Annotated in this window: 106 protein-coding genes and 1 tRNA gene; 57 read left to right on the top strand and 50 right to left on the bottom strand. The window is 70.6% G+C overall.

What is annotated here, in order from left to right:
- Positions 1-1,180: outer membrane protein assembly factor BamB family protein (locus tag GA0115234_RS20445; protein ID WP_161275621.1), on the top strand; the 1,180-nt coding region annotated here is incomplete at its 5' end.
- Between the two features lie 4 nt (positions 1,181-1,184).
- On the opposite strand, the gene GA0115234_RS20440 is transcribed toward GA0115234_RS20445, so the two are convergent.
- Complete coding sequence (locus GA0115234_RS20440; RefSeq protein ID WP_176729220.1) at positions 1,185-1,910, bottom strand: hypothetical protein; 726 nt, start codon at positions 1,908-1,910, stop codon at positions 1,185-1,187.
- 158 nt (positions 1,911-2,068) lie between these two features.
- Between GA0115234_RS20440 and GA0115234_RS20435 the strand changes: the two genes are divergently transcribed.
- Positions 2,069-2,617, top strand: coding sequence for a hypothetical protein (locus GA0115234_RS20435; protein ID WP_093543701.1), 549 nt, complete (start codon positions 2,069-2,071; stop codon positions 2,615-2,617).
- 40 nt (positions 2,618-2,657) lie between these two features.
- Here the strand turns inward: GA0115234_RS20435 and GA0115234_RS20430 are convergent, their stop codons facing one another.
- The 3 genes from GA0115234_RS20430 to GA0115234_RS20420 are packed head-to-tail and all read right to left on the bottom strand — an operon-like array spanning position 2,658 to position 5,039.
- The gene (locus GA0115234_RS20430) at positions 2,658-3,431 is read right to left on the bottom strand and encodes an enoyl-CoA hydratase/isomerase family protein (protein WP_093543699.1); all 774 of its coding nucleotides are present in this window, start codon (positions 3,429-3,431) and stop codon (positions 2,658-2,660) included.
- 5 nt (positions 3,432-3,436) lie between these two features.
- Complete coding sequence (locus GA0115234_RS20425; RefSeq protein WP_093543698.1) at positions 3,437-3,877, bottom strand: Zn-ribbon domain-containing OB-fold protein; 441 nt, start codon at positions 3,875-3,877, stop codon at positions 3,437-3,439.
- Between the two features lie 13 nt (positions 3,878-3,890).
- A complete protein-coding gene (locus GA0115234_RS20420) occupies positions 3,891-5,039 on the bottom strand; it encodes a lipid-transfer protein (protein WP_093543719.1) in 1,149 nt (382 codons plus the stop codon).
- A 91-nt stretch (positions 5,040-5,130) separates the two neighbouring features.
- Here GA0115234_RS20420 and GA0115234_RS20415 point away from each other — a divergent pair, with 91 nt between their 5' ends.
- Complete coding sequence (locus GA0115234_RS20415) at positions 5,131-6,690, top strand: FadD3 family acyl-CoA ligase (RefSeq protein ID WP_093543696.1); 1,560 nt, start codon at positions 5,131-5,133, stop codon at positions 6,688-6,690.
- A gap of 219 nt (positions 6,691-6,909) precedes the next feature.
- Here GA0115234_RS20415 and GA0115234_RS20410 read toward each other — a convergent pair whose 3' ends face one another.
- Both GA0115234_RS20410 and GA0115234_RS20405 read right to left on the bottom strand, forming a co-directional pair.
- Positions 6,910-7,122: a hypothetical protein gene (locus GA0115234_RS20410; protein WP_093543695.1), complete on the bottom strand. Its 213-nt coding sequence runs from the start codon at positions 7,120-7,122 to the stop codon at positions 6,910-6,912.
- Between the two features lie 195 nt (positions 7,123-7,317).
- Positions 7,318-10,284, bottom strand: a complete 2,967-nt coding sequence (locus tag GA0115234_RS20405; RefSeq protein ID WP_093543693.1) for an AfsR/SARP family transcriptional regulator — start codon at positions 10,282-10,284, stop codon at positions 7,318-7,320.
- A 293-nt stretch (positions 10,285-10,577) separates the two neighbouring features.
- On the opposite strand from GA0115234_RS20405, the gene GA0115234_RS20400 reads away from it, so the two are divergent.
- A complete protein-coding gene (locus tag GA0115234_RS20400; RefSeq protein ID WP_093543692.1) occupies positions 10,578-11,807 on the top strand; it encodes an amidohydrolase family protein in 1,230 nt (409 codons plus the stop codon).
- Between the two features lie 73 nt (positions 11,808-11,880).
- Here GA0115234_RS20400 and GA0115234_RS20395 read toward each other — a convergent pair whose 3' ends face one another.
- Together GA0115234_RS20395 and GA0115234_RS20390 are read right to left on the bottom strand one after the other, a co-directional pair.
- The gene (locus tag GA0115234_RS20395; RefSeq protein ID WP_093543690.1) at positions 11,881-12,708 is read right to left on the bottom strand and encodes a MerR family transcriptional regulator; all 828 of its coding nucleotides are present in this window, start codon (positions 12,706-12,708) and stop codon (positions 11,881-11,883) included.
- 237 nt (positions 12,709-12,945) lie between these two features.
- On the bottom strand, positions 12,946-13,149 hold the full coding sequence (locus GA0115234_RS20390; protein ID WP_003967102.1) for a cold-shock protein: 204 nt from the start codon (positions 13,147-13,149) through the stop codon (positions 12,946-12,948).
- 414 nt (positions 13,150-13,563) lie between these two features.
- Between GA0115234_RS20390 and GA0115234_RS20385 the strand changes: the two genes are divergently transcribed.
- From GA0115234_RS20385 to GA0115234_RS20370, 4 genes are all read left to right on the top strand, one after another.
- The gene (locus GA0115234_RS20385) at positions 13,564-14,442 is read left to right on the top strand and encodes a menaquinone biosynthetic enzyme MqnA/MqnD family protein (protein WP_093543689.1); all 879 of its coding nucleotides are present in this window, start codon (positions 13,564-13,566) and stop codon (positions 14,440-14,442) included.
- Between the two features lie 493 nt (positions 14,443-14,935).
- Entirely contained in the window at positions 14,936-16,732 is a 1,797-nt protein-coding gene (locus GA0115234_RS20380) for a serine/threonine-protein kinase (protein WP_093543687.1), read from the top strand.
- Positions 16,733-16,804: 72 nt separating this feature from the next.
- Positions 16,805-18,004, top strand: coding sequence for a cyclic dehypoxanthinyl futalosine synthase (mqnC, locus tag GA0115234_RS20375; protein WP_093543684.1), 1,200 nt, complete (start codon positions 16,805-16,807; stop codon positions 18,002-18,004).
- A gap of 7 nt (positions 18,005-18,011) precedes the next feature.
- Positions 18,012-18,638 (top strand): hypothetical protein, encoded by a 627-nt coding sequence (locus GA0115234_RS20370; protein WP_093543683.1) that lies wholly within the window; start codon positions 18,012-18,014, stop codon positions 18,636-18,638.
- Between the two features lie 36 nt (positions 18,639-18,674).
- On the opposite strand, the gene GA0115234_RS20365 is transcribed toward GA0115234_RS20370, so the two are convergent.
- Entirely contained in the window at positions 18,675-19,412 is a 738-nt protein-coding gene (locus GA0115234_RS20365) for a DUF3152 domain-containing protein (RefSeq protein ID WP_093543682.1), read from the bottom strand.
- Between the two features lie 138 nt (positions 19,413-19,550).
- Here GA0115234_RS20365 and GA0115234_RS20360 point away from each other — a divergent pair, with 138 nt between their 5' ends.
- Positions 19,551-20,243, top strand: a complete 693-nt coding sequence (locus tag GA0115234_RS20360; protein WP_093543680.1) for a demethylmenaquinone methyltransferase — start codon at positions 19,551-19,553, stop codon at positions 20,241-20,243.
- Positions 20,244-20,337: 94 nt separating this feature from the next.
- On the opposite strand, the gene GA0115234_RS20355 is transcribed toward GA0115234_RS20360, so the two are convergent.
- The gene (locus GA0115234_RS20355; RefSeq protein ID WP_093543679.1) at positions 20,338-20,862 is read right to left on the bottom strand and encodes a GNAT family N-acetyltransferase; all 525 of its coding nucleotides are present in this window, start codon (positions 20,860-20,862) and stop codon (positions 20,338-20,340) included.
- A gap of 97 nt (positions 20,863-20,959) precedes the next feature.
- On the opposite strand from GA0115234_RS20355, the gene GA0115234_RS20350 reads away from it, so the two are divergent.
- The 4 genes from GA0115234_RS20350 (at position 20,960) to GA0115234_RS20335 (ending at position 25,363) form a co-directional block, all read left to right on the top strand.
- A complete protein-coding gene (locus tag GA0115234_RS20350) occupies positions 20,960-22,246 on the top strand; it encodes a geranylgeranyl reductase family protein (protein WP_093543677.1) in 1,287 nt (428 codons plus the stop codon).
- A gap of 163 nt (positions 22,247-22,409) precedes the next feature.
- A complete protein-coding gene (locus tag GA0115234_RS20345; RefSeq protein WP_093543676.1) occupies positions 22,410-22,850 on the top strand; it encodes a hypothetical protein in 441 nt (146 codons plus the stop codon).
- Between the two features lie 3 nt (positions 22,851-22,853).
- The gene (locus GA0115234_RS20340) at positions 22,854-24,797 is read left to right on the top strand and encodes an alpha/beta hydrolase (RefSeq protein ID WP_093543674.1); all 1,944 of its coding nucleotides are present in this window, start codon (positions 22,854-22,856) and stop codon (positions 24,795-24,797) included.
- An 89-nt stretch (positions 24,798-24,886) separates the two neighbouring features.
- Positions 24,887-25,363 carry a hypothetical protein gene (locus GA0115234_RS20335; protein ID WP_093543673.1) on the top strand — a complete coding sequence of 159 codons (477 nt, stop codon included), beginning with the start codon at positions 24,887-24,889 and terminating at the stop codon, positions 25,361-25,363.
- A 24-nt stretch (positions 25,364-25,387) separates the two neighbouring features.
- On the opposite strand, the gene GA0115234_RS20330 is transcribed toward GA0115234_RS20335, so the two are convergent.
- The 5 genes from GA0115234_RS20330 to GA0115234_RS20310 form a co-directional block, all read right to left on the bottom strand.
- The gene (locus GA0115234_RS20330; protein ID WP_093543671.1) at positions 25,388-26,560 is read right to left on the bottom strand and encodes an abortive phage infection protein; all 1,173 of its coding nucleotides are present in this window, start codon (positions 26,558-26,560) and stop codon (positions 25,388-25,390) included.
- Between the two features lie 167 nt (positions 26,561-26,727).
- On the bottom strand, positions 26,728-27,957 hold the full coding sequence (locus GA0115234_RS20325; protein ID WP_093543670.1) for an MraY family glycosyltransferase: 1,230 nt from the start codon (positions 27,955-27,957) through the stop codon (positions 26,728-26,730).
- A 66-nt stretch (positions 27,958-28,023) separates the two neighbouring features.
- The gene (locus GA0115234_RS20320; protein ID WP_093543668.1) at positions 28,024-28,425 is read right to left on the bottom strand and encodes a hypothetical protein; all 402 of its coding nucleotides are present in this window, start codon (positions 28,423-28,425) and stop codon (positions 28,024-28,026) included.
- A gap of 224 nt (positions 28,426-28,649) precedes the next feature.
- The gene (locus GA0115234_RS20315) at positions 28,650-28,847 is read right to left on the bottom strand and encodes a DUF397 domain-containing protein (protein WP_093543667.1); all 198 of its coding nucleotides are present in this window, start codon (positions 28,845-28,847) and stop codon (positions 28,650-28,652) included.
- An 11-nt stretch (positions 28,848-28,858) separates the two neighbouring features.
- A complete protein-coding gene (locus GA0115234_RS20310) occupies positions 28,859-29,713 on the bottom strand; it encodes a helix-turn-helix domain-containing protein (RefSeq protein WP_093543665.1) in 855 nt (284 codons plus the stop codon).
- Between the two features lie 252 nt (positions 29,714-29,965).
- Between GA0115234_RS20310 and GA0115234_RS20305 the strand changes: the two genes are divergently transcribed.
- The 3 genes from GA0115234_RS20305 to GA0115234_RS20300 all read left to right on the top strand — a co-directional run bounded on the left by GA0115234_RS20305 (position 29,966) and on the right by GA0115234_RS20300 (position 31,482).
- Positions 29,966-30,433, top strand: coding sequence for an ATP-binding protein (locus tag GA0115234_RS20305; RefSeq protein WP_093543717.1), 468 nt, complete (start codon positions 29,966-29,968; stop codon positions 30,431-30,433).
- An 84-nt stretch (positions 30,434-30,517) separates the two neighbouring features.
- Positions 30,518-30,895, top strand: coding sequence for a hypothetical protein (locus GA0115234_RS42370; RefSeq protein ID WP_161275620.1), 378 nt, complete (start codon positions 30,518-30,520; stop codon positions 30,893-30,895).
- Positions 30,892-31,482 carry a TetR/AcrR family transcriptional regulator gene (locus tag GA0115234_RS20300; RefSeq protein WP_161275619.1) on the top strand — a complete coding sequence of 197 codons (591 nt, stop codon included), beginning with the start codon at positions 30,892-30,894 and terminating at the stop codon, positions 31,480-31,482. Before GA0115234_RS42370 ends, GA0115234_RS20300 begins: the two co-directional genes overlap by 4 nt.
- A 72-nt stretch (positions 31,483-31,554) precedes the next feature.
- Here GA0115234_RS20300 and GA0115234_RS20295 read toward each other — a convergent pair whose 3' ends face one another.
- The 4 genes from GA0115234_RS20295 to GA0115234_RS20280 form a co-directional block, all read right to left on the bottom strand.
- The gene (locus tag GA0115234_RS20295) at positions 31,555-32,925 is read right to left on the bottom strand and encodes an acyltransferase family protein (RefSeq protein ID WP_093543662.1); all 1,371 of its coding nucleotides are present in this window, start codon (positions 32,923-32,925) and stop codon (positions 31,555-31,557) included.
- A 269-nt stretch (positions 32,926-33,194) separates the two neighbouring features.
- Complete coding sequence (locus tag GA0115234_RS20290) at positions 33,195-33,395, bottom strand: DUF397 domain-containing protein (protein ID WP_093543661.1); 201 nt, start codon at positions 33,393-33,395, stop codon at positions 33,195-33,197.
- A 58-nt stretch (positions 33,396-33,453) separates the two neighbouring features.
- Positions 33,454-34,677 carry an MFS transporter gene (locus GA0115234_RS20285; protein ID WP_093543659.1) on the bottom strand — a complete coding sequence of 408 codons (1,224 nt, stop codon included), beginning with the start codon at positions 34,675-34,677 and terminating at the stop codon, positions 33,454-33,456.
- Between the two features lie 245 nt (positions 34,678-34,922).
- Positions 34,923-35,762, bottom strand: coding sequence for a C40 family peptidase (locus GA0115234_RS20280; protein ID WP_093543658.1), 840 nt, complete (start codon positions 35,760-35,762; stop codon positions 34,923-34,925).
- 838 nt (positions 35,763-36,600) lie between these two features.
- Between GA0115234_RS20280 and GA0115234_RS20275 the strand changes: the two genes are divergently transcribed.
- The 15 genes from GA0115234_RS20275 to recQ all read left to right on the top strand — a co-directional run bounded on the left by GA0115234_RS20275 (position 36,601) and on the right by recQ (position 54,794).
- On the top strand, positions 36,601-36,960 hold the full coding sequence (locus GA0115234_RS20275; protein WP_003992243.1) for an NADH-quinone oxidoreductase subunit A: 360 nt from the start codon (positions 36,601-36,603) through the stop codon (positions 36,958-36,960).
- Positions 36,961-36,978: 18 nt separating this feature from the next.
- Entirely contained in the window at positions 36,979-37,533 is a 555-nt protein-coding gene (locus GA0115234_RS20270) for a NuoB/complex I 20 kDa subunit family protein (protein ID WP_030926341.1), read from the top strand.
- Entirely contained in the window at positions 37,530-38,255 is a 726-nt protein-coding gene (locus tag GA0115234_RS20265) for an NADH-quinone oxidoreductase subunit C (protein WP_093543656.1), read from the top strand. The genes GA0115234_RS20270 and GA0115234_RS20265 overlap by 4 nt, the downstream gene beginning before the upstream one ends.
- Positions 38,255-39,577: an NADH-quinone oxidoreductase subunit D gene (locus tag GA0115234_RS20260; protein ID WP_093543655.1), complete on the top strand. Its 1,323-nt coding sequence runs from the start codon at positions 38,255-38,257 to the stop codon at positions 39,575-39,577. The genes GA0115234_RS20265 and GA0115234_RS20260 overlap by 1 nt, the downstream gene beginning before the upstream one ends.
- A 29-nt stretch (positions 39,578-39,606) precedes the next feature.
- Positions 39,607-40,428 (top strand): NADH-quinone oxidoreductase subunit NuoE, encoded by an 822-nt coding sequence (gene nuoE, locus GA0115234_RS20255; RefSeq protein ID WP_093543653.1) that lies wholly within the window; start codon positions 39,607-39,609, stop codon positions 40,426-40,428.
- Entirely contained in the window at positions 40,428-41,810 is a 1,383-nt protein-coding gene (gene nuoF / locus GA0115234_RS20250; protein WP_093543651.1) for an NADH-quinone oxidoreductase subunit NuoF, read from the top strand. The genes nuoE and nuoF overlap by 1 nt, the downstream gene beginning before the upstream one ends.
- Positions 41,807-44,338 carry an NADH-quinone oxidoreductase subunit G gene (locus tag GA0115234_RS20245; RefSeq protein WP_093543649.1) on the top strand — a complete coding sequence of 844 codons (2,532 nt, stop codon included), beginning with the start codon at positions 41,807-41,809 and terminating at the stop codon, positions 44,336-44,338. The genes nuoF and GA0115234_RS20245 overlap by 4 nt, the downstream gene beginning before the upstream one ends.
- The gene (gene nuoH / locus GA0115234_RS20240; RefSeq protein WP_093543647.1) at positions 44,335-45,738 is read left to right on the top strand and encodes an NADH-quinone oxidoreductase subunit NuoH; all 1,404 of its coding nucleotides are present in this window, start codon (positions 44,335-44,337) and stop codon (positions 45,736-45,738) included. Before GA0115234_RS20245 ends, nuoH begins: the two co-directional genes overlap by 4 nt.
- A complete protein-coding gene (nuoI, locus tag GA0115234_RS20235; protein ID WP_093543645.1) occupies positions 45,731-46,396 on the top strand; it encodes an NADH-quinone oxidoreductase subunit NuoI in 666 nt (221 codons plus the stop codon). The genes nuoH and nuoI overlap by 8 nt, the downstream gene beginning before the upstream one ends.
- Positions 46,393-47,220 carry an NADH-quinone oxidoreductase subunit J gene (locus GA0115234_RS20230; protein ID WP_093543643.1) on the top strand — a complete coding sequence of 276 codons (828 nt, stop codon included), beginning with the start codon at positions 46,393-46,395 and terminating at the stop codon, positions 47,218-47,220. Before nuoI ends, GA0115234_RS20230 begins: the two co-directional genes overlap by 4 nt.
- Positions 47,217-47,516, top strand: a complete 300-nt coding sequence (gene nuoK, locus GA0115234_RS20225; RefSeq protein WP_093543641.1) for an NADH-quinone oxidoreductase subunit NuoK — start codon at positions 47,217-47,219, stop codon at positions 47,514-47,516. Before GA0115234_RS20230 ends, nuoK (GA0115234_RS20225) begins: the two co-directional genes overlap by 4 nt.
- Before the next feature lie 14 nt (positions 47,517-47,530).
- The gene (gene nuoL, locus GA0115234_RS20220; RefSeq protein ID WP_093543639.1) at positions 47,531-49,426 is read left to right on the top strand and encodes an NADH-quinone oxidoreductase subunit L; all 1,896 of its coding nucleotides are present in this window, start codon (positions 47,531-47,533) and stop codon (positions 49,424-49,426) included.
- A 5-nt stretch (positions 49,427-49,431) separates the two neighbouring features.
- Positions 49,432-51,003 (top strand): NADH-quinone oxidoreductase subunit M, encoded by a 1,572-nt coding sequence (locus GA0115234_RS20215; RefSeq protein ID WP_093543637.1) that lies wholly within the window; start codon positions 49,432-49,434, stop codon positions 51,001-51,003.
- Positions 51,000-52,664 carry an NADH-quinone oxidoreductase subunit NuoN gene (nuoN, locus tag GA0115234_RS20210; protein ID WP_176729219.1) on the top strand — a complete coding sequence of 555 codons (1,665 nt, stop codon included), beginning with the start codon at positions 51,000-51,002 and terminating at the stop codon, positions 52,662-52,664. Before GA0115234_RS20215 ends, nuoN begins: the two co-directional genes overlap by 4 nt.
- Positions 52,665-52,802: 138 nt before the next feature.
- Complete coding sequence (gene recQ, locus GA0115234_RS20205) at positions 52,803-54,794, top strand: DNA helicase RecQ (protein ID WP_370804536.1); 1,992 nt, start codon at positions 52,803-52,805, stop codon at positions 54,792-54,794.
- Positions 54,795-54,822: 28 nt separating this feature from the next.
- On the opposite strand, the gene GA0115234_RS20200 is transcribed toward recQ, so the two are convergent.
- From GA0115234_RS20200 to GA0115234_RS20180, 5 genes are all read right to left on the bottom strand, one after another.
- On the bottom strand, positions 54,823-55,443 hold the full coding sequence (locus tag GA0115234_RS20200; protein ID WP_093543633.1) for a Uma2 family endonuclease: 621 nt from the start codon (positions 55,441-55,443) through the stop codon (positions 54,823-54,825).
- A gap of 120 nt (positions 55,444-55,563) precedes the next feature.
- Complete coding sequence (locus tag GA0115234_RS20195) at positions 55,564-56,250, bottom strand: GOLPH3/VPS74 family protein (RefSeq protein WP_093543631.1); 687 nt, start codon at positions 56,248-56,250, stop codon at positions 55,564-55,566.
- Positions 56,247-57,476 (bottom strand): fumarylacetoacetase, encoded by a 1,230-nt coding sequence (gene fahA, locus GA0115234_RS20190; protein ID WP_093543629.1) that lies wholly within the window; start codon positions 57,474-57,476, stop codon positions 56,247-56,249. Before fahA ends, GA0115234_RS20195 begins: the two co-directional genes overlap by 4 nt.
- 228 nt (positions 57,477-57,704) lie before the next feature.
- Positions 57,705-59,699, bottom strand: a complete 1,995-nt coding sequence (locus GA0115234_RS20185) for a CocE/NonD family hydrolase (RefSeq protein WP_093543627.1) — start codon at positions 59,697-59,699, stop codon at positions 57,705-57,707.
- Between the two features lie 9 nt (positions 59,700-59,708).
- Positions 59,709-61,208 carry a peptide MFS transporter gene (locus tag GA0115234_RS20180; RefSeq protein WP_093543625.1) on the bottom strand — a complete coding sequence of 500 codons (1,500 nt, stop codon included), beginning with the start codon at positions 61,206-61,208 and terminating at the stop codon, positions 59,709-59,711.
- Positions 61,209-61,364: 156 nt separating this feature from the next.
- On the opposite strand from GA0115234_RS20180, the gene GA0115234_RS20175 reads away from it, so the two are divergent.
- The 6 genes from GA0115234_RS20175 (at position 61,365) to GA0115234_RS20150 (ending at position 67,452) form a co-directional block, all read left to right on the top strand.
- Positions 61,365-62,375 carry a polyprenyl synthetase family protein gene (locus GA0115234_RS20175; RefSeq protein ID WP_093543622.1) on the top strand — a complete coding sequence of 337 codons (1,011 nt, stop codon included), beginning with the start codon at positions 61,365-61,367 and terminating at the stop codon, positions 62,373-62,375.
- Positions 62,376-62,649: 274 nt separating this feature from the next.
- Positions 62,650-63,927, top strand: a complete 1,278-nt coding sequence (locus tag GA0115234_RS20170) for a LolA family protein (protein ID WP_093543620.1) — start codon at positions 62,650-62,652, stop codon at positions 63,925-63,927.
- A 213-nt stretch (positions 63,928-64,140) separates the two neighbouring features.
- Positions 64,141-65,124: an ABC transporter ATP-binding protein gene (locus GA0115234_RS20165; RefSeq protein WP_093543618.1), complete on the top strand. Its 984-nt coding sequence runs from the start codon at positions 64,141-64,143 to the stop codon at positions 65,122-65,124.
- Positions 65,111-66,010, top strand: coding sequence for an ABC transporter permease (locus tag GA0115234_RS20160; RefSeq protein WP_093543616.1), 900 nt, complete (start codon positions 65,111-65,113; stop codon positions 66,008-66,010). Before GA0115234_RS20165 ends, GA0115234_RS20160 begins: the two co-directional genes overlap by 14 nt.
- A 251-nt stretch (positions 66,011-66,261) precedes the next feature.
- Positions 66,262-66,855: a TetR/AcrR family transcriptional regulator gene (locus tag GA0115234_RS20155; RefSeq protein ID WP_093543614.1), complete on the top strand. Its 594-nt coding sequence runs from the start codon at positions 66,262-66,264 to the stop codon at positions 66,853-66,855.
- A 150-nt stretch (positions 66,856-67,005) separates the two neighbouring features.
- Positions 67,006-67,452, top strand: coding sequence for a hypothetical protein (locus tag GA0115234_RS20150; RefSeq protein ID WP_093543613.1), 447 nt, complete (start codon positions 67,006-67,008; stop codon positions 67,450-67,452).
- Between the two features lie 25 nt (positions 67,453-67,477).
- On the opposite strand, the gene GA0115234_RS20145 is transcribed toward GA0115234_RS20150, so the two are convergent.
- Positions 67,478-68,284, bottom strand: a complete 807-nt coding sequence (locus GA0115234_RS20145) for an HAD family hydrolase (protein ID WP_093543611.1) — start codon at positions 68,282-68,284, stop codon at positions 67,478-67,480.
- A gap of 292 nt (positions 68,285-68,576) precedes the next feature.
- Here GA0115234_RS20145 and GA0115234_RS20140 point away from each other — a divergent pair, with 292 nt between their 5' ends.
- Both GA0115234_RS20140 and GA0115234_RS20135 read left to right on the top strand, forming a co-directional pair.
- On the top strand, positions 68,577-69,506 hold the full coding sequence (locus GA0115234_RS20140; protein WP_093543610.1) for a nitroreductase/quinone reductase family protein: 930 nt from the start codon (positions 68,577-68,579) through the stop codon (positions 69,504-69,506).
- A gap of 44 nt (positions 69,507-69,550) precedes the next feature.
- A complete protein-coding gene (locus tag GA0115234_RS20135; RefSeq protein ID WP_093543608.1) occupies positions 69,551-69,940 on the top strand; it encodes a VOC family protein in 390 nt (129 codons plus the stop codon).
- 57 nt (positions 69,941-69,997) lie between these two features.
- Here GA0115234_RS20135 and GA0115234_RS20130 read toward each other — a convergent pair whose 3' ends face one another.
- Complete coding sequence (locus GA0115234_RS20130; protein ID WP_093543607.1) at positions 69,998-70,552, bottom strand: hypothetical protein; 555 nt, start codon at positions 70,550-70,552, stop codon at positions 69,998-70,000.
- A gap of 142 nt (positions 70,553-70,694) precedes the next feature.
- Positions 70,695-71,684, bottom strand: a complete 990-nt coding sequence (locus tag GA0115234_RS20125; protein WP_093543713.1) for a transcriptional regulator — start codon at positions 71,682-71,684, stop codon at positions 70,695-70,697.
- Between GA0115234_RS20125 and GA0115234_RS44355 the strand changes: the two genes are divergently transcribed.
- The 3 genes from GA0115234_RS44355 to GA0115234_RS20115 are packed head-to-tail and all read left to right on the top strand — an operon-like array spanning position 71,632 to position 72,487.
- Positions 71,632-71,838, top strand: coding sequence for a hypothetical protein (locus GA0115234_RS44355; protein WP_237541568.1), 207 nt, complete (start codon positions 71,632-71,634; stop codon positions 71,836-71,838). The two genes, GA0115234_RS20125 and GA0115234_RS44355, sit on opposite strands and share 53 nt — an antisense overlap.
- Entirely contained in the window at positions 71,835-72,095 is a 261-nt protein-coding gene (locus tag GA0115234_RS20120; protein ID WP_093543605.1) for a DUF7848 domain-containing protein, read from the top strand. The genes GA0115234_RS44355 and GA0115234_RS20120 overlap by 4 nt, the downstream gene beginning before the upstream one ends.
- Positions 72,092-72,487, top strand: coding sequence for a hypothetical protein (locus tag GA0115234_RS20115; RefSeq protein WP_093543603.1), 396 nt, complete (start codon positions 72,092-72,094; stop codon positions 72,485-72,487). Before GA0115234_RS20120 ends, GA0115234_RS20115 begins: the two co-directional genes overlap by 4 nt.
- Positions 72,488-72,558: 71 nt before the next feature.
- On the opposite strand, the gene GA0115234_RS20110 is transcribed toward GA0115234_RS20115, so the two are convergent.
- The 3 genes from GA0115234_RS20110 to GA0115234_RS20100 form a co-directional block, all read right to left on the bottom strand.
- Positions 72,559-74,130: an FAD-dependent monooxygenase gene (locus tag GA0115234_RS20110; RefSeq protein WP_093543602.1), complete on the bottom strand. Its 1,572-nt coding sequence runs from the start codon at positions 74,128-74,130 to the stop codon at positions 72,559-72,561.
- Positions 74,131-74,199: 69 nt separating this feature from the next.
- Positions 74,200-75,177 carry an EamA family transporter RarD gene (rarD, locus tag GA0115234_RS20105; RefSeq protein WP_093543600.1) on the bottom strand — a complete coding sequence of 326 codons (978 nt, stop codon included), beginning with the start codon at positions 75,175-75,177 and terminating at the stop codon, positions 74,200-74,202.
- Positions 75,178-75,296: 119 nt separating this feature from the next.
- Positions 75,297-76,157, bottom strand: coding sequence for an SDR family oxidoreductase (locus GA0115234_RS20100; protein WP_093543599.1), 861 nt, complete (start codon positions 76,155-76,157; stop codon positions 75,297-75,299).
- Positions 76,158-76,283: 126 nt separating this feature from the next.
- On the opposite strand from GA0115234_RS20100, the gene GA0115234_RS20095 reads away from it, so the two are divergent.
- Complete coding sequence (locus GA0115234_RS20095; protein ID WP_093543597.1) at positions 76,284-76,673, top strand: winged helix-turn-helix transcriptional regulator; 390 nt, start codon at positions 76,284-76,286, stop codon at positions 76,671-76,673.
- 47 nt (positions 76,674-76,720) lie between these two features.
- On the opposite strand, the gene GA0115234_RS20090 is transcribed toward GA0115234_RS20095, so the two are convergent.
- From GA0115234_RS20090 to GA0115234_RS20065, 6 genes are all read right to left on the bottom strand, one after another.
- Positions 76,721-78,676 (bottom strand): APC family permease, encoded by a 1,956-nt coding sequence (locus GA0115234_RS20090; RefSeq protein ID WP_161275618.1) that lies wholly within the window; start codon positions 78,674-78,676, stop codon positions 76,721-76,723.
- Between the two features lie 145 nt (positions 78,677-78,821).
- Positions 78,822-79,880 (bottom strand): 2-oxoacid:ferredoxin oxidoreductase subunit beta, encoded by a 1,059-nt coding sequence (locus GA0115234_RS20085; protein ID WP_093543595.1) that lies wholly within the window; start codon positions 79,878-79,880, stop codon positions 78,822-78,824.
- On the bottom strand, positions 79,873-81,828 hold the full coding sequence (locus tag GA0115234_RS20080) for a 2-oxoacid:acceptor oxidoreductase subunit alpha (protein ID WP_093543594.1): 1,956 nt from the start codon (positions 81,826-81,828) through the stop codon (positions 79,873-79,875). Before GA0115234_RS20080 ends, GA0115234_RS20085 begins: the two co-directional genes overlap by 8 nt.
- 322 nt (positions 81,829-82,150) lie before the next feature.
- A complete protein-coding gene (locus GA0115234_RS20075; protein ID WP_202553944.1) occupies positions 82,151-82,825 on the bottom strand; it encodes a response regulator transcription factor in 675 nt (224 codons plus the stop codon).
- Positions 82,826-83,115: 290 nt separating this feature from the next.
- Positions 83,116-84,471 (bottom strand): sensor histidine kinase, encoded by a 1,356-nt coding sequence (locus tag GA0115234_RS20070; RefSeq protein WP_093543592.1) that lies wholly within the window; start codon positions 84,469-84,471, stop codon positions 83,116-83,118.
- Positions 84,472-84,662: 191 nt separating this feature from the next.
- Entirely contained in the window at positions 84,663-85,880 is a 1,218-nt protein-coding gene (locus GA0115234_RS20065; RefSeq protein WP_093543707.1) for a sensor histidine kinase, read from the bottom strand.
- Positions 85,881-86,049: 169 nt separating this feature from the next.
- Between GA0115234_RS20065 and GA0115234_RS20060 the strand changes: the two genes are divergently transcribed.
- The 12 genes from GA0115234_RS20060 to htpX all read left to right on the top strand — a co-directional run bounded on the left by GA0115234_RS20060 (position 86,050) and on the right by htpX (position 97,852).
- A complete protein-coding gene (locus GA0115234_RS20060) occupies positions 86,050-86,451 on the top strand; it encodes an NADH-quinone oxidoreductase subunit A (protein WP_093543591.1) in 402 nt (133 codons plus the stop codon).
- Positions 86,442-87,176 carry an NADH-quinone oxidoreductase subunit B gene (locus GA0115234_RS20055; protein ID WP_093543589.1) on the top strand — a complete coding sequence of 245 codons (735 nt, stop codon included), beginning with the start codon at positions 86,442-86,444 and terminating at the stop codon, positions 87,174-87,176. The genes GA0115234_RS20060 and GA0115234_RS20055 overlap by 10 nt, the downstream gene beginning before the upstream one ends.
- On the top strand, positions 87,173-88,453 hold the full coding sequence (locus tag GA0115234_RS20050; protein ID WP_093543588.1) for an NADH-quinone oxidoreductase subunit C: 1,281 nt from the start codon (positions 87,173-87,175) through the stop codon (positions 88,451-88,453). The genes GA0115234_RS20055 and GA0115234_RS20050 overlap by 4 nt, the downstream gene beginning before the upstream one ends.
- Positions 88,450-89,418, top strand: coding sequence for a complex I subunit 1/NuoH family protein (locus GA0115234_RS20045; protein ID WP_093543586.1), 969 nt, complete (start codon positions 88,450-88,452; stop codon positions 89,416-89,418). The genes GA0115234_RS20050 and GA0115234_RS20045 overlap by 4 nt, the downstream gene beginning before the upstream one ends.
- Positions 89,418-90,044, top strand: coding sequence for a NuoI/complex I 23 kDa subunit family protein (locus GA0115234_RS20040; protein WP_093543585.1), 627 nt, complete (start codon positions 89,418-89,420; stop codon positions 90,042-90,044). The genes GA0115234_RS20045 and GA0115234_RS20040 overlap by 1 nt, the downstream gene beginning before the upstream one ends.
- Complete coding sequence (locus tag GA0115234_RS20035) at positions 90,041-90,649, top strand: NADH-quinone oxidoreductase subunit J family protein (protein ID WP_370804535.1); 609 nt, start codon at positions 90,041-90,043, stop codon at positions 90,647-90,649. The genes GA0115234_RS20040 and GA0115234_RS20035 overlap by 4 nt, the downstream gene beginning before the upstream one ends.
- Positions 90,649-91,050 carry an NADH-quinone oxidoreductase subunit NuoK gene (gene nuoK / locus GA0115234_RS20030; protein ID WP_093543583.1) on the top strand — a complete coding sequence of 134 codons (402 nt, stop codon included), beginning with the start codon at positions 90,649-90,651 and terminating at the stop codon, positions 91,048-91,050. Before GA0115234_RS20035 ends, nuoK (GA0115234_RS20030) begins: the two co-directional genes overlap by 1 nt.
- Positions 91,047-93,047, top strand: a complete 2,001-nt coding sequence (locus GA0115234_RS20025; RefSeq protein ID WP_093543582.1) for an NADH-quinone oxidoreductase subunit 5 family protein — start codon at positions 91,047-91,049, stop codon at positions 93,045-93,047. Before nuoK (GA0115234_RS20030) ends, GA0115234_RS20025 begins: the two co-directional genes overlap by 4 nt.
- A 27-nt stretch (positions 93,048-93,074) precedes the next feature.
- Complete coding sequence (locus tag GA0115234_RS20020) at positions 93,075-94,622, top strand: complex I subunit 4 family protein (RefSeq protein WP_093543580.1); 1,548 nt, start codon at positions 93,075-93,077, stop codon at positions 94,620-94,622.
- Positions 94,619-96,220 (top strand): NADH-quinone oxidoreductase subunit N, encoded by a 1,602-nt coding sequence (locus tag GA0115234_RS20015; RefSeq protein WP_093543578.1) that lies wholly within the window; start codon positions 94,619-94,621, stop codon positions 96,218-96,220. Before GA0115234_RS20020 ends, GA0115234_RS20015 begins: the two co-directional genes overlap by 4 nt.
- A gap of 94 nt (positions 96,221-96,314) precedes the next feature.
- Entirely contained in the window at positions 96,315-96,770 is a 456-nt protein-coding gene (gene mscL, locus GA0115234_RS20010; RefSeq protein ID WP_093543577.1) for a large conductance mechanosensitive channel protein MscL, read from the top strand.
- A gap of 218 nt (positions 96,771-96,988) precedes the next feature.
- Complete coding sequence (gene htpX / locus GA0115234_RS20005; protein WP_093543575.1) at positions 96,989-97,852, top strand: zinc metalloprotease HtpX; 864 nt, start codon at positions 96,989-96,991, stop codon at positions 97,850-97,852.
- Positions 97,853-97,927: 75 nt separating this feature from the next.
- On the opposite strand, the gene GA0115234_RS20000 is transcribed toward htpX, so the two are convergent.
- Entirely contained in the window at positions 97,928-98,329 is a 402-nt protein-coding gene (locus GA0115234_RS20000) for a YccF domain-containing protein (protein ID WP_093543704.1), read from the bottom strand.
- Positions 98,330-98,588: 259 nt separating this feature from the next.
- Between GA0115234_RS20000 and GA0115234_RS19995 the strand changes: the two genes are divergently transcribed.
- Positions 98,589-98,861 carry a GlsB/YeaQ/YmgE family stress response membrane protein gene (locus GA0115234_RS19995; protein ID WP_093543573.1) on the top strand — a complete coding sequence of 91 codons (273 nt, stop codon included), beginning with the start codon at positions 98,589-98,591 and terminating at the stop codon, positions 98,859-98,861.
- On the opposite strand, the gene GA0115234_RS19990 is transcribed toward GA0115234_RS19995, so the two are convergent.
- The 3 genes from GA0115234_RS19990 to GA0115234_RS19980 form a co-directional block, all read right to left on the bottom strand.
- Positions 98,822-99,535 (bottom strand): alpha-ketoglutarate-dependent dioxygenase AlkB family protein, encoded by a 714-nt coding sequence (locus tag GA0115234_RS19990; RefSeq protein ID WP_093543571.1) that lies wholly within the window; start codon positions 99,533-99,535, stop codon positions 98,822-98,824. The two genes, GA0115234_RS19995 and GA0115234_RS19990, sit on opposite strands and share 40 nt — an antisense overlap.
- A gap of 1 nt (position 99,536) precedes the next feature.
- A complete protein-coding gene (locus GA0115234_RS19985; RefSeq protein WP_093543570.1) occupies positions 99,537-100,037 on the bottom strand; it encodes a methylated-DNA--[protein]-cysteine S-methyltransferase in 501 nt (166 codons plus the stop codon).
- 161 nt (positions 100,038-100,198) lie between these two features.
- Positions 100,199-100,687 (bottom strand): YajQ family cyclic di-GMP-binding protein, encoded by a 489-nt coding sequence (locus GA0115234_RS19980; protein ID WP_093543568.1) that lies wholly within the window; start codon positions 100,685-100,687, stop codon positions 100,199-100,201.
- A 220-nt stretch (positions 100,688-100,907) separates the two neighbouring features.
- Here GA0115234_RS19980 and GA0115234_RS19975 point away from each other — a divergent pair.
- Positions 100,908-100,989 (top strand) — tRNA-Tyr (locus GA0115234_RS19975).
- A gap of 170 nt (positions 100,990-101,159) precedes the next feature.
- Here GA0115234_RS19975 and GA0115234_RS19970 read toward each other — a convergent pair.
- The 10 genes from GA0115234_RS19970 to GA0115234_RS19925 form a co-directional block, all read right to left on the bottom strand.
- Complete coding sequence (locus GA0115234_RS19970) at positions 101,160-102,539, bottom strand: tyrosine-type recombinase/integrase (protein WP_093543566.1); 1,380 nt, start codon at positions 102,537-102,539, stop codon at positions 101,160-101,162.
- 66 nt (positions 102,540-102,605) lie between these two features.
- Positions 102,606-102,794 (bottom strand): helix-turn-helix transcriptional regulator, encoded by a 189-nt coding sequence (locus GA0115234_RS19965; protein WP_093543564.1) that lies wholly within the window; start codon positions 102,792-102,794, stop codon positions 102,606-102,608.
- 206 nt (positions 102,795-103,000) lie between these two features.
- A complete protein-coding gene (locus GA0115234_RS19960; protein WP_093543563.1) occupies positions 103,001-104,176 on the bottom strand; it encodes a DUF3631 domain-containing protein in 1,176 nt (391 codons plus the stop codon).
- 343 nt (positions 104,177-104,519) lie between these two features.
- Positions 104,520-105,422: a bifunctional DNA primase/polymerase gene (locus tag GA0115234_RS19950; protein WP_093543561.1), complete on the bottom strand. Its 903-nt coding sequence runs from the start codon at positions 105,420-105,422 to the stop codon at positions 104,520-104,522.
- A gap of 85 nt (positions 105,423-105,507) precedes the next feature.
- Positions 105,508-105,684 (bottom strand): hypothetical protein, encoded by a 177-nt coding sequence (locus GA0115234_RS42365; RefSeq protein ID WP_161275617.1) that lies wholly within the window; start codon positions 105,682-105,684, stop codon positions 105,508-105,510.
- Positions 105,685-105,699: 15 nt separating this feature from the next.
- Positions 105,700-106,158, bottom strand: coding sequence for a hypothetical protein (locus tag GA0115234_RS19945; protein WP_093543559.1), 459 nt, complete (start codon positions 106,156-106,158; stop codon positions 105,700-105,702).
- Positions 106,155-106,607: a hypothetical protein gene (locus tag GA0115234_RS19940; RefSeq protein WP_237541567.1), complete on the bottom strand. Its 453-nt coding sequence runs from the start codon at positions 106,605-106,607 to the stop codon at positions 106,155-106,157. The genes GA0115234_RS19945 and GA0115234_RS19940 overlap by 4 nt, the downstream gene beginning before the upstream one ends.
- A gap of 375 nt (positions 106,608-106,982) precedes the next feature.
- Positions 106,983-108,980 (bottom strand): plasmid transfer protein TraB, encoded by a 1,998-nt coding sequence (traB, locus tag GA0115234_RS19935; protein WP_093543556.1) that lies wholly within the window; start codon positions 108,978-108,980, stop codon positions 106,983-106,985.
- 14 nt (positions 108,981-108,994) lie between these two features.
- Positions 108,995-109,528 carry a plasmid transfer protein TraA gene (gene traA / locus GA0115234_RS19930; protein WP_093543554.1) on the bottom strand — a complete coding sequence of 178 codons (534 nt, stop codon included), beginning with the start codon at positions 109,526-109,528 and terminating at the stop codon, positions 108,995-108,997.
- A gap of 15 nt (positions 109,529-109,543) precedes the next feature.
- Positions 109,544-109,936, bottom strand: a complete 393-nt coding sequence (locus GA0115234_RS19925) for a DUF3307 domain-containing protein (protein WP_093543552.1) — start codon at positions 109,934-109,936, stop codon at positions 109,544-109,546.
- Positions 109,937-109,960 lie beyond the last annotated feature (24 nt).

Genomic DNA, 109,960 nt, shown 5'->3' with positions numbered 1-109,960 from the left:
GCCCGCCCCCGCGCACGCGCCGGAGCCGCCGCCCGGCCCGGACCGCTGGCGCCCCTGGCGGTTCCGGATGTCCAACGACGTCTGGGGGACCCCGGTCGTCGCCGGAGACCTGCTCTACGTCACGTCGTTCGAGGTGCACGCCCTGGACGTCGGCAACGGGCGGCGCCAGTTCAAGACCCGGGACGTGGCCTGGGTGATGGCCGTCGAGGGCGGTCGCATCCACGCCTCCGACGGGCCGTCGCTGTACGCCCTGGACGCGGCCACCGGCGCCGAGCGGTGGCGGCTCCAGACGGATGCCTGGGTGTACTCCCTCAAGGCCGAACGCGGCACCGTCGTCACCGGCACCCGGGGCGGCGGCGTCCAGGCGTGGGAGGCGTCCACGGGCGAGAAGCTGTGGGAGAGCGGAGGTGTACAGACCGACTTCGAGACGGCGGAGGCCGGACCCGCGATCCACGACGGCACGGTCTACCTCTGGCAGGACGCCCGGCTGCGCGCCGTCGACGCCCGTACCGGCATCGAGCGCTGGTCCTACCCCATCGGCGACGCCGCCTCCTGCGGCGGAGTGCCGGTCCGGGTGACCGCGGCGCCGGACGGCTTCGTCTACGTCTGCGCCGGGGCCCGGGTGCTGGCCGTGGACACCGTGTCCGGACATGTGCGCTGGCACTTCGAGTCGCCCGCGGTCTTCCTCTCCCCGCCCGCGTTCGCGCCCGGCCCCGCCGTCACCGGCGGCGGGGTCTACCTCGCCGACTACCTCGGCACTGTCTACGCGCTCGACGCCTCGACCGGCAAGGACCGCTGGCGCATCGCCACGGAGGCCCGCCAGTCCATCGAACCGGTCCTGGTCACGGCCGGGAACGTCCACGTCGGCAGCGGCAGCGCGCTGTACACGCTCGACGCGGTCACCGGCACCCCGAAGTGGCGGTTCGCGGCGGGCGGTGAGGTGGTGGGCGCCCCGGTGGTCGCCGACGGCCGGGTCCACTTCGGCTCCGCCGACCACGTCCTGTACACCCTGGACGCGGCGGGCGGCCAGCTCCGCTGGAAGCTGGCGACGGGCGGCGAGATCACGGGCTCCCCGGTGGCGCAGGGCGGTGTCGTGTACGCGTGCAGCAAGGACCGCTGCGTGTACGCGCTGGACGCGGTGAAGGGCACGGGCACGGGGAACAACCGGGCCAGGGCGTAGGGCCTCAGCGGCGCGGGGGCCGGTCCTCGTCCGGGCCCTCGCCGGGGCTTTCGCGCGGACTCTCGTCCGGGCCCTGGTCCCGGCCCTTGCCCGGCACGACGGGGTACGGCGCCGTGTCCCGGTCCTCCGGCGCAGCCGCGTGGCCCGGCCCCGGCGCCGGTCGGTGGGCCGCCGGGTCCGGCCCCGTGTACGGCTCCGGCTCGGGCTCCGGCAGGGTGCTCGTCTGCACGGACGGCCCCGGCTCCTGCGTCGGCGGCCAGGTGTCCGGGTTCTCCGAGCCGGGCGCCGCGTACGGCCGGTCATGCGCCCCGCGAGCGGACCGCCGCCCCGACATCACCGCCGCACCCACCAGCAACAACGCCCCGCCCGCCGCCGCCTCGGCCACGCCCCGGCCCAGCCCGGAACCGTCGCCCGCGACGGCCGGACTGCCCGTCGACTGGCCCTGGCGCACCATCCACAGCACGGTGGACCCGAGCACCACCACCCCCGCGAACACCACCAGCGGCCGCGACCGCAGCACCACACCGACCACCGTCAGCAGGGCGGCGAAGAGGAACGCGAGCAGGATCGAGCCCAGCGCACCGGGCCGGCCGGCGGTGATGCCGGTGAACAGCTCATCGATCCGGTAGTGACGCCCGAGGCGACCGTCGTACCAGTCACGGAAGGGGCTCAGCACGGCGGCCGCCGCTCCGATGAGAGCGAGGACCGAACCGAGGACGTTGCGGATCATCGTCGGCCTCCTGCGTGCACGGACCGGAGTCACAGCTCTGCACCGCTCTCGGCCTCGACGCTACGCCCGCCCCTCGGCCCTCGCCACCTTGCGCTAGCGTGACGCGCGGTCGTTCGACAACTGCAGAAATGGACAACAACACAAGGGGGGCTGCATCGATGATGCGGCAGCACATAAAGCTTTCCGCGGTACTGATCGTGGTGGTACTCGCCCTCACCGGCTTCACCGGTCACGGCAGCCGCAGCGGCAAGAGCAAGAGCAGGAGCCACGGATCGAGCAGCAGCGGCGGCGGCTGCTCCAACTCCGACAAGAGCAACGGCAGCTACCACCGCACCGACTACGACGACGATGACGACTACGACTCGTCGAGCAGCTCCTCCGGCGGCACCGACTACGCGACGGCGACCCCGAGCGCCACGTCGTCCGCCGCGCCCGAGGCGCACGTCGTCCGCTGCGCCCAGCCCCGCAAGGGCAAGCGCAAGGCCGTCACCACCTCCACCGTCCGGCTCACCGCGAACACCTCCGGCGCGCACACGTACACGGTCGACGTGACCTTCCTCGACGCGCGCGGCAGGACCGTCGACACCGGCTACGCCACCGTGGACGCCGAGGGCGGCCAGGAGGTGACCCTCTCCGTTCCGATGGACAGCCCGCGCAAGGTCTCCCAGGTGAAGAAGTGCCGGGTCGAGGCGGAAATGTCCTACTGACCCGGCGGCTGACCCGCCGACGGGCCCGATGCCCGGCCCGTCAGCGTGTCCGGAATTCGCCGCCGCCCCGCCCCCGGAACAGTTCGGCCTGCCGCTCCGGCGGCAGATTGCCGAGTGCGATGAGGTGCGGGGCGTGGGCCATCGCCTGGGTCCGGGCCGCCTCCCGCGCGGACCACACCGCCCGTACCGTCCCCTGCACCGCCCGAGTCGGGTACGAGGCGATCACCCCCGCCGCCCGCAGCGCCGCGTCCACCGCGCCACCGGCCGCCGTCACCTCGCTGACCAGCCCGGTCTCGTACGCGCGCCGGGCCGAGACCCGTTCGGCCGTCCCCATCAGCGACATCCGGGCCACCTCGCCGAACGGCATCCGCTGCGCCATGGCGATCGCCTCGTACGCGCTGACCATGCCGTACGTCGTGTGCGGGTCGAAGAACGTCGCCGTCTCGGACGCGATCACGAACTCCGCCTCGCCCAGCAGATAGAACGCCCCGCCGCAGGCCATCCCCTCCACGGCCGCGATCACCGGCTTCCACAGGTCGTTCGCCTTCGGCCCGATCGTGAGCAGCGGATCGTCGATCGTGTACGGGGACGGGGGCTGCGGCACGTCCACGCCACGGTCGATCCCGGTGCAGAAGGCCCGGCCGCCCGCCCCGGTGAGGACCACCGCCCGCACCCCGTCGTCGAAGCGGAACGACCGCCAGGCGGCGGCCAGTTCGGCGGCCGTGGCCAGGTCGATCGCGTTGTGCTTCTCCGGCCGGTCGAGGGTGACGAGCGCGACCCCCGTCTCCCGGTCCGTCTCCGTGCGCAGCGCCACCGCCCTCACCTCTCCAGCAGCCAGCGCACCAGCGTCACCCCGGGACCGGCCGGGCAGAACACCGCCCGCACCGGCGCACCGATCCGCAGCCGCGCCGGATCGACCGAGTCCAGCGGGGCGTCCGGCCCGCTCACCACATTCCCCACCAGCCGGATCCGCGGGGCGTCCGCCAGCTCGACCACGACCGCGTTGTACGGGGCCTGCGCCGCGTACGCGGGCAGCAGCGGCGGGTGCGGCAGCACATAGGACCAGATGCGGCCGCGTCCGCTCATCGGCCGCCACTCGCTCTCGAAGGACCGGCAGTGCGGGCAGCACGGCCGGGGCGGGAAGCGGAGCCGTCCGCACTCCGGGGCGGCGCACGCCTGGACGCGGAGTTCACCGCGGGCCGCGTACTCCCAGAAGGGGGCGCCGTCGTCGTCCACGACGGGCAGCAGCAGTCCATCCATCCCGGTCAACTCCTCAACTCCTCAGCAGCAGGGCGGACGTGGGCACGCCCTCCCCGGCGGTGACCAGACACGTCCCGGCGTCCGGGACCTGGGCGGTGGAGACGCCGCGCAACTGCTTGACGCCCTCGTTGATCAGGTTGAAGCCGTGCACATACCCCTCGCTGAGCCCGCCGCCCCCGGTGTTGATGGGCAGCCGCCCGCCGCTCTCCAGCGCCCCGCCCTCGGTGAACGCGGCGCCCTCACCGCGCCCGCAGAAGCCGTAGCCCTCCAGGGAGAGCGGGATGAGCGGGGTGAACGCGTCGTAGATCTGGGCCACATCGACATCGTCCGGGCCGAAGTCGGCCTGCTTCCACAGCTGCCGGGCGGCCGTCCAGGCGGGTCCGGTGAGCGGGTCGTCGTTCCAGTAGTTGACCATCCCGTGGTGCTGGGCGGGCAGCCCCTGGGCGACGGAGTGGAGGTAGACGGGCTTCTGCCGGCAGTCGCGGGCCCGCTCGGCGGAGACGATGACGCAGGCCAGCGCCCCGTCGGTCTCCAGACAGTTGTCGAAGAGGCAGAGCGGCTCGCTGATCCAGCGCGAGGTCATATACATGTCGCGGGTCAGCGGCCGTTCGTACATCACCGCGTCCGGGTTCTGGTTGGCGCGGTTGCGGCAGGCGAGGGCGACGTTGAAGAGGTGGTCGCGGGTCGCCCCGTACTCGTGCATGTACCGCCGCGCCAGCATCCCGATCTCGTCGGCCGGCCGCAGCAGCCCGTACGGACGGGTCCACTGGGCGGGGGTGGGCAGCTGCACGGCGGTGTTCTTCCAGGGCCGGGTCCCCGACCCCCGCTTCCGCGACCGCCAGGCGACCCCCACGCTCGCCTGCCCCGTCGCCACGGCGGCGGCGAGATGCGCGACCGTCGCGCAGGAGCCGCCGCCCCCGTACCCCACCTTGCTGAAGAAGGTGACATCGCCCGCCCCGATGGCCTTGGCGACCTCCACCTCGTCGGTCTCCTCCATCGTGTACGAGGCGAATCCGTCCACCTCCGACGCGTCGATGCCCGCGTCGTCGAGCGCCGCGACGATGGCCCGGCAGGCCAAGGTCTTCTCGGATTCCGGCAGTTGTTTCGCGAAGGCCGTCTGTCCTATGCCGGCTATCGCCGTCGCGTCCTTGAGTGCCGTCACCGCCACCTCCCAGGCCGTCATGACTGCTGACAGCGGCTGAGGCTACAGCTAATCTGACGGATAGTCAGCTACTGCGTCAGGAGGGCGAACGATGCGCGGCGACGAGGAGTGGGGCAGCATCCCGAGACTGGTCCGGGCGGCGGCGCGGCGGTACGGGGACCGGGAGGCGGTCGTCGAGGGCCGCACCCGGGTCTCGTACGCCGAGCTCGGCGAGCGCGTGGAGCGGGCCGCCGCCGCGTGCATGGCCTCGGGCGTCGAGCCGGGGGACCGGGTCGCGGTCTGGGCCCCGAACACCCTGGACTGGATCGTCTCCGCGCTGGGAGCGGTCACCGCCGGAGCGGTCCTCGTCCCCCTCAACACCCGCTTCAAGGGCAGTGAGGCGGCGTACATCCTGCAACGCAGCCGGGCGAAGCTCCTCTTCGTCACCGGCACCTTCCTCGGTACGTCGTACGTGGCGTCGCTGCGCCGGGCGGAGGCCGAGCTGCCCTGCCTGGAGAAGGTGGTGGTGCTGGCGGACGCCGCCCCCGACGACTACGTCACCTGGAAGGACTTCCTGGCATCGGGGGAGGGGGTGTCCGGCGCGGCGGTACGGTCCCGCGCCGACGCCGTCGCCCCTGGGTCCCCCTCCGACATCATCTACACCTCGGGCACCACGGGCCGCCCCAAGGGCGCCGTGATCACCCACGCCCAGACCCTGCGCTGCTACGCGATCTGGAGCGAACTGGCGGATCTGCGCGAGGGCGACCGCTATCTGATCGTGAACCCCTTCTTCCACACCTTCGGCTACAAGGCGGGCATCATCGCCTGCCTGATGCGGGGCGCGACGATGGTCCCGCAGCCGGTCTTCAACGTGGACACGGTCCTGGCCAACATCGCCGCCGAACGCATCTCGGTCCTGCCCGGCCCGCCCACCCTCCACCAGTCCCTCCTGGACCACCCGGCACGCGGAGCCCACGACCTCTCCGCCCTGCGCCTGGTGGTGACGGGCGCGGCGGTGGTCCCGCTGAAACTGGTGGAACGCCTGCGCGAGGAGCTCCACATCGCCACCGTCCTCACCGCGTACGGCCTCTCCGAGGCGAGCGGCATCGTCACCATGTGCCGCCGGGGCGACCCGGCCGGGACCATCGCCTCGACGTCCGGCCGGGCGATCCCGGACACCGAGGTCCGCGTCCTGGCCGACCCGGGCACGCCCGGCGAGGTCCTGGTCCGCGGCTTCCACGTGATGCGGGGCTACTTCGAGGACCCGGAGACCACGGCCGCCGCGATCACCCCCGACGGCTGGCTCCGCACCGGCGACGTGGGCGTCCTCGACGAGGCGGGCAACCTCAGGATCACCGACCGGATCAAGGACATGTTCATCGTCGGCGGCTTCAACGCGTACCCCGCCGAGATAGAACAGCTCCTGGGCCTGCACCCGGACGTGGCCGACGTCGCGGTGATCGGCGTCCCCGACCCCCGCCTCGGCGAGGTGGGCAAGGCATACGCGGTGCGCAGGCCCGGCGCGACCCTGACCGCCGACGATCTGATCGCCTGGGCCCGGCGCGAGATGGCGAACTACAAGGTCCCCAGAGCGGTCGAGTTCGTCACCGAACTACCGCGCAACGCGAGCGGCAAGGTGGTGAAGGGGGAGCTGCGGCGGCGGGAGGGCTGACGCCGCCACCCGGAGATCACCGCGAGGGCCGCGTCGAGTCGCCCCGGACAAGCCCGGCACGGGGCATGCGGTGGTGGACGCGAAGAGGGGCACGAGCCGTGGCTCGTGCCCCTCTTCGCCGGTGGTGTCCGTACGTCCCCCCGGACGTACGGCGGCCGCGACGGCTCCCCCTCCGCGCCGCCGCGGCCGCTCCCCCCGATACCCCCGTCGATTGCGGTATCAGCGAGGATCGGCCCCGGTCATGTGGCTGTCCATGGGCTTGATCTCGGGCTCGCCCGTCATGTGGCTGTCGAGCGGCTTGACCTTGGGGCCGCCGGTCATGTGGCTGTCCAGCGGCTTGATCGCGGGCTCGCCCGTCATGTGGCTGTCCTCGGGCTTGGCGTCGCCCGTCGTGCCGGGCGTCGGCGCCTGGATCTTCTTGTCGTCGCTCATGTCGTGAACTCCATTACTCGGTGCATGGATAGGCGGCGAAGCCCGTCCGGCTGCTCCCCCGTGGGCTGCCGGACGGGCTGTTCAGAGCCGTTCACCTTAGTGCTCTGATCCGACTGCCGACTCGTCTGCCCCCCGACGCGACGCATCGACAGGTACGAGAGTGCCCGGGGGCGATAAACGAATGATGAACGCTCCTCAGCTCCTGCGAGGGGCGGAGGCGGGATGGAGCAGACGGCTGACGGCCTCGGCCTCCGGGGCCTTCAGCTGATCGAAGACCGAAAGAGCATCCTGCCAGCACACCTTCGCACGGTCCGCCTGCCCGATCCTCTGGAGGGCCTTCCCCAGCACCGTCAGCACGTTGGCGCGACGCCACTCACCGCCCACGTGCAGCAGTACCGCCAGCGCCTGTTCGGCGAGGCCGGCGGCCTGGGCGGAACGCCCCGCGTCGAGGTGGACCTCGGCCAGCCGGAAGAGGGTCATGCCTTCCCACAGCCGCTGCCTGCTGTCCCTGAAGACGGAGAGCGCCTCGGACAGCCGGTCCTGGGCCTCCTCCTGGCGGCCGGCCCGTGCGAGCGCGAGGCCCAGGGCGTAGCGGCCGTTGGCCAGCCGCAGCGTGAGCCCCATGCGGTTGTAGAGGGCGACGCCCTCGCTGGCGAGTTCCACCGCACTCGTCGTATGTCCTATGGCCAGATGGACCCGGGACAGGTTGCACAGGGCGCTTGCCTCGCCGGGCTGGTTGGCGTCGGCCCGGAAGGCGGCGATGGTCTGCTGGAGAAGGGCCTCCGCCTCGTCGAGCCGGTTCCGGTATCCGGCGATGATGCCGACTTCGTTGGGGGCGTTGCAGTGCGTCCACACGTCGTCGGTCGAGGGCGCGAGCCACATGGCCTTGCGCGCCTCCTCGTCGGCCTGGTCGAAACGACCGGCGGTGCTGTGCACCTGGGCGAGCGTCGTCCGTGCCCGAGCCTCGGAGCGCGGGTCGCCCGCCACCGCCGCGGCATCCCTCAGTACGGTCGCCACGGACTCGAACTGGCGTGAGTTGGCTCCTGATTCCGCGAGATCCTTGCAGGCCAGAAGGAGATCCACGCTCCGGCGTATGGTGCCGGCGGTGGTCGACTGCTGGGCGCACGCCAGGAGGGAGTTGGCCTCGGAGTAGAGCCAGTCGAGGGCGTGCTCATGGCGGGTGAACGTGAGCCCCTTGTACCCGGTGGGCTCCAGATGGGCGACCGTGCGGTCCCCCGGCCGCTCCAGCGCGTACACCCCCGCCGCCGTCGCCAGATAGAAGTCCAGCAGCCGCGACAGCGCCGACTCCCGCTCCGCGGGCTCCTCGTCGCGCTCCGCGCACGCACGCGCGTAGAGGCGCACGAGGTCGTGGTAGCGGTAGCGGCCCGGGGCGGCCGACTCCAGGAGGCTGGTGTCGACCAGGGCCTCCAGAAGGTCCTCCGCCGCGTGGGCCTCCAGGTCGAGCACGGCCGCCGCCGCGGCGAGGGAGATGTCGGGGCCGTCGGCCAGGCCGAGCAGGCGGAAGGCGCGGGCCTGGGCGGGTTCCAGCTGGCCGTAGCCGAGTTCGAAGGTGGCCTTCACCGCGAGGTCGCCCGCCTGGAGCTCGTCCAGACGGCGGCGTCCGTCGGCGAGCTTGGCGGCCAGCACGGAGACCGTCCAGGTGCGGCGGGCGGACAGGCGGGAGGCGGCGATGCGGATGGCCAGGGGGAGGAAGCCGCACGCGGCGACCACGTCCAGGGCGGCCTCGCGCTCGGCGCTGATGCGCTCCTCGCCCGCGATGCGGGTGAAGAGCTGGAGCGCCTCCTCGGGCGACATCACGTCCAGGTCGACCAGATGGGAACCGGCCAGGTCGACCATCCGGACGCGACTGGTGATCAGCGCCGCGCACCCCGCGGTGCCGGGCAGCAGCGGGCGGACCTGGGCCGCGTCGTGGGCGTTGTCGAGGAGGACCAGGATGCGGCGGCCGTCGAGCGTGGAGCGGTACAGCGCGGCGCGCTCGTCCAGGGAGTCGGGGATCGCCGAGTCCGCGGTGCCCAGGGCCCGCAGGAACGCGCCGAGGACCGTCTCCGGCTCGGCGGCCCGTGCGCCCGCGCCCTGGAGGTCCACGTACAGCTGGCCGTCCGGGAAGTGCTGGCGTGCCTGGTGGGCGACGTGCACGGCGAGGGTCGTCTTGCCGACGCCGCCGATGCCGGCCAGCGCCGAGACGGCCATCACCGAGCCCTCGGCGGTCGCCAGCCGGGCGCCCAGCTCGCGGACGAAGGAGGCGCGGCCGGTGAAGTCCGGGACGGTGGCCGGGAGCTGGGCGGGGCGCACCGGCGCGGGGGCCGGGGCCGGTTCGTCCGCGGGGCGGGCCAGCTCCTCGTCGGCCCGCAGGATGCGCTGCTGGAGCTGGGCGAGCTCGGGGCGCGGGTCCACGCCCAGTTCGTCGGCGAGCAGCCGCCGGGTGTCGGCGTAGACCGCCAGCGCCTCGGCCTGGCGGCCGCTGCGGTACAGGGCGATCATCAGGAGCTCGCGCAGCCGTTCCCGCAGGGGGTGCGCGGCCGTCAGCGCGGTCAGTTCGGAGACCGCCTCCGCGTGGCAGCCGACCTCCAGGTCCAGATCCAGGCGGGACTCGGTGAGCTGGAGCCGCCACTCCTCCAGCCGGGTGCGCTGGTTCTCGGCGTACGGTCCGGGCACGGAGGCCAGGGCCTCGCCGTCCCACAGCCCGAGCGCCTTGTTGAGCAGGTTCCGGGCCTGGAAGCGGTCGCCGCCCGCGCGGGCCTTCTCCGCCTCGGCCGCCAGATCACCGACCACGTGCACGTCTACGGCGTCCTGCCCGGCCCGGATCGCGTAGCCGCCGGCGTCGCTGACCAGCGTCTGCGGGTCGAGCACCTTGCGCAGCCGGGAGGCGTACGTACGTATCGTGGCCAGCGCCTGCGAGGGCGGCTCGTCGCCCCAGATGGCGTCGATGAGCTCGGCGGCGGTGGCCGTGCGGCCGCCGCGCAGGAGCAGCGCCGCCAGCAGGGCGCGCTGCTGCGGCGAGCCGGACGACAGCGCTTCGCCGTCCCGCCATGCCCGTACCGGACCGAGCACGGAAAAGCGCAGATCGACGCCGCACGCCGATCGCTGTCGCGGAGCGCGCTGCTCCGGAACACGCGCGTGCGGCCCGTTGTCACGGTCCATTGCTGCCCCCTGCCCTGCTCGCCCCGCCGGTGCTGCCCGTCCTGCCGGTGCTGCCCGTCCTGCCGATGCCGCGCGCTGATGCCGTCCGCCTGGATTGCCCGCCCGTGTGCCGGTCCGGGGCGGGTGGATCCGGATTGCTCGGTACCGCTGGTATCGCGCTCAACAGTCTGCCTTGTCTTGGGCGGGCACGTCAGCAGTGGGTGACTCTCTGCACAAGCCCTCGACAACGATTGCGGTACGGGGTCCGGTCCAGATAGCTGACGGTTCGTCAGATCGGCGCTACCGTGGTGGGCATGGAGACCTTCCCGAAGATCATCTCGGTGGACGACCACACGGTGGAGCCCGCTCATGTCTGGCGGGACCGGCTCCCGTCCAAGTACCTCGACCGCGGCCCGCGGATCGTCCGCGCACCGCTCAGGGAAATGACCTTCATGGGCGGGAAGTTCGCGCCCGTGATGGGTGCGAAGGGCGACGACGGACCGATCGGCGACTGGTGGGTGTACGAGGATCTGCACCGCCCGCTCACCCGGCTCGACACCGCGGTCGGCTACGACCGGGACGAGATCAAGCTGGAGATCATCACGTACGAGCAGATGCGCCCGGGTTCGTTCTCGGTCCCCGAGCGGCTCGCCGACATGGACGTCAACCACGTCCAGTCCGCCCTCTGCTTCCCCACCTTCCCGCGCTTCTGCGGCCAGACCTTCACCGAAGCGAAGGACCGCGAGCTGGGGCTGCTCGGGGTGCGCGCGTACAACGACTGGATGGTCGAGGAGTGGTGCGGGCCCGAGGCGCACGGCCGGCTCATACCGCTCACCCTGATCCCGCTCTGGGACGCGCGGATGGCCGCCGACGAGGTACGGCGCAACGCGGCGCGCGGCGTGCGCGCGGTGGCGTTCTCCGAGATACCCCCGCACCTCGGACTGCCGTCGATTCACACGGACGAGTGGGATCCGTTCCTGAGGGCCTGTGACGAGACGGGGACGGTGATCGCGATGCACATCGGTTCGTCCTCGAAGATGCCGTCCACCTCGGCCGACGCCCCGCCCGCCGTCGGATCCACCATCACCTTCGCCAACTGCTGCTTCTCGATGGTCGACTGGCTGATGAGCGGCAAGTTCGAACGGTTCCCGAACCTCCGGATCATGTACGCCGAGGGACAGATCGGCTGGATCCCGTACATCCTGGAACGCGCCGACGTGGTCTGGGAGGAGAACCGGGCGTGGGGCGGCGTCGCCGACAAGGTCCACCGCCCGCCGTCGGAGCTGTTCTCCGAGCACGTCTTCGGCTGCTTCTTCGACGACGCCTTCGGGCTGAAGAACCTGGACTCGATCGGCGTCGGGAACGTCCTGTACGAGACGGACTACCCGCACTCCGACTCGACCTGGCCCAAGTCGCGCGAGGTCGGCGAGGCGCAGATGGGGCATCTGGACGCCGATGTGGTGGACCGGATCGTGCGCCGCAACGCCATCGACCTGCTGGGGCTGACGGACGACGGGCTGTGGCCGGGGCCCGGAGGGAGCTGACGGCGAGGAGCGCGACGGCTCCGGGCCGGAGGGGCGCCTCGTGCCCCCTTCCGGCCCGGAGCCGCTCGCCGGGTCAGGCCCCGGTGACCGGCTCCTGGAGCTCCGTCACCCACTTGTCCGGGTCCTCGGGGCACTCCAGGCTGACCTCCCGGGCGTACCCCGCGGACCGGTAGCCGTTGGCATCGATCCAGCGGGCCAGGGCCTGGGACGTCGGCAGTACGCCGTCCATCGACCCCCGGTGCACGATGGTGGCCGCCTCGAACGGGGGCAGCTCGACCACCGTGACCCCGGTGTCGCCCAGCGGGCCCACCGGGGCGGAGACCGTGACCCCCGCGTGGACGACGACCGCGCCGCCGCTCTCCGGGGCGTCCTCGTAGTACGCGATCCCGGGACCGCTCGGGCTGACGCCCGCCTCGCCCAGCAACGGGAACAGCCGGTCGTACAACGGGCCGATCACCGGAGTGATGTCCTCCGGCTCGTAGCCGGCCGCGGTGCCCGCCAGCTCGGCGACCCGTACCGCGGCGACATTCCTGACGACGACATCGTCCATGGACATGCGTCCCTCCCTCTCGATGGACCGGAGCCTCGCCTCGACCTGCGCCAGCCGGGCGGCCGCCGCCCGCACGGCCTCCTCCAGCTCCGCCCGGCGCAGCCGCAGCATCCCGCGCAGCTCCTCCGGCCCCACCTGCTCGTCGAGGATGGCCCGCACCTGCTGGAGCGTGAAGCCGAGATCCTTGAGGGCGATGATCCGGTTGAGGCGGGCGAGCTGGGCGGCTCCGTAGAAGCGGTAGCCGGTGGCGGGGTCGGTACGGTCGGGCGGCAGCAGCCCGATGGCGTCGTAATGACGCAGCATCCGGGCCGACACCCGTCCGTACCGGGCGAAGTCTCCGATGGTGAACATGATGTCTCCACGTCACCGCTTCACACGGTGTCAAGGTCAAGCGCCGCGCTCCTGCGGCCGGGCAGGCGCCGTGGTTCCGTGGCCGGGGCCGGAAGAGAACGGCCGGGCACCGGAAGAAAAGACGGGCGTCGGAAGATGCGGAGGAACGGAAAAGGCAGGAGCCCCGTTCCCCGCCGAGGCGGAGGAGCGGGGCTCCTTGGGTACTACTAGCCGGCCGCGATCGGCCGACCCGGGCAACTAGGCCGGGGTGACGTTCTCAGCCTGCGGACCCTTGGGTCCCTGAGTGACGTCGAAGTTCACGACCTGGTTCTCCTCGAGGGAGCGGAACCCGGACGCGTTGATCGCGGAGTAGTGGACGAAGACATCCGGGCCGCCGCCGTCCTGGGCGATGAAGCCGAAGCCCTTTTCAGCGTTGAACCACTTGACGGTTCCGGTAGCCATAAGCCCTCCTTGGGCCAAAGGGTTGCCCTGCTCCAGAACCTGCAAAGAAGTCTGAAAACTACAAAAGCCTGCGGGTTACATGCTCCGCAGGCTCTGTACTGCAAGGGAAACCAAACTGCAACTTGCGTCGAGCCTAGCACGCAGCGTGTATCGAACGGTAGAGGGAAAGATCACTTCACTCGGATGTTTGATTGCCATGCCGATGAGCTGACGAAGAGGGCCTGCCGGAGGGTGTCGGAGAGGCGACTTCGAGGGGTACGGAGGAGACCTCCGGAGTGTCCGGAAGCGGTTCCGGTTCCACCCGGGCGGCATCCATGTCCCCGAACGGGTGATCCGCACTCCCGGGGAGTGGGATCAGATGTGCCCCGCGCCCCCGGTGCCGCCGGGATCGCGCCACGGGTCTAGCCTCGCGATGTGGACAATTCAACCGTCTCAACCGTCGCAGGCGACGACCGTCGCACCCGGCCGCGCGTCGGCCACATCCAGTTCCTGAACTGCCTTCCCCTGTACTGGGGCCTGGCACGTACCGGGACCCTGCTCGACCTGGAGCTCTCGAAGGACACCCCGGAGAAGCTCAGCGAGCAGCTGATCAGGGGCGATCTGGACATCGGCCCCGTCACGCTGGTGGAGTTCCTGCGCAACGCCGACGACCTGGTCGCCTTCCCCGACATCGCGGTGGGCTGCGACGGGCCCGTCATGTCGTGCGTGATCGTGTCGCAGGTGCCGCTGGACCAGCTGGACCGGGCCCGGGTGGCGCTCGGCTCGACCTCGCGCACCTCCGTACGCCTGGCCCAACTGCTGCTCTCCGAGCGGTACGGGGTCAGCCCGGACTACTACACCTGCCCGCCGGACCTCGGGGTGATGATGCAGGAGGCGGACGCCGCCGTGCTGATCGGCGACGCCGCGCTGCGCGCCCATCTGCACGACGCGCCCAGGCTCGGCCTCCAGGTCCACGACCTGGGCCAGATGTGGAAGGAGTGGACCGGGCTGCCGTTCGTCTTCGCGGTCTGGGCGGCCCGCAAGGACTACCTGGCGGCCGAACCCCACCACGTGAACAAGGTGCACGAGGCCTTCCTGGCCTCGCGGGACCTCTCCCTGGAGGAGGTCACCAAGGTCGCGGAGCAGGCGGCGCGCTGGGAGGCCTTCGACTCGGAGGTGCTGGAGCGGTACTTCACGACCCTGGACTTCCGCTTCGGCCCGGACCAGCTGGCGGGTGTGCGGGAGTTCGCGCGCCGGGTCGGTCCGACGACCGGCTTCCCGGCGGACGTGAAGGTCGAGCTGCTCGGCGGCTGACCGGGCGGCGGGGCGGGGAGGCGACGACGCAGGGGCGCCTGCAGCGAGGGCGCTCGCGGCGGGAGCGCCCGGGATATGCGGGGCAATAGATGAATCCTGTACTTCCCGGGCCGCTTATCCGCCCCCGCCCTTCTGCCTCCCCGCCCTTCTCTTCTCTCTCCGCACCCTTCCCCTCTCGCCGCTCTTCTCCCAGTCCCTCTCTTGCTCCTTCTCCTGTTCCTTCTCCCGCTCCTTCTGTCGGTCCTTCTGCCGGTCCGGCCTCGATTCGGGTGAATTCGCGTCGAATAGCCGATTCCCGGAGGATGTCGCGGCACGTCCCGGCCGGAACCCGTAATCGCTCGGGTGAACGACGCATTCACGCCTTTTGTTGTGTCGAAAGCCGTTGTTCGTTCCCTTAGGGGCGAAATAGGCGGATGGTTTCCTCTGTGACCTGATGACCTTCGCCCCCTAGGCTTCGGTCGGAGGTCCGGCCCGGTCCACAGGGGGAGTCCATATGCAGCCGCTGGAAGCCGGCGAACCGCTGACCATCGGTGCCTACCGATTGCTCGGCAGGCTCGGTGCGGGCGGCATGGGCCGGGTCTATCTGGGGCGCAGCGCGGGCGGGCGCACCGTCGCCGTCAAGGTCGTGCACCCGCATTTCGCCCTCGACGAGCAGTTCCGCGCGCGCTTCCGGCGCGAGGTGGACTCGGCACGGCGGATCGGCGCGCAGTGGACGGCCCCGGTCCTGGACGCCGACCCGGACGCGCCCATTCCGTGGGTCGCCACCGGCTACGTGGCCGGCCCCGCGCTCTCCGCCGCGGTCGCCGAGCACGGGCCGCTGCCCGAGAACGCGGTACGGACGCTGGGCGCCGGACTCGGCGAGGCGCTGGCCGCGGTGCACGCGCAGGGCGTCATCCACCGTGATGTGAAGCCGTCCAACGTACTGCTGGCTCTGGACGGCCCCCGCCTGATCGACTTCGGGATCGCCCACGCGATGGGCGCCACCGCCTCGCTCACCTCCACCGGGGTCTCGGTCGGCTCGCCCGGCTACATGGCGCCGGAGCAGATCCGGGGCGTCGACATGTCGGGCGCGGCCGATGTCTTCTCGCTCGGCGCGGTGCTCGCGTACGCGGCGACCGGTGCCGCTCCCTTCCTCGGCGACTCCTCGGCCGTACTCCTCTACAAGGTGGTGCACGAGGAGCCCGAACTCGGGGAGCTGGAGGGCGATCTGCTGGAGGTGGTCGCCGGGTGCCTGGAGAAGGAGCCCGCGGACCGGCCCACGCCCATGGAGCTGGCCCGGTGGCTGGCACCGGGCGGGGCCGCCGCGCTGGTGGCGGCCGGCTGGCTGCCCGGACCGCTGGTGCGCGAGGTCAGCCGGACGGCGGTCGCGCTGCTGGACCTGGAGCCGCAGGACGCTCCGGTGCAGTCGGGGCCGGTGCCGTTCAGCGGCGCGGCGTGGGACGCGAGCGACGCCGGGGGCGGCTACGGCCCGAACGGGGGCGTGGGCGGCGGGTTCGGGTCGCCGCCCGAGCCCTTCCGTACGCACGACCCGACCCGGCTGTCCCACCCGGGCGTGCTGCCCTCGTGGCCCGCGACCGCGGGGACGTCCGGGCCGCCGCCCCGGGCCGACGCCTCCGGGCTGCCCGGACCACGCACCTCCGACCCCCGCTTCTCCGTCACGGTCGGCGCGGACCCCGGCCAGGACCGGCCGGACGCGGACCGGGGGAGGCGGCTGAGCTGCACCGTCGCCCTCGCGGTGGCGGGCGCGCTCGCGGCCGTGACCGTGGGCGGGGCGTTCCTCTTCGACCTGATGCCGGGCGGCGGCACGCGGAACAACGCCGACGGCGACGTGGGCAGCACCCCGCCCGCCGCCACCCCGTCCGGCGGGCCCTCGAAGCCCACGGAGTCGGGCACGGCGGGCCCGGAGCGGATCAGCGAGCTCCCGAAGGAGTTCATCGGTACCTGGAAGGGGCCGGTCACCGAGAAGACCACCGGTGAGCCGCACGGCACCCTCACCGCCGTCTTCACCGCGGGGAGGACGGGCACGGACGTGGTCCGGATGAACACCGAGATCACCGGACTCGGGATCACCGTCAGCTGCAACAGCGTCGCCCGCCTCACCTCCGGCACCGCCGAGGAGCTGACCCTCCATGAGCGCACCGACCCGGACCGGCCCAGCACCCCGGGCCTGTGCACCTCCACCACCACCGACGTCCACTTCACCCGGGCCACCGACGGCACCCTGCGGTTCCGGTCCGAGGAGCGGGGCGCGGGGCTGCCGTACGGCACGCTGAGCCGGTCCGGCGGCTGACCCCGCAAGGGGCTGGCGTACGCTGAACCGGTCCGTAGATCCGTTGAAAAACCGCCGAAAGGTGACAGCCCGGTGACCGAGAAGGCCGACCTTCAGCCCATCCTCGACCGAGCCGCCGAGGGCGGTCGGATCTCTCCGGAGGAGGCGCTCGACCTCTACCGCTCGGCGCCGCTGCACGCACTGGGCGCGGCCGCCGACGCCGTACGCCGCCGCCGTTACGCCGGTACGGAGCACATCGCGACGTACATCATCGAGCGCAACATCAACTACACGAACGTGTGTGTCACGGCCTGCAAGTTCTGCGCGTTCTACGCCGCGCCGAAGGACACCGCCAAGGGCTGGTCCCGCGACCTCGACGACATCCTGCGCCGCTGCGCGGAGACCGTCGAACTCGGCGGTACGCAGATCATGTTCCAGGGCGGGCACCATCCGGACTACGGCGTCGAGTACTACGAGAAGCACTTCTCCGCGATCAAGCAGGCGTTCCCGCAGCTGGTCATCCACTCCCTCGGCGCCTCCGAGATCGAGCACATGGCCCGCATCTCCAAGGTCTCCGCCGAAGAGGCCATCAGCCGCATCCACGCCGCCGGGCTCGACTCCTTCGCCGGAGCCGGCGCCGAGCTGCTGCCCGCCCGGCCGCGCACCGCGATCGCCCCGCTCAAGGAGTCCGGCGAGCGCTGGCTGGAGATCATGGAGATCGCCCACCGCCTCGGTGTCGAGTCCACCTCCACCATGCTGATGGGCACCGGCGAGACCAACGCCGAGCGCATCGAGCACCTGCGGATGATCCGCGACGTGCAGGACCGCACCGGCGGCTTCCGCGCGTTCATCCCGTACACGTACCAGCCCGAGAACAACAAGCTGAAGGGCCAGACGCAGGCCACGCTCTTCGAGTACCTGCGGATGATCGCCATCGCCCGGATCTTCCTGGACAACGTCGCGCACATCCAGGGCTCCTGGCTGACCACCGGCAAGGAGGTCGGCCAGCTGTCGCTGCACTACGGCGCCGACGACCTCGGCTCGATCATGCTGGAGGAGAACGTCGTCTCCTCGGCCGGTGCCAAGCACCGCTCCAACCGCCTGGAGATCATCGACCTGATCCGCAAGGCGGACCGGGTGCCCGCCCAGCGTGCCACCACCTACGAGCACCTCGTCGTCCACGACGACCCGGCGAACGACCCGGTCGACGAGCGCGTGGTCTCGCACATCTCGTCCACCGCGATCGAGGGCGGCACGGCCCACCCGGAGCTGAAGCTCCTCGACGCCAACTGAGCCGGCGTTGCTGACGGTTCATGCCGCCGACGCGGTGTGCGGTGCCCCGGACGGGGCGGACGCCGTGGCCGTGGACGGCGGCCTGGTCATCGCCATCGGCGCGTACGCGGAGCTGACCGCCGCCCGTCCGGGGGCCCGGATCCGGCGGTGGTCCGGGCTGATCACCCCGGGGCTGCTGAACGCGGCGGCCCCGGCACTGCTGGACGCCGCCTACCACCCGGACCCGCGCGAGGCCGACGAGCTCGGCACCGAACCGCTCACCGGGGACGCGCTCACCGCACTGCCCATGGACGAGGCCCGCTGGGGCGCGAGTGCCCGGCGCGGGCTGCAACGGATGCTGCGGCACGGCACGACCGCCGTCCGGGGCCCCTTCGCCCGCCCCGCCGTGCGCACCGCGGTCGCCCGCTCGGGCCTGCGCGTCCACGGCCCCGGCCCGGCACCGGCCCACGTCTCGCTGGACCCGCTGGCGTCCGTACCGGAACCGGCCGGGGCGTTCGCGTCGGCCCTGACCGTCGGCGGACCCGCGGACCTGGCGGTGTTCGGCGTACCGGACCCGGCGGCGCTGCGCACCGAGGGCGCCGGGAGCTGCGTGGCGACGGTGCTCGGCGGCCGCCTGGTCTTCCGCCGCAGCTGACGCACGGGTACGACACACCTACCTGCGCGGTCCGGCTCACGGCACCGGCGGGCCGCCCAGGTACTGGCCCTTGGCGTCGTACGGCCAGGCGTTGGAGACGCACCCCTTCAGCCCGTATATCTGCTGCATCATCGCGGGGGCGGGGCGGCCCTTGCCCGGACAGGTCTCATGGCCGTGGCCCAGCCAGTGGCCGACCTCGTGATTGATGATCAGGGCCCGGTACTCGGCGAGCGGGCCGTGGAACTCGGGCGATCCCTGCTGCCAGCGCTTGAGGTTGACCATGACATCGATGCCGACCCGGCAGTTGACCTCGCCGTGGGTGTCGAGGCCGCCCTTCCCGCAGAGGGCGTCGGTGGTCGCGGGGGTGGCGATGCGGATGACCAGCCCCGCCGGTCCTTCGGCGACCCGGTGGAAGCTCTGCTCGCCGTGGTGCGACCAGCCCCGCGGGGCGGCCAGGATCCGGGCGATCTCGGCGGCGGCCCGGTCCGGGTCGACGCCCGAGCCGTCCTCCACCTCGACGCGGTACGCCTTGCCGCCGCCCTTGGCCCGGCCCTTCCCGGAGTCCGGGGCGTCCGCGCGGGCGACGGCGAACGTGCCGGTGCCCGGCGAACTCCCGGACACGGACGGCGTGGCCGCCTTGCCGTCGGCGCCGCTGCTCCACCGGGGCCCCAGCAGGGCGGCGGCGCAGATCAGCGCCGCCGTGACGACGACGGCGAACAGGCGCCCTCGGCGGCCTTGTGGCCCCGGCCGGGCGCGTGCACCTCGTGCGGACATCTGGGCTCCCCCCTGGATCCCGGTGGCTCTTGTGCCCCCTCTGTACTGACAGCTGCGGGGACCGATTGGTTCAGTCCACCCGGACAACGACTTGCGACCTGCGCGGAGTGCCGAGGACCGGGCTGCTTGAATGGACGGGTGACCCGAGCCTCCCTGGACAAGCAGCCGCACGAAGTCGCCACGATGTTCGACGACGTGGCGGCGAACTACGACCTCACCAACGACGTGCTGTCACTCGGCCAGGCCCGGCTGTGGCGCAAGGAGGTCGCGAAGGCGGTGCACGCCCGGCCCGCGGAGAAGATCCTCGACCTGGCCGCGGGTACGGCGACGTCGTCGCTGCCGTTCGCCGCGACCGGCGCGTACGTCGTGCCGTGCGACTTCTCCCTCGGCATGCTCCAGGAGGGCAAGAAGCGCAACTCCTGGCTGCCCTTCACCGCGGGCGACGCCACCAGGCTGCCGTTCCGCGACGAGACCTTCGACGCGGTGACGATCTCCTTCGGGCTGCGCAACGTCCAGGAGACGGACACGGCGCTGCGCGAGCTGTACCGGGTGACCAAGCCGGGCGGCCGGGTGGTGATCTGCGAGTTCTCGCAGCCGACCTGGGCGCCGTTCCGCACGGTCTACACCGAGTACCTGATGCGGGCACTGCCGCCGGTCGCGCGCGCGGTCTCGTCCAACCCCGACGCGTACGTCTATCTCGCCGAGTCCATCCGCGCCTGGCCCGACCAGCCGGGACTCGCGGCCGCGCTCCAGCGGGCCGGCTGGTCGAAGGTCGCCTGGCGCAACCTCACCGGCGGTGTGGTGGCGCTGCACCGGGGCGTACGCCCCTGAGGCGACGGTTCGGTTCTCGGCGACGTCCGCCGGGGGACCGGGCGGCCCCGCCCACCTGGTCCCCCGACGGCACCGCACCGGCCGACGCCCGCGCTCAAGGCGTCAGGGCCAGCCGGAAGCAGACCACCTCCCGGCCCGTCCGCGGCGTCGTGAAACTCTCGGCGCGCTCCATCCCCAGCCGCCGGGCCACGGCGATCGACCGCTCGTTCCCCGCGTCGATCGTCGCCACCACCCGCTCCACCCCGGCCGCGCGCAGCCGCTCCAGCGTGAGGCGCGCGGCGGCGGTGGCGTAACCCCGGCCCCAGGCCGTCCGGGCCAGCCGCCAGCCGATCTCGGTCTCGCCCACCGGCCCGTAGTCGGTCCGCGGCCAGGGCTGGGCGCCGGTGAAGCCGGCCACCTCGCCGTCCTCGCCCAGCACCGTCCACAGGCAGTAGCCGAGTTCGGCGTCCAGCCTGCGCTGGCGGGCGGTCCACTCCTCGTACATCGAGAGCTCCTCCGACGCACCGCCGAAGAACTCCATCACCTCGGGATCGTCGAACGCGCGGTGCCAGAAGAGTGCGTCCTCGTCGATCGGGACGCGCAACTGTATGGAGGGAGCGCCGGGAAGCACCGTCGACATCTGGGAGCCCTTCGGAAAGTTGATCAGCAGACCCCCCTAGACTGCATGGGACAGGTGCCGCGCGGCACGCGATTTCGAGTCTTCGGGAGATCCGACCGTGACCGAGCAGCCCCTCTCCGAGCACAGCGCGGATGTGATCGTCGTCGGGGCAGGCCCGGCCGGCTCCACCACGGCGTACTACCTCGCCAAGGCCGGACTGGACGTCCTGCTCCTGGAGAAGACGGCCTTCCCCCGCGAGAAGGTCTGTGGCGACGGCCTCACCCCGCGCGCCACCAAGCAGCTCGTCTCCATGGGCATCGACATCTCCGAAGAGGCCGGCTGGCTGCGCAACAAGGGCCTGCGCATCATCGGCGGCGGCGTCCGCCTCCAGCTGGACTGGCCCGACCTCGCCTCGTACCCGGACTACGGCCTGGTCCGCAAGCGCGACGACTTCGACGAGCAGCTGGCCCGCCAGGCGCAGAAGGCGGGCGCGCGGCTGTACGAGCGCTGCAACGTCGGCGCCCCGATCGTCGACGACCGCACCGGCCGCATCACCGGCGTCAACGCGAAGCTCGGCGAGGAGAAGCGCGAAGTCACCTTCCACGCGCCCCTCGTCGTCGCCGCCGACGGCAACTCCACCCGGCTGTCGCTCGCCATGGGCCTGCACCGCCGCGAGGACCGCCCGATGGGCGTGGCCGTGCGTACGTACTTCACCTCGCCCCGCCACGACGACGACTACCTGGAGTCCTGGCTGGAGCTGTGGGACCGGCGCGGCCCCCAGGACCGTCTGCTGCCCGGCTACGGCTGGATCTTCGGCATGGGCGACGGCACGTCCAACGTCGGCCTCGGCATCCTCAACTCCTCCTCCGCGTTCAAGGAGCTGGACTGGCGCGAGGTCCTCAAGGCGTGGTGCGCGTCGATGCCGGAGGACTGGGGCTACACCCCGGAGAACATGACGATGCCGATCCGCGGCGCAGCCCTCCCGATGGCCTTCAACCGCCAGCCGCACTACACCAAGGGCCTGCTGCTCGTCGGCGACGCGGGCGGCATGGTCAACCCGTTCAACGGCGAAGGCATCGCGTACGCCATGGAGTCGGGCCAGATCGCGGCCGACGTCATCGTCCAGGCCCACGCCCGCGCGACCCCCGCCCAGCGCGAGCTGGCCCTGAACAACTACCCGAAGGTGCTCAAGGAGACCTACGGCGGCTACTACACGATGGGCCGCGCCTTCGTGAAGCTGATCGGCAACCCGAAGGTCATGAAGGTCGCCACCCAGCGTGGCCTGACGCACCCCCTGCTGATGAAGTTCACCCTCAAGATGCTCGCCAACCTCACCGACCCCACGGGCGGCGACGCGATGGACCGCATCATCAACGGCCTCTCGAAGGTGGCCCCGAAGGCCTGAGCCGTGTAGTGCCCCCCCCGATGGCCGTGCGCTTAGGTACGGATACTCAGTCCCCGTTTGAGTGATCGTGCGGGCGTGATGCGGCGCCCCCGTGCGTAGCGTCTGTGTCGGCAGTCCCGGCGCGCACAACAGACGTAGCCGGGTCACGGGGGAGGGCGTGCGCGTGGCGTGGGACGAGTGGGAACAGCTCAAGGCGGGGGTGGCGGAGCGGCACGCCACTCCTATGCAGATCAACGGTCTCCAGGGCCGGGACGGCTCAGCCGCTTCGGCCGGGGGCGGTACCGGCACGCTCAGGCACAAGGGCGGCCCGTGGACGAAGGCGGCCGGTACGGCGGACGGTCTCCAGACCAGCACGATCACCGCCAAGGCAGACCTGCACAGAGCCCACGACGGCACGGCCGGCGGTCTGGCCGGGCTGGCCAGCCTCGGTGCACTCACGTCCGTGCTCACCTCGTGGGAGGAACGCCTCGGCCGTGTCCGTGCGGAGTGCGGTTCGCTGGAGCCGAAACTCCGGCAGGTGGCCGTGGAGTTCGCCGAAGTGGACGCCGAGGTGGGGAACAGCGCGAAGGCGGTCGCGGTACCGGGCACGAGGCGGGGCGAGTAGACCATGACCACAGCACCCGCCGGACTGACGTGGCAGCGGCTGCGCGACCTCGAACTGCCGGAACTGACCGGGGCGGCCGACGGCTGGCGCGCTGTGTCCGTGTTCGCCGATGCCGCTCGCGAACGGGTCGACGGCGACATGAGCGGCAGGCTCGCCAGGACCCAGGACAGCGAGTCCGCCCGAGCGGCCGTGAAACGACTGAAGCGACTGAGCGAGAACTACCACTACATCCACACCGAGACCGGCCTCGTCCGAGGCGCCCTCGACGGCCTCGCCAGTGAACTCGCCTCTCCGAAGCGCCGGTTGCGCGAGGCCCTCGACGACGCCGCCGCCCTCGGGTACACCGTCAACGACAACGGCAGCGTCGACTACCCGGCCGGCGGAAAGAACGAGCTGACCGGCGACCCGATTCCCGGCGGCTCCGTGGTGGGCAGCAACGGCCTCCTCGGCGCCGGGAATCCGGGGCTGTACCGCGACGCCAACGGCATGTTGGACCCCGCCCGGGGTCCGGGCGGGCCCGCGCTGAAAAGCCCCAACCCGCACTGTGCCGGGGCCCAGGACATCGCCGACCGCATCGCCCACGCCCTGCGGGAAGCGCACGAGATCGACGCGCGGTACAGCTCGGCACTCAACAAGCTCAAGGCGGCACCCGGCCTCGCGGTCGACAGCAGGACATGGGCGGATGTGGCCACGGACGTGGACGCGGTGAGCCAGGCCGCCCACGCCTACTTGGAGAAACACCTTCCGCTCGACAAGTCGCCCGCGGAACGCAAGGAGTGGTGGGACCACCTCGGCAAGGAACAGCGCGAGGAGTACCTCTCCGCGTTCCCGGGGGTGATCGGGAACCTGGACGGGATTCCGGCACTGGTACGCGATGAGGCGAACCGCGAGAATCTGCAACTGCTCATCGGGCAGCTCGACGTGAAGCACGACGATGCTTCCCGGGAGATGCTGGGCGGTCTGCGAAGGATCCAGGAGAAGCTGGAGCAGGACAGTGTGCCGCCGATGTACCTGTTGGGTATCGGAGACAAGGGCAACGGCCGCGCGATCATTGCCTACGGTAATCCGGACACTGCCGACAACGTCTCGGCCTATGTGCCGGGGCTCGGCACCAAGTTGGACGCGGAGTTCGCCGATGGAACGGTGAACCGCGCGTTGCAGACGGCGACGGGGGCGCATCGTGTCGATCAGTTCAGCAGAACCTCTTCGATCGTGTGGCTCGGATACGACGCTCCGCAGGTGACACCGAGCGATCTGGCCAGTGGTAAAAGCGTGATGTTCAGGAACGACGCCGAGGCCGGAGCGCCTGCCTACAACGCCTTCATGGAGGGGATCTCCGCGACGCACGAGGGCGGCGACCCGCACGTCACCGCCATTGGGCATTCCTACGGCTCCCTCACGGTCGGGCTCGCGGCTCAGGCGAAAGACGGCATCCCCGGCGCCGATGACATCATCCTGGTGGGAAGCCCCGGCACGGGAGCGAACAACGCTCAGGATCTCAACGTGGGTAAGGGCCATGTGTTCGTGGGCGCGGCTGAGAACGACATCGTCACCAAACTCCCGAGCCATGCGGAAGCCTCCGGAATGGCCTCCGGCGCGGTCGGCGGGGGGTCGGCCGGATTTGTTCTGGGAGCGGGCATGGCAGGACCGCCGGGAGCACTTGTCGGTGGTGGTGCCGGGGCCATCGTCGGAGGTATTGCCGGCTATACGGCCCAAGACGCTCAGACCGACCCCAGTGATCGTTGGTTCGGAACCGACCCTGCAAGTCAGGATTTCGGAGCCACACGGTTCAAGGTGAATGATGGGGCGACCGTAATCGAAGATCATTTGAAGATGACGGCGCATTCCAATTACTTCAACCCGGGGAAAGACCAGGACTCGGCTGACAGTATTGCCAAGATTGTGGTCGGGAAATCTGAGAAGATCAAGTTGGAGACGCCACGGTGAAGATTTTGAGGGCTGCGGTGCTGATGGCTGGAGTCCTGGTCCTGGCTGGATGCGGCGCATCGGATGGCTCGAATGGGCGGGAGGTAAAGATGGACATGCAGGAAGCGGCGGAGCGGGCGGATGAAATTCTCGACGGTACATTCGCCGCCATCAACCCATCAGTGCACTGGACGCACGAGCAGTCGACCGAGGGCAGCTGTGACGTACAGAGGAGCAGGGCGGTCATGACGATCATCTCGGAGGAGCGTCGGGGGAGCTTCCTGGGGGTGATCGAGCGCTACTGGGAGAGCCAGGGATACAAGCAGCTCTCAGTGAACAATTCGGATATGCCGGCCCTGTACTACAGGACGCCCGACGAATTCAATGTGCGCGTACTCATCGGTGGTGCTGGGCAAGCATTTTTTGAAGTTGCGACGCCTTGCGTGAACACTTCCAAGGTTTCTCCACCGAAGGCGGAGACGGTTGGCCCGAACTATGCCGGAAAAGAGACCCCTATTCCTGACGTCAAGTCGGATTTCTGGTCCGCGAAGAGTGCGCCCCCCAGTTCTCCCGCTCCCCGTACGTGACCCTTCGGCAGGGCGCCGCCCCCGTCAGCGGCGTCCCGTCCGCCCGTAGCACCGGGCCAGGGCGCGGAAGGCCTGCTTCGGTTCCCAGTGCCAGTCGGACTCCGGGTCGTCGAAGCGGTCCTTGATCGGCTTCACCACCGCGTAGCTCGCCATGTCCAGGTCGTAGCGGGGTACGGGGGAGTGCGGGGCGTCGGGGGTCAGGAACTCGAAGGCCATGGCGGCGTAGAGGCCCATCTCCTCGAAGACGCCCAGGAGTTCGGTGAGGTAGGCGGCCTGGGTACGCTCGCTGCGGACCAGGTCGCCCTTGATCTCGGGCGGTTGCTTGGTGTAGTCGATGGTGTCCCACCCCATGCCGCCCTGCTCGGGCGCCCCCGCGTATGTGCAGGTGCCGAACTCCGTGATCGCGAGCGGCTTGCCCCAGCGCAGGTAGCGGCGCAGTTCGCGTACGTAGTCCGCGCGGTCGGGGAAGTACGAGTAGTAGTCGATGCCCACGATGTCGAAGAGGCTCCAGTCGACCTCGTCGTCCTGTGCGGCCGCGTACGACAGCTTGCCGCCGAAGACCGACCGTCCGACCTTGGCGGCCCGCGCCGTGAACGCGGACAGGCGGCGCATCATCTGCTGCGGGTCGTAGTTTCCGGCCACCAGATTGCGGATCCGTTCCTCCGCGTTGGCGCCGGGCACGATGCCCGGTACGAACAGCCAGAACTCGCACCCCACACTCAGATCGGCCCGCGCGCCCTGGCGGCGTAACCGCTCCAGGTGACGGCCGGTCTCCGCGAGGTGGTCGAGGATCTCCGCCGCGGGACGGTCGCCCAGCGTCGGCTGGAGCCAGATGTGAAGGCCCAGCTCGGCGGCCTCGGACGCGGTGGCGTTGAGACGGTCGACGCCGTCGCCCGTCACCTCGATCGACGTGGCGTGCAGGTCGTTCCGGATGGCGCGGAGGTTCTCCCGCATGCGGGAGGCGCTCCACGCGGTGCCGGGGGTCTCGCCCGCGCCGATCGTGTAGCAGATCCCCTGATGGGTCAGGCCCTTGCCGCCGCCACCGCCGTGCCCGCTGCCGCCTCGGCGGCCGGTCGTGGTGGCCGACGCCGGTGGGCCGGTCAGCAACGATCCGGCGGCTGCCGCTGCCCCGGCCGCCCCCGCTCCGGCCAGGAACCTCGCCCGGCTGATTCCCCCGCGGTGCTCGTCGCGATGCACTCTGACTCCCCGTATGGTCGGCGGTTCGCGTGTCACCGTCAGTCTGCCGAGGGGGTGCGGGGCGGGCGTCCGCCGAAAGTCTGCGGGTGCGTGACCAAGGGATGAACCGGGCGCGGGGAGTGGCTACTTAGGTCGCGGCGGTGAGGAGGCGGTGCGGTGCGCCGCGGTCAGCCGGCCGCCACCCGGCGCTCCTCGTCGGCCGCCGTGCGCCTTCCGCCGGTCGCGACCACACGGCCCCCGGACCTGCGCCGCAGCAGCCGGCGGGTGAGGCCGGATGCGTAGCGGGGCTGGAGCAGCAGGAACAGACCCACCGCGCAGACGGACGCGACCCCGAAGAGCATCCAGGACTTGGCGCCCCGCGCCGAGTAGGCCACGATCCCGAACGAGAACAGCGCCGACCAGAAGTACATGAGCAGGACGGCCCGGCGGTGCGAGTGGCCGAGCTGGAGCAGGCGGTGGTGGAGGTGGCCCTTGTCGGCGGCGAAGGGGGACATCCCGTTCCACGTACGCCTGATGACGGCGAGCACCAGGTCCGCGACCGGCAGCGCGATGACGGACAGCGGCAGCATCAGCGGAATGTAGACCGGCACCATCGCGGCCGACCCCGACGTGCCGTCCACCGACTGCTTGAGGAGGCTCGGGTCGACCTCGCCCGTCACCGAGACCGCGCATCCGGCGATGAGCAGCCCGAGCAGCATCGAGCCCGAGTCGCCCATGAAGATCCTGGCCGGATGCGAGTTGTGGACCAGGAAGCCGAGGCACATGCCCGCCAGGATCGCGGAGATCAGCGTGGTGGACGCGGCGGCCTCGATCCCGTAGCCGTACCAGAGCCGGTACGCGTACAGGAAGAACGCCGTGGCCGCGATGCCCACCGTGCCCGCGGCCAGCCCGTCGAGCCCGTCGACGAAGTTGACCGCGTTGATGGAGACGACGATCAGCCCCACGGTCAGCAGCGTGCCCTGCCAGTCGGAGAGGTAGATCCCATCGGTGCCGGGCACCGGGAGCCAGAGGATCGTCAGCCCCTGGAACGCCATCACCCCGGCGGCGAGCACCTGACCGCCGAGCTTGACCAGTGCGTCGACGCCCCATTTGTCGTCGAGCACGCCGAGCAGACAGATCAGTGCCGCCCCGGACAGCAGCGCCCGTGGCGTCGAGCTCTGGGTGAAGATCTCTTCCAGGTGCGGCAGGTGGGAGGCGACCAGAAGCCCGGCGAGCAGCCCGCCGAACATGGCCATGCCCCCGAGACGCGGAGTGGGCTCGCGGTGGACGTCGCGCGCCCGGACCTCGGGGACCACCCCGATGGAGATCGCGAACTTCCTTACGGGGCCGGTCAGAAGATGGGTCACGGCCGCCGTGATGAACAGCATGAGCAAGTAATCCCGCACGGGCGGCCTCACAATCCGGCCCAGCGGGCCGATACCCGAGCCCGATCGATGCCCTCGCTGCGCCCCGGCGAGCCTAGCTCATGCGGATTTGAGCGTGACGGGGCGTGGGGCGGGAGGGTGGTGGGGGCAGGCGTCGAGCGATACGTACGTCAGTGGGCGGACGTGCCATTCGAGGTGCCGGCCGCCGCGCAGTACGAGAGTGAACCCGCAGGGTTCGCCTCGATGCAGCGCCCCCAGCGCCTGCACCCAGCCGCCCTGGTCCGCCCAGTGGTGGGCGCGGATCAGCTCGCGCGGTGTGAGGCCGAAGAGATGGTTCGTCCGGAGCTGGACGCGGATGGCGCGGACGGCCTCCTGGGGCGTGGCCATGATGCGCAGGTCGATCGGCTCGGGGACGAAGCCGGTGGCGGGGCCGTAGCGGAGGGCCTCGAACCGGTAGCCGCGCTCGACGACCGGCGGTAAGGGGGTGAAGGGCTTACGCATCGTCGGCCGTCCGGTCGCAGCGGTGCGCGCCACATGGCGCGGGGGCAGGGGGAGGTGCGGCATCGCGTGGGGCGACGGGGCGGATGGCTCCCGTCGTGTGGCAACGCAGGGTGACGCTAGCGTCACGAGAATGCGTGGCGCAACTATGTCCCGGGGCATTCTTGCGACAAAAAGCAGGAGAGCCCCCGCCGGGCGGGGGCTCTCCTGAGGCAGGTGGGCAGACGCTACTGGGCGAAGTGGTCGAACTCGCCCGCCTTGACGCCCTGGATGAAGGCAGCGAACTTGCTGCGGCTCGTCCTGGTCACCGCGCGCGGGTCGTCGCTCTCGCGCACCAGGATCTCCTCGTCCTGTCGCGCCACCTCGACGCACTGTTCTCCGCCGCCGGAGAACGACGACTTCTGCCACTCGATGTCTGCGCTCATGCCGCGGATTATTACAGGTCTCGTGCGAGGTGGTGGATGAAGCTCCGCGACTCCTCGGGAGCGAGGCTGACCTGCTCGGCGAAGTCGAGTTGCATGCGGTAGCGGTTCAGATCGGCCGCGGCGTCCAGATGGGCTCCTCTGAACGGGGTGTCGATGTGGACGGTGTCCAACTGCGGGGCGACGCCGCCCGCGTACAGCACGGTCTGGGTCACCTCGACGAACTTCTCGCTGGCGAACGGGATCACCCGTACGGTCACATTCGGTCTGTCGGCCGCCTCCAGGAGGCGTACCAGTTGACCGTGCGCGACCACGCGGCCGCCCACCCGCATGCGGAGACCGGCCTCGTGGATGACGATGTCGAACTTCGGCGGCTTCTCGCGGTCGAGGACGGCCTGTCGGCGCATGCGGTGTTCGACCCTCGCCTCCACCTCGTCCTCGGGCAGTTTCGGCAGCACTCCCTCGAACAGGGCTCGCGCGTACTGCGGGGTCTGGATCAGCCCCGGCAGCGTCACGGACTGGAGGCAGCGCATGTAGACGGCGTGGTGCTCCAGCTCGGCGATGTTCAGGAAGCCCGGGGCCAGCACGCCGCGGTACTCGTCCCACCAGAACTGGCCCCGGTGCTCCCGCGATATCGCGCACAGCGCCTCGATCAGCACGGCGTCATCGCATGCGTAGAAGCTGGCCAGGCGGCGGATCCGTGCCTCGCTGATGCCGATGCGGCCCGCTTCCATGTGGCTGATCTTCGCCTGGTCGGTCGAGATGAGCCCGGCGGCCTCGCGGGCGGTCCGGCCGGCCTGCTCGCGCAGCTTTCTCAGTTCGCAGCCCAGACGTGCTTGGCGTGCGGTGGGGTTGTCCCTCGGTGGCATGGTCACCATCCTTCGTCGCCGCGCAGTCTTGCGTGGCGCGGTCACCCCGGTCCACCCGATCGCGTGAAGTAGCAGTGGCAACCTTGCTACAGCTTTCTTCCGCGCCCTATGGTCCCGGTGGACGGGCGCTCACCGTGCGCCATCGCCGCGAAATTCCGCTGCCCATGAGCGAGTTGAGCGCCGAAGGGCCTCAGGGCAATGTGGTCGTCGCGCGACGTCCCCGGAGACCGCCTCATGCAGGGAGACCGCGCCATGACCCCCGTAACCGTTCCTCCGCCACCCGCCCCCTACCTCCCCCAGCGCGGCGAGCGATACCGGCTCGTCGCGCCGAACGCCCCCACCGCCCCCAGGATCGTGCGCGACTTCGTGGCGACGGTGCTGTGGGCCTCCGGGCACCCGGGCCTCGTCGACGACGCCCGGCTCTGCGTGAGCGAGGTCGTCTCCAACGCGTACTGCCATACGGACTCGCCGCAGATCCGGGTGGAGGTCACCGTCAATCACCGGCAGATGACCGTGTATGTGACGGACGACGATCCCGGTTCGACGCCGTGCCCCCGCACCGCCGTGCGACCGGACCGGGACGAGCGCGGCCGGGGGCTGCTCCTCGTCGACGCGCTCGCCGCCCGGTGGGGGACCACCGCGTACGGGGCGCGGTCGCCGCTCTCGAAAACGGTGTGGTTCACACTCTCCGCCGCGAGCGCGACTCACCTCTCCGCTTGATTTGGACGACCGTCCAGGACTATCGTCCAAACGGAAGGCCGGTTCCCGTCCGTACACGTATCGGAGAGTGTGATGAATCAATCCATGTCGGCGACCGTGACCGCGGCGCTCCTGGTCTGGGAGGCGCTTCTGCTGATTCCCATGGTCCCGGGGAAGCTGATCGATACGAGGGACTTCTCCCCGCTTCCCCGGTGGCAGTACAACGGCTTCAACGTGTATCTGACCTCTCTTGGGCTCGCGAGCTTCGTGGTGGCCGGGTTCGCGATGGCCGGTCAGCACTGGGCCTTCGTGGCGGCACTGGTGCTGAGCCTCGGCTACATCGCGGTTTTCGCGGCCGACCTCGGGGCGGTCTTCCCCGTCGTGCCCGACCCCCTGCCGGTGCAATTGCTCGTCCTCGAAGCGATCGCGCTGGCCTCGGCCGGTGTGCTCGCCGTGATCGCGATCCAGGGGGTGCGGCTGTGAGGAACGAGTCCACGGGCCCCTCGCGCCGGACGGATACGCGCGAGAAGATCATCGAGGCCGCTGCCTCCCTCATTCCTGAGCTGGGCTGGGGCGATGTCAGCAGTCGGCGGGTGGCGGAGCGCGCGGGTGTGAACACCGGAGTGATCCACTACCACGTGGGGAGCATCGGTGAACTCCGGCGCATCGCCGCGGTGGGGAAGATCCGGACGTTCTTCCTCGACCGGATCGACGAAGCCCTGTCGCAGGAGGATCCGGCCGTAGCCGTGGAGACCATGCTCCGCGCGTTGGCCGCCAACGATCCGCGCGATCCGGAGCTGCTGCTGTTGTACGAGTCCCTCGTCGCCGCGAGTCGGGACGACCAGCTGCGCGCCGAAATCGCCGCCCTGCTGGCCGAGTTGCGGCAGCGGCTGTGCGACTGGTTCGCGGCTCGGGGGGTCGCCCATCCGCTCACCGTCGCGGTGACCCTCACGGCGGCGATCGACGGCTACCTGCTCCAGCGGTCGCTCGACCCGTCCGTCGAGCCCGGCCCCCTCATCGACGGTTTGGTCGCCCTGGTCCGGCGACAGGTCGCAGCCGACGGATCATGAGGCGCGGGAGTGCGGGAACTGTCTGAGGGGGCCACCGCGTGCGGGGCGCGGTCGCCGCACGCGAAGGGGCACTCAGCCGGTCGCCTGCCGGGAGAGAACCCGGGCGTCCTCCTGGCGCACGGCCAACTGGACGGGCACGGTGCGGGGGCCCTGCGGGGCAACGGCCTTCGGGGCGTTCTTCTCCCGTACGACGAGCAGCCCCGCCAGTACCAGGAGCACCCAGAGCACCGGGGTGAGCGGGTTTCCGGGGGAAATGAATCCCTGTGCGGCAAGTCCGAGGAGGCCACCGGCGGAAAGGACCGCCGCGAGGACGACCTTGCCGAGGCCCATGTCCGATGCCGCACCTGCCGCACCGGAAGGGCGACGGATTTCGAACCGGCCGAAAATTCTGGTGAAGGTCACCAGGAATATCCCCGAAATGCCGACCCACAGCGGGGCCACCGCGAACCACATCGGGCTGCCGGGTGTCGGTGTCGCGAATCCGAGTCCGAGAATGGTGATTCCCGCCGTCATCACGAGTGCGGGCATGTGCCAGAGATACAGGGTCATGAAGCGGGTTCCGCACCATTGCAGGACGGCGGTGACCCGGGGGCGTTCGGCGCATCGCGTGATGACCGGCTTGAGCGTCAGCCAGAGTCCGAGCTGGCCGATCGTCAGCGACAGCATCAGGGCGGTCGGCGGGCTCATGTTGGAGACCGGGGCCCCGGGCATTCCGATCATGGACGGCGGATAGGGCCCGAAGAACACGGCGGCCGCGGTGATCCCGAAGCCGACGGCGGCCACCCCCGCCGACGCCCACCCGCTCCGCAGGCGCAGGCTGCCGTCGGCGTAGTGGAAGCCGAACTGGTGGGCTGCCAGCCAGACGAACAGGGCGTTCAGGAAACCGATCGCGGGGCTGACTTCGAAGCGCAGTACATCGACGGCCAGGGCACAGACGGCGAGTACGCCGATCACGCGCCATCCGTACCGGCGGTACCACCGGAACATCACCGGCGTGAGCGCGACCACGAGTACGTAGACGGCGAGGAACCAGAGCAACTGCCCGGCTATCCCGCCCGCCAGCAGCACCGGTTGCCGAGGGACCCCCGCGGCGATCAACGCGTGCGGCAGCAGCAGCCATACGGCTGCCAGGGGTATGACCGGTACGAGGAGGCGCGCGATGCGGGCCCGGAGCCAGGTACGCACCGATTTCACCGACCGGAACGAGAAGAAATTGGCGGCACCGCCAGCGAAGAACACCATGGGCATGACCTGCGTCAGCCAGGTGACAATCCACCAGCCGGGACTCGCGAGCGCATTCCCGGTGCTCAAATGCCCATTTTCATAGGACAGTACGGGCATGAGCCAGTGCTGAGAAATCACGGCCAGCACACAGAGCGCTCTGATGACGTCTATGAATGAATCACGGCCGCGACCGGGCGAATGAGCGGGGGTTTGCTGCATGCAATCATCGTGCGGTCAGCAGGCGAAAGAGGCAGTGAAGCAGCCCCCCGAATTCAACGGGGTGCCAGCACCGCGCGCCATGGTGGGGTTCTCCCTACCGGGCTTCGTGCACCAGCGTGGCTCAGGTCGGCTCGCGTCGGCCTTGATCGTTGGCGCATTCTCCGGATCGGGGGCGCGGTGGTCGTGCGGATCTGTCTCGACGACGGCGCATTCCCGGCGACGTACTTGAGCTGTGGGCGCTACGGACCTGCCCGGCCAAGCATTGGGGCTCAGATCGGGTGGTCGAACTCCCCGGCCTTCACACCGAGCACGAAAGCGCGCAGCTGGGGGACGCTGGTGGTGACGACGACATCCGGATCGTCGCCCTCGCGCATCTTGATCGAGCCGTTCGCGGCGGCCAGTTCGATGCAGCTCTGATTGTTGTCCGCTCCGGAGAAGGAGGACTTCTGCCAGCTGATCGCGTCGGTCATGCGGATGGGCTCACATTTCTCGCACGGCAGGGTCGGCCCGCAGTGTAGACCGCGCGGCTCACCCCCGCCCCCGGACGCGGAAGCGCCCCGGGCCTGTCCCTGTCGCGACCACCACGGCCACCGAGAGAGCCGCCGTCGCGCCGCCGAGCAGCATGACCGCCGACACGGACAGGTGGTCGAGGCCCGCCCCGCCCGTCAGGGCACCGAGGGCGAAGGTCGCCTGGAAGGACGCGGTGAAGAGGACGGACGCCGCTTCGGGTGCGTCGGGCGCGGCCTTGGCGAACCAGGTCTGCGAGCAGACCGGCACCGCACCGTAGGCGACCCCCCAGACGGCCAGCAGCGCGACGGCCCCGGCCTCCCACCGGCCCAGGAGCGGGAGCAGCGCGGTCGCGGCGGCGATCAGGCCCGCGGCGAGGGCGACCGCGGCGCGCGGGCGGCGCGTCACGAGTGCGCCGCCCACGAAGTTGCCGACGATCCCGGCGGCGCCGTAGACCAGCAGGAACACCGTGATCATCGTCGGACCGGCGTGCGTGACCTGCTCCAGGAAGGGGGTGACATAGGTGTACGTCGCGAAGTGCGACAGCACGACGAGGAAGGTGAGGAGCAGGGCGAACCGGGTGCCGGGCCGGTTCAGTACCGTACGCAGCAGGCTCGCGCGGGTGACCTGCGTCGGCGGCAGGGGCGGGACCACCAGGAGCATCAGGGCCAGTACGCCCATGCTCAGCACCCCCATGACGACGAACGCGGTCCGCCAGCCGGTCAGGCCACCGATGAACGTACCGGCGGGGACGCCGAGCACGGAGCCCAGCGGGACGGCCGAGAAGATCACCGCTGTCGCCCGGCCGACCGATGCCGGACGGACCAGTCGGCCGGCCAGCCCGGACCCGATGGACCAGAAACCGCCGATGGTGACCCCGACCATCACCCGGGCGACCAGGACGAGGCGGTAGTCGGTCGCGGCGGCGGTGAGGAAGTCGGCCAGGGCCAGCAGAAGCATGAAGGCACAGAGCATCAGGCGCCGGTCGACGCGTGCCGTCGCCACGGTGACCAAGGGGGCGGAGACCGCCGCGAGGAGTCCGGGCATGGTCATCATCAGGCCCGCGGTGCCGTCGGAGACGGCGAAGTCGGAGCCGATCGATGTGAGCAGGCCGATGGGCAGGATCTCGGTGGTGACGATCGAGAAGATGCCCAGCATGACGGAGATGACGGCGATCCGGCCGCGTAAGGGGGTGCGTTCGGTGGGGGTGGTGGAGGTGGGAGTGACGGACGTGGGGGTGGTCATGGCGGTGCCGTCCTGTGCTCAGGGATGCGAGGGCTGTTCGCCCCAGTTCACAAGCGGCGGTGGACGGTGTCCGGCAGGTTCGCGACGTCGACGTCGCCGGGCAGGGGTGATGTCGCTTTTCTGCCGGAGAGCCGGAAACGGCGAAGGGCCGTCGCTCCCGAGCGGGGGAGTGACGGCCCTTCGCCGCGCGCCGCGAGGGCGCTTGTGAATCCGTGAACCCGGGTGGACCCGGAGGTTCCGTCAGATCAGAGAACGCGGACCGCGCCCGACGGCGGGTCGTAGGACAGCGGGCGCTGCACCACACCGGTGCTGGAGTTCTGCGCACCGACGAACTGGCCGTTGCCCACGTAGATCCCGACGTGGTACGCGCTGCCCGCGCCGCCCCAGTACAGGATGTCGCCCGGCTGGAGGTTGCTCAGGGAGACCTGGGTGCCGGCGGTCGACTGGGACTGCGAGACGCGCGGCAGGTCGATGTTGACCGAGCGGAACGCGGCCTGGACGAGGCCGGAGCAGTCCCACGAGTTGGGGCCGGTGCCGCCGGGCACGTACGCGTCGCCGACCTGGGCCTGCGCGAAGGCGATGACCGCGGCGGCGGAGCCGGTCGCGCTCGACGAGGAGGAGGAAGAGGAGGAGGACGTGGAGGCGGCCGTGCCGGTGCTGGAGCCGGAGGTCGCGCTGAGCGTCGTACGGGCGGTGGAGCGGGAGGCGCGCTCGGCGGCCTCCGCCTTGGCCTTGGCGGCCGCCTCCGCCTTCTTCTTGGCCTCTGCCTTGCGGACCGCCTCGGCCTTGGCCTTCTTGGCGGTCTTGGCCGCGGTGGCGGCTGCGGCGTCCTCCTGGGCCTGCGTCTGCAGGTCCTGGGCGACCTGCTGCGTGGCCTGGGCGGACGCGGCGACTGCGGTGGAGAGCCCGGCGGTGATGGTGGGCATCTCGATGGTCTGGGTCACCGGCTCGGCCTGGGCCGGACCGGCAGCGCCTGCGACCGCGATGGTGCTGAGGACGCCACCGGCAACTCCGGCCCGCAGCGCCGTCTTCGGGGCGTTTCGGCGGGGCTTCCGGTGGCTGGGTATGTGAGCGGTGAGGGACATGGGTACTAGCGCTATCAGGGCCTCGGGGCTCCCATCAAGAAACGTGTGTTGCGACACAGTTACGTCCGGAATCTGTGAATCCGCTTTCCGGGAGCCCTTATTGACGCCGTAACGGGCAAAACGGGCACACCTGATCACCGCTGTGATCACGGGCTTTTGGCAATACGCCCGAATTGCCCGCCGCTTACCATCCGTTCACGCCGATGGCCAAGCCCGCTTTTATGGAGCCCGTAGTGGAGTGATGCAGGTCACAGTGTGATCGGTGTGTGAGGGGCGGTTATGCGCCACGACCCCAAGGTGGCGGTGGGCGAGGGGAGATGCCCCGTTCGCGCAGATGATCGTAAATGTCGCCGAGTGTCCACTTCGCTCCTCGTGGCGCACTCTCCCGGGTGAGCTCGATCGGTCCGGATGGGGCAGGCGGGGCCGGGTGGCCGGAGGGCGGCGAGGCCGGGCGGGCCGGGACGGGCGATCGGGCCCGGAGAGTGGTGGTTCTCTTATCACCCAGGGGTGTCCATCGCCAATTTGCTTGGTATGGCCATCTCTTGATAGGGCAACAGCCGTTTGACCAGCGGTAACAGCATCAGATGTCACGTCTCGTGATCACTCGGCCGCTTCGCGTGTGAAGATCACCGCTCATCCGACTTCATGATCCTTCGTCAGGTGGTGGAGATCACAAAGACGTTGGCGTACCCCGTGTCGCAGATCACAGGATGGCGGGCATAGGATGCGGGGCAGTCGGGCTTGTGAACTGCCTCACATGTGCACGATCTTGGTGAGGCGGTGAGCCGGTCGCCCGATGCGGTCCAACGGTCAAGGACGACTGGAAGGAGCGAGGAGCGTGAATGCCTACGCGCCCATCCTCGTGCTCGGCGCCCTCGGGGCAGGGTTTGCGATCTTCTCCGTGGTCATGGCCACGCTTATCGGCCCCAAGCGCTACAACCGGGCAAAGCTCGAAGCGTACGAGTGCGGTATCGAACCCACACCCACGCCGGCCGGAGGCGGCCGCTTCCCCATCAAGTACTACCTGACGGCGATGCTCTTCATCGTCTTCGACATCGAGATCGTCTTCCTCTATCCCTGGGCGGTCACCTTCGACGCCCTGGGGATCTTCGGGCTCGTGGAGATGCTGCTCTTCGTGCTCACCGTCTTCGTCGCCTACGCGTATGTGTGGCGTCGCGGCGGCCTGGAATGGGACTGAGGGGCTGAGGGGCACACCATGGGACTCGAAGAGAAGCTGCCCAGCGGCTTCGTTCTGACCACTGTCGAGCAGGCCGCCGGATGGGTGCGGAAGTCCTCCGTCTTCCCCGCCACCTTCGGCCTCGCCTGTTGCGCCATCGAGATGATGACGACCGGGGCCGGGCGTTACGACCTGGCCCGTTTCGGGATGGAGGTCTTCCGCGGATCGCCGCGGCAGGCGGATCTGATGATCGTGGCAGGACGGGTCAGCCAGAAGATGGCTCCCGTCCTGCGGCAGGTCTACGACCAGATGCCCAACCCCAAGTGGGTGATCTCCATGGGTGTTTGCGCATCATCGGGTGGAATGTTCAACAATTACGCCATTGTTCAGGGTGTTGATCATATTGTTCCGGTTGACATCTATTTGCCGGGTTGTCCGCCGCGGCCCGAGATGCTGATGGACGCGATCCTCAAGCTCCACCAGAAGATCCAGGGCTCCAAGCTCGGGGTCAACGCGGAGGAGGCCGCCCGCGAGGCGGAGGACGCGGCGCTCAAGGCACTGCCCCTGATCGAGATGAAGGGGCTGCTGCGATGAGCGGGAACGACCACCACGACGAACAGCGCGACAACGGTGTGCCCGCCCCGCGCGCGGACACCGGCGAGGTCATCGGCGTACGCAAGGGCATGTTCGGCGCCAACAACGGTGGCGACACCTCCGGCTACGGCGGCCTCGTCCGCACCGTGACCCTGCCGGGCGCCACGTCCCGCCCGTACGGCGGCTGGTTCGACGAAGTCGCCGACGAGCTCGAAGGGGCCCTGGAGGAGCAGGACCTGCTCCCCGCGAACGCCATCGAGAAGACCGTCGTCGACCGCGGCGAGCTGACCTTCCACATCGCCCGCGAGCACCTCGTCCGGGTCGCACAGACCCTGCGCGACGACCCGGCGCTGCGCTTCGAGCTCTGTACGGGGGTGAGCGGCGTCCACTTCCTCGGCGACAAGGGCCGTGAGCTGCACGCCGTCTACCACCTGCGCTCGCTCACGCACGGCCGGCTGATCCGGCTGGAGGTGTCGGCCCCGGACAGCGATCCGCACATCCCGTCCCTCGTCGCGGTCTACCCGACCAACGACTGGCACGAGCGCGAGACCTACGACTTCTTCGGGCTCGTCTTCGACGGGCACCCCGCCCTCACCCGGATCATGATGCCGGACGACTGGCAGGGCTTCCCGCAGCGCAAGGACTACCCGCTCGGCGGCATCGCCGTCGAGTACAAGGGCGCCCAGATCCCGGCTCCGGACCAGCGGAGGTCGTACTCCTGATGTCTACTCCCCACGCAACGCCCCGGGCGACGACCGAGGGGACTGTATATACAGTCACCGGCGGCGACTGGGACGAGGTCGTCGAGTCCGCGGTCAAGTCCGACGACGAGCGCATCATCGTCAACATGGGCCCCCAGCACCCCTCCACGCACGGCGTGCTGCGGCTGATCCTGGAGATCGACGGCGAGACCGTCACCGAGGCCCGCTGCGGCATCGGCTACCTCCACACCGGCATCGAGAAGAACCTCGAATTCCGGAACTGGACCCAGGGCACCACCTTCGTCACGCGCATGGACTACCTGACGCCCTTCTTCAACGAGGCGGCGTACTGCCTGGGCGTCGAGAAGCTCCTCGGCATCGAGGACCAGATCCCCGACCGGGCCAGCGTCCTGCGCGTGCTCCTGATGGAGCTCAACCGGATCTCCTCGCACCTGGTGTGCATCGCCACCGGCGGCATGGAGCTCGGCGCCACCACGATCATGATCTACGGCTTCCGTGACCGTGAACTCGTTCTCGATCTCTTCGAGCTGATCACCGGCCTGCGCATGAACCACGCGTTCATCCGCCCCGGCGGACTCGCCCAGGACCTGCCGCCCGGCGCGATCGACCAGCTGCGCGAGTTCGTGAAGACCATGAAGAAGAACCTGCCGGAGTACGACAAGCTCGCCACCGGCAACCCCATCTTCAAGGCCCGTATGCAGGACGTCGGCTATCTCGACCTGACCGGCTGCATGGCGCTCGGCGTCACCGGACCGATGCTGCGCTCCGCCGGACTCCCGCACGACCTGCGCAAGACCGACCCCTACTGCGGGTACGAGAACTACGAGTTCGACGTTCCCACCGCCGACAGCTGCGACGCCTACGGCCGCTTCCTCGTCCGCCTGGAGGAGATGCGCCAGTCGCTGCGGATCGTCGAGCAGTGCATCGACCGCCTCGCGCCCGGTCCGGTGATGGTCGCCGACAAGAAGATCGCCTGGCCGGCCCAGCTCGCGCTCGGCCCGGACGGACTCGGCAATTCGCTCGACCACATCAAGAAGATCATGGGCACCTCCATGGAGGCCCTGATCCACCACTTCAAGCTGGTGACCGAGGGCTTCCGGGTCCCGGCCGGACAGGCGTACACCGCGGTCGAGTCGCCCAAGGGCGAACTCGGTGTGCACGTCGTCTCGGACGGCGGCACCCGCCCCTACCGGGTCCACTTCCGCGACCCGTCCTTCACCAACCTCCAGGCCATGGCGGCGATGTGCGAGGGCGGCCAGGTCGCCGACGTCATCGTCGCCGTCGCGTCCATCGACCCCGTGATGGGAGGCGTCGACCGGTGACCGAAGCACGTCAGGAAGTCAGTCTGGGGATGCCGCAGCTCCCCGCCCCCGCCTACCCGGCCGAGGTGCGCGCCAGGCTCGAAGCGGACGCGAAGGAGGTGATCGCCCGCTACCCCGACAGCCGTTCCGCCCTGCTGCCCCTGCTGCACCTGGTGCAGTCCGAGGAGGGCTACGTCTCCCGTACGGGCATGGCGTTCTGCGCCGAACTGCTCGGCCTCACCACCGCCGAGGTCACCGCGGTCGCCACCTTCTACACGATGTACCGGCGCAGGGCCGGCGGCGACTACCAGGTCGGTGTCTGCACCAACACGCTGTGCGCGGTGATGGGCGGCGACGCCATCTTCGACCGGCTCAAGGAGCACCTCGGCGTCGGCAACGACGAGACGACCGAGGACGGGAAGATCACCCTCGAACACATCGAGTGCAACGCGGCCTGCGACTTCGCCCCCGTGGTGATGGTCAACTGGGAGTTCTTCGACAACCAGACGCCCGAGAGCGCGACCCACCTGGTCGACGAACTGATCGCCGGGCGCACCGTCGAACCCACCCGCGGCGCCCCGCTCTGCTCGTACAAGGAGACCGCCCGGATCCTGGCCGGCTTCCCCGACGAGCGCCCCGGTGCCGTCGAGGCCTCCGGCGGCGCGGGCCCCGCCTCGCTGATCGGCCTCCGGCTGGCCAAGGGCGAGGAGCCGCACCCGCGCGTCGTCGCCCCGCGCGGTGAAAGCCCGCGCGGCGGCCGGCCCCACGACCCGTCGCCGTCCGAGCACCTCAGCTCGCACGACGCACCGCAGCAGACCTCGGCCTCCGATCCGGACCACCCGTCCGGCCCGACAGCCGAGGAGGGGGAGTGATGACGTTGGCGACCGAGATCAACGACAACGGAAGCGGCAACGGAAACGGGGGCAGCCCCGAGAAACTGCTCGCCCCCGTCCTCTCCGCCTTCTGGGACCAGCCGGAATCCTGGACCCTGGAGACCTACCGGCGCCACGAAGGCTACGAGGGTCTGCGCAAGGCCCTCGCCATGGCACCGGACGACCTCATCGCCTACGTCAAGGACTCAGGCCTGCGCGGCCGCGGCGGCGCGGGCTTCCCCACCGGGATGAAGTGGCAGTTCATCCCGCAGGGAGACGGCAAACCGCACTATCTGGTTGTCAACGCCGACGAATCGGAACCGGGCACCTGCAAGGACATTCCGCTCCTGTTCGCCAACCCGCACAGCCTCATCGAGGGCATCGTGATCGCCTGTTACGCGATCCGTTCGTCGCACGCGTTCATCTATCTCCGCGGTGAGGTCGTCCCCGTGCTGCGACGTCTGCACGAGGCCGTTCGAGAGGCGTACGAGGCGGGCTATCTGGGGACGAACATCCTGGGCTCAGGGCTCGATCTGGAACTCACGGTGCACGCCGGTGCCGGCGCGTACATCTGTGGTGAGGAAACCGCGCTGCTCGACTCTCTCGAAGGACGGCGTGGCCAGCCCCGGCTGCGACCCCCCTTCCCCGCGGTCGCCGGTCTGTACGCCTGCCCCACTGTGGTGAACAACGTCGAGTCCATCGCCTCGGTTCCCGCGATCCTGAACCGGGGCAAGGACTGGTTCAAATCGATGGGCAGCGAGAAGTCCCCGGGCTTCACGCTGTACTCGCTCAGCGGGCACGTCGCGGGCCCCGGTCAGTACGAGGCACCGCTCGGCATCACCCTGCGCCAACTGCTCGACATGAGCGGCGGCATGCGCCCCGGCCACCGGCTGAAGTTCTGGACCCCGGGCGGCTCGTCGACCCCGATGTTCACCGACGACCACCTCGACGTACCGCTCGACTACGAGGGCGTCGGCGCCGCCGGATCCATGCTCGGCACCAAGGCGCTCCAGTGCTTCGACGAGACGACCTGCGTCGTACGGGCCGTCACCCGCTGGACCGAGTTCTACGCCCACGAGTCCTGCGGCAAGTGCACGCCCTGCCGCGAAGGAACCTACTGGCTCGTCCAGTTGCTCCGCGACATCGAGGCGGGCAAGGGCCAGATGTCCGACCTCGACAAGCTGAACGACATCGCCGACAACATCAACGGCAAGTCCTTCTGCGCCCTCGGCGACGGCGCCGCCTCGCCGATCTTCTCCTCGCTGAAGTACTTCCGCGAGGAGTACGAGCAGCACATCACGGGCAAGGGCTGCCCCTTCGATCCCGCCAGGTCGACCGTCTGGGCCGACGACAAGAACGCTCACCAGGGGGTGAACGCATGACAGTCACCACGAGTGCGCCCTCCGGGGGCGGCGAGGCGGCCATCCCGCCCGAGGACCTGGTCACGCTGACCATCGACGGCATCGAGATCAGCGTGCCCAAGGGCACCCTGGTCATCCGGGCCGCCGAACTCCTCGGCATCGAGATCCCGCGCTTCTGCGACCACCCGCTCCTCGACCCGGCCGGCGCCTGCCGCCAGTGCATCGTCGAGGTCGAGGGCCAGCGCAAGCCGATGGCGTCCTGCACCATCACCTGCACCGACGGCATGGTGGTGAAGTCGCAGCTCACCTCGCCGGTCGCGGAGAAGGCCCAGAAGGGTGTGATGGAGCTGCTGCTCATCAACCACCCGCTGGACTGCCCGGTCTGCGACAAGGGCGGCGAGTGCCCGCTGCAGAACCAGGCGATGTCGCACGGCGGCTCCGACTCCCGCTTCGACGGCAAGAAGCGCACGTTCGAGAAGCCCGTCCCGATCTCCACCCAGGTGCTGCTGGACCGTGAGCGGTGCGTGCTCTGCGCGCGCTGCACCCGGTTCTCCAACCAGGTGGCCGGCGACCCGATGATCGAGCTGATCGAGCGCGGCGCGCTCCAGCAGGTCGGTACGGGCGAGGGCGACCCGTTCGAGTCGTACTTCTCCGGGAACACCATCCAGATCTGCCCGGTCGGCGCCCTCACCTCCGCGGCGTACCGATTCCGTTCCCGCCCCTTCGACCTGGTCTCCTCGCCGTCGGTCTGCGAGCACTGCGCGGGCGGCTGCGCGACCCGCACCGACCACCGGCGCGGCAAGGTCATGCGGCGGCTCGCCGCCAACGACCCCGAGGTCAACGAGGAGTGGGTCTGCGACAAGGGCCGCTTCGGCTTCCGCTACGCGCAGCAACGGGACCGGCTCACCACCCCGCTGGTGCGCAACACCGACGGCGTCCTGGAACCGGCGAGCTGGCCCGAGGCGCTGGCCGCCGCGGCCGCCGGTCTCTCCGCCGCGCGCGGCCGGACCGGAGTGCTCACCGGCGGCCGGCTGACCGTCGAGGACGCCTACGCGTACGGCAAGTTCGCCCGGGTCGCGCTGGACACCAACGACGTCGACTTCCGGGCCCGGGTCCACAGCGGCGAGGAGGCCGACTTCCTGGCCGCCCACGTCGCCGGGCGCGGCCGGGACCTGGACGGCACGGGTGTCACGTACACCTCGCTGGAGAAGGCCCCGACGGTGCTGCTGGTCGGATTCGAGTCGGAGGAGGAGGCGCCCGGCGTCTTCCTGCGGCTGCGCAAGGCCCACCGCAAGCACGGACAGCGCACCTACGCCATCGCCTCGCACGCCACCCGCGGACTGGAGAAGGCGGGCGGCACCCTGCTCCCCGCCGCCCCCGGCACCGAGACCGAGTGGCTGGACGCGATCGCGGGCGGCGTCGGGCTCGACGGCGGAGGAGCCGAGGCGGCCGGGGCGCTGCGCGGCGAGGGCGCCGTGATCGTGGTCGGCGAGCGGCTGGCCGCGGTACCGGGCGGGCTCACCGCCGCGGTACGGACGGCCACCGCGACCGGGGCCGCGCTGGTGTGGATCCCGCGCCGGGCCGGCGAGCGCGGCGCGGTGGAGGCGGGCGCGCTCCCGTCGCTGCTGCCCGGCGGCCGTCCGGCGACCGACCCGCGGGCCAGGGACGAGGTGGCGTCCGCCTGGGGCATCGCCGAACTCCCGTCCCGCTTCGGCCGCGACACCGGCCAGATCGTCGAGGCCGCGGCCACCGGCGAACTGGGCGCGCTGCTCGTCGCCGGGGTCGAGCCCGTGGACCTGCCGGACCCGGCACGGGCCCTGGAGGCCCTGGACCAGGTCGGCTTCCTGGTCTCGCTGGAGCTGCGGCCCAGCGAGGTCACCGAGCGCGCCGATGTGGTCCTCCCGGTCGCCGCGGTGGCCGAGAAGTCCGGCACCTTCCTCGACTGGGAGGGCCGGGCGCGGATGTTCGAGGCCGCGCTGAAGCCCGAGCAGATGACGCGTGCGCTCGCGCCGACCGACGCCCGGGTGCTGCACATGCTGGCCGACGCGATGACCCGCGCCGCGGGCGCCGAGGGAGCGGGGCGCTTCGCGCTGCCGGACCTGAAGTCCGTACGCCGTGAGCTGGACCGGCTCGGCGGCTGGACCGGCGCGCGCGCCACCGAACCGAACGAGCCGGCGCGGCCGCTGCCCCGGCCCGGGGACGGCGAGGCGGTCCTCGCGGGCCACCGGATGCTGCTCGACCTGGGCCGGCTCCAGGAGGGCGACGAGGCGCTGGCCGGTACCCGGCACGCCGCGGTCGCCCGGCTGTCCGCGGCCACCGCGGCCGAGACAGGTGTGAAGGACGGCGATCTGCTGGCCGTCACCGGCCCGGCGGGCAGCGTCGCCTTCCCGTTGAAGGTCACCGACATGCCGGACCGGGTGGTCTGGGTGCCGCTGAACTCCGTCGGGCGGGGTGTTCCGGCCGACACCGGCGCCCGGCCCGGCGGCCTGGTCCGGATCGGCCCCGCCGCACCCGGTACTCCCGACGTCACACCGGAGGTGGGGGCGTGAGTGCCTTCGCTCAACTGGCCGCGGCACCGCACAGTGCCGTGCTCGCCGCCGAGGACCTGTCGATGTTCGGCAACGACCCGTGGTGGCTCGTCGTCATCAAGGCGGTGTTCTGCTTCGCGTTCCTGATGGTGACCGTGCTCTTCTCCATCGTGTGGGAGCGCAAGGTCGTCGCCTGGATGCAGCTGCGCATCGGACCCAACCGGCACGGACCCTGGGGCATGCTCCAGTCGCTCGCCGACGGCATCAAGCTGATGCTGAAGGAAGACGTCATCGTCAAGCGGGCGGACAAGGTCGTCTACGTCCTCGCGCCGATCGTCGCCGCCATCCCGGCGTTCATGGCGATCGCGGTGATCCCGTTCGGCCCGTCCGGCAACGAGGTCTCGATCTTCGGGCACCGCACCGCGATGCAGCTCACCGACCTGCCGATCGCGATGCTCTACATCCTCGCGGTCGCCTCGGTCGGGATCTACGGCATCGTGCTGGCCGGCTGGTCGTCCGGATCGACGTACCCGCTCCTGGGCGGTCTGCGCTCCTGCGCACAGATGATCAGCTACGAGATCGCGATGGGCGCCGCGTTCGCCTCGGTCTTCCTCTACTCCGGGTCGATGTCGACCTCGAAGATCGTGGAGGCGCAGCAGGACCGCTGGTTCGTCATCCTGCTGCCGGTCTCCTTCCTCATCTACATCGTCACGATGGTCGGCGAGACCAACCGCGCCCCGTTCGACATGCCGGAGTCCGAGGGCGACCTGGTCGGCGGCTTCAACACCGAGTACTCGTCGATCAAGTTCGCGATGTTCATGCTCGCCGAGTACGTCAACATGGTCACCGTCTCCGCCGTCTCCACGACCCTGTTCCTGGGCGGCTGGCGGGCCCCGTGGCCGATCAGCACCTTCTGGGAGGGCGCGAACCACGGCTGGTGGCCGATGCTCTGGTTCGTCATCAAGGTCCAGCTGCTGCTGTTCTTCTTCATCTGGCTGCGCGGCACGCTGCCCCGGGTCCGCTACGACCAGCTGATGAAGCTCGGCTGGAAGGTCCTGATCCCGGTCTCCGTGGTCTGGCTGATGCTGGTCGCGACGGTGCGGGCGCTGCGCAACGAGGGCTACGACTTCACGAGGATCGTGCTGTACGTGGCCGGGGCCGTGATCGCGATCCTGCTGATCTCCTTCGTCGCCGACATCTTCCGCGACAAGAAGGGCCGGGCCGCCGAGGCGGAGGCCGAACCGGAGCCCGCGTTCGATCCGATGGCGGGCGGGTTCCCGGTGCCGCCACTGCCCGGACAGACGCTGCCACCGGTGCCGCGCCGCAGGCCGCGGGGCGAGCGGGAGCTCGTTGTCAGTGGTGGGCCGGATACTCAGAGTGACGGAAATTCGAGTGACGGAAAGGAGGCGGACGGTGTCTGAGTCATCGGAGTCCTCGGGGGCGCAGGGATCCTCAGGGTCCCCGGGGTCCTCGGGAGAGAAGTTCCAGAACCCCGTCGCCGGCTTCGGCGTGACCTTCAAGGCCATGTTCAAGAAGCGGCTGACCGAGCAGTATCCGGAAACGCCGAAGGTGACGGCGCCGCGCTTCCACGGCCGGCACCAGCTCAACCGCCACCCGGACGGTCTGGAGAAGTGCATCGGCTGCGAGCTGTGCGCCTGGGCCTGTCCGGCGGACGCGATCTACGTCGAGGGCGCGGACAACACCGACGAGGAGCGCTACTCCCCGGGTGAGCGCTACGGCCGCGTCTACCAGATCAACTACGCGCGCTGCATCCTCTGCGGACTGTGCATCGAGGCCTGCCCGACCCGGGCGCTGACGATGACCAATCAGTTCGAGCTCGCCAACACCACCCGCGAGAGCCTCATCTACACCAAGGGCGAGCTGCTCGCGGGCCTGGAGGAGGGCATGGTCGACACCCCGCACGCGATCTTCCCGGGGATGGACGAACAGGACTACTACCGGGGCCTGGTCACCGAGGCCGCGCCCGGTACGGAGCGCCAGGTCGCCGTCTCCAAGGGCGAGAAGCCGGACGACGAGCACAGCGAGAACAACGGCTCGGCGCAGGGGGTGGGCGCATGACCGCCCTGGCCGCCGCGGCCTCCCAGACCTCGACCGGCGAGGCCGTCCAGTTCTGGCTGCTCGGCATCGTCGCCGTGATCGGCGCGCTGTCCACCGTACTGATGAAGAAGGCCGTGCACAGCGCGCTGAGCCTCGCCGGGACCATGATCATCCTGGCGGTCTTCTACCTCGCCAACGGCGCCTACTTCCTGGGCATCGTCCAGATCGTCGTCTACACCGGCGCGATCATGATGCTGTTCCTCTTCGTGGTCATGCTGGTCGGTGTCACCGCGGCCGACTCCCTGAAGGAGACCCTGAAGGGCCAGCGCTGGCTGGCCGCGGGCTGCGGGCTCGGCTTCGGCGCCCTGCTCGTCGCGGGCATCGGCAACGCCTCGCTGAACACCTTCAACGGACTCGGCACCGCCAACGCCGAGCACGGCGGAAACGTCGAGGGGCTGGCCAGCCTCATCTTCACCAAGTACGTCTTCGCCTTCGAGATCACCGGCGCCCTGCTGATCACGGCGACGGTCGGCGCGATGGTGCTCACCCACCGGGAGCGCACCGAACGGGCCAAGAGCCAGCGGGAGATGTCCGAGGAGCGCGTACGCGGAAAGCAACTGCCGCCGCTGCCCGCCCCCGGTGTCTACGCCCGGCACAACGCCGTGGACATCCCGGGCCTGCTCCCCGACGGCACGCCCTCCGAGCTCACCGTCATGCAGACGCTGCGCAACCGCGGCCAGATCCGCGATGTGTCGAACGAGTCGCTGGAGCAGCTCAAAGCACTGGAGCAGCGCTCCGAGGAGCGGCTCGGCCGTGACAACGAAGAAGAGGAGGTCGCCAAGTGAACCCGGTCAACTACCTCTATCTCGCAGCCCTGTTGTTCACCATCGGCGCGGCCGGGGTGCTGATCCGGCGGAACGCGATCGTGGTGTTCATGTGCGTGGAGCTGATGCTCAACGCCTGCAACCTCGCGTTCGTGACCTTCTCCCGGATGCACGGCAATCTCGACGGCCAGATCATCGCCTTCTTCACGATGGTCGTCGCCGCGGCGGAGGTCGTGGTCGGGCTCGCGATCATCGTGTCGGTGTTCCGTTCCCGCCACTCGGCCTCGGTCGACGACGCCAGCCTGATGAAGCTGTAAGGGGACGTTGAATCGTGGAGAACCTGATCGCGCTGCTCGTCGCGGCGCCTCTGCTCGGAGCGGCTGTCCTGCTCTGCGGCGGCCGACGGCTGGACCGCGCCGGACACTGGCTCGGCACCCTGCTCGCCGCCGCGTCGTTCGTCATCGGCGTCGTGCTCTTCCTCGACATGCTGGGGAAGGGCGCGGAGGACCGGACGCTGCACCAGAAGCTGTTCAGCTGGATCCCGGTCGAGGGCTTCCAGGCCGATGTGGCCTTCCAGCTCGACCAGCTGTCGATGACGTTCGTGCTGCTGATCACCGGTGTGGGCACCCTGATCCACATCTACTCGATCGGCTACATGGCGCACGACGAGCGCCGGCGCCGCTTCTTCGGCTATCTGAACCTGTTCCTCGCGGCGATGCTGATCCTGGTCATCGCCGACAACTACCTGCTGCTGTACGTCGGGTGGGAGGGCGTCGGTCTGGCGTCGTACCTGCTCATCGGCTTCTGGCAGCACAAGCCCAGCGCGGCCACGGCCGCCAAGAAGGCCTTCCTGGTCAACCGGGTCGGCGACATGGGCCTGTCGATCGCGATCATGCTGATGTTCACCACCTTCGGCACCTTCGCCTTCGGCCCCGTCCTCGAAGCGACCGGGCAGACGAGCGAGGGCAAGCTGACGGCGATCGGCCTGATGCTGCTGCTCGCGGCCTGCGGCAAGTCGGCCCAGGTGCCGCTGCAGTCCTGGCTGGGTGACGCGATGGAGGGCCCGACCCCGGTCTCGGCCCTCATCCACGCCGCGACCATGGTGACCGCGGGTGTGTACCTCATCGTCCGCTCCGGCGCGATCTTCAACGCGGCGCCGGACGCACAACTGGTCGTGGTGGTCGTCGGAGCGGTCACGCTGCTCTTCGGTGCGATCGTCGGTTGCGCGAAGGACGACATCAAGAAGGCCCTCGCCGGGTCGACGATGTCGCAGATCGGCTACATGATCCTGGCCGCCGGGCTCGGCCCGATCGGCTATGTCTTCGCGATCATGCACCTGGTGACGCACGGCTTCTTCAAGGCCGGGCTCTTCCTCGGCGCCGGTTCGGTCATGCACGGCATGAACGACGAGGTCGACATGCGGAAGTTCGGCGGCCTGCGGAAATACATGCCGGTCACCTTCATCACCTTCGGCCTCGGCTATCTGGCGATCATCGGCTTCCCCGGCCTGTCCGGCTTCTTCTCCAAGGACAAGATCATCGAAGCGGCCTTCGCCAAGGGCGGCACCGAGGGCTGGATCCTCGGGGCGGTGACCCTGCTGGGCGCCGCGATCACCGCGTTCTACATGACGCGCGTGATGCTGCTGACGTTCTTCGGCGAGAAGCGCTGGCAGCCCGACGCGGAGGGCCACGAGCCGCATCCGCACGAGTCCCCGAAGTCGATGACCATCCCCATGATCGTCCTCGCGTTCGGCTCGGTCTTCGCCGGAGGCTTCTTCTCCATCGGCGACCGCTTCCTGAACTGGCTGGAGCCGGTCACCGGTCACAGCCACGGCCACGCGCCGGTCAGCGCCACGACGGTCACCGCCGCCACCATGGTCGTGCTCGTCATCGGCGTCGCCATCGCCTGGGCGATGTACGGACGCAAGCCCGTGCCGGTCGTCGCCCCGCGCGGCTCGCTGCTCACCCGGGCCGCCCGCCGCGACCTCCTCCAGGACGACTTCAACCACGTGGTCCTGGTCCGCGGCGGCGAGCACCTCACCCGCTCCCTGGTGTACGTCGACCACACCCTGGTCGACGGCGTCGTCAACGGCACGGCGGCCTCGATGGGCGGGCTCTCCGGCCGGCTGCGCAAGCTGCAGAACGGCTACGCCCGCTCCTACGCGGTCTCGATGTTCGGCGGTACGGCGGTCCTCATCGCCGCGACCCTGCTGATGAGGGCGGTCTGATCACCATGTCCTTTCCCCTCCTGACAGCGACCGCGGCGCTCCCGGCGATCGGAGCGGTCGCCACCGCCGCCGTCCCGGCCGCCCGGCGCACCGCCGCCAAATGGCTGGCGCTGATCTTCTCGCTGGCCACCCTCGTCCTGGCGGGCATCGCGCTCGCCCGCTTCGAGCCCGGCGGAGCCCGCTACCAGCTCACCGAATCGCACGCCTGGATCAAGGACTTCGGTGTCCGGTACGAACTGGGCGTGGACGGCATCGGGGTGGCGCTCATGGCGCTCACCGCCCTGCTGATCCCCTTCGTCATCCTGGCAGGCTGGCACGACGCCGACCCCCTGGAGACGAAGTCGTCCCGCTGGCGGCCCACCCAGGGCTTCTTCGCCCTGATCCTGATGGTGGAAGCGATGGTGATCCTCTCCTTCGAGGCCACCGACGTCTTCCTCTTCTACATCCTCTTCGAAGCCATGCTCATCCCGATGTACTTCCTCATCGGCGGCTTCGGGGACCGGGCCCACACGGGCAGCGACGAGAACGCGGCGGCACAACGCTCGTACGCCGCGGTCAAGTTCCTGCTCTACAACCTGGTCGGCGGCCTCGTCATGCTGGCCGCCGTGATCGGGCTCTATGTCGTCGCGGGGACGTTCTCGCTCTCCGAGATCGCCGAGGCCCGCGCCAACGGCTCGCTCTCCATGGCGACCGGCACCGAGCGCTGGCTCTTCCTCGGGTTCTTCTTCGCCTTCGCGGTGAAGGCCCCGCTGTGGCCGCTGCACACCTGGCTGCCCAACGCGATGGGCGAGGCGACCTCCCCGGTCGCCGTCCTGATCACCGCGGTCGTCGACAAGGTCGGCACCTTCGCGATGCTCCGCTTCTGCCTCCAGCTCTTCCCGGAGGCAAGCAAGTGGGCGACGCCGGTGATCATCGTCCTGGCGCTGATCAGCATCGTGTACGGGGCGCTGCTCGCCGTCGGCCAGCGCGACATCAAGCGCCTGATCGCCTACGCGTCGATCTCGCACTTCGGCTTCATCATCCTGGGCATCTTCGCGATGACCAGCCAGGGCCAGTCCGGCGCCACGCTCTACATGGTCAACCACGGCATCTCGACCGCCGCGCTGATGCTGGTGGCGGGCTTCCTGATCACCCGGCGCGGCTCGCGGCTCATCGCCGACTACGGCGGGGTGCAGAAGGTGGCGCCGATCCTGGCCGGCACCTTCCTGATCGGCGGTCTGGCCACCCTGTCGCTGCCCGGACTCGCCCCGTTCGTCAGTGAGTTCCTGGTGCTGGTCGGCGCGTTCAGCGCCTATCCGGCGGCGGGCATCATCGCCACGACGGGCATCGTGCTCGCCGCGCTCTACGTCCTCGTCCTCTACCAGCGGACGATGACGGGCCCGGTGAAGGCCGAGGTCCAGGGCATGGCGGACCTCAAGGTCCGGGAGCTGGTGGTGGTCCTCCCGCTGATCGCGCTGCTGCTCTTCCTGGGTGTCTATCCGAAGCCGCTGACCGAGATCGTCAACCCGGCGGTGCAGCACACCATGTCGGACGTCCAGAAGAAGGACCCCCAGCCTGAGGTGGAGGCCGCCAAGTGAGCGCAACAGCTGTCCACAGCCTGTGGACGACGGCGGGCGGGATGGCATCGGCCGCCCCGGCCGAGAAGTTCAAGGCGCCGGTCATCGAGTACACCCAGCTGACCCCGGTCCTCATTGTGATCGGTGTCGCCGTGGTGGGCGTACTCGTCGAGGCCTTCGTGCCGCGCCGGGCCCGCTACTACACGCAGGTCTTCCTCGCGGTCGTCGCCCTGGCCGCCGCGTTCGCCGCGGTCGTCGGACTGGCGGCCGGCGGATACGGCACGACGAAGGCGCACATCGCCGCGATGGGCGCCATCGCGATCGACGGCCCGACGCTGTTCCTGCAGGGCACCATCCTGCTGACCGCACTGGTCGCCGTCTTCACCTTCGCCGAGCGGCGGCTCGACCCCGCCTCGCACGGCAACCAGGTCGACTCCTTCGCCGCCCAGGCCGCCTCGGTCCCCGGCAGCGACAGCGAGAAGGCCGCGGTCAGGGCCGGATTCACCACCACCGAGGTCTTCCCGCTGGTCCTCTTCTCGGTGGCCGGGATGCTGGTCTTCCCCGCCGCCAACGACCTGCTGACGCTCTTCGTGGCCCTGGAGGTCTTCTCCCTCCCGCTCTACCTCCTGTGCGCCGTCGCCCGCCGCAAGCGGCTGATGTCGCAGGAGGCCGCGGTCAAGTACTTCCTGCTCGGCGCCTTCTCCTCGGCGTTCCTGCTCTTCGGGATCGCCCTGCTCTACGGGTACGCGGGTTCCGTCTCGTACGCGGCCATCGCCCACGTGGTCGACGGCTCCGTCACCCAGATCGACCCGGCGCTCGCCGACACCATGGGCAATGACGCGCTGCTGCTGATCGGCGGCGCGATGATCCTGACCGGCCTGCTCTTCAAGGTCGGCGCCGTCCCGTTCCACATGTGGACCCCGGACGTCTACCAGGGTGCCCCGACCCCGGTCACCGGCTTCATGGCCGCGGCCACCAAGGTCGCCGCGTTCGGCGCGCTGCTGCGCCTGCTGTACGTGGTGCTGCCGGGCCTCGCCTGGGACTGGCGCCCGGTGATGTGGGCCGTCGCGATCGTCACGATGCTGGGCGGTGCGATCGTCGCCATCACCCAGACCGACATCAAGCGGCTGCTGGCCTACTCCTCGATCGCCCACGCCGGATTCATCCTCGCCGGTGTGATCGCGACGACCCCGGACGGCATCTCGTCGGTCCTCTTCTACCTGGGCGCGTACTCCTTCGTGACGGTCGGCGCGTTCGCCGTCGTCACCCTGGTGCGCGACGCGGGCGGCGAGGCCACGCACCTGTCGAAGTGGGCCGGGCTCGGCCGCCGCTCGCCCCTGGTCGCCGCGGTCTTCGCGGTGTTCCTGCTGGCCTTCGCCGGTATCCCGCTCACCTCCGGCTTCGCCGGGAAGTTCGCGGTCTTCAAGGCCGCGGCGGAAGGCGGCGCGGGCGGACTGGTCGTGGTCGGTGTGATCTCCTCGGCGATCGCCGCGTTCTTCTACATCCGGGTCATCGTGCTGATGTTCTTCAGCGAGCCCAAGGCGGACGGCCCCACGGTCGCCGTCCCGTCCCCGCTGACGATGACGACGATCGCGGTCGGTGTCGCGGTCACGCTGGTGCTGGGCCTGGCCCCGCAGTACTTCCTGGACCTGGCCGGCCAGGCGGGAGTATTCGTGAGGTAGCGCACACCGCACACCGCCGCAGCGGCGCCGGACGGGCTTGAGAAGTCAAGCCCGTCCGGCGTTGTCGTAGGCGGCGCCTATCGTGGCAGGGGACGGCGGCAACGCGGAAAGAGCGGGACGGACCCGGGGGACAGAGCGATGGGCACGACGGGCGGGACCATGGATGTGACCGAGAGCGACGCACGGCGGACGCTGCACAAGGTATTCGGGTACGAGGCGTTCCGCGGCGAGCAGGAAGCGATCGTCGACCATGTGGTGGCCGGTGGCGACGCCGTCGTGCTCATGCCGACCGGTGGCGGCAAGTCCCTCTGCTACCAGATCCCGGCCCTGGTCAGAGCGGGTACGGGCATCGTCGTCTCCCCTCTGATCGCCCTGATGCAGGACCAGGTGGACGCGCTGCGGGCGCTCGGGGTGCGGGCCGGCTTCGTCAACTCCACACAGGATTTCGACGAGCGCCGCTCGATGGAGGCCCAGTTCCTCGCCGGTGAGCTCGACCTCCTCTACCTGGCCCCGGAGCGGCTCCGGCTGGACTCCACGCTCGCGCTGCTCTCGCGTGGCGAGATCTCCGTCTTCGCGATCGACGAGGCGCACTGTGTGGCCCAGTGGGGCCACGACTTCCGCCCCGACTATCTGACCCTCTCCGTCCTCGGCGAGCGCTGGCCCGACGTACCGCGCATCGCCCTGACGGCGACCGCGACCGGCGCCACGCACCAGGAGATCACCCAGCGTCTGGGTATGCCCGACGCCAAGCACTTCGTCGCCAGCTTCGACCGGCCCAACATCCAGTACCGGATCGTGCCGAAGGCCGACCCGAAGAAGCAGCTGCTCTCCTTCCTCAAGGACGAGCACGCCGGGGACGCGGGCATCGTCTACTGCCTCTCGCGCAACTCGACGGAGAAGACCGCCGAGTACCTCTGCCGCAACGGCATCGAGGCCGTCCCGTACCACGCGGGGCTCGACGCGGGCACGCGCGCCGTCCACCAGTCCCGGTTCCTGCGCGAGGAGGGCCTGGTCGTCGTCGCGACCATCGCCTTCGGCATGGGCATCGACAAGCCCGACGTACGCTTCGTCGCCCACCTCGACCTGCCGAAGTCGGTCGAGGGCTACTACCAGGAGACCGGCCGCGCCGGCCGTGACGGACTGCCGTCCACGGCCTGGATGGCGTACGGACTCCAGGACGTCGTCCAGCAGCGCAAGCTCATCCAGGGCGGTGAGGGCGACGAGGCGTTCCGCCGCCGCGCGGCCTCCCACCTCGACTCGATGCTGGCCCTCTGCGAGACGGTCCGGTGCCGCCGCGCCCAGCTGCTGACGTACTTCGGCCAGGAGCCCACCGCGGCGGACTGCGGCAACTGCGACACCTGCCTCACCCCGCCCGAGAGCTGGGACGGCACGGTGGCCGCGCAGAAGCTGCTGTCGACCGTGGTGCGGCTGAAGCGGGAGCGCGGGCAGAAGTTCGGCGCGGGCCAGATCATCGACATCCTGCTCGGCCGCAAGACGGCCAAGGTCATCCAGTTCGACCACGACCAGCTCTCGGTCTTCGGCATCGGCGAGGAGCTGGCCGAGGCCGAATGGCGCGGTGTCGTACGCCAGTTGCTCGCCCAGGGGCTGATCGCGGTCGAGGGCGAGTACGGCACGCTGGTGCTCACGGAGGAGAGCGGCTCGGTGCTCGGCCGGCAGCGCGAGGTGCTGCTGCGCAAGGAGGCGCCGAAGCCCGCCTCGCGCTCCACCAAGGCCGAACGCAAGTCGAAGTCGCAGACGGCCGCCGCCGAGCTGGCCCCCGAGGCCGTCCCGGTCTTCGAGGCGCTGCGGGCCTGGCGGGGCGCCCAGGCGAAGGAGCTGGGCCTCCCGGCGTACGTCATCTTCCATGACGCGACGCTGCGCGAGATCGCCACGGTGCGGCCGGACTCGGTGTCCGCGCTGGGCGGGATCAGCGGCCTGGGCGAGAAGAAGCTGGCGACGTACGGGGAGGGCGTGCTGGAGGTGCTGGCGTCGTTCGGGGAGGCGGCGCCCGCAAAGGCCCTCGCGGAACCGGCCCCGGCCCGCGAGGCCGCCCCCGCCCCGGCGACTCCGGCGGCCCCCGAAGCGGACCCGGAGTTCGGCTGGGACGAGGAGCCGCCCGAGTACGAGTGAGCGGTACGGGGCCGGGCGGCGGACGGACCTACTGCGGGTCCGCCGCCCGGCGGCGTGGGGTGATCGCGGTGAGGTCCAGATCGACCGGGAAGGGGACGGAGACCTTCATCCGGTCGTGGAAGATCCCGGTGGAGGTGTAGGCCCCGGCCGACGGCTCCAGCTCGAAGACATAGACCACCACCCTGTCGTCGTGGTTCTCCACCCGCCAGTAGTGCGGGATCTTCGCCCGCGCGTACTTCACGGGCTTGGTCTCCCGGTCCCGGGTCAGGGATTCCGGGGAAACGACCTCGATGGCCAGCTGTACGGATTCGGCGGGGAAGCGGGTCTGGCTCGGGTCCTGGATGACCTTGCCGTCCACGACGATCACATCGGGCTCGGGCCGGTTGTAGCGGTCGATGTCGATGGTGAACTCGCGTGCGACCTCGAATTCGCGTGGTGCCAGCGCCTGCAACTGCCAATTGAAGAAGTCGACCGTTCGCAGGTGGAACAGGGTCCGCGGACTCACGAAGACAAGGCTTCCGTCGATCAGCTCCGTGTGCGGAGGCAGATTGGGGAGTGTGTCCAGGTCATCGGCGGTCCAGCCGCCCACGGGCGGAACCGCCCACCGCGGCTCGGGGGCCTCGGGTCCCACGCTCGTCAGTGCTCCCATGACGCAGAGTCTCGCGGGACTTTCCAGCGCATCCGCAGGGAACGGGACATGGCTCCCTCGAACGTGTGAACGCCTCGCGCACCGCTGACCAGCGGGTTCCCGGGGCCCGCCCGGCCCCGGTCAGTCGCCCCCCGAGGACCCGCCCCCGCTGCTGAGGTGGCTTCTGCGGTTCCGGTTCGCCCGGTCCTGGCGGACGTTCCGGTGCACCGCTTCCGCGGTCCACTCCTCGGTCACCAGGTTGTACATCGCCCAACGCTGGCGCAGACCGCCCCTGGCCACCGTGCCCGACAGGCCGACCGCCGAGACCAGGGCGGCCAGGGTCCGGCTGCGCGGGTCCGGGAAGCCGGCGGCCTCGGCGGCCGTGAAGCGGTCGCGGACGGCGAGCGACAGGGCCGGGTCCGCCGCCGGGTGCCGGTGGTACGGCAGCAGGCCGAGGAAGCGGTGGGTCTCCCTGCGCAGGATCGAGCGGCGCACCAGGTGTTCCAGGCACAGTTCCTGGACGTACCGACCGGTCTGCCGGACCCACCGCCGGGTGTCGGTGTCGCCCCCGGGCCGGCCCGTGCCCGGGGCCGACAGGCTCCGCAGGACCTGGGCGAGCAGCGGGTCCGGGGGAGCGAGCGGGTTCAGTACCCGTATCCGGCCACCCTGCCCGGTGACCCGGCCCTGGAGCTCCAGCTCCCGCAGGACCGCGCCCGCCGTTCCGTACTCCAGGGAACGGCCGGAGCAGTACGGCTTGCCGCGCCGCGGGTCCAGCGCGAGCAGCAGCAGTTCCTCGGGGAGCGTGAGCTCCGGGGCGGTCGGCATCATGACGCGGGGACGATCCGTCCAGTGACCTCGCCGAGGCCGACCCTCGTGCCGTCCGGGCCCGGGGCCCAGGCGGTCATCGTCACCGTGTCGCCGTCCTCCAGGAAGGTGCGCTTGCCGTCCGGGAGGTCCAGCGGCTCGCTGCCGTTCCAGGTCAGCTCCAGGAGGGAGCCGCGCTGTCCGGGCTCGGCGCCGCTGACCGTGCCGGAGCCGTACAGATCGCCGGTGCGCAGCGACGCGCCGTTCACCGTCATCTGGGCCAGCATCTGGGCCGCCGTCCAGTACATCGTGGCGAACGGCGGTTCGGCGACCACCTGTCCGTTGATCGCGACGGAGATCCGCAGGTCGAGACCGCCGGCCTCCTCCTCACCGGCGTCCTCCAGATAGGGGAGCAGCGGGAAGTCGCGGGCCGGGGGCGCGATGCGGGCCGCCTCCAGGGCCTCCAGCGGCGTCACCCAGGCCGATACGGAGGTGGCGAAGGACTTGCCGAGGAACGGGCCGAGCGGGACGTACTCCCAGGCCTGGATGTCCCGCGCCGACCAGTCGTTGAGCAGGCAGAGCCCGAAGACATGGTCGCGGAAGCCGCCGAGCGGGACCGGGCGGCCCTGCTCGGAGCCCACACCGACGACGAAGCCGACCTCGGCCTCGATGTCCAGCTTGACGGAGGGGCCGAAGACCGGGGCCGGGTCGGTGGGCGCCTTGCGCTGGCCGGACGGGCGCACCACGTCCGTGCCCGAGACGACGACGGTGCCGGACCGGCCGTGGTAACCGATCGGGAGGTGCTTCCAGTTGGGCGTCAGCGCCTCGGCGTTCGGCCGGAAGATCTTTCCGACGTTGGTGGCGTGGTTCTCGCTCGCGTAGAAGTCGACGTAGTCCGCGACCGCGTACGGCAGATGGAGCGTCACGGCGTCGACCGGGTGGAGCAGCGGTTCGATGTCCGCGCGGTGTGCCGGGACCGTCACCCACGCGGTCAGCGCGCGCCGGACGTCCCGCCAGGCGGTGCGGCCCGCCGACAGCAGCGCGGTCAGGTCGGGCTGCGCGAGGAGTTGCGCGTAGGGCGAGCCGAGTGCGTGCGCCGCGGCTCCGGCGTCCAGCACGTGGTTGCCGATGCGGACGCCGACCCGGCGGTCCTCGGGGTGGTCGGGGGTGGAGAACACTCCGTAGGGAAGGTTGTGCGGACCGAAGGGGTCGCCCTCGGCCAGATCGAGCGGGCTGCTCTGCTCGGGCATGTGTTGCCGCCTCGCTTTCCAGGTCGCTTGGGGGACACGTTACGTCGGCGCCGCCTCTTCGCGGGAGTGTCCCAACCGCCCCTGATGACCGGAAAGTTCCGCCGTGCCCCGGGTGTGCGGGGCACGGCGGTGGGCGGAGGGCCCGGCGGCGGTCGGCGTGTGGTCAGCGGTGGTCGGCGCGTGCGCCGGTGCTGCCGGGCCTGCTGCCGGGCCCTCCGCCGGGTTCTCTCAGCCCGCCGTGCGCGGGATCCGCTTCTCCCAGGTCCGGTGGAAGACGACCTCGCCGCCCTCCTTGCAGACCACCTCGTCGGAGGTGATGAAGTCGGTGTCGTCCGCGCTGATCTCGGAGCGCGTCTCGATCCGTACGTCCCACGCCAGCTCCGGCCGGTGCAGCCGGATCGCCCAGTCGGAGCGGGTGCGCGCGGAGAGCGGGTCGCCCTCCTGGATCGTGTACGTCTCCAGGGCGTCCTCGGTGAACTCCAGTCCGTCCGGGTAGACCCGGGTGCCGCCGTAGCGCGGGTCGACCTCCAGCCGCCATTCGCCCTTGGCGACATCGCGGACCACCAGCCGCTCCGGGCGCTGCTCGTCGAGCGTCACCGGGTACACGACGCCGAGCGGCTCCGACTGCTCCGGCTCCTCGAACCGGATCGCGGGGCCCCCGGCGGACCGGCGCACCGGCAGTTCGACGAGGCTGCCGTCGGCGTCCAGGACGAAGCCCACCGAACCGGCCTGCGGCCAGATCCACGGCCAGTACGAGGAGGAGACAGCGAGCCTGATCCGGTGGCCGGGCGGGAAGGTGTGCCCGATGCCGTTCAGCTCGAAGGTCACCTCCTCGGTGGCGCCCACCGGCCAGTCCTCGGCGCGGTCGCGGCCGTCGCGGGCGGAGAGGTTGAGCGCGCCCCGGGTGACCAGCGTGGAGGAGCCGTCCGGTGCCACGTCGCAGAGCCGGGCGATCGCCTGGCCGCGCGGCACGTCCATCCGGATCCGCAGCTTCACCCGGGGGCGGCCCAGGATCTCGATCGGGGCGTCCTCGACCGGGAATTCGAAGCAGACCGACTTGGCGTCCTCGTCGCGCTGGTCGGGCGGCAGATCGGCGTCGTTGCCGAACGGGAAGAAGCGCCCGGCGTCCAGACCCGTCTGCTGCGGCGAGTCGACGATCTGCGGGCCGCCCTGGAGGGCGTACTCGACCGGCGTGACGTCCGGGGACGGCCAGCTGTTCTCACCGACCCAGCGGCCCGGCAGCGTCTCGTACACCGTGGCGGGCCGGTGCGAATCGCTGATCCAGGTCCGGAGCAGCGGCTCGGACATCACACCGGTGTCCCTGTCCTTCAGATGCTGGTCCCACCAGCGCAGCGTCTCCTGGAGGAAGCCGATCGACGGCCCCGGCGGCAGACCGCGGTCGGGGTACTGGTGCGACCACGGCCCGATCAGCCCGCGGACCCGGTCCGCCGGCAGGTGCTCGACGAGCCGCAGGACGGTGTCGCGGTACGGGTCGTGCCAGCCGCCCACCGCGAGGACGTTCGCCCGGATCGCGGAGTAGTCCTCGCAGACGCTGCCGTGCTTCCAGTAGTCGTCGCGGGTCTGGTGCGCCAGCCAGGTGTGGATGAAGGGCTCGACGGTCTCCAGCCGCTTCAGCCACATGTCCTTCCAGTCCTCGCCGACCTGCGCCGGGTCCGGCGGCCGGGAGACGAAGGCCAGCATGGTGGCCGCCCAGGCGTGCATGTCGACGCCGAGGACCGAGCCGCCCATGTAGTGGACGTCGTTGTCGTAGCGGTCGTCGGTCGAGCAGACGGTGACGACGGCCTTCAGCGGTTCGGGGGCCAGCGCGGCGATCTGGAGCGAGTTGAAGCCGCCCCACGAGATGCCGAACATGCCGACCCGGCCGGAGCACCACTCCTGCCGCGCCAGCCAGTGGACGACGGCGACCCCGTCGGCCAGCTCCGTCGCGTCGTACTCGTCGCCCGGCAGCCCCTCGCTGTTGCCGTGTCCGCGCACGTCCACCCGGACGGAGGCGTAGCCGTGGCCCGCGTACCAGGGGTGGCGCTGCCAGTCGCGCGGCGCCGTCCAGTCGCTCAGCCGGTAGGGGAGGTATTCGAGCAGCGCGGGCACCGGTTCATCGGTGACGGGCCGCCAGATCCGGGCGTACAGCCGGGTGCCGTCCGGCAGCGGGATGCGGACGTCCTCATGGGTGGTCTCGTACGGGAACGTGGTGCGGATGTGCATGGTGGTACCTCAGTGGACGGGGTGCATGGTGCGCTTGAGCCAGGGGGCGGCGGCGATCACGGCCACACCGGCCACCACCGCGATCGCGCCATTGACACCGAAGTAGGCGGGGTTGGAGACCTCGCCGTACAGCTTCACGACTTGCGCCTGGATGCCGTTGGCGAGGGCCAGCGAGAGGAACCAGAGCGCCATCGTCTGGCTGGCGAACGCCTTCGGGGCGAGCTTGGTGGTCGCGGACATGCCGGAGGTCTCCAGCAGGATGTCGCCGAGGCCGAGCAGCAGGTACGAGCCGACGATCCACCAGGCGGCCATCTTGTAGGTGTCGCCGGTGTGTCCGGAGGTCGGCAGCACCATCAGCAGGAAGGACAGCCCGCCGAGGATCACCCCGATCGCGATCTTGTTGGAGGCGTGCGGCTGGCGCGGGCCCATCCGGGCCCAGACGGCGGCGACCACCGGGGCGAGCGCGACCTCGAAGGCGCCGAGCGCGGAGGCGTACCAGCTCGCCGGGAAGTGGAAGCCGAAGATCTCGGTACGGGCGTTGGTCGACGCGAGCAGCATCATCGTCGAGTACGCCTGGAAGAGGATGAAGTTGAAGACGACGGAGGCCAGGAACAGCACCACGTACGGGCGCAGCCTGCCGCGCTCCTCCGAGGTGACCCGGGGGCTGCGGAACATCACCACGAAGTAGACGACCGGTGCGATCACCGAGATCAGGGTGAGCAGGTCGACGAAGCGGTCCATGGTCAGCCAGCCCGCGAGGGCGAGCGCGGTGGCGACGGCGGCGACCACGACGGCGCCGACCACGATCAGCCGAATGGCGCGGCGCATGGGTGCCGGTGCCAGCGCGAATTCGGCGCTGTGCTTTCGCCCGGCCAGGTGACGCCGGCCCAGCACGTACTGGATCAGACCGAGGGTCATGCCGAAGGCGGCGGCCGAGAAGCCCCAGTGCCAGCTCGCGTGGTCCCCGAGCCAGCCGGTGACCAGCGGGCCGAGGAACGCCCCGATGTTGATGCCCATGTAATAGAGGGCGAATCCGGCGTCGCGGCGCTCGTCGTCGGTGCGGTAGAGCTTGCCGACCATGGTCGCCACATTGGGCTTGAGCAGACCGGTTCCGGCGCTGATCAGACCGAGGCCGACCCAGGTCATGGTGTCGGTGGGCACCGCCATGGCGTAATGCCCGCAGGCGATGAGAATTCCGCCGTACAGGACGGCGCGGTACGAGCCGAGGATCCGGTCGGCCAGCCAGCCGCCGGCCACGGAGACCAGATAGACGAGGGTGCCGTAGGCGGCCGAGACCGACGCGGCGGTCCCCGCCTCCATGCCCATCCCGCCGCGGGCGACCGTGTCCGCGAAGTAGAGGACAAGGATCGCCTGCATGCCCAGGAACGAGAAGCGTTCCCAGACCTCCAGGCCGGACAGGGTCATCAGCCCGCGTGGCTGGCCGAAAAAGGCATGGTCGTCTTCGGGCGGCGGCTGACTTGGTTCGGTGTCGGTGGCCGTGTGGGACAAAGGGAGAACTCCTGATCGTATGAGCTGATCCCGAACATACCGGCGGTGGCGGGAAGGCGCCCACGGTGATCCAAAGAGGACCGGATACGCTGACTTGAGTGATGACAGCGACACATCGACATTCCGTGTGATCGTCAGCAGACAGGAGATCCCCTCGTGACCGTCGTCGGGCCGTTCGGGCTGAGCGTGCGGGACCAGGCACTTGAGGCCGATGTCCAGGCCGGGTTGGTTGCTGTCGAGTCCGGGCTGCTCGATGCCACCAAGAGCGGCGTGCCCTTCATCACGGAGGCCGCGCAGCATCTCGTACGCGCCGGGGGCAAGCGTTTCCGGCCACTGCTGGCGATGCTGGCCGCCCAGTTCGGCGATCCGGACGCGCCGGGCGTGGTGCCCGCCGCCGTGGTCGTCGAGCTGACCCACCTCGCGACGCTCTACCACGACGACGTGATGGACGAGGCGGACGTGCGCCGCGGCGTGGACAGCGCCAACAGCCGCTGGGGCAACTCGGTGGCCGTGCTGACCGGCGACTTCCTCTTCGCCCGCGCCTCGCACATACTGGCCGACCTCGGCCCGGAGGCCGTACGCATCCAGGCGGAGGCGTTCGAGCGCCTGGTCACCGGCCAGATCCTGGAGACCGCGGGACCGGGCGACGGCCGCGACCCGGTCGAGCACTACCTCGAAGTGATGCGCGGCAAGACCGGCTCGCTGATCGCCGTGGCCTGCCGCTTCGGCGCGATGATGGCCGGTGCGGACGAGTCGGCGGTCGACATCCTCACCCAGTACGGGGAGCGTCTCGGCGTCGCCTTCCAGCTCGCCGACGACGTACTCGACATCGCCTCCGACTCCCACGAGTCCGGCAAGACCCCCGGCACCGACCTGCGCGAGGGCATCCCGACGCTCCCCGTGCTCCACCTGCGGGCGCAGGCGGCGGCCGACAGGAAGCCGGACGACCTCGCGCTCGTCGAGCTGCTCGACGGCGACCTCACCGACGACGCCCGGCACGCCGAGGCGCTGCGCAGGCTGCGCGCCCATCCGGCGCTGGAGCAGGCCAGGCGGGACACCGTGCGGTACGCGCAGGAGGCGAGCGCCACGCTGGCACCGCTGCCCGAGGGCTATGCGAAGGCCGCGCTGCGGGAGCTGTGCGACGCGGTGGTGCACCGCGCGGGCTGACGCCGTGGGGGCGTTCCCCGCGGCGTGGGCCCACGTGTGCCGGCGCGCGTCGTCGTCGACCCCGCGTGGGCGTCCCCTACTGGACGGGGCGGCGATCGCCGTACGGTGTCATACCGAAGAGGTACGCGGAGTTGCTCCCGGGGGCTGACGCTTCCGTGCCGCCGGTTTGGTCAGATGGAGAACAACCACTCCTGACCACACCAGGTGAGAATGGCGGCGCGGAGTGGACGAGTGCAACCGGACGGAAGCCGCCGACCACGGAGGTAGGGCACACATGGCACCGAACGACAGCGCAGGGACCAGCGGCGGGACCACGGGCACCGCTGCGGGCCGCCGCAAGGCGGCGCGCTACATCGTCCCGGTCGCGGTGGCGGGGGTGGCCGCCGCGACGATCGGGCTGGTCCCGGCGCTCGCGAGCTCCGGCGATCCCGATCTGCCGAAGATCAGCGCACAGAAACTCATCGAGAAGATCGCCGCTTCCGACACCGAGCAGCTCTCCGGCACGGTGAAGATCAGCACGGACCTCGGCATCCCGTCGCTCGGTGGCCTGGCCGAGTCCTTCGCCTCCGGCGCCGCGGGCGGCAAGGGCGGTTCGGGCGCCGACCCGCAGGAGCGGATGACGGAGCTGGCCTCCGGCACGCACACCCTCCGGGTGGCCGCCGACGGCCCCGACAAGCAGCGGGTGTCGATCCTGGACGACGCCGCCGAGTACAGCCTGATCCGCAACGGCGATCAGGTCTGGGCGTACGACAGCAAGTCCGACGAGGCCTACCACGCCACCGAGGACCGGGCGGGCGAGGACGCCGGTCGGGAGGCCGGCAAGAAGTCCGCGCACCCGGTTCCCGAGGGCGTGCCCACCACCCCGAAGGCGCTCGCCGAGCAGGTGCTGAAGGCCGCCGGACCCACCACGTCGGTGACGGTCGACGGCACCGCGCAGGTCGCCGGACGCGACGCCTACAAGCTGGTCGTCAAGCCGAAGCAGAGCGGCTCCACGATCGGTTCGGCCACGATCGCGGTCGACGCGGAGAACGGCGTGCCGCTGAAGTTCACGCTGCTCCCGAGCGCCGGCGGCAAGGCCATCGTCGACGCCGGATTCACCAAGGTCGACTTCTCGAAGCCGGACGCCTCCTCGTTCACCTTCACCCCGCCCAAGGGCACCTCGGTGACCGAGGCCGACGACGCGAAGGCGCAGCACGGGGCCGACAAGGGCCTCGGCGATCTGATCCCGGGTGCCGAAGGACTGGGCGCCGAGGGGCTGGGCGCCGGTGGCCAGGGCGGCAAGGACACCAAGGTCATCGGCGAGGGCTGGAGCGCCATCGCCGAGATCACCACCCCGGGCGCCGCCGGGCTCCCCTCGAAGGCGTCGGGCGACGTCCCGGCCGAGGCCCAGCAGTTCCTGGGCGCGCTGGGCGACAAGGTCTCCGGGAAGTTCGGCTCGGGCACGGTCCTCAAGACCCGCCTGATCAACGCACTGGTGACGGAGAACGGCAAGGTGTACGTCGGTGCGGTCACCAAGGACGCGCTGGTCGAGGCGGCGAACGACGCCTCCTGACGCCGGGGCGCATCGCGGACGCCTCCTGCTCCGGGCGCACCGCGTGCCCCGCGCTCCGGTGCGCACCGCCTGCCCCGCACCGCTCACCCGCCCCGCCGTACGCTCCGTACGGCGGGGCGGTCCGTCCTGCGACAGGCCCGCGCCCGTCCTACGACAGGCCCTGGCCCGTCCGGCGGGCGAGGGCGGGCCCTGCGCGACCCATGGGGAGTACGCATGACAGAGTCCGGGACCGCCGCCGGACCGGCGCCGGTCACCGAGCCGGGCGCCGTGATCGAGACCCGGGGCCTCACCAAGCGGTACCGCGGCGGCCAGCTCGCCGTCGACGGCCTCGACCTCGGCGTCCCCGCCGGCAGCGTCTTCGGATTCCTCGGCCCCAACGGCTCGGGCAAGACCACCACCATCCGGATGCTGATGGGCCTGATCGACCCGACGTCCGGCACCGCCCGAATCCTCGGCCACCCCATGCCGGGCGCCGCCCGCACCGTGCTCCCGCAGGTCGGCGCGCTGATCGAGGGGCCCGCGCCGTACGGCTTCCTGAGCGGCCGGGACAATCTGCTGCGCTACGACTCCGCCGACCCGACCGCCGACCCCCGGACCCGCCGGGCCCGGGTGGGACAGGCCCTGGACCGGGTCGGGCTCGCCGCGGCGGCCGGGAAGAAGGCCAGGGCCTACTCGCTCGGCATGAAGCAGCGCCTCGGCCTCGCCGCCGCGCTGCTCCAGCCGCGCCGCCTGCTCGTCCTCGACGAGCCGACCAACGGACTGGACCCGCAGGGCATGCGGGAGATCCGCACCCTGGTCAGGGAGCTGGCGGCGGACGGCACCACCGTCTTCCTCTCCTCGCACCTCCTCGACGAGATCGAGCAGGTCTGCACGCACGCCGCGGTGATGGCCAGGGGCCGGCTGATCACCCAGGGCCCGGTCGCCGAACTCGCGGCGGGCGCCCGCGGCCGGCTGGCCGTCACCACCCCCGACCCGGGCGACGCCGCCCGGATCCTGGGCGGACTGGGCGTCACCGGGATCGAGGTCGACGGCGACCGGGTGAGCGCCGAGGCCCCGCCGGGTGACGTCGAACTCGCCGACCTCAGCGCGGCGCTGGTGCACGCCGGCGTACGCCTGAGGTCCTTCGGCGTCCAGCGGGCCTCCCTGGAGGACGCCTTCGTCGCACTCACCGGGGAGGGTTTCGATGTCGCGGGCTGATGCCGCAGTCGCGGGGGAGGAAAGGGCGCCGAGCCCGCGGCGAAGCCTGCTGTGGAGCCTCGGAATCCTCCGCTCCGAGCTGACCACCACCCTCCGCCGCTGGCGCACCCTCGCGCTGCTCGGGGTGCTGGCCGCCGTGCCCGTACTGATCGGCATCGCGGTGCGGATCGAGACCGGCCACGGCTCCTCGCCCGGACCGGACGGCGGCGGGGGAGGCCCCGCGTTCCTCTCCCAGGTCACCAACAACGGCCTCTTCCTGGTCTTCGCCGCCCTCGCCGTGACGCTCCCGGTCTTCCTGCCGATGGCCGTCGGGGTCGTCGCGGGCGACTCGGTCGCGGGCGAGGCGAGCGCGGGAACGCTGCGCTATCTGCTGGTCGCCCCGGCGGGCCGGACCAGGCTGCTGCTGACGAAGTACGCCTCGGTGCTGGTGTTCTGCCTGGTCGCGACCCTGGTGGTGGCCCTCTCCGCGCTCGCCGTGGGCGCGCTGCTCTTCCCTCTCGGCGAGGTCACCACCATCTCGGGGACGCGGATCGGCTTCGGCGAGGGGCTGCTGCGGGCCGGGCTGATCGCCGTGGTGGTCGCGGCGTCGCTGACCGGCTTCGCGGCGATCGGCCTGTTCGTCTCGACCCTCACCGGCAGCGGCATCGCGGCCATGGCCGCCACCGTGGGGCTGCTGATCACCGTCCAGATCATGGACGGCATCCCGCAGTTGAGCGCGCTGCGCCCGTATCTCTTCCCGCACTACTGGATGTCGTACGCGGACCTGCTGCGCGCCCCCGTCTACTGGGACGAGGTGGTCAGGAACCTGGGCCTTCAGGGTGTGTACGCGGCGGTCTTCGGCTCGGCGGCCTGGGCCCGTTTCACGACGAAGGACATCACCGCCTGACGCCTGGGACTTCCTGGCGCACGGGATTCCCTGACGCCGAGGACTCCCTGACGCACGGAACGCAACGGCCCGCCCGCGCCGTCGGCCCGGCGAGCCGTCCCCCGATCGGCTCGTCGCGGCACGAACGGCACGAACGGTGCGGAGTGCAGGAACGATACGACACGGCACGTTCCGTTTCCGCCTGCGTATTGTTCGACCTCTGGCGACAGGCTGTCAACAAGGGCCGGTTCAAACACGCATATGCTCACCGAATGATCACATCGCCGAGTTCACTGCGCCGCAGCGAGAGATCACGGAAAGCGACCCTGGAGGCCGCTCTCGAACTGTGTACGGAGAAGGGGTACGGCCGCGTCACGGTCGAGGCCATCGCGGCCAGAGCGGGCGTCAGCAAGAAGACGATCTACCGCTGGTGGCCGTCAAAGAGTGCGGTGATCCTGGAGGCCTTCACCGAGGCGCTGGTCGGCACGACACCGTTCGCCGACACCGGTGACATCGCCGCCGACCTGCGGGCCAACCTCACGGGCGCGGCGAAGCTCGTCTCCACACCGCCCTTCGGCCCCGCGTACGCCGGAATCCTTTCCGAGATGCACCACGACGACGCGCTCGCGCAGACGGTACGGGCGAAGCTCGTCGACCCCCGCTGCGACGAGGCGGTCGCCCGTCTGCGCCGGGCCCAGGAGCAGGGGCAGATCCCGCCGGACGCCGACCTTCCGCTGGTCGTGGAGATGCTGTACGCCCCGATGTACTACCGCCACGTCCTGCGCAAGCCGATGCAGGACGAGGGAGAGATCGCGGCACTGGTCGCCCATGTGCTGCGGGCGATCGGCGTACCGCCGGAGCCGTGAGACCGGGGCGACCGCCGGACGGACGCGATGCCGGGCGACTGCCGGACGGACGCGATGCCGGGCGACTGCCGGACGGACACGAAACCGGGCGACTGCCGGACGGCTCTGAGACCGGGGCGACTGTCAGAGGGGCGTGCGAGCATGCGACGCATGGGAAACCTGTACGACTACTTCAGCGCACCGGACGACCCGACGGCCCTGGCCGCCTTCGGCCAGGGGGTCGAGGCGGCCGGTCTCCCGATGCTCCCGGTCAAGGGGATCGACCCGTATGTGCAGTTGGGCCAGGCCGAGAGCCTGCTCACCGGCACGCCGTACGACGACGTCACCGCGCTCCCGCGCTTCAACCGGCTGCTCAGCTCCCCCGAGGACGAGTCCCGCTGGCTGGTCACGCTCACGGACGAGCTGCGCGACGCGCTCGCCGGGGCGAGACCCGGCGGGTTCACGGCAGTGGCGGAAACCTGGTCGCGCATCGAAGAGTTCGGCGGCGACGCCCCGCCCCACGAGCTGGCCGACTTCCTGAACACACTGGCGGACCTGGCCGAGGAGGCACGGGCCCACCCCGAGCCGCACCGCCTGTACTGCCTGATGTCGCTCTGACACCGGGCCGATCGATACGGACGGGTCAGCCGAACACCCGCTCCAGCACCTGAGCGACCCCGTCGTCCTCGTTCGACGACGTCACCTCGTCGGCTGCGGCCCGCAGCTGCGGATGGGCGTTGGCCATGGCCACGCCGTACCCGGACGTGCGGAACATCGGCAGGTCGTTGGGCATGTCCCCGAAGGCGATCGCGGAGTCGGCGGCCACGCCCAGGTACTCGGCGGCCAGCGCGAGCCCGGTCCCCTTGTTGACGCCGTAGGGCTGGAGCTCGACCGTGCCGGGGCCGGAGTGGGTGACGGTGGCGAGATCACCGACCGCGTCACGGGCCGCCTCGGCCAGCGTGTCGTCCGCGAGTTCCGGGTGCCGGACGAGCACCTTCACTACGGGAGCGGCCCACAACTCGTGGCGGTGCCGGGTCCGTTGGGCGGGCAGCGTCGGATGGGGCATCCGATATCCGGGCTCGATCAGGGTCCGCCCCTCGGCCCCGTCCTGGTCCACGGCCGCGAAGACCGGCCCCACCTGGGCCTCGATCTTGCCGAGCGCGGTGTCGGCCGCCTCCCGGTCCAGGGTGAGAGCGTGCACCAGCCGCCCGGACCCGGCGTCGTACAGCTGGGTCCCCTGCCCGCACACCGCCGGTCCCCGGTAGCCCAGTTCGGCGAGCAGTCCGCGTATCCCGGGCACGGTCCGCCCGGTGACCACGAGGTGCCGGGCCCCGGCGCGGGCGGCCAGGGCGAGCGCGGCGCGGGTGCGGCGGCTCACGGTGTCGTCGCGGCGCAGCAGGGTGCCGTCCAGGTCGGTGGCGACGAGGGCATGTGCGGGTGGGCTGGGCATGGCACAAGACTAAGAGCGTCCGGAACGCGGACGGGCGCGCGTTGACAGGCCCCCGCCGGGATGCGTGTAATGAACCCGGTGTCGCGTGACGCCGGCCAAAGAGCAGTGGGCCGGCCGGTGCTCGGGCGAACACCCTTCACCGAGGGGCCCGTCATGAGTTCACACTCCGCGCCCTGCATCTGACGCAGCCGCGACCACCGGTCGCACGCTTCCACTCCGCATGCCCCGGCACCGTGCACCGTCACGGGCCCGCGCATCGCGCTCACCCGTTTCTCACGGAGACACAGAACGCATGCCCACACCTTTCAATGAATCCGTCATCGAGGAGTTCCGCGCCAACGGCGGGAAGGTCGGCGGCCCCTTCGAGGGCGGCGACCTCCTCCTGCTGACCACCACCGGCGCGAGATCGGGGACGGAGACCACGACACCCCTCGGCTACGTACGCCACGGCGACGAGCTGCTGGTCATCGGCTCCAACCTCGGCGCCCCGCACCACCCCGCCTGGTACCACAACCTGCTCGCCCACCCCGTGGTCCGGGTGGAGCTCGGCACCCGTACGTTCCAGGCCCTCGCGGTCCCCGCGCAGGGGGCGCGGCGCGAGGAACTCTTCGCGCACGCCGTGAAGGCGGCCCCCGGTTACGCCGACTACCAGGCCCGGACCACCCGGCTCCTCCCGGTCGTGACGCTGGAACGCGCCGAGCCCGAGGGCTGGGAGGCGCCCCGCGAGATCACCACCCTCGCCGGAAAGCTCATGGAGGTCCACACCTGGCTGAGGGGCCAGCTGCGCCAGGTGAAGGCGGAGGTGGACACCCACTTCACCGCACGGGCCGCGCACCGGAGCCCCGGTGCCCCGCCTCCTCCGGGCCTCGGGCTCCAGATCAGGCAGCGCTGCCTGGCGTTCTGCCAGGCCCTGGAGTTCCACCACACCAGCGAGGACGCCCACCTGTTCCCCGGCATCGCCCGCTACCACCCGCACCTGACGGCCACCTTCGCCCGGCTCGCCGCCGAACACCGCGCGGTCGCCCGCATCCAGGGCGAACTGGCGGCCCTGCTGGCGGACATCGGCATCGCCGACCCCGAGCGCTTCCGCACCGAACTGGACAGGATGTCCACGGAACTGAACGCGCATCTCGACTACGAGGAGGAACAGCTCCTGCCCCTGCTGGCCGATGTCCCCTGGCCACCGGCCGCACCCCCGGCCCAACCGCTCGACCCGACCTGACCCGACCGACTGACCGACCGAAAGGCTGTGCCGTGCAAGCGCGAGTGAAAGTGAAGGACTTCGATCACCTGGTGCTCAACGTCCAGGACGTCGAACGGTCCCTGGAGTTCTACTGCGGTCCCCTCGGTCTGGAGCCCATCAAGGTGGACGAGTGGCGGGCGGGGACGTTCCCGTTCCCGTCGGTGCGGGTCAGCCCGACGACGATCATCGATCTGTTGGGCGGGCCGCGCCATGAGTCGAACGTCGACCACATCTGCCTGGTCGTCGAGCCGCTGGACTGGCAGGAGGTCATCGACGCGGGCACCTTCACCGTGCTGGAGGGCCCCGTCTCCCGCTCCGGCGCCCGGGGCGAGGCGCAGTCGGTGTACGTCCAGGACCCGGACGGCAACAACGTCGAGCTGCGCTGGTATCCGCAGGACGTGGTGGGGGACTGACCGGCCGGGTGCGCAGGGTGCCGGGTTGCCCACCGAAGACGCGGAGGGCGGCCCGGTTCACTTGCGGCGCAGTGTGGCGCGCACGGTCTCGCCGTCCGGAGTCCCGGTCCCGGGATCGGTGAGGTTGACCGCCTGATCGACGAGCCACGTTCCCCGTTCGCCGGGAACGAGCCGCAGCGCGGTGTGCATGCTCATGCCGCGCTCCGCCGTCCCCGGCTCGACGGTCACGGTCACCCGCAGTCCGATTCCGGCGGGGTGTGGACCGAAGGCCTCGACCTCGACCGCCTCACCGGTGCTCACCTGCGCGTCGGAGCGGTCCCGGAGCCGGGGCGTACGGGTGATCTCGACGCACTCGGCGATGGTGGCCGCGCCCCAACTCCGCCGCAGACGCTCGGTCCTGGCCTCGCAGGCGGCTTTCCAGTCCTGCTTCAGCGAGGCCCGCTGATAGACCCGGGCGGCTTCGGTCGCACCTGCCACGGACTTCTTGCCGCCACCGCCACCCCTACCGGTGTGGGTGGCGGTGGCGTCGTCACCGTCGCAACCGGCCAGCGGCAGGGCCACCGCCATCACCATCGCGAGCACCCCAGCAGCACGTCCCACCCGATCAGCCACGCCCCGTCCCCACTCCGCCCCGCCGGCTCTCTTCCCAGCGTTGTTCGGAGGATTACAGCACAGGGCCGGAGACCGGTGGGGACGGCGTCTTTTCGTAGCGGTTCGATCAGGGACGTGGATGCTGCCCGGGACGAGGCTTCGGTCACGCGGGGACAAGCCCGGGACGAACGGTCTCCCGCGCACGCTCGTACAGGGCCTGGGCGTCATGGTTCCTGATGTGGGGGCGGATGAGGTGGAACATGTCCGTCATCCGCTTGTCGATGCGCCCGGAGTCGACCAGCGGGTAATCGTCCAGCGCGAGCCCCCATGTCCGGCACGCGGCTTCGAGGTGCCCCACGGCCAGCTGCCGCTCCGCGAGGATCGCCCGTTCCTTGACGCGCGTACGCCGATAGATGCCCTGTCGAAGCCTGTCCGACTCCTGCATGGCGGCAACGGCGCCCTGCACGTCGCCCATTTCGTACCGGACCTGGCTGGTGTGGTAACTGAGTGACGCGGGGGCGTACGAGCCGAACGCCTTCCCCCGGGACTCCGCTTTGTCCATGGCGACTTCGGCCTCCTGCAAGTACATGAGCGCGGAGCGCCGGTCCCCGATCTGTGCGGCCGCGTGCGCCTGCTGGCCGACGAGAAAGGCACGCATGCGCGGACCGGCCTGGGGCGAGGAAGCCGCCGCAGCGTCCGCGAGCCGCATCGCCACCGGCCCTTGCCCCAGGTCCACGGCCTGCACGCTCATCCCTCGGAGCGTCGTGCAGTACGTGAGGTGGTCCTCCGACGCTCCGGCAAGCTCCAGGGCCTTCACGTAGTAGCGCTGCGCGAGCCCGTGCAGACCCTCGTCGACCGCCATGTACCCGGTGAGGTAGCAGAGGTCGGAAGCCGCGGACATCATGGCTCTGCGCACGTCCTCGGGGCCGTCCGTCCTGAGGAACGGAGCGACGGTGTTCACCAGGAAGGCCGCTGCGAGGGGGCGGGCTGTTCGGCCCCCGAATTGGTCATCCATCGAAGAGAGTTGCTCCGTCATGGCCGATACCGTGCGCACGTCGGACATGCCGATGCGGCTACGGGTGCCCGACTGCGCGGCCTCCATGCGCCCCACCACGTCCGGCCACTGGGGGACGGTCAGAGCGACGGAGAACAGCGCAGTGGCCGGCCCGTACTGGTCGTTGCGGCCGGTCTGCGGGGGTGCCGAGTGGGAGGCGGAGCCCGTGAACATGCGGGTGGCAAGCCCCATGGAGCGGTTGCGGGCCGAGAACGCGCGGCGCGACGCCCGGAGCGCGGGGCGCATCCTGTGACCGGGCGCAGGTTCCGCTTCGTCAAGTGGACGCTGCGGCCCGACACCGAGGCCGACGCGCCCCGGACCGTTCACCGGTTCCGCTGCGTCGCGCTGGACGACCACGACGACGAGTGCGGCGCGTGCTCCGCGGCGTGCGCCGAACCCGGTGAGGCGCAGGGCTGGGCGTTGGGTCACTGGCGGGCCAATCCCGACCACGCGAGCTTCGCCGAGACGGTCGAGCGGCCGTGGGTGATGTGGATGGACGGTCCGGCGTGAACGAGTCGGCGGAGCCGGTGGGTTACCGGTGCGAGGCGCTCGCCGAAGAGTCTGAGCGCGGCCTCGACGAAACGGCCCGGTACGTCCTCGGTACCTTCCGGACCGCTTCCCCCGTCCTCGCGCTGCGGTGGCTCGGCGGTCAGGCGCTGTGGATCGTGGACCGGCTGGAGCCCGATCCGCAACGCCTGGTGTGGGTGCGGCCGTTCATACGCTCGTCGGCCGATCCGGCCCTCGGCCACTCCGGGGATCTCCGCGCCTGGTACGAGGACCGCGAGAGCCAACGCGCCGCCCGCGCACACATCAAGACCGGCGCCCCGCTGCTCGTCGTCGTCCCGGACGTGGACCGCACGTACACGCTGTCCGTACGGTCCGTACGGTCCGCACGCGGGTAGCGGGGTGGGAACAGGTCGACGCCAGGTGCGGGGCACTCCGGACCGCCCCCGTTCGGCCGGGCTCCCCGCCGTCAGGCCATGGTGCCCAGGCCGTCGAGGTAGTCGGCGATCACCTTGCTCCGCGTGGCCGGGGTGATCAGGGCCACGTGGTTGTCGGGGCGGACCAGGACGAGGAGGGCGGTGGCCGGGTCGGCGCCGTACGCCGTGCGGGCGTGGCCCGCGTCGTCGGTCAGGTCGCGCGGGGCGCCCGCGTCCACGCCGTACGCCCGCACCGTGGAGCCGTACGCCGCTTCCGTCGCGCGGAGTGCCTCGGCCGTGTCCGGGCCGAAGCCCAGGAGGGTGAAGTGCGGGCCCGCGAACGCCTCGAACAGGCGGACCGGTGCGCCCGTCGCGGTGTCGTGGCAGGGGGCGTCGGGGGCGCGGTCGCCCGCCCGGAGCCGGGGGGTGGAGCCGGTGGGGGAGAGGGAGCTCCAGTGGTAGCCGAGGCCGAGGCCCGCCGTGTCGCCGGAGACCGCCGAATCCAGGCCGCCGCCCGGCTGCCGGATCGCTTCCAGGGTGGCCCGCAGCCGGTCGGCGGTGATGTCCAGCGTCCAGGAGGCCACGGGCAGCCGCTCCTCCTCGTAGGTGTCCAGCAGTCGCTGGTCCGAGCGGCCCTCGGCGACCCGGGCGAGCTTCCAGCCCAGGTTGAACGCGTCCTGGATGCCGGTGTTCATGCCCAGCCCGCCGGCGACGGAGTGCACATGCGCGGCGTCCCCGGCCAGCAGCACGCGGCCCACCCGGTAGCGGTCGGCCATCCGCTCGTTGACCCGGTACGTGGACAGCAGGGTGGCCCGCTTCAGGAGGTCCGCCGGGAGGCGGGTGTGCTTGGCGAACAGGCGCCGGAAGCTCTCCAGGGACGGGGGCACGGGGGCTCCCGCCGCGTCCCGCTCCGGCCCGGCCTGGAACCACCAGCCCGTGCGCGTACCCGGGATCGGGCACAGCATCACGGCCCCGTCCTCGTCGAACCACTGGTGCCAGACGCCGCGGTCGAGGCCGTCCACCTCCACGTCCCCGCAGACCATCGCCTGCTCCTCGGTCGTCTTCCCCTCGAACGTGACGCCCAGCATCTTGCGCACCGGGCTGTGGCCGCCGTCGCAGCCCACCACGTACCGCGCCCCGATGCTCCGGCCGTCGGCGAGGGCGACGGTCACGGACTCGGGGTCCTGCGACAGGCCGACCGCCTCGGAGCCGAGCTCCACGTGGACGCCGTACTCCGCCAGGCGGTCGCGCAGGATCGCCTCCAGCTGCCACTGGGCCAGCAGCGCGCCCCGGTCGTACGGGACGTCCGGCGTCGGGTGCGAGGACGCGAACGGGTCGGCCTCGGCGACCGGCAGCCCGTCGCGGTACTTGCGCATGCGCAGCGGTGCCGACCCCGCGGCCAGCACCCGGTCGACGACGCCCAGGTCCTCCAGCACCTCCAGGGAGCGGGGGTTGGGGCCTTTGGCCCGGGAGCTGCGCGGGAACTCGGGGGACTTGTCGATGATCCGTACGCCGACGGAGCGCCGTGCCAGGTCGCAGGCGAGGGTCAGGCCCGTCGGGCCGGAGCCGACGATCAGTACGGGGACGGGGGAAGTCGGTGTGGGGGTGGCTGCGGTCGGGGGCATGCGGGCTCCTCGGTCGTGGTCCGTGGAGGTCCAGGAAAACGCAACCGAGTTAAAAAAGCAACCAGGTAACTAAAGTTGCGCCGAGGGGGCGGGCTCGTCGGCCGGCGGATTCGGGTGCGGCGCCCGCCGCGCCGACCGGCGCGCCTCGCGCACCTGGATCCGGGTCCGCCGCGCCGTCCGGAACGCGTCCCACGTCAGCAGGGTGAGGGCCAGCCACACCAGGGCGAACCCGGCCCACCGCTCCGGCGGCATCGCTTCGTGGAAGTAGAGGATGCCCAGGACGAACTGGAAGACCGGTGCCAGGTACTGGAGCAGGCCCAGGGTGGAGAGCGGCACCCGGATCGCCGCCGCCCCGAACAGGATGAGCGGGACGGCCGTGACGAGGCCCGCCGAGGCCAGCAGCGCCGCGTGGCCGGTGCCCTCGGAGGTGAACGTGGACTCGCCCCGGGCGCCCAGCCACAGCAGATAGCCGAGCGCGGGCAGGAACATCACGGCGGTCTCGGCGGTGAGCGACTCCAGGCCGCCCATGTTGACCTTCTTCTTCATCAGCCCGTAGGTCGCGAAGGAGAACGCCAGGGTCAGTGAGATCCACGGCGGACGCCCGTAGCCGATCGCCAGCACGAGCACCGCCGCGAGGCCCGTGCCGACCGCGACCCACTGCACGGGGCGCAGCCGTTCGCCCAGGAGCAGGACGCCCATGGCGATGGTGACCAGCGGGTTGATGAAGTAGCCGAGCGAGGCCTCGACGACATGGCCGTTGTTCACGGACCAGATGTACAGGCCCCAGTTGACCGTGATCGTGGCCGCGGCCACCGATATCAGGCCGAGCTTCTTCGGCTGCCGGATCAGCTCGCCGATCCAGGACCAGCGGCGCAGCACCAGCAGCGCGAGGGCGACGAAACCGAGGGACCAGGCCATGCGGTGGGCGAGGATCTCGATCGCGCCGGCCGGCTTCAGCAGCGGCCAGAAGAGCGGGACGAGCCCCCACAGACCGTAGGCGCCGATGCCGGACAGGAGTCCCGCCCGCTGTTCGTTGATCCCCTTCACGGGCCCTCCCGGCGTGTCTGCGTCAACTGCACGAAGGTAGCGCCGGGAAGGGCCCCATGTCATACCCGTATCGCGATACGGTCATGACATGGGGCCCTGAGGTGTGCGGGGGACGGGTGTTACGCGGTGGCCACCGCGGCGGCCACCGTCTCGGCGAGCGGCGTCGTCGGGCGGCCGATCAGCCGGGCCAGATCGCCGCTCGTGGCGGCGAGCAGGCCGCGCCCGATCGCCTCGTCCACGTCCACGAGGATCGCCGCGAAGCCCTCGGGCAGGCCCGCGCCGACCAGGATCTCCTGGTGCACGGCCGCCGGGACGTTCTTGTACACGATCTCCTTGCCGGTGGCGGCGGCGACGGTGGCCGCGTACTCCGCGAACGACCAGGCGACATCGCCGCTCAGCTCGTAGACCGCGCCGATGTGGCCCTCGCCGGTCAGCACGGCGGCGGCCGCGGCGGCGTAGTCGGCACGGGCGGCGGAGGCGACCCGCCCGTCGCCCGCGTTGGCGACGACGGCGCCGTGCTCCAGGACCGGGGTGAGGTTGGCCGTGTAGTTCTCGGTGTACCAGCCGTTGCGCAGGAAGGTGTGGGGCAGGCCGGAGTCGAGGATCAGCTGCTCGGTGACCTTGTGCTCGGCGGCCAGCTGGAAGTCGGCGTCGGGGCCGCCCAGGACGCCGGTGTACGCGAGCTGGGCGACGCCCGCCGCCTTGGCCGCGTCGATGACCGCGGTGTGCTGCGGTACGCGCCTGCCGACCTCGCTGCCCGAGATGAGCAGGACCCGGTCGCCCGCCCGGAAGGCGTCCTTGAGGGACTCCGGCCGGTCGTAGTCCGCGACGCGCAGCTCGACGCCGCGGGCGGCGAGCGGGGCGGCCTTCTCCTCGTCGCGCACGACGGCGGCGATCCCGCTCGCGGGCACGGTGGCCAGCAGCTGCTCGACGACGAGACGGCCGAGCTCTCCGGTGGCTCCGGTGACGACGATGCTCATGGGGGTTTCTCCTCTTTGGCGGTACTTGTGGCACTTGTGGCAGTTGTTCGTGTGCGGGCTCGTAGAACTCACTGTAGGGGGTGCACTAACCAATCGAAAGTACCCACTTTGAAGTAAGGTACTGGTATGAGCGTGAGCGAACCGGGCGCGCGTCCCGATGTGAACCGGCCGATGTGCCCCTCCCGGCTGGTGCTCGAACACGTCACCAGCCGCTGGGGCGTCCTGGTCCTGGCCGCCCTGCTGGAGCGCTCGTACCGCTTCAGCGAGCTGCGCCGCGAGGTGGGCGGCGTCAGCGAGAAGATGCTGGCCCAGACCCTCCAGACACTGGAGCGCGACGGATTCGTGCACCGGGACGCGAAGCCGGTGATCCCGCCCCGGGTCGACTACACGCTCACCGATCTGGGCCGGGAGGCCGCCGAGCAGGTGTGGGCACTGGCCCGCTGGACCGAGCGCCGCCTGGACGCGGTGCGGTCGGCGCGCGAGACGTACGACGAGCGCAAGGCGCACGCCCCGTAGCACTCGCACGCCCCATCACATCCGCACGCCGCGTAGCGCCCGCACGGTCAGTCCGGCTGGGGAGCCCCTCCCTCCTCCAGCGTGCGCAGTGCGCGCGACACGTCGAACGGCAGGATCGTCACCGCCACGTGCGGCAGCTGCCCCAGTGCCTTCGCCATCTGCTCGCCGGTGCCCCGGTGCAGCAGCTTCCCGAGCACATTGGTGTACATCCGCCGCGGCACCAGCACCGTCAGCGAGGTCCTGCCGTCCTCCGTGGTCCGGGTGGCGAGCTCCTTCATCGCGTGGCGCAGCCGCCGGTCCGGGCACTGCACCAGCTCCAGGGGGACGGAGGTGGCGGCCGTCGCCTCCCACCGGGCGGCCAGCCGCCTGCCGTGCGCCTCGTCGATCGCGAAGTGCACGGCCCGGATCTCGTCCGGGCGCAGCTCGTGCGCGTACCGCAGCGCCTTGATCGTCGCCAGGTCCAGCGACTCGACGAGGACGAAGACCAGATGGCGCAGGTTCCGGGGCCGGTCGGCGCCCGGCGCCTGGAGACTCTGGAGCACCGCGGCCTCGCGCCGGTACTCGCGGTTGATCCGCGTCAGCGCCCACACGCCGAGCGGGAAGACCACCACGACCAGCCAGGCGCCCTCGGTGAATTTGGTGACCGCGAAGATCAGCACGACGGCGGCCGAGATGACCGCGGCCAGCCCGTTGACCCCGATCTTCAGCCTGCGGTGCGGTTCCCGGCGCCGCAGGTGGTACGCGGTGAGACCGGCCCCGGCCATGGTGAAGGCGGTGAACACGCCGATCGCGTACAGCGCCACCAGCTTGTCCACGCTGGCCCCGGTGACCACCAGCAGGGCCAGCGAGACGACGGCCAGCGCGATGATGCCGTTGGAGAACGCGAGCCGGTGCCCGCGCCGGGTCAGCATCCGCGGCAGGAAGCGGTCCTCGGCCACGAAACTGGCCAGGAACGGGAAGCCGGTGAACGGCGTGTTGGCGCCGGTGTAGAGGACCAGCGCGGTCGCCAGCTGCACGAAGACCAGCCCGACGGTCCCGAGCGGCCCGCCGCCGAAGGCGAGATGGGCCTCCTGCGCGATGACCGTCGGAGTGCCGTCGGCGTACGGGACGGCATGGGTGAAGTGCGCCAGCGTGGAGACGCCGAGGACGAGCACACCGAGCACACAGCTCATGGTGATCAGGGTGCGCCGGGCGTTGCGGCCCTGCGGTTCGCGGAAGGCCGAGATGCCGTTGGAGATCGCTTCGAGCCCGGTGAGGGACGAGCCGCCGTTGGCGAAGGAGCGCAGCACGATGAAGAGCGAGGCGCCGTAGAGCCAGCCCTCGCCCGGGGTGCCGAGCGGTACGACGCCGTGGGCGTGCAGATCGGCGTGCGGCAGCTCGCCCGTGAGCCCGCGCACCGCGGCGGCGACGAGGACGAGACCGATGGCGGCCATGAAGAGATAGGCGGGCAGCGCGAAGGCCCGGCCCGCCTCGCGGATCCCGCGCAGATTCCCGTACGCGAGCAGCACGATGACGCCGACGGAGACCGGGAGCTGGAGGTGGTCGAGGCCGGTGAAGTCGTTCCCGGCCAGATGGGCGAGCGAGATCAGGGCGTTGGTGCCCGCGGAGACCTGGACGGCGACGGTGACGATGTAGTCGACGAGCAGGGCCACGGCGGCGATCTGCGCGATGTTCGGCCCGAAGTTCTCCCGTGCGACGACATAGGACCCGCCCGCCCGGGTGTAGATCATCACGACATCGCTGTAACAGAGCGTCAGAAGCAGCAGCACCAGCAGGATCGCGCCGGTCACCGGCATCAGCAGGGTGAACGCCGCGGCCCCCACGACGGGCACGAGGACCCGGAGCATCTCCTCGGAGCCGTACGCGGACGAACTGATGCAGTCGGAGGCGAGCACCCCGAGCGCCGTCCGGTTGTTCAGCTTCTCCTCGCTGATGCGCTCGGTGGTGAGCGGCTTGCCGAGCAGATGCAGCTTGATGCGGTACACGGGACGGTCCAGGGTCATGGCCACATCGTGCGCGGTGGCCGACCGCACCTCCGGGACGCCGTCGCCGGACGGGCCGAAATTCAGCCCGTCCGGCGAGGGGGTGATCCGAACGCGGTCCGCACGCGACCCGCGGCGAACCCGTGCGGGACCCGAGCGGGAAGGACTAGCCGACGACCGTCCAGGTGTCGTTGCCGGCGAGGAGCGTGGCGAGGTCGCCCTTGCCGTTCTGCTCGACGGCGGTGTCGAGCTGCTCCGCCATCAGGGTGTCGTAGACCGGGCGTTCGACGTCGCGCAGGACACCGATCGGGGTCTGGTGGAGGGTGTCGGTGTCGGCGAGGCGGGAGAGGGCGAAGGCGGTGGTCGGGGACGGGTTGTGCGCGTCGTGGACGAGGATCCGGGACTCGTTCTCCTCGGTGACGGCCACGACCCTCAGATCGCCGGTGGCCGGGTCGCGTACGACGCCCTTGCCGTTGTCCACGCCGAAGCGGATGGGCTGTCCGTGCTCCAGGCGGATGACGGCGTCCTGGGCCCGCTCCTTGTCCTTGAGCGCCTCGAACGCGCCGTCGTTGAAGATGTTGCAGTTCTGGTAGATCTCCACGAGCGCCGTGCCCGGGTGGTCGGCCGCCGCCCGCAGCACGCTCGTGAGGTGCTTGCGGTCGGAGTCGATGGTGCGGGCGACGAAGGAGGCCTCCGCGCCGATGGCCAGCGAGACCGGGTTGAACGGGGCGTCCAGGGAACCCATCGGCGTCGACTTGGTGATCTTGCCGACTTCGGAGGTGGGGGAGTACTGCCCCTTGGTGAGTCCGTAGATCCGGTTGTTGAACAGGAGGATCTTGAGGTTCACATTGCGGCGCAGGGCGTGGATGAGGTGATTGCCGCCGATGGACAGGGCGTCGCCGTCACCGGTCACGACCCAGACGGACAGGTCGCGGCGGGAGGAGGCGAGCCCGGTGGCGATGGCCGGGGCGCGGCCGTGGATGGAGTGCATCCCGTAGGTGTTCATGTAGTACGGGAAACGGGAGGAGCAGCCGATACCGGAGACGAAGACGATGTTCTCCTTCGCCAGGCCCAGTTCGGGCATGAAGCCCTGGACGGCGGCGAGGACGGCGTAGTCGCCGCAGCCGGGGCACCAGCGGACCTCCTGGTCGGACTTGAAGTCCTTCATGGACTGCTTCGCCTCGGCCTTGGGCACCAGGTGCAGCAGCTGGTTGGCATCAGGCATCGATGGCCTCCTTGAGTGCCGTCGCGAGCTGTTCGGCCTTGAACGGCATGCCGTTGACCTGGTTGAAACTGCGGGCGTCGACGAGGTACTTGGCCCGGACGAGGGTGGCGAGCTGGCCGAGGTTCATCTCGGGGACGATGACCTTGTCGTACTGCTTGAGGACATCGCCGAGGTTGCCCGGGAAGGGGTTGAGGTTGCGCAGATGGGCCTGGGCGATGGGCTCGTCGGCCGCACGGAGCCGGCGTACGGCGGCGGTGATGGGGCCGTACGTGGAGCCCCAGCCCAGCACCAGGGTCCTGGCGCCGGAGGGGTCGTCGACCCGGAGGTCGGGGACCTCGACGCCGTCGATCTTGGCCTGGCGGGTGCGGACCATGAGGTCGTGGTTGGCCGGGTCGTAGGAGATGTTGCCGCTGCCGTCCTGCTTCTCGATGCCGCCGATGCGGTGTTCGAGGCCGGGGGTGCCGGGCACCGCCCACGGCCGGGCCAGGGTGAGCGGGTCGCGCTTGTAGGGCCAGAACACCTCGGTGCCGTCGGCCAGTTCGTGGTTGGGGCCGGTCGCGAACCGGACCCGCAGATCGGGCAGCTCGTCGGTCTCGGGGATCTTCCACGGCTCGGAGCCGTTGGCGAGGTACCCGTCGGAGAGCAGGAAGACGGGGGTGCGGTAGGTCAGGGCGATCCGCGCGGCGTCGAGCGCGGCGTCGAAGCAGTCCGCCGGGGTCCTGGGGGCCACGACCGGGACCGGGGCCTCGCCGTTGCGCCCGTACATCGCCTGGAGCAGATCGGCCTGCTCGGTCTTGGTCGGCAGCCCGGTGGACGGGCCGCCGCGCTGGATGTCGACCACGATCAGCGGCAGCTCCAGGGAGACGGCGAGCCCGATCGTCTCCGACTTCAGCGCCACCCCGGGCCCCGACGTCGTCGTCACCGCGAGCGAACCGCCGAAGGCCGCGCCCAGCGCCGCCCCGATCCCCGCGATCTCGTCCTCGGCCTGGAAGGTGCGTACGCCGAAGTGCTTGTGCTTGCTCAGCTCGTGCAGGATGTCGGAGGCCGGAGTGATCGGGTACGAGCCGAGGTACAGCGGCAGGTCGGCCTGGCGGGAGGCGGCGATCAGCCCGTACGACAGCGCCAGATTCCCCGAGATATTGCGGTACGTGCCCGCCGGGAACGCCTGCGAGGCGGGTGCCACCTCGTAGGAGACGGCGAAGTCCTCGGTGGTCTCCCCGAAATTCCACCCGGCGCGGAACGCCGTCACGTTCGCCTCGGCGATCTGCGGCTTCTTCGCGAACTTGGCGCGCAGGAACGCCTCGGTCCCCTCGGTCGGCCGGTGGTACATCCAGGAGAGCAGCCCGAGCGCGAACATGTTCTTCGAGCGCTCGGCCTCCTTGCGGGACAGGCCGAACTCCTTGAGCGCCTCGATCGTGAGCGTCGTCAGCGGCACCGGATGGACCTGGTAGCCGTCCAGCGAACCGTCCTCCAGCGGACTGGTCGCATAGCCGACCTTCGCCATCGGCCGCTTGGTGAACTCATCGGTGTTGACGATGATTTCCGCACCGCGCGGCACATCGCCGATGTTCGCCTTCAACGCGGCCGGATTCATCGCGACCAGTACGTTCGGCGCGTCCCCCGGCGTGAGGATGTCGTGGTCGGCGAAATGCAGCTGGAACGAAGAAACCCCCGGCAGGGTCCCTGCGGGGGCGCGGATCTCGGCGGGAAAGTTCGGCAGCGTGGAAAGATCGTTCCCGAACGACGCGGTCTCCGAAGTGAAGCGGTCACCGGTGAGCTGCATACCGTCTCCGGAGTCACCCGCGAAGCGGATGATCACCCGGTCGAGGCGGCGGATCTCCTTCTCGCCGTCACCCGCATGATCGGAGCGGGGAGCACGCTGCCCCCCGACGAGCGCCTCGCTGGCCTCATCGGCCTGTTCGGCTGGGCTACTGACCTGGCTGGTCACTGAACTGGACCTCCCTCGGGGCGGCGGCTCGGGTCCCGCCGGCCCGCCGACGGTCCCCATGCCCACCTTACGTCGGTAAGGGTCGCCTTCCCCGGACAAATCAAAGGGTGGACGCCCATTCGAGATGCGGTTTGATATGGGTTTGTCATGCTTTGCAAGCCCCCCAGTCGTTCGATGAAGACGCTGTGCACTCATCCTTTGGTGCTAGGACCCCGGTGACGTTCTCCGGTACCGGCTCCGGCACCGCCCGAGCCACCGCGGTGGCTCGGGCCAGTCCGTGCGGTGGCCGCCGCACGGACATATCTGACAGGGTGTCAGTTCGTCAGGAGTTCAGGTAGGTCAGCACGGCCAGCACCCGGCGGTGATCCCCGTCACTGGGGGACAGCCCCAGCTTCAGGAAGATGTTGCTGACGTGCTTCTCCACGGCGCCGTCGCTCACCACCAGCTGCCTGGCCACCGCGGAGTTCGTCCGCCCCTCCGCCATCAGGCCCAGGACCTCGCGCTCGCGCGGCGTCAGCCCGGCCAGGACGTCCTGCTTGCGGCTCCTGCCGAGCAGCTGCGCCACCACCTCCGGGTCCAGCGCCGTCCCGCCCTGCGCCACCCTGACCACCGCGTCCACGAACTCCCTGACCTCGGCGACCCGGTCCTTCAGCAGATACCCCACGCCCCGGCTGGACCCGGCCAGCAGCTCGGTCGCGTACTGCTCCTCCACGTACTGCGAAAGGACCAGGACCCCGATCCCCGGATAGTCCTTCCGCAGCCGCACGGCCGCCCGCACGCCCTCGTCGGTGTGGGTCGGGGGCATCCGCACATCGGCGACCACCACATCGGGCAGCGCGTCCTGCCCCGCCAGATCGCTCACCGTCTTGAGCAGCGCCTCGGCGTCCCCGACCCCGGCGACGACGTCATGCCCCAGATCGGTCAGCAGCCGGGTGAGTCCTTCCCGGAGCAGCACCGAATCCTCGGCGATGACTACGCGCACCCTGTCCTCCACCATGAAGCCCTATCCCCCACTGTTCGCCGGTCCCGCGTGTACGGTCCCCAGCATCCCAGTATCGGTGGCGTGCTGTCCTCGGCCGCCGGGTGGACTTCAGCCGCGCACAACCGCGCCCCGCGCGGCGGCGAGGCCCCGCGAGGGCGGCTCGATCGTGCGACACGGGGCAGCGCGGCCCAGCCGCGGCGGGGCGACCGTGCCCCGTACCGCGGCCCGGACTCGCCGGAGCGGCCCGATCGCGCCCCGCGCGGCGGCGTGACCCGGCCACGGCGGCCCGATCGCGTCACCGCGGTTCAGCCGCGCCACGGCAGCTCGGCCGTGACCTGGGTGGGGCCGCCCTGCGGGGAGTCCACGACCAGCACGCCGTCCACCGCCTCCAGCCGCTCGGTCAGCCCGGCGAGCCCGCTGCCCGCCGACACATCGGCGCCGCCGCGTCCGTCGTCGGTGACCTGGAGCATCAGCCGGTCCGCCGCCCGCCACACGTCGACCGACGCGCGGGTCGCGCGGGCGTGCTTGCTCACGTTCTGCAACAGCTCGGAGACCGTGAAGTACGCGATGCCCTCGATGGCCTGGGCCGGCCGGGCGGCCAGATCCACCTCGACCGTGACGGGGACGGTGCAGCGGGAGGCGATGGCGGAGAGGGCGGCGTCGAGTCCGCGGTCGGTGAGGACGGCGGGGTGGATGCCGCGGGCGAGGTCGCGGAGTTCCTGGAGGGCGACCTTGACCTCGCCGTGGGCCTCGTCGACCATGCGGGCGGCGGCCTCGGGGTCGTCGGTGAGCTTCTCCTTCGCCAGGCCCAGATCCATGGCGAGGGCGACGAGCCGGGCCTGGGCGCCGTCGTGGAGGTCGCGTTCGATGCGGCGCAGGTCGGCGGCGGCGGTGTCGACGACCACTCCCCGGTCCGACTCCAGCTCCGAGACACGGGTCGCCAGTCGGGACGGTCCGAGCAGCCCGGCCACCATCACCCGGTCCACGCTCACCAGACCCCGGATGATCCACGGCGTGACGAGGACGAAGGCCAGACCGATCGCGCTGGTCAGGCCCAGGTCCAGGGAGGAGTCCAGATAGACCGCGTGGCCCTGGTCGCCGTACAGCTGGATGCCGCCGACGCCCACGTGCGTCGGGAAGATCCAGTGCCACAGCGGGTAGGTCAGCGCCGTCCAGCCGAACGTCCAGAGCACCACCGCGACGCCGAAGGCGAAGACCGCCCACGGCATGTGCAGCAGCGTGTAGAGCAGATGCCGCCAGGACGCCCCGCTCTTGAGCATCGCGCCCACCCAGGACATCAGGCCGCCGGTCCTGCCGCGCACCGGCGCCGGGGCCGCCACGTCCAGCTTCAGCAGCCCGCGCGCCCGCACCCGCTCCATCGCGCCGAAGCCGCGGCACATGGCCAGCGCGCCGGCCAGGATCGGGACCCCGAGGAAGGTGATCAGCATGCCGACACCCAGCGTCGTCAGGGTGATCGAGAAGGCGAACAGCACCAGGCTGATCGGCAGGCTCAGCAGCAGATAGGTGAACTCGCGCCAGGTCCTGCCCTCGACGGGCGCGCGCAGTGCGGCGGGGAAGAAGTGCTTCACCGGGGGGTGCTCCCCGAAACCGGTTCCGGACCGCTGGTGGTCCCGAGTGTCCGGTCCGTATGCCGTGGCCATGGATGCCGTCCGTTTCTTCTCATTCTTCTCGGCGCTCTGGTGCCGTGATGACAAGGGTGCTGTTTCGCGGGCCGGTCCACCATGAGGGGGGTATCCCTCTTCGGCCGGGGGTTTTCCCCACCATGGGGCCGTCGGGCCGTCGGGCCTCCAGGCGGTCGGGCCTCCAGGCCGTAGGGAGGGGAGCCGGACTTCTAGAGGCGCTTGGCCGTCCCCGTACCCTTCGGCTCCCCGGCCTTCTGCCGCTCGCGGTCCCGCCAGGGCAGTTCCGCGGTGACCGTCGTTGGCCCGCCGACCGGTGAGTCGAGGACGAACAGCCCGTCGACGGCGCCCAGCCGCTCGGCCAGCCCCGCCATTCCCGTACCGCCGTCCATCCGGGCACCGCCGCGTCCGTCGTCGGTGACCTGGAGCAGCAGCCGGTCCCCGGCGCGCCACACCTCGACGGAGGCCGAACGTGCCGCGCTGTGCTTGCTCACGTTCTGCAACAGCTCGGAGACCGTGAAGTACGCGATCCCCTCGATCGCCTCCGCGGGACGCCCCGGCAGGTCCACCGCCACCGTGACGGGGACGGTGCAGCGGGAGGCGATGGCGGAGAGGGCGGCGTCGAGTCCGCGGTCGGTGAGGACGGCGGGGTGGATGCCGCGGGCGAGGTCGCGGAGTTCCTGGAGGGCGACCTTGACCTCGCCGTGGGCCTCGTCGACCATGCGGGCGGCGGCCTCGGGGTCGTCGGTGAGCTTCTCCTTCGCCAGGCCGAGGCCCATGGCGAGGGCGACGAGCCGGGCCTGGGCGCCGTCGTGGAGGTCGCGTTCGATGCGGCGCAGGTCGGCGGCGGCGGTGTCGACGACCACTCCCCGGTCCGCCTCCAGCTCCGCGATCCGGCGCTCCAGCTCGTCGGAGGGCGAGAGCAGCCCGCGCACCATCGACCGGTCCACATTGCTGAGGAGCCGCGTGACATGGGGGAGCACCGGCCACAGCACGAGGAGGCTCACGAGCGTCACCCCGAAGGTGAGTACGCCCCAGGGCAGCCGGATGAACGAGTACAGCGCGGCCCGCCAGCCCACCGGGTCCATGATGCTCGACCACAGCCAGGGGAAGAACCCCTTCTCCCGGCGGGCCAGCTCCATCGGGCTCGGCTCCTCGACCCGCACCCCGAGCATCGCCCGCGCCCGGCCCCGCTCGGCCTTGCCGATCAGCCGCGCCCCGTGCAGCCCGACGGCGAGCAGGGGCAGACCGACCACCGTGACCGCGAGCCCCACGCCCACGGCGATCATGAACACCGTGTAAACGAACCCGACGATGGCCACGGGGAGATTGACCAGGAGATGGCCGATCTCCTTCCAGGTCCATCGATCGAGGGTGAGGCGGGCGGGCGGTGGCCGGTCGTCGTCGGGCACCTGGGGGCTCATGGTCATGGTCCCAGCCTGCCGGGCCGGACCGGCACACGCCATGGGGCTCGTGGGTGAGGTGAAGTGGGGATAACCCCACCCCTTGGCCGACGCGGCTGCTTACCGTCTCTTTAACAGGGCCTAGACTCCCGTGCGTACAGATCACCGGACGGATTCGAGGGAGCGAGGGGCGGACGTGGCGGACCTGCCGGAGTCGACCGTTCTCGCGTCGGAGTATTTCCACAGCTACTCAGTGGTCGGACTGCTCGCCGTGATCGGCGTGCTGTTCGTCGCCGTCGCCTTCGGGGCCGGCCGACTGCTGCGCCCCGTGGTCCCGACGCCGGAGAAGCTCCTGACGTACGAGTGCGGCGTGGACCCGGTGGGTGAAGGATGGGCACATACCCAGGTTCGTTATTACGTCTATGCCTTCCTGTACGTGATCTTCGCCGTCGACTCGATCTTCCTGTTCCCGTGGGCGACCGTGTTCGCCGCACCCGGATACGGGGCGACGACGTTGGTCGAAATGTTCATCTTCCTCGGTTTCCTGGCCGTAGGACTGCTCTACGCATGGAAGAAGGGCGTCCTCGAATGGACGTGACGAGCCCGCAGGCCGACGAGGGATCCGAACCGCAGCCCGTGCCGACCTTCCTGCCGGAGCCCAAGCGGCTCGGTGTGCTGTCGCGCCTGGCGCCCGAGCCGATGAAGGTGGTCCTGAACTGGGGCCGCCGCTACAGCCTCTGGGTCTTCAACTTCGGACTCGCCTGCTGCGCCATCGAATTCATCGCCGCCTCCATGGCCCGGCACGACTTCATCCGGCTCGGTGTGATCCCGTTCGCGCCGGGCCCGCGCCAGGCCGACCTCATGATCGTCTCCGGTACGGTGACCGACAAGATGGCCCCGGCCGTGAAGCGGTTGTACGAGCAGATGCCGGAGCCCAAGTACGTCATCTCCTTCGGCGCCTGCTCCAACTGCGGCGGCCCGTACTGGGACTCGTACTCCGTGACCAAGGGCGTCGACCAGATCATCCCGGTCGATGTCTACGTCCCCGGCTGCCCGCCCCGGCCGGAGGCGCTCCTCCAGGGCATCCTCAAGCTCCAGGAGAAGATCGCCCGGGAGTCGCTGGGGGAGCGGTACGCGACGGGCGGCGGCAGCCGTCCCTCCACCGCCGCCCTGCGCAGCGGCCTGGTCGCCGCCCCGCAGGCGTCGGCGTCCTCGGGTCCGGCCTCGGCTTCGGGTCCGGCTTCTGATCCGTCTTCGGGTCCGGCCTCGGCTTCTGATCCGGCTCCTCATCCGGCTTCGGATCCCGGGGAGGACCGCGCATGACCACCACACCTCCTGCCGGTGCCCCCGGCGCCAACCCCGCGGGCGAGGCCTACGACCGCCTGCCGGACGCCGCCGCCGAGCTCTTCGGCGAGGGCGCGACGGCGGAGTACGCGTACGACCTGCTGACCGTCGACGTACCGGCCGCCGCCTGGATCGCCGCCCTCGAAACGGCCCGCGACCTGCTGGGCTGCACGTATTTCGACTGGCTGAGCGCGGTCGACGAACCGGGCACCGGCTTCCGGGTCTGCGCCCATGTCGCGGCCCTGGGCGGGGGCGGGGTCCGTCGGCTCATGATCCGTACGACCGTTCCGCACGGGGCGGCTGTCCTGCCCACCGCCATCGATGTCTACGCGGGCGCCGCCTGGCACGAGCGCGAGACGCACGAGATGTTCGGCATCGGCTTCGACGGCCACCCGCACCTGGTCCCGCTGCTGCTGCCCGAGGGTTTCGAGGGCCACCCGCTGCGCAAGGACTTCGTGCTGGCCGCACGGGTCGCGAAGGCATGGCCCGGCGCGAAGGAGCCGGGCGAGTCGGAGCACGGCGGCCCGAAGCGGCGCACCATGCTGCCGCCCGGCGTCCCCGACCCGAACGAATGGGGCCCTCTGAAGGGTCAGCTCCCGCCCGCCCCGTCCCGCCCGGCCCGCACCCCGCGCGCCGCGGGCGACCGCCCGGCCCGCCGCACCCGCAGCGCGAGCGAGGGCTCGGCCGCCCAGCGGACGGCAACGGCGGCCCCGGCCCCGGAAGCGGGCGCGGGCGCGAGCCCCGACGCGGGTACGGGGACGACGCCCCGGGCCACGACCCCGCGCCGTACGCGGAGCGCCTCCCAGGGCTCGGCGAGCCAGCAGCCGGCGAGCCGACCGGAGAAGACCGTGGAGCCGGGTACGGGGACCGGGGCAGGCACAGGGACGGAGACCGGGGCGGCGGAGCCGAGCTCCGGAACCAGCGACGCCCCGTGGCACCACGCCCGCCCGGCTTTTGAAGCGGGCGCGGACGCGGACGCGGGCACGGACGTTGGCGCGGGTACAGACGCGAGCGCAGGCACGGGCACGGGTACGGGTACAGAAGCGGGTGCGGGCGCGGATGCCACTCCGGAGACCCCGCCGAAAACCCCAGAGACCTCCGAGTCCTCAGGGACCTCCGAGTCCTCAGGTGCCTCCGAGTCCTCAGGGACCCCTGAGTCCTCAGAGACCCCCAAGCCCTCAGGGACCCCCGAGTCCCCAGAAACCCCCAAGTCCTCAGAGACCCCCGACCACCCCGCCGGAGGCGATACCGAGTGAACGACGCACTGGACGTCGCCCTCCGCCTCGTCATCGTCTTCGCCGTGTTCATGGTCCTCCCACTCGTCGTCGGGCAGACCGAGCACAAGGTGATGGCCCATATGCAGGGCCGCCTCGGCCCCATGTACGCCGGCGGCTTCCACGGCTGGGCCCAGCTCGTCGCGGACGGCGTGAAGTTCGCGCAGAAGGAAGACATCGTCCCGGCCGAGGCCGACCGCCGTATCTTCCAGCTCGCCCCGGCCGTCGCGCTGCTCCCGTACCTCCTCGTCCTCGTCGCCGTCCCGATCGGCCCCGGCGAGGGCGCGGTCGGACAGGTCGTCGACGCGGGCATCTTCTTCGTGCTGGCCGTCATGGGCGTGGGAGTGCTCGGCTCGCTGATGGCCGGCTGGGCATCGGCGAACAAGTTCTCCCTGCTCGGCGGCCTGCGCACGGCCGCCCAGCTGCTCGCGTACGAGTTGCCGATGCTGCTCGCCGCCGCCTCCGTCGCGATGGCGGCCGGCACCGTCTCCCTCCCTGGCATCCTCGACGCCTTCGAGTGGTGGTGGCTGCCCTGGCAGATCGTCGGCGCACTGGTCTTCTTCGTGGCCGGACTCGCCGAGCTGCAACGCCCGCCGTTCGACATGCCGGTCGCCGACTCGGAGATCATCTTCGGCGCGTACACCGAGTACACCGGACTGCGCTTCGCACTGTTCCTGCTCGCCGAGTACGCGGGCATCGTCGTCCTGTGCGCACTGACCACCGTCCTCTTTCTCGGCGGCTGGCACGGCCCGTTCGGCGCCGACGGACTGGGCTGGGTCTGGACTCTCCTCAAGGTCGCGGTCCTCGCCTTCGTCGTCATCTGGCTGCGGGTGTCCTACCCCCGGCTCCGCGAGGACCAGCTGCAGAAGCTCGCCTGGACCACGCTCATCCCGCTCGCTCTCGCGCAGATCGCGCTGACCGGCATCGTGAAGGTGGCGATCAACTGATGCCTCCGATCCCCGGCTCCGGCCTGGCCAAGGGCCTGGCCGTCACCCTGCGGACGATGACGAAGAAGACGGTCACCGCGCAGTACCCGGATGTCCAGCCCGAGCTCCCGCCCCGCTCCCGCGGCGTCATCGCGCTGTTCGAGGAGAACTGCACGGTCTGCATGCTCTGCGCCCGCGAGTGCCCGGACTGGTGCATCTACATCGACTCCCACAAGGAGACGGTGCCCGCCGCCGCCCCGGGCGGCCGTGAGCGCAGCCGCAATGTCCTCGACCGCTTCGCGATCGACTTCTCGCTCTGCATGTACTGCGGTATCTGCATCGAGGTGTGCCCCTTCGACGCGCTCTTCTGGTCCCCGGAGTTCGAGTACGCGGAGACGGACATCCTCGAACTCACCCATGAGCGCGACAAGCTCCGCGCATGGATGTGGACGGTGCCGGAACCGCCCGCGCTCGATCCGGGCGCCGAGGAGCCGAAGGAGATCGCCGCCGCCCGCAAGACGGCGGAGAAACTCGAAGCCCAGCGCGCCCAGGAAGCCCAGCAGGCGCAGGAAGCCCAGCAGGCGCAGGAAGCCCAGCAGACACAGCAAGCCCAGCAGACCAAGAAGGAAGCAGAGGGGGAGGAGTGACACTCGCAGCCACCGCGGCGCACTCCGCACACTCCGCGTACTCCGTCCTCGCCGCCCAGCCGGCCAACCCGGCCCACTCCGGCTTCCTCTCCCCGACCGGGATCGAGATCGCCTTCGTCCTCGTCGGCATCGCCACCCTCGGCGCGGCCCTCGTCACCGTCACGACCAAGCAGCTGGTGCACGCCGCCCTCTGGCTGGTCGTGGCGCTGGGCGGTCTCGCCGTCGAGTACCTCCTGCTCACCGCGGAGTTCATCGCCTGGGTGCAGGTACTGATCTACGTCGGCTCCGTGGTCGTCCTCCTTCTCTTCGGGCTGATGCTCACCAAGGCCCCCATCGGCCGCTCCCCGGACGCCGACTCGGGCAACCGCTGGGCGGCCCTCGCCGTGGCTGCCGCCTCCGCCGGAGCCCTCGTCTGGGTCGTCGTGGACGCCTTCCGCACCACCTGGATCGGCCTGGACGGACCGGCCCAGGGCTCGACCGAGGTGACCGGCTCCTTCCTCTTCCGGCACTGGGTGCTGCCGTTCGAAGCACTCTCCGTCCTGCTGCTCGCCGCCCTCGTCGGCGCGATCGTCCTGTCCCGCAAGCGCGGTAAGGAGCAGAGCTGATGCACCTCGCCTATCCCGCCGTGCTCGCCGCCCTCCTCTTCTGCACCGGGCTGTACGGAGTGCTCGCCCGTCGCAACGCGATCCTGGTCCTGATGTCCGTCGAGCTGATGCTCAACGCCGTCAACCTCAACCTGGTCGCCTTCGACGTCTGGCTCCGCGACACCCTGCACTCCGGCCAGGCCCTCACCCTCTTCACCATCGCCATCGCGGCGGCGGAGATCGGCATCGGCCTGGCGATCGTCCTCGCCGTGTACCGCAACCGCGGCAGCTCGGACGTCGACCGCCTCCGCGACACCGCCGAGACCGACGCCGCCGAAGCCCTCCCGGACGACGAGTCCGGCACCGAAGACCAGGCCACTGCTGCGGCAGGGAAGGCAAAGAAGGCAGAGGCCACCGCGTGACCACCACGACCCTCGCCGTCCTCGTCCCCCTCCTCCCGTTCCTCAGCGCCGCGGCCGGCCTCCTCCTCGGACGCACCGCCCCCGGCTTCGTACGCCCCCTGGCCGTACTGCCCACGCTCGCCGCCGCCGTCCTCGCGGCCGTCGTCGCCGCACGCCAGGGCGGCGGCCGGGCCATCGACGCAGCGACCCAGCTCACCCCCACCGGTTCGGTCCCGATCGACCTCGCCCTGCACCTCGACGGCTTCGCGGTCCTCGTCGCCGTCCTGGTCGGGCTCGTCGCGACCTGCGTGCAGATCTACTCGACCGCCTATCTGCGCGACGACCCCCGCTACCCCTCGTACGCAGCCCTGGTCTCCCTCTTCACCTCCGCGATGCTGCTCGTCGTCTACTCGGGCGACCTGATGGTGCTCCTGGTCGGCTGGGAGATCATGGGCATCTGCTCGTACTTCCTCGTCGGCCACTACTGGGAGACGCCCGAAGCCCGCGCCGCCTCCCTCAAGGCCTTCCTGGTCACCAAGCTCGGCGACGTCCCCTTCCTGATCGGCCTGTTCGCGCTCGCCGCCGACACCGGCACCTTCCGCATCACCGGCATCCTGGGCGCCGTCGCCAACGGCGGCCTCGACCACCCCACCCTCATCGCCCTGCTGCTTCTCGCGGGCGTCGCCGGGAAGTCCGCACAGTTCCCCCTGCACACCTGGCTGCCCGACGCGATGGCCGGCCCCACCCCCGTCTCCGCGCTCATCCACGCCGCGACGATGGTCGCCGCCGGCATCTACTTCGTGGCCCGGCTCCTCCCCGTCTTCGCCCAGTCCGGCGCCGCCCTCGTCGTACTCGCCGTCATGGCGGCGATCACGATGATCGGCTCGGGGCTCGCCGCCCTCGCCCAGGACGACATCAAGCGCGTCCTCGCCTACTCGACGATCGGTCAGCTCGGCTACATGGCCGGTGCCCTGGCCGTCGGCGACCGCGGGGCCGCCGTCTTCCACCTCCTCTCCCATGGCGCGTTCAAGGCCGTCCTCTTCCTCGCGGCCGGCGTCGTCATCCACGCCGCCGGGACCAACTCACTGGCCGCCATGTCCCGGATGAGCGGCCTGACGAAGCGCATCCCGGACGCCTACTGGACGATGACCGTCGCCCTGTTCGCGCTCGCCGCCATCCCCCCGTTCGCCGGCTTCTTCTCCAAGGAAGCGATCCTCGTCGCCGCCGAACACACCGCGCTGGGGGACCGGCACGTCGCCCCGGCCGCCGCCGGCTGGACCGTGTTCGTCGCCGGGCTGCTCGCCGCCGTCCTCACCGCCGCGTACGCCACCCGCCTCTGGCTTCTCGCCTTCCGGGGCCGCGGCGCCGAAGCCCCCGACCACGGCAGGCAGCCCGTCGCGATGACCGCCGTCCTCTGGGTCCTCGCCGTCCCTACCATCGCCTTCGGCCTGACCGTCGGCGCGATCACCGACTGGTTCGACGGCCACAGCCTCACTCCCACCGTCACCACCGCCGTCCTCTCCACCGGCGTCGGCCTCGTCGGCGGCCTCGTCACCTACGGCGCCTGGCGCCACACCTCGGCGCTGGCCGCCCGCACCCGCGTCGGCACCGTCGTCGCCCACCCCGACGCCGAACCCGCACTCATCGAGGCCCAGGCCATGACGGCACACACCGCCGCCTACGGAGCCGACGGGGACGCCCCCGACCCGGCCGACCCGGGCCGCCTGCTGCTCGGCCCGCTCCACCACCACGCCGCCGCCGGCTTCCACCTCGACGCCCTGTACACGGCGCTGTTCGTCCGCCCCGTCCAGGGCGCGGCGAGCCTCGTCCGCTTCCTGGACCGCGAGGTCGTCGACACCTACGTACACGGCTCCGGCACCCTCGCACGGTGGCTCGGCACCGCCGTCCGCCGCGCCCAGACCGGCAATGTGCAGACCTACCTCAGCGCACTGCTCGCCGGTTCGCTGGTCCTGGCGATCGCCGCCGTCGTCTTCGCCAACGTCAACGCCGGGTCGTGAGCCGTGATCGATATCAGTGAATCCGTGATGCAGTTCCTTCTCGCGTTCATCGTCGTCATCCCGCTGATCGGCGCCGTGGCCGCCCTGCTCCCGGCCCCGCCGGGACTGAAGGGAACCGGCCCCGACCAGGCCGTGCTCCGCCACGGCGTCACCGTCACCGGCGCGGTCCTCGTCGCCGCGATCGTCCTCGCCGCGGGCTTCGACCACGACCACCCGTCGACGATGCAGGCCACCACCGACATCAGCTGGATCCCGGCGCTCGACGTCCGCATCCACCTCGGCATCGACGGCATCTCGCTCCCCCTTCTCGTACTGACCGCGCTGCTGACCTTCCTCTGCGCGCTCTACAGCTACTTCAAGCTGCCTGCGGGCCCCTCCCCGAAGGCCTTCGTCGCCCTCCTGCTCGTCCTGGAGTCCGGCACCCTCGCGACCTTCGCCGTCCTCGATCTGCTGCTGTTCTTCCTGGCGTTCGAGATGGTGCTCATCCCGATGTACTTCCTCATCGCCCGCTGGGGCGGTGCGCAGCGGCAGGCCGCCGCCTGGAAATTCATCCTCTACACACTGCTCGGCTCGGTCGTCATGCTGCTGGGCCTGCTCCTCATCGGACTGAAGAGCGGCACCTTCGACATGGTGGCACTCGCCACTGACAACGGCCGTGGGCTCACCTCGTCCGTGCAGGTCATCGCCGTTCTGGCGATCGGCATCGGGCTCGCCGTGAAGACCCCGATGTGGCCGCTGCACAGCTGGCTGCCGGACGCCCACACCGCCGCCCCGACCGTCGGCTCGGTCCTGCTCGCGGGCGTCCTGCTGAAGATGGGCACCTACGGATTCGTCCGCATCCTGCTCCCCATCACCCCCGACGGGATGCACACCTTCGCGCCCTACCTCGCCGCCTTCGCGGTCGTCGGCATCATCTACGGATCACTGGCCTGCCTGGCGCTGGTCCGCCCCGGCTCCAAGGGCGACCTCAAGCGCCTGATCGCGTACTCCTCCGTCGGACACATGGGCTTCGTGCTCCTCGGCATCGCGAGCATGACACCCACCGGAGTCAACGGCGCGCTCTTCGCCAACATCGCCCACGGCCTCATCACCGGCCTGCTGTTCTTCCTGGTCGGCGCGGTCAAGGACCGGTACGGCACCGCCGACCTCGACACCCTCTCCGGCGCCACCGGAGCCGCCCTCTACGGCCGGGCACCCCGCCTCGGCGGCCTCCTCGCCTTCGCCGCCGTCGCCTCCCTGGGCCTGCCGGGGCTCGCCGGATTCTGGGGCGAGATGCTCGCCCTGTTCGGCTCCTTCGACCCCGCCGACGGACTCAGCCGGCCCGCCTTCCTCACCTTCATGTCGATCGCCGCGTTCGGCACCCTGCTCACCGCCGCGTACATGCTCATGCTCGTGCGCCGGGTCTGCATGGGCGAGAAGCGCGAAGAGCCGCAGCTCGCCGACGTCCAGACGTACGAATTCGCCGCCTGGACCCCGCTCGTCGGGCTCACCGTCCTCGCCGGTCTGTGGCCCGCCGCCCTCCTCGGCCTCACCGACCCGGCCGTGCAGAAGCTCCTCGCAGGAGGCAAGTCGTGACCCCAGCCGTCGTCACCCCGGGCGTCGTCACCACCGCGGCCGAGAACACCACCAGCCTCGTCCAGTCCGTCGACTGGCTCGCGATCGCGCCCCCGGTCGTCGTCGCGGCCATGGCCCTGATCGTCCTGGTCACTGACCTCTTCCTGCCCGCACGGCGCAAGCCGCTCCTCGGCGCGCTGACCATCGCCGGACTCGTCGTCGCCCTGGCCCTCCTCGTCCCGCTGCGCGACGGCAACCGGTCCACCTTCTGCCTGAACGAGGCGGCCACCGGACCCGGATCCGCCACTGCCTGCAGCTACACCGCCGACCACTTCGCCCTGGTCATCCAGGCCCTCGTGCTCGGCGGCGCCCTGCTCACCGCCCTGCTCTCGCTCGCCGACACCCGCAAGCTCCCCGCCGGGGAGTTCTGGTTCCTGCTGCTGTCCTCCGCGTCCGGCGCCGCGCTGCTTCCCGCCGCCCGCGACCTCGCCACCCTCGTCGTCGCCCTCGAAGTCGCCTCGCTGCCCGCCTTCGCCCTCGTCGGCATCAAGCGCGGCGACCGGCGGTCCTCCGAGGCCGCCCTGAAGTTCTTCCTCTCCTCCGTCGTCGCGACCGCCGTCATGCTGCTCGGCGTCAGCTTCGTGTACGCGACCACCGGCACCCTGCACCTCACCGAGATCGCCGCCCGGCTCGACGACGTACCCGGTCAGCTCGACACCCTCGCCAAGGCGGGCGTCGTCCTCACCCTGGTCGGCTTCGCGTTCAAGACGGCCGCCGCGCCCTTCCACTTCTGGGTCCCGGACACCTACGTGGGCGCCCCGCTGCCGATCGCCGCCTACCTCTCGGTCGTCGGCAAGGCGGTCGGCTTCTCCGGCCTCATCCTCGTCACCGTGATCGCGTTCCCGGCGTACGCCGACGTCTGGGGCCCCGCTCTCGCCGTCCTCGCCGCGCTCACCATGACGATCGGCAACGTCGCCGCCCTGCGCCAGAACGCCGACCGGGCCCGCAGCGCCGTACGCCTGCTCGCCTGGTCGTCCGTCGGCCAGGCCGGCTACCTGCTGGTGCCGATCGCCGCCGCCGCGTACTCCAGCGACGAGCACATCGGCTCCACCGTCGCGTACGCGCTCATGTACGCCGTCGTGAACCTCGGCGCCTTCGCGGTCGCCGCCCTGGTCGCCCGTACCAGCCCCGGAAACCGGCTCACCGACTACCGGGGCCTGTACGCCACCCGCCCGCTCGCCGCCCTGGCGATGGCCTTCTTCCTGCTCTGCCTGGCCGGACTGCCGCCCGGCATCATCGGCCTCTTCGCCAAGGTCACGGTCTTCTCCGCGGCCGTCGACGCCGGACTCGGCTGGCTCGCCGTCGTCATGGCCGTCAACGTGGTGATCGCGCTCTACTACTACCTCCAGTGGACCGCGACGCTCTTCCGCGCCCCGGAGGGAACACCGTCGGAGGCGGTCCGCGAAGAGACCCCGGCAGACGGCGCCGCACCCGCCCCCACCAGGCACGGAGTTCCGGCCTCGCTCACCGCCGCGATCGCGCTCACCGCCGTGGCCGGTGTGGTGCTCTCAGGTGCTCCGCAGACGGTTCTCAGGTTCGCGGCGGTCAGTCTCTTCTGACATACCGAAGATCGGTTTGCCCGGGACGGCCGGTACAGGGCAAGGTCTTGCCCGCACACCCCCCACACCTACGCATTCCTGAGGAGCAAGAGCAGTGCTGAACGGGTTCAAGGACTTCATCCTGCGCGGAAACGTCATCTCCATGGCCATCGGCCTGGCCGTCGGAGCGGCGTTCACCGCAGTCGTCACCGGATTCAGCACGGCCTTCATCACCCCGCTGATCGGCCTCGCCACCGGTTCCGTCGGAGACTTCAGCTCGGCCGAGTTCTCGGTCGAGGGCGCCATCTTCCCTTACGGGAAGTTCCTCGCCGCCGCCATCGCCTTCCTGATCACCGCCGCCGTCCTCTACTTCTGCGTCGTCGTGCCCATGGCGAAGGTCCAGAACCGATTCGCCAAGGCGGAGAAGGTCGACATCAAGGCCGCCACGCGCGACTGCCCCCGCTGCTACACCGAGATCCCGGCCATCGCCAGCCGCTGCGCCCACTGCACCAGCGAGATCAAGCCGGACCCCGAGGCCCTCGCCGTGGCCGGTCTCCCCGCCCAGCGCTGAGCCGCCGGGCACCGGAACGGTACGCGCCCGGCCACTGACACCCGTACGGCCCAGAGCCTGTCCGGCCCCCACGCGGCCGGACAGGCCCTGCTCCGCGGCGGCGCGCACAAGGGAACTAGCTCCTCTCGCCTGGCGTTGACCGGTACGGGAGGCTCCACTGGGGGAGTGGAGACCACCAAGCAAAGGGTTCCCCTGCCGCACCACTTGGAGGGCGTACCGTGCACCGCCGGCACAACGGGCTGAGAACCGCCGTACTCCTCGGGGGCCTGTCCGCACTCATCATCGTCATCGGAAGCTTCTTCGGACGTACGGGCCTGATCGTCGCGCTCCTCGTGGCCGTCGGCACCAACGCCTACGCGTACTGGAACAGCGACAAGCTGGCGCTCAGGGCCATGCGGGCCCGCCCCGTCAGCGAATTCGAGGCGCCACAGCTCTACCGCATGGTCCGCGAGCTCTCCACCGCCGCCCGCCAGCCCATGCCCCGGCTCTACATCTCCCCGACCCAGGCCCCCAACGCCTTCGCCACCGGCCGCAATCCGCGCAACGCCGCGGTCTGCTGCACCGAGGGCATCCTCCAGATCCTGGACGAGAGGGAGCTGCGCGGCGTACTGGGACACGAGCTGAGCCATGTCTACAACCGCGACATCCTGATCTCGTCCGTCGCCGGAGCACTCGCCTCCGTCGTCATGTTCCTGGTCAACTTCGCCTGGCTGATCCCGGTGGGCCGGTCCAACGACGACGACGGACCGGGGATCTTCGGCATGCTGATGATCATGATCCTCGGCCCGATCGCGGCGTCCGTCATCCAGCTGGCCGTCAGCCGCTCCCGCGAGTACGAGGCGGACTCCTCCGGCGCCCAGCTGACCGGCGACCCGCTGGCCCTGGCCAGTGCCCTGCGCAAGCTCGACGCGGGCACCAAACAGCTGCCGCTGCCCCCGGAGCCGAGGATCGAGACCGCGAGCCACATGATGATCGCGAACCCGTTCCGCCCCGGCCAGGGCATGTCCAAGCTCTTCTCCACGCATCCGCCGATGGCGGAGCGCATCGCCCGGCTGGAGCAGATGGCGGGACCGCGCCCCTGAGACCCCTCGGGGAGGCACGGCACGGCACGACGCGAAGTGGCCCCGGACTACTCGTCCGGGGCCACTTCGCGTCGTTCAGCGGGCGCCGAAGGCCTCGTCGCTCGGGACCACCTCACGGCCCAGCGGCATCAGCGAGATGGGGATCATCTTCAGGTTCGCCCAGCCGAAGGGGATGCCGATGATCGACACGAACAGCGGGATGCTGGTGATCAGGTGCCCCAGCGCGAGCCACCATCCGGCGAAGACGAGCCAGATCACATTGCCGACACAGGACGGCGCACCCGCGTCGGGCCGCTCCACGGTCGTGCGCCCGAACGGCCAGAGCACGTAACCGGCGATCCTCAGGGACGCGATGCCGAACGGGATCGTCACGATCAGCACGAAGCAGACGAGCGCGGCGAGCAGGTAGCCGAGGGCCATCCAGAACCCGCAGAACACCACCCACAGGATGTTCAGGATCAGCTGTATGGGCTTCATGGTCACTCGCCTTCCGAGGGTGTTCCCCCGTCGTCGCCCCGCATGGTCAGTATCGGCCCCGGCCGCGGACAGGGACATCCGGAGCACGCCCGTGGAGTGACGGTCCGCGGCCCCGCCCGATTGTCAGTGCCGTCATTCACCATGAACGCATGAACGACACCCGGCGGTTGCTCGCGGCCCCCGGGAGGGCCGCGAGCAACCGTGCCACGGGCGGGAGCGTCCTGGATTCCAGGAACGAGTGACGGGTAGGTTCGCACGCATGAGCATTATCGGATGGATCATTCTCGGACTGGTGGCAGGAGTCATCGCCAAGGTCCTGCTGCCGGGCCGTGACCCGGGCGGCCTGGTCGGCACCACCCTCATAGGGATCGTCGGGGCGTTTCTCGGTGGCTGGATATCGTCGCGCTTCCTCGACCGCCCCATCTCCAACGACTTCTTCGACATGGCGACATGGATCGCCGCCATCGGTGGATCGCTGGTCCTGCTGATCCTCTACCGGGTGCTGTTCGGGAACTCCCGCGAACGCCGCTGACGCCCGTCCGCGCCGGAGCCGTCCAGCCCGGTCTCGCGCAGGGTCACATTGAGCCGGCCACGGCTCATCCCCGTCGCGGGATCGGCGGTCCCGGGGCACACCTTCGGCACACCGTGGAACGCGTGACGCGAGGGCCCGCCGAAGACGAACAGATCGCCCGAGGCCAACTCCACGTCCGTATAGGGCTTTCCGCGGTGCTCGGTGTTCCCGAAGCGGAAGACGCAGGTGTCGCCGATGCTGAGCGACACCACCGGGGCGGCGGACCGCTCCTCCTTGTCCCGGTGCATGCCCATCCGCGCCGCCCCGTCGTAGAAGTTGACGAGCGCGGTGTCCGGCGCGTACGTCCGTACCGGCCACTCGTCCCCGTACGCGGCGGTCAGCGCCTCGCGGCCCAACTCCGCCAGCCAGTCCGGGAACGCGGCCACCCGGGCACCGTTCACATCGTCGGCCGTGCGCGTGTACCGGTACGGCTGCCAGTGCCACCCCACACAGACCGTCCGCACCGACATCACCCCGCCGCCCGGCAGGACCGTGTGCCGCAGGGGCACGGGCCCGCGCGCCCACTCCCGGCAGGCCGCCACCAGCTCCCGCTGCCGCTCCGGCGGCAGCCACTCGGGCACATGCACGGCCCCCGGCGCGACGACGGCGCGAGGCCTGGGGAAGAGCCCGGACATCTCAGCGCACCGCCAGGGCGCCTTCCAGCCCCAGAAGCCGCTCCTTGCGCTCCAGGCCGCCCGCGTAACCCCGCAGCGCACCGTCCGCGCCGATCACCCGGTGGCACGGCCGCACGACCAGCAGCGGATTGCGCCCGATCGCCGTCCCCACGGCCCGCACCCCCGCCCCCGGGGTGCCGACGCGCTCCGCGATCTGCCCGTACGAAACGGTCTCCCCGTACGGGACGGTGTCCAGCGCGGCCCACACCCGGCGCTGGAAGCCGGTGCCCACGCCGTCCGCGTACACGATGTCGAAGCGGGTCCGCCGGCCCTCGAAGTACTCGCGCAGCTGGGCGGCGATCCCCGCGAAGGCCTCCGGCGCGTGGACCCATCCGTCCCGGACGAGCGCGGCACCCTTCTGGCCGGGCAGCGAGAGCGAGGCGAGCGCCATCCCGCCGGTGGTCTCCTCGCCGACCAGCAGCAGTTCACCCAGCGGGCTGTCGACCGTTGCGTACATGGTCATGACTCGTCCCTTTCCTGCACGTCATGCCGGGATTCGACTGGATCGTCGCCCGACATGGACAAGTCTGCGTTCCGCGCTCCGGCATGACCGGCGGTTTTCGGACATCGCACCCCGGGGGCGGAGCAGGGCATCCCGCTCCGCACCCCGGCGAAGGGCGGGACCTACCGGTAGTTCACGAACTGCACGGCGAAGTCGAAGTCCTGGCCCTTCAGCAGCGCCTGCACGGCCTGAAGGTCGTCCCGGCTCTTCGAGCTGACCCGCAGCTCGTCGCCCTGGACCTGCGCCTTGACGCCCTTCGGGCCCTCGTCGCGAATGATCTTCGCCACCTTCTTGGCGTTCTCCTGCGAGATGCCCTCCTCGATCGTGGCGAAGATCTTGTACTCCTTGCCGGACAGCTGCGGCTCGCCCGCGTCCAGCGACTTCAGCGAGATGCCGCGCTTGATCAGCTTGGACTGGAAGATGTCGAGGATCGCCTTGACCCGCTCCTCGCCGTTCGCCTGCATCAGGATCTTCTCGCCGGACCAGGAGATCGAGGCGTCGGTGCCCTTGAAGTCGTAACGCTGCGAGATCTCCTTGGCGGACTGGTTGAGGGCGTTGTCGACCTCCTGCCGCTCGACCTTCGAGACGATGTCGAAACTGGAGTCGGCCATGACGTGTGGCTCCTTGTATCGGGGAATCGGGGTTTCGGAAACGCGGTGCACAGGGGCGGCGGCGGGCCTGTAGGCCCCGCGACGCCGATCAAAGCCTAGCCACCCGCGCCCGATCGGGCCGCTGATCAATCCAGTGGCGAAGCACCCCCGGGCATCGGGTATCGTTTACGTCGTTGCCACGGAGCGCCGCCCCAAAGCGGTTCTCACGGCAGCAATCCCCGGCGGTGTGCCCGAGTGGCCAAAGGGAGCAGACTGTAAATCTGCCGGCTCAGCCTACCCAGGTTCGAACCCTGGCGCCGCCACTGGGAGTGAAAACCCTTCCGACCTGCTGTTATGGCAGGTCGGAAGGGTTTTTCTTGATTCCGTGACGGGGCGTGCCGAAGGGCCCGAAACGCCACCTTGTCTCACCTGATCCCGCCCGAATCCCAGGTCTGATCAGGGCGTGTCCCCCAGGCGTCCCCCGGGGGAACGGCTACTCCGGCTCGTTCCACTCCCGCATCGCCGCGTCGATCCGTCGGTTCGCCCGGTCCTGCGTACGGGCGAGCACCTTGGCGTAGACCCGGAAGAGAACCGCGATCGTGTGGCCAGCCCGCCGGGCGCACTCCATCGGGTCCACTCCTGAGCTGAGCCAGAAGGACACTCCGGCGTGACGCAAGTCATACGGCCGCCGGGCGAGCTGCGACGCCGATTCCTCCTCCGTGAGCACGTTGGTGCGGGCCTCCGCCCACACCTCGCCGTACCCGGTCTCCTGGAGCAGCCCGCCGCGGTTGGTCCGGAACAGCCGCCCGTCCGGGGCGGTGCCGTGCGCGGCGATGTGCTCGCGGAGCATTCGAACGAAGTGCGGAGGGATCGGCACGGGGCGCGAGTCCTTCACTGCGCGCGCCTTGAGGTGCCGGGCCTCGTGCGCCTGGCCGTCGTCGGTCCAGCCCTTCCCGACCCGTACGAAGCCTTGCCGGAGGGTCAGGGTGCCCCACCCGGTCTCCGGTAGATGGCACTGGGGGAGCCGCAGGGCTGTTGCCTCGGCCGGCCGCATGGCCGCGTAGTACAGGCAGCCGAAGAACGCTTCGAGGTGTTCACCGCGCGGCCCCTGCTCGCGTACACCCCTGAGCAGCGCACGCACCTGGCGGGGGTTGGCCACGCTGTCCGGGTCGACTTCCTCGGCGGTCTTGGGGGCCGCCCACTTCACGGTGGTGAGCGGGTTGACCGGAGTGGAGAAGTAGCCCTGCTCCACGGCGAGACCGAGCACGTCGCTCAGGCAGGCCCGCTTCCGCTTCGCGGTGCGAGGGGCGGCGGGCTTGCCGTCCAGCTTTAGGGCGAGCGCGTCCAGGGCGAGGCGTACGGTGGCGGACTGTTCGAGCGCGGAGATCGGATACGAGTTCTTGGCTACCCAGCGCAGGGCGTGCGCCACGTCCGTCGGGGGTTCATCGTCCCAGCGGTTCCGGTTGTATGCCCACCCGTACAGGGCCTTGCGGAGCGTCGCCGCGTCCGGGCGTCCGACCCTCGTCTTCACGAGCGCCGGCGTGATGGTCGCGAGGGCGTCCGCGTAGTTCTTCCGCGACTTCGCGGGCGCGGCGGCCCACTTCCGGTCGATGTAGGCGCGGGTGTGCTCGTACCAGGTGATGGACCCCTGCATGGCGCGGATCTCGGATGCGGGGAGTCCCATCTCCTCGTCGAACTGCTCGCCCCGCCGAACAGCGGACATCAGCTCGGACCGGCGGCCGTCGGCCTGAGCCTTGAGCTGGTAGCTCTTGGAATGCTTGCGCTGTCCGACCCGCCAGCGCACCCGGTAGGGCTTCGGGCGTTCGCGGCGGACTTCCAGGGAATACAGGCTTACGTCGTACGTGAGAGGCATGGTTCTCCATAAGGCGAGGACCCGCCGGAGTGGCGGGCCCTCGGTGGTTGGCGCGTTAGGTGGAGGTCAGGCGGCGGACTCTTCGCACCCCGCCCACCACGCGTCCAGGTCTGAGCGGCGAACGCGGATCTGGCCGTTCGGGAGCTTGATAAGACGGGGGCCCTGGGCGCGGGCGCGCATGCGGTAGAAGGCGGCGCGGCTCATGCCTAGTTCGGCGAGGACTTCGGGGAGCTTGAGCATCTGGGGGCGGGCCATGGTGCGACTCCTCTTCGAGAACGTTCCGTCGGACCCCTCTGTGGGGTCCGCTACATCCGCTTCACCGCTACATCGCAGGTCAGCGGCATGTTTTCTGTAGCGGGTCGTGCGGATGTAGCGGCTACGACCGCTGCTGGGCCGCCCGGCGGAAGTGCAGCCGGTAGCGGTGGCGCGGATGTTGTAGCCGCTACATCGGGGTGGGTCCGCTACGCGGGGATGGCCTCTGAGCTGGGCTGTAGCGGCTGAAGCGCTTGTAGCGGCTGTACGGCGGGGGGCGGGCAGTACCGCTGCCACGCGTCGTGGAGGTCTGCGGAGTAGTAGCCCTTGAGGACCCCGCCGGAGGTGCGGATGTTGCGGGAGGAGATGGGCTCGTTGTCCGCGGTGACGTAGTCATGGAGCATGCGGGACAGCCGCCGGGAATCGAGCGGCTTGCCCTGCAGATCGGCCCACGGGGCGTCGTCGAGGGCGTTCAGCCGGTCGACGATGGCGATGGTCGGGAGCCGGTCGATGCCGACCATAACGTGGTCGCGGAGGTCGGTGAGCAGGCGGATTCCGAGGCTTCCTTTGTCGTCGGCCTGGGATGCCTTCACCAGCTTCGCGCAGGCATCGCGGGCCCTCTTGGGCCAGTCGCCACCGGCTGCGTCCGCGATGGCGAGCAGGGGCTCCCACACGTCGGCGGGCCGGTCGGTGACGCCTTCGGGCATGTCGGGCCAGGCACCCATCACGACATCACGGGCCTGCTCTGCCCAGGCCGCGATTTGGTCTCGCAGTGCGTGGCCTTCCTTCTCGTGGATGCGGGCGCGGTAGGGCTCGACCTTCTCGTTCCGGGCCCTGCGGCGCATGCGGATGATGACGGAGCGGGTCAGGATCGTGTCGGGCAGCGAGCCGAGTCCGGCGACGGCCACCGCCGTGTAGGAGGGGAATGCCTGGACGGTCTGGTTGCCGCCGTCCCCGACGCATCGGTAGGTGACTCCGGTGCGTCGGTGACCGGCGTTCAGGAAACCACGCAGCTCCTCGTTGTCCCCGGCCTTGGGACCGAAAACGGTGTCGATCTCGTCGAAGAGGATTGTGGGCCGTCCCTCACTGGCCGACACCGCCCGGAAGAGCGCCGCAGCGGACGCGTTGACCGCGACCATCGGCTGAGGAACGAGGGTTTCCACGATCTCCAGCGCTCGGGACTTGCCGGAGCCGGGCTCGGGGGAGAGGAACGCCAACCGCGGGGTGGAGTCGAAGGCGTCCAGCAGGTGCGCGTGCGCGTCCCACAAGGCCACTGCCACGTAGGCGGCCTCGGTCGGGAAGACGTTGAACCTGCGGTGGAACGACTCGACTTCGGCCAGCAGCGCGGCACCGTCGATGGGCGGGGTGGGCGGTGTCGCGGTCATGAGGCGATCCTTTCCTCGGTGGTGCGCAGCGGGCAAATGTCGCGGTGGCGTGCGTGATCCTCGATCAGAGCGGGGACACGGCGGTGACCTGCGGCAAAGAGGTCGCGTCCGCACTCGCAGATGCTCGTCGCGGTGGGCGTGGCGCCGCGGGGCGTGGTGATGGTGAGCCAGGCGATCGGGTACCGCCCATCCCCGGTCTGCCGGTCAGGGCGAACAGCAGTAGGGACGCCTTCGGCGACGCCCTTCGCCGCACCACCGCCGCAACTGGCCGGGGCCGGTTCGGCGATGCCAGGGCTGGCAGGGGTGAAGGAGCGGCATTTCAGAGGGAGGGGCGGCAGGGGGCTCACACGGTCTCCCTCGGCCGGCAGTTGGCCAGGGACCAGGTCATGACGCTGCGCAGAGTCGAGCGGCACTGGGACGCCGGGAGTCCGGCCGCTTCCCCCGCCCTCTGAAATGCCTCTTCGACCTCGTACCGGGTGAGGTCGCCCCATCCGACGAAGCGGGCCACTTTCCGGGCGCTCTCGAAGAGCTGGGCCTCGCGGCCCCCCTCCGAAGTGCCTGCCACGAGGGCGGTTTCCCGCTCCAGTGCGGTCTCGGCGGCCCGGTTGCCCCGCTTCGGCACTGACAGACGCAGGGGCTCAGCGGGGCACTCTGCGGGTTTGAGCGCGTCCAGCAGCCAAGAGGGCAGGGCGGCGACGGGTGCGGGGTCGATGACTTCGTAGCCGTGGCCGTTGACGGTGCTGCCGGGGGCGACGACGTATCCGCCCCAGGCGCGTGTGTCGATCTTCGATGCGAGCTTGCCTTTGCTGCTCGGCAGTCGGATCCGGTCCGGGGCGGTGAAGTACAGGTGGTGTCCGCCGCTTGCGGTCCGCACCCGGTAGGTGGTGGGGACGGCCTGCCCGGCGCGCTCGCAGAGCGCCTCCAAGGAAGTGGCGCCGTCAGGCGTTCCTTTCGGGTCTGTGGGCTTGGGCATGTCCAGGTCGACGACGACCAGCCCCGATGGGCCTGTCGCCAAACCGACGTTGAACAGGCCGGTGGACCACGCGGCCCGGATGCGGGCGGGGTTGATGGTGGCCCGGTCCTCCCACTTCGCGTGACCGTTCGCGCAGGCTCCGGTGCCGGGGCAGGTGGTCTCGCCGTGGAGGGCGGGGCGCTTGGTGCCGGGGCGGAGCGGGAAGACGCGCCATCCGTAGGCGGCGGCGCCGAGCGCTGCGTTCAGCAGCGCCCTCTTGCGGTCATGCGGCATGCTGGAGGCCTCCACTGTTGAGTTGGGTGGACGAGGGCGACCCTGTGTCTTGGTGGATTGGGGGTCGCCCTCGGTTGTGCGTGGGTCAGGCGTCGTAGCAGCCGACGCACATGTCGACGACGCCACCGTCCTCGGGCCCCATGTCGACGGTCACGAGGGTGTTCTCGTCGTCGCAGGTGCACGGGGCAGGGGTGTCGGCCTGGCGCGGGTGACCGTCGGCTTCGTCGAGCTCGATGGCGTTCATGTCGGGGCGGTAGGTCATAGGGGTTCCTTCCGGTCAGGGGATGAGCCAGGTGGCGGGTCGTGCTGCGGGGTGGTCGGCGGTGGTGGGGATGACCCAGGTGCCGTCGGGGCGTGGGTCGTACCGGACCCAGCCCGTCGACAGGCCCGCGCCGAGATTGATGACGTCGGCGAGGCGTTCGCCGCATTCGGTGCGGTGGAAGGCACCCAGGGCGGCGATGGCGTGGCGGCGGTCGTGGGTGAGGGCCGCGTCGCCGTCCTCGAAAGTGAGGACGTGGATGCCGTAGAAGGTGCCGGTGATGTCCTCGCCACGGGCCTTGTCGCAGCGGCGGCAGACGCTGGACCGGCCGCAGTTCACGGCTCGGCATGCGCAGTCCCACGAGGGGGTCTGGCAGGTGTGGCACGTGTCGTAGCTGGGCGGGTTGGAGTCTCCGCAGTGGCACGGCCACGCCGTGCCGAGGGCGATCGACTGCTTGAGGTCGCGCTCGTAGCTCACGTGGGCTCCTGGTTGGTGGTTTTGGCCCACATGCCGAGGGTGGTGGTGTGGGTGGTGTGGTGGTCCTGGGTGACGGGGCCGGTGTAGTGGTGGTGGTGCTCGGTGTGCGCGTCGGCTTTGGCGCGGCCGAGGGAGCGCAGGAGGGATCCGGCGGCGAGGACCAGGGCGACGGGTCCGGCCGCGCCCGTGGCGAGGGTGACCGGGTCGACCTGGCCGAGGGTGTAGAGCACGAGGCTGGTGGCGCCGCCGACGGAGAGCGCGGCAACGCTGCCGGAGAGCATCAGGGCGCTGGCGTCCGTGGCGCGTTGGGACATGGGCGGCCGGCCGGGCTGGGCGACCGGGGGTGTCGGCCCGTACGCGGGGAGCGGGGTGGTGTCGCGGTGGGCGGTGGGGGCGTAGGCGTCGGTGATGATCCGTGCTGCTTCGGCGGCTGCTTCGGAGTCGGTCATCGGGGGGCGAGGGGAGGGGATCTGGCGGGGCCGGGGAGTGTCCATGGGGTGCCTTCGCGGGGGTGTGCGGGCCGCCCCCCGCGGGGTGGGGGCGGCCCTGTGCGGAAGGGTGTGCAGCCGCTGTGCAGGCGGGCGTGCAGGCCAATTCACACGCCGTGTGACGTGGGAATTCGCGCTGTGCGGCTGTGCGGGGGTGTGCGGCTGTGCGGCGCCGTCAGTCGTCGAGCAAATCGCCCATGAACTCGGCGTATTCCGCCTGGTCCATCTCCTCGTAGTCGTCGATCATCTGCTTGAGGTCGAGCTCTTCCCACTCGTGGTCGATCGCGTCCATGAGGTGTCCTTCCGGGTGTGGTCAGGGTGGTGGGGCGGGGCCGGTCAGACCCCGGCGAGGGCCGGGATGAGGCGGTAGACGCCCGCCTCGCCGGTCGCCGCGAGGCGGCCCTCCTCGGACAGCCGCTTCATCTCCTTGGACACCCAGGAGCGGTCGCGGCCGATCTGCTCCAGGTACGGGTTGAGCTGGTGGACGGCGACGGTGCCGGGGCCGACCGAGGCGAGCATCCGCACCATCTCGTCCAGGAGCTCGCGGGCCTCCTCCGTCGACGGCTTCTTCCCGGCCGGGATCTGCACGTTGGCCTCGGCCGGGGGGAGCTCGGCCGACACGTCCAGGTCGGCGTCCTCGTTGTCGACGAGGGTGGGCTTGGCGGCCTCCTGCTGGGCCGGGGCTGCCGGGGCGCCGGCCGCGCGGGCGGCGCGGGCGGTGAACAGCTGGCCCGCGACCTTCTCGGCGGCGGCCGCCGTGACCAAGTCCAGCTCGGGGCGCACGGCCGCGAACTGCTCGACCACGTACCGGGCCATCCGCTCGTAGGTGCCCTCGGCCGGGGGACCGGTCCAGAACGTCCGGGCGGGGTTGGCGTACAGGTCTTCGTCGACCCCGGCGGAGACCAGGTACACGTACCCCTTGCGCTTGTTGCCCCACGCGGCCGGGTTGGCGCCCGCGTCCAGGACCTCCTCAGGGAGGGCAAACGCGGCGTCGTCGCCCTTGACCCCAAAGCACATGGCGGCCGGGAGGGACGCGCGGGTGTCAGTGGAGAGCTGGTAGCCGGAGGCCCGCTGCATCGAGACGACCAACGAGACACCGGCGGACCGGGCTTCCTGGGCGATGCCAGTGAACACGTCGTCGCCCAGCTCACGCAGGAGCTTGGCCGCTTCCTCGAACCAGGCGAGCAGGTACTGGAGTCCGGGGCACCCGCAGGCACCGGACGACGCGCAGGAGTGCGCGGAGTTGGTCTGCTCCCGCGCAGCCGCGGGCTCCCAGGCCCGGTAGCCGTGGTCGCGCAGCCACGCGGTGCGGGCGGGAATGACGGCCTGGACGGCGGCCACCATCGCTCCGGCCGACGCAGTGTCCAGGGCGGCCCAGTCGATCGCGGGCAGCAGCGGCTGGAAGTCCTGCCCCGCCTTGGCCGCGTCGGCGAGCCACACCGCCACGTCGGAGCGGGTCAGGACCTCCAGCAGGATGTCGAGCGCGCCCTCGGTCTTCCCGGAGCCGGTCATCCCCATGACCAACAGGTGGATCGCGTCCAGCAGCGGCAGCACCAGGTCGGACCCGTCGTCGTAGACGCCCAGCCGCAGCGGCACGGCGATGGACTCGGCGGGAGCGAACGGGCCGGGCCAGATGGTCGGCTGCTTCAACATGTCCTCGGGAACAACCACGAACGTGCCCTTCCGCGCGCTGTCGGGGTCGTGCTGGACACGGATCGCGGTGGTCGGCACGTCGAGCGCCGACGCGATGCGCGGGATGGCCTTCGCCACGTCGTCGTTGGTCAGCTCACCGGCAGGCAGCTCGTACGGCACGGTGACCCGGTTCGGCTCGACCTTGACGTCCTTGAGCTTCGTGCGGGCCAGACCGACCTTCTCCAGGAGGCCCTTGTCCGCGTCGGACCCGGAGTTCTCCGTGTTCGACGAGCGCATGACGTGGCGGACGTTCCAGGTCAGGGCGAGGGTCGCACCGCCCATCAGGAACAGGTCGGGGAGCGGGCCCGCGAACGGCCCGGACAGGGTGGCGGAGGTGAGCCACCCCGACCCGGCCGCCACGGTGATGGCGGAGTGAAGGCGGCGCTGCTGCCCCGCGGACTGACCCGCCCACCAGGTCGCGGCCGTCAGCCCGACCGAGGCGAGCGTCAGACCAACCCCCGGCCAGGGCGAGTTGCCCCACAGCTCGTGGGCGCCGACGCCCGCGACGCCGACGGCCCCGGTGACGATCCACGGCGGGGTGTACGGCTTCGCCCGGTGCCACAGCCAGGCACCCATCCCGGAGGTGCCCGACCCGGAGTTGAGGCGGTCTTCCTGCTGCTTCTCAACGTCCTTGCTGCTCATGACGCGACCGCCTCTCAGAACTTGAACGGGTTGGTGGAGGCGGGGCGCTGCGGACGCGGACGCATCAGGTCGGCGTACTCGCGGGTGAACGCGCCGTACGCACCCATGGCCGACCGGGCGGCGGCGATCGAACCGTCCGACGCCTTCTTGAACTTGCGGCCGACCTTCCCCGCCCGCATCCGGGCCTGGACCGGGTTGTCGCCCGGCAGCGTCTGCGCCTGGGCCAGGCGGGCCTCCAAAATCTTGCCCGCCATCGCCAGCTCGATCGCGACCTGAGCCATCAGAGCCCGGACCTGGTTGCAGTAGTTCCGTACGTCCTCAGCACTGTTGAAGTCGGGGTCACCGAGAACGAAGTGCGAACCGCCGCCTCCCCTGTTCCCGTTCGAACCCCCGGCGCCCTGCGCCTGCGGCTGGTTGGTCTGCACGTTGACGTTCAACCCGAACGACGGGGCGAACCCGGTGAACGCCGTGTTCTTCGTTGAGTTGGTCTTGGCCTGCGAGCCATTCGCTCCGGCCTGCGGGGGAATGTTGGTCTGGGCAGATGCCATGGTGAGTGCTCCTTCTCAGGCGGAGAGGCAGAGGGCCGCGACGACGAGCGCGGCGATGTGGGCGGTCTGGTCGACGTGCGCGGCACCGCCGCTGGCGGCCCACTTGGTCTGGCGGGCCAGGCGCATCCAGGCGGCGACGGGCCAACGCCGGTCGATCACCGCGTGCGTGACGCCGATCCACAGGAGCGCGGCCAGGGCGGGCAGGGCCGGAAGCGACCAGCCCAGCACCGCCGCACCGAGGACGAGCAGGGTCGCGCAGATCACGACGTGTGTGGCGGCGTGTGCGAAGTTCGCCCGCCATCCGGCCACGCCCGGCAGAGCCTTGTGCTCGGCCTGGTGGTCGGTCTGCAGCAGGTAGTCGGCGATCAGATGGCCGACGTAGAGCAGGAACGCGAGATCAGCGAACACGGGACGCCTCCTCGGCGGCGTGGA

This window comes from Streptomyces sp. DvalAA-43 (assembly GCF_900091725.1).
GTDB classification, from domain to species: Bacteria; Actinomycetota; Actinomycetes; order Streptomycetales; family Streptomycetaceae; genus Streptomyces; species Streptomyces pulveraceus.
The sequence above is the reverse complement of the archived record's forward strand: the minus strand, read 5'-3'. Positions and strand labels throughout refer to the sequence as shown.

What these genes read in the sequence shown, in the direction of transcription:
- GA0115234_RS19960 (WP_093543563.1), bottom strand. Translation starts at nt 104,176, where the DNA reads ATGACCGCGACACCGCCCACCCCGCCCATCGACGGTGCCGCGCTGCTG.
- nuoK (WP_093543583.1), top strand. Translation starts at nt 90,649, where the DNA reads ATGCACCTCGCCTATCCCGCCGTGCTCGCCGCCCTCCTCTTCTGCACC.
- GA0115234_RS19995 (WP_093543573.1), top strand. Translation starts at nt 98,589, where the DNA reads ATGAGCATTATCGGATGGATCATTCTCGGACTGGTGGCAGGAGTCATC.
- GA0115234_RS20200 (WP_093543633.1), bottom strand. Translation starts at nt 55,443, where the DNA reads ATGGGAGCACTGACGAGCGTGGGACCCGAGGCCCCCGAGCCGCGGTGG.
- GA0115234_RS20170 (WP_093543620.1), top strand. Translation starts at nt 62,650, where the DNA reads ATGGCACCGAACGACAGCGCAGGGACCAGCGGCGGGACCACGGGCACC.
- GA0115234_RS20440 (WP_176729220.1), bottom strand. Translation starts at nt 1,910, where the DNA reads ATGATCCGCAACGTCCTCGGTTCGGTCCTCGCTCTCATCGGAGCGGCG.
- GA0115234_RS20165 (WP_093543618.1), top strand. Translation starts at nt 64,141, where the DNA reads ATGACAGAGTCCGGGACCGCCGCCGGACCGGCGCCGGTCACCGAGCCG.
- GA0115234_RS20140 (WP_093543610.1), top strand. Translation starts at nt 68,577, where the DNA reads ATGCCCACACCTTTCAATGAATCCGTCATCGAGGAGTTCCGCGCCAAC.
- GA0115234_RS20215 (WP_093543637.1), top strand. Translation starts at nt 49,432, where the DNA reads ATGTCCTTTCCCCTCCTGACAGCGACCGCGGCGCTCCCGGCGATCGGA.
- GA0115234_RS20230 (WP_093543643.1), top strand. Translation starts at nt 46,393, where the DNA reads ATGACCGCCCTGGCCGCCGCGGCCTCCCAGACCTCGACCGGCGAGGCC.
- GA0115234_RS20110 (WP_093543602.1), bottom strand. Translation starts at nt 74,130, where the DNA reads ATGCCCCCGACCGCAGCCACCCCCACACCGACTTCCCCCGTCCCCGTA.
- GA0115234_RS20195 (WP_093543631.1), bottom strand. Translation starts at nt 56,250, where the DNA reads ATGATGCCGACCGCCCCGGAGCTCACGCTCCCCGAGGAACTGCTGCTG.
- GA0115234_RS42370 (WP_161275620.1), top strand. Translation starts at nt 30,518, where the DNA reads ATGTCGGCGACCGTGACCGCGGCGCTCCTGGTCTGGGAGGCGCTTCTG.
- GA0115234_RS20340 (WP_093543674.1), top strand. Translation starts at nt 22,854, where the DNA reads ATGACCACAGCACCCGCCGGACTGACGTGGCAGCGGCTGCGCGACCTC.
- GA0115234_RS20425 (WP_093543698.1), bottom strand. Translation starts at nt 3,877, where the DNA reads ATGGATGGACTGCTGCTGCCCGTCGTGGACGACGACGGCGCCCCCTTC.
- GA0115234_RS20065 (WP_093543707.1), bottom strand. Translation starts at nt 85,880, where the DNA reads ATGACCATGAGCCCCCAGGTGCCCGACGACGACCGGCCACCGCCCGCC.
- GA0115234_RS20185 (WP_093543627.1), bottom strand. Translation starts at nt 59,699, where the DNA reads ATGCACATCCGCACCACGTTCCCGTACGAGACCACCCATGAGGACGTC.
- GA0115234_RS20020 (WP_093543580.1), top strand. Translation starts at nt 93,075, where the DNA reads ATGCAGTTCCTTCTCGCGTTCATCGTCGTCATCCCGCTGATCGGCGCC.
- GA0115234_RS20365 (WP_093543682.1), bottom strand. Translation starts at nt 19,412, where the DNA reads ATGTCCGCACGAGGTGCACGCGCCCGGCCGGGGCCACAAGGCCGCCGA.
- GA0115234_RS19950 (WP_093543561.1), bottom strand. Translation starts at nt 105,422, where the DNA reads ATGCCGCATGACCGCAAGAGGGCGCTGCTGAACGCAGCGCTCGGCGCC.
- GA0115234_RS19940 (WP_237541567.1), bottom strand. Translation starts at nt 106,607, where the DNA reads ATGACCGACTCCGAAGCAGCCGCCGAAGCAGCACGGATCATCACCGAC.
- GA0115234_RS20090 (WP_161275618.1), bottom strand. Translation starts at nt 78,676, where the DNA reads ATGACCCTGGACCGTCCCGTGTACCGCATCAAGCTGCATCTGCTCGGC.
- GA0115234_RS20085 (WP_093543595.1), bottom strand. Translation starts at nt 79,880, where the DNA reads ATGCCTGATGCCAACCAGCTGCTGCACCTGGTGCCCAAGGCCGAGGCG.
- GA0115234_RS19985 (WP_093543570.1), bottom strand. Translation starts at nt 100,037, where the DNA reads ATGACCATGTACGCAACGGTCGACAGCCCGCTGGGTGAACTGCTGCTG.
- GA0115234_RS20290 (WP_093543661.1), bottom strand. Translation starts at nt 33,395, where the DNA reads ATGACCGACGCGATCAGCTGGCAGAAGTCCTCCTTCTCCGGAGCGGAC.
- GA0115234_RS19980 (WP_093543568.1), bottom strand. Translation starts at nt 100,687, where the DNA reads ATGGCCGACTCCAGTTTCGACATCGTCTCGAAGGTCGAGCGGCAGGAG.
- GA0115234_RS20295 (WP_093543662.1), bottom strand. Translation starts at nt 32,925, where the DNA reads ATGCAGCAAACCCCCGCTCATTCGCCCGGTCGCGGCCGTGATTCATTC.
- GA0115234_RS20410 (WP_093543695.1), bottom strand. Translation starts at nt 7,122, where the DNA reads ATGAGCGACGACAAGAAGATCCAGGCGCCGACGCCCGGCACGACGGGC.
- GA0115234_RS20070 (WP_093543592.1), bottom strand. Translation starts at nt 84,471, where the DNA reads ATGGCCACGGCATACGGACCGGACACTCGGGACCACCAGCGGTCCGGA.
- GA0115234_RS19970 (WP_093543566.1), bottom strand. Translation starts at nt 102,539, where the DNA reads ATGCCTCTCACGTACGACGTAAGCCTGTATTCCCTGGAAGTCCGCCGC.
- GA0115234_RS44355 (WP_237541568.1), top strand. Translation starts at nt 71,632, where the DNA reads ATGCGCCCCACCACGTCCGGCCACTGGGGGACGGTCAGAGCGACGGAG.
- GA0115234_RS20435 (WP_093543701.1), top strand. Translation starts at nt 2,069, where the DNA reads ATGATGCGGCAGCACATAAAGCTTTCCGCGGTACTGATCGTGGTGGTA.
- GA0115234_RS20405 (WP_093543693.1), bottom strand. Translation starts at nt 10,284, where the DNA reads ATGGACCGTGACAACGGGCCGCACGCGCGTGTTCCGGAGCAGCGCGCT.
- fahA (WP_093543629.1), bottom strand. Translation starts at nt 57,476, where the DNA reads ATGCCCGAGCAGAGCAGCCCGCTCGATCTGGCCGAGGGCGACCCCTTC.
- GA0115234_RS42365 (WP_161275617.1), bottom strand. Translation starts at nt 105,684, where the DNA reads ATGACCTACCGCCCCGACATGAACGCCATCGAGCTCGACGAAGCCGAC.
- GA0115234_RS20380 (WP_093543687.1), top strand. Translation starts at nt 14,936, where the DNA reads ATGCAGCCGCTGGAAGCCGGCGAACCGCTGACCATCGGTGCCTACCGA.
- GA0115234_RS20355 (WP_093543679.1), bottom strand. Translation starts at nt 20,862, where the DNA reads ATGTCGACGGTGCTTCCCGGCGCTCCCTCCATACAGTTGCGCGTCCCG.
- GA0115234_RS20390 (WP_003967102.1), bottom strand. Translation starts at nt 13,149, where the DNA reads ATGGCTACCGGAACCGTCAAGTGGTTCAACGCTGAAAAGGGCTTCGGC.
- GA0115234_RS20415 (WP_093543696.1), top strand. Translation starts at nt 5,131, where the DNA reads ATGCGCGGCGACGAGGAGTGGGGCAGCATCCCGAGACTGGTCCGGGCG.
- nuoF (WP_093543651.1), top strand. Translation starts at nt 40,428, where the DNA reads ATGACGTTGGCGACCGAGATCAACGACAACGGAAGCGGCAACGGAAAC.
- GA0115234_RS19990 (WP_093543571.1), bottom strand. Translation starts at nt 99,535, where the DNA reads ATGTCCGGGCTCTTCCCCAGGCCTCGCGCCGTCGTCGCGCCGGGGGCC.
- GA0115234_RS20285 (WP_093543659.1), bottom strand. Translation starts at nt 34,677, where the DNA reads ATGACCACCCCCACGTCCGTCACTCCCACCTCCACCACCCCCACCGAA.
- GA0115234_RS20100 (WP_093543599.1), bottom strand. Translation starts at nt 76,157, where the DNA reads ATGAGCATCGTCGTCACCGGAGCCACCGGAGAGCTCGGCCGTCTCGTC.
- GA0115234_RS20145 (WP_093543611.1), bottom strand. Translation starts at nt 68,284, where the DNA reads ATGCCCAGCCCACCCGCACATGCCCTCGTCGCCACCGACCTGGACGGC.
- GA0115234_RS20245 (WP_093543649.1), top strand. Translation starts at nt 41,807, where the DNA reads ATGACAGTCACCACGAGTGCGCCCTCCGGGGGCGGCGAGGCGGCCATC.
- GA0115234_RS20095 (WP_093543597.1), top strand. Translation starts at nt 76,284, where the DNA reads ATGAGCGTGAGCGAACCGGGCGCGCGTCCCGATGTGAACCGGCCGATG.
- GA0115234_RS20335 (WP_093543673.1), top strand. Translation starts at nt 24,887, where the DNA reads ATGGACATGCAGGAAGCGGCGGAGCGGGCGGATGAAATTCTCGACGGT.
- GA0115234_RS20400 (WP_093543692.1), top strand. Translation starts at nt 10,578, where the DNA reads ATGGAGACCTTCCCGAAGATCATCTCGGTGGACGACCACACGGTGGAG.
- GA0115234_RS20055 (WP_093543589.1), top strand. Translation starts at nt 86,442, where the DNA reads ATGGACGTGACGAGCCCGCAGGCCGACGAGGGATCCGAACCGCAGCCC.
- nuoE (WP_093543653.1), top strand. Translation starts at nt 39,607, where the DNA reads ATGCCGCAGCTCCCCGCCCCCGCCTACCCGGCCGAGGTGCGCGCCAGG.
- GA0115234_RS19965 (WP_093543564.1), bottom strand. Translation starts at nt 102,794, where the DNA reads ATGGCCCGCCCCCAGATGCTCAAGCTCCCCGAAGTCCTCGCCGAACTA.
- traB (WP_093543556.1), bottom strand. Translation starts at nt 108,980, where the DNA reads ATGAGCAGCAAGGACGTTGAGAAGCAGCAGGAAGACCGCCTCAACTCC.
- GA0115234_RS20305 (WP_093543717.1), top strand. Translation starts at nt 29,966, where the DNA reads ATGACCCCCGTAACCGTTCCTCCGCCACCCGCCCCCTACCTCCCCCAG.
- GA0115234_RS20310 (WP_093543665.1), bottom strand. Translation starts at nt 29,713, where the DNA reads ATGCCACCGAGGGACAACCCCACCGCACGCCAAGCACGTCTGGGCTGC.
- GA0115234_RS20075 (WP_202553944.1), bottom strand. Translation starts at nt 82,825, where the DNA reads ATGGTGGAGGACAGGGTGCGCGTAGTCATCGCCGAGGATTCGGTGCTG.
- traA (WP_093543554.1), bottom strand. Translation starts at nt 109,528, where the DNA reads ATGGCATCTGCCCAGACCAACATTCCCCCGCAGGCCGGAGCGAATGGC.
- GA0115234_RS20270 (WP_030926341.1), top strand. Translation starts at nt 36,979, where the DNA reads ATGGGACTCGAAGAGAAGCTGCCCAGCGGCTTCGTTCTGACCACTGTC.
- GA0115234_RS20280 (WP_093543658.1), bottom strand. Translation starts at nt 35,762, where the DNA reads ATGTCCCTCACCGCTCACATACCCAGCCACCGGAAGCCCCGCCGAAAC.
- GA0115234_RS20040 (WP_093543585.1), top strand. Translation starts at nt 89,418, where the DNA reads ATGCCTCCGATCCCCGGCTCCGGCCTGGCCAAGGGCCTGGCCGTCACC.
- GA0115234_RS20320 (WP_093543668.1), bottom strand. Translation starts at nt 28,425, where the DNA reads ATGCGTAAGCCCTTCACCCCCTTACCGCCGGTCGTCGAGCGCGGCTAC.
- GA0115234_RS20050 (WP_093543588.1), top strand. Translation starts at nt 87,173, where the DNA reads ATGACCACCACACCTCCTGCCGGTGCCCCCGGCGCCAACCCCGCGGGC.
- GA0115234_RS20395 (WP_093543690.1), bottom strand. Translation starts at nt 12,708, where the DNA reads ATGTTCACCATCGGAGACTTCGCCCGGTACGGACGGGTGTCGGCCCGG.
- recQ (WP_370804536.1), top strand. Translation starts at nt 52,803, where the DNA reads ATGGGCACGACGGGCGGGACCATGGATGTGACCGAGAGCGACGCACGG.
- GA0115234_RS20150 (WP_093543613.1), top strand. Translation starts at nt 67,006, where the DNA reads ATGGGAAACCTGTACGACTACTTCAGCGCACCGGACGACCCGACGGCC.
- GA0115234_RS20000 (WP_093543704.1), bottom strand. Translation starts at nt 98,329, where the DNA reads ATGAAGCCCATACAGCTGATCCTGAACATCCTGTGGGTGGTGTTCTGC.
- GA0115234_RS20265 (WP_093543656.1), top strand. Translation starts at nt 37,530, where the DNA reads ATGAGCGGGAACGACCACCACGACGAACAGCGCGACAACGGTGTGCCC.
- GA0115234_RS20260 (WP_093543655.1), top strand. Translation starts at nt 38,255, where the DNA reads ATGTCTACTCCCCACGCAACGCCCCGGGCGACGACCGAGGGGACTGTA.
- GA0115234_RS20160 (WP_093543616.1), top strand. Translation starts at nt 65,111, where the DNA reads ATGTCGCGGGCTGATGCCGCAGTCGCGGGGGAGGAAAGGGCGCCGAGC.
- GA0115234_RS20315 (WP_093543667.1), bottom strand. Translation starts at nt 28,847, where the DNA reads ATGAGCGCAGACATCGAGTGGCAGAAGTCGTCGTTCTCCGGCGGCGGA.
- GA0115234_RS20155 (WP_093543614.1), top strand. Translation starts at nt 66,262, where the DNA reads ATGATCACATCGCCGAGTTCACTGCGCCGCAGCGAGAGATCACGGAAA.